Source organism: Streptomyces sp. NBC_00984 (assembly GCF_045162475.1).
Lineage (GTDB): Bacteria > Actinomycetota > Actinomycetes > Streptomycetales > Streptomycetaceae > Streptomyces.
The window spans coordinates 8586407-8701749 of the sequence record NZ_CP108734.1; the positions used below are offsets into that span (position 1 = coordinate 8586407).

At 68.4% G+C, this 115343-nt stretch carries 95 protein-coding genes and 24 pseudogenes (2 of these 119 running past the window's edge); 64 read left to right on the forward strand and 55 right to left on the reverse strand.

Annotation, left to right across the window (positions count from 1 at the left end; all coding sequences use genetic code 11):
- The 3 genes and pseudogenes from OG520_RS38295 to OG520_RS38305 form a co-directional block, all read right to left on the reverse strand.
- Window positions 1–354 carry the start of an alpha/beta hydrolase gene (locus OG520_RS38295; protein WP_406016203.1) on the reverse strand. 1290 nt of this gene lie to the left of the window's left edge, so only the first 354 of its 1644 coding nucleotides appear in the window; it begins with the start codon at window positions 352–354; the stop codon falls past the left edge of the window.
- 287 nt (window positions 355–641) lie between these two features.
- Window positions 642–845 (reverse strand): hypothetical protein, encoded by a 204-nt coding sequence (locus tag OG520_RS38300; protein WP_406016204.1) that lies wholly within the window; start codon window positions 843–845, stop codon window positions 642–644.
- 79 nt (window positions 846–924) lie between these two features.
- Window positions 925–1062 (reverse strand): annotated as a pseudogene (locus OG520_RS38305) (transposase); the annotation flags it as partial.
- 151 nt (window positions 1063–1213) lie between these two features.
- On the opposite strand from OG520_RS38305, the gene OG520_RS38310 reads away from it, so the two are divergent.
- Window positions 1214–1879 (forward strand): nitroreductase, encoded by a 666-nt coding sequence (locus OG520_RS38310; RefSeq protein WP_399337836.1) that lies wholly within the window; start codon window positions 1214–1216, stop codon window positions 1877–1879.
- Between the two features lie 414 nt (window positions 1880–2293).
- On the opposite strand, the pseudogene OG520_RS38315 reads toward OG520_RS38310, so the two are convergent.
- A pseudogene (locus tag OG520_RS38315) lies at window positions 2294–2467 on the reverse strand (AraC family transcriptional regulator); the annotation flags it as partial.
- On the opposite strand from OG520_RS38315, the pseudogene OG520_RS38320 reads away from it, so the two are divergent.
- The 6 genes and pseudogenes from OG520_RS38320 to OG520_RS38345 form a co-directional block, all read left to right on the forward strand.
- A pseudogene (locus OG520_RS38320) lies at window positions 2468–2767 on the forward strand (MBL fold metallo-hydrolase); the annotation flags it as partial.
- A gap of 154 nt (window positions 2768–2921) precedes the next feature.
- A pseudogene (locus tag OG520_RS38325) lies at window positions 2922–3255 on the forward strand (MFS transporter); the annotation flags it as partial.
- 318 nt (window positions 3256–3573) lie between these two features.
- Window positions 3574–5277, forward strand: coding sequence for an amidohydrolase (locus OG520_RS38330; protein WP_406016205.1), 1704 nt, complete (start codon window positions 3574–3576; stop codon window positions 5275–5277).
- A gap of 31 nt (window positions 5278–5308) precedes the next feature.
- Complete coding sequence (locus OG520_RS38335) at window positions 5309–6082, forward strand: LuxR C-terminal-related transcriptional regulator (RefSeq protein ID WP_406016206.1); 774 nt, start codon at window positions 5309–5311, stop codon at window positions 6080–6082.
- A 50-nt stretch (window positions 6083–6132) separates the two neighbouring features.
- Window positions 6133–6519 (forward strand): annotated as a pseudogene (locus tag OG520_RS38340) (transcriptional regulator); the annotation flags it as partial.
- A gap of 113 nt (window positions 6520–6632) precedes the next feature.
- Window positions 6633–7958: pseudogene (locus tag OG520_RS38345) on the forward strand (NF041680 family putative transposase); the annotation flags it as partial.
- A 1-nt stretch (window position 7959) separates the two neighbouring features.
- On the opposite strand, the gene OG520_RS38350 reads toward OG520_RS38345, so the two are convergent.
- Window positions 7960–9498, reverse strand: a complete 1539-nt coding sequence (locus OG520_RS38350) for a transposase (protein ID WP_406016207.1) — start codon at window positions 9496–9498, stop codon at window positions 7960–7962.
- 97 nt (window positions 9499–9595) lie between these two features.
- On the opposite strand from OG520_RS38350, the pseudogene OG520_RS38355 reads away from it, so the two are divergent.
- Both OG520_RS38355 and OG520_RS38360 read left to right on the forward strand, forming a co-directional pair.
- A pseudogene (locus tag OG520_RS38355) lies at window positions 9596–9739 on the forward strand (transposase); the annotation flags it as partial.
- Window positions 9740–10561: 822 nt separating this feature from the next.
- Window positions 10562–11260, forward strand: a complete 699-nt coding sequence (locus OG520_RS38360) for a reverse transcriptase domain-containing protein (protein WP_406016208.1) — start codon at window positions 10562–10564, stop codon at window positions 11258–11260.
- Between the two features lie 24 nt (window positions 11261–11284).
- Here the strand turns inward: OG520_RS38360 and OG520_RS38365 are convergent.
- A protein-coding gene (locus OG520_RS38365) for an IS3 family transposase (RefSeq protein ID WP_406016209.1) occupies window positions 11285–12537 on the reverse strand; the annotation gives its coding sequence in 2 pieces (ribosomal slippage) (window positions 11285–12255 and window positions 12255–12537; 1254 coding nt in all).
- Between the two features lie 179 nt (window positions 12538–12716).
- On the opposite strand from OG520_RS38365, the gene OG520_RS38370 reads away from it, so the two are divergent.
- The 4 genes from OG520_RS38370 (at window position 12717) to OG520_RS38385 (ending at window position 15116) form a co-directional block, all read left to right on the forward strand.
- Window positions 12717–13031 (forward strand): group II intron maturase-specific domain-containing protein, encoded by a 315-nt coding sequence (locus OG520_RS38370; RefSeq protein ID WP_406016210.1) that lies wholly within the window; start codon window positions 12717–12719, stop codon window positions 13029–13031.
- Between the two features lie 440 nt (window positions 13032–13471).
- Window positions 13472–13900 carry a DUF6083 domain-containing protein gene (locus OG520_RS38375; protein ID WP_406016211.1) on the forward strand — a complete coding sequence of 143 codons (429 nt, stop codon included), beginning with the start codon at window positions 13472–13474 and terminating at the stop codon, window positions 13898–13900.
- A 157-nt stretch (window positions 13901–14057) separates the two neighbouring features.
- Entirely contained in the window at window positions 14058–14330 is a 273-nt protein-coding gene (locus OG520_RS38380) for a DUF6225 family protein (protein WP_406016212.1), read from the forward strand.
- Between the two features lie 21 nt (window positions 14331–14351).
- Complete coding sequence (locus OG520_RS38385; protein ID WP_406016213.1) at window positions 14352–15116, forward strand: Tn3 family transposase; 765 nt, start codon at window positions 14352–14354, stop codon at window positions 15114–15116.
- On the opposite strand, the gene OG520_RS38390 is transcribed toward OG520_RS38385, so the two are convergent.
- Window positions 15059–15487, reverse strand: a complete 429-nt coding sequence (locus OG520_RS38390; protein ID WP_406016214.1) for a hypothetical protein — start codon at window positions 15485–15487, stop codon at window positions 15059–15061. The two genes, OG520_RS38385 and OG520_RS38390, sit on opposite strands and share 58 nt — an antisense overlap.
- Window positions 15488–15541: 54 nt before the next feature.
- Here OG520_RS38390 and OG520_RS38395 point away from each other — a divergent pair.
- Window positions 15542–15700 (forward strand): annotated as a pseudogene (locus tag OG520_RS38395) (transposase family protein); the annotation flags it as partial.
- Here the strand turns inward: OG520_RS38395 and OG520_RS38400 are convergent.
- The 3 genes from OG520_RS38400 to OG520_RS38410 form a co-directional block, all read right to left on the reverse strand.
- Window positions 15660–15815 (reverse strand): hypothetical protein, encoded by a 156-nt coding sequence (locus OG520_RS38400; RefSeq protein WP_399337745.1) that lies wholly within the window; start codon window positions 15813–15815, stop codon window positions 15660–15662. The pseudogene OG520_RS38395 and the gene OG520_RS38400 sit on opposite strands and share 41 nt — an antisense overlap.
- Window positions 15816–16199: 384 nt before the next feature.
- Window positions 16200–18311, reverse strand: a complete 2112-nt coding sequence (locus tag OG520_RS38405) for a HEAT repeat domain-containing protein (RefSeq protein WP_406016215.1) — start codon at window positions 18309–18311, stop codon at window positions 16200–16202.
- Between the two features lie 233 nt (window positions 18312–18544).
- On the reverse strand, window positions 18545–19165 hold the full coding sequence (locus OG520_RS38410; RefSeq protein WP_406016216.1) for an SRPBCC family protein: 621 nt from the start codon (window positions 19163–19165) through the stop codon (window positions 18545–18547).
- Window positions 19166–19410: 245 nt separating this feature from the next.
- On the opposite strand from OG520_RS38410, the gene OG520_RS38415 reads away from it, so the two are divergent.
- From OG520_RS38415 to OG520_RS38425, 3 genes are all read left to right on the forward strand, one after another.
- Window positions 19411–20064: a TetR/AcrR family transcriptional regulator gene (locus OG520_RS38415; protein WP_406016217.1), complete on the forward strand. Its 654-nt coding sequence runs from the start codon at window positions 19411–19413 to the stop codon at window positions 20062–20064.
- Between the two features lie 361 nt (window positions 20065–20425).
- The gene (locus OG520_RS38420; RefSeq protein WP_406016218.1) at window positions 20426–21046 is read left to right on the forward strand and encodes an ArsR/SmtB family transcription factor; all 621 of its coding nucleotides are present in this window, start codon (window positions 20426–20428) and stop codon (window positions 21044–21046) included.
- On the forward strand, window positions 21043–22359 hold the full coding sequence (locus OG520_RS38425) for an MFS transporter (RefSeq protein WP_406016219.1): 1317 nt from the start codon (window positions 21043–21045) through the stop codon (window positions 22357–22359). The genes OG520_RS38420 and OG520_RS38425 overlap by 4 nt, the downstream gene beginning before the upstream one ends.
- Before the next feature lie 507 nt (window positions 22360–22866).
- On the opposite strand, the gene OG520_RS38430 is transcribed toward OG520_RS38425, so the two are convergent.
- From OG520_RS38430 to OG520_RS38445, 4 genes are read right to left on the reverse strand one after another with little or no spacing between them, the layout of a single operon-like run.
- Window positions 22867–24027 (reverse strand): alpha-hydroxy acid oxidase, encoded by a 1161-nt coding sequence (locus OG520_RS38430; protein ID WP_406016220.1) that lies wholly within the window; start codon window positions 24025–24027, stop codon window positions 22867–22869.
- Entirely contained in the window at window positions 24024–24845 is an 822-nt protein-coding gene (locus tag OG520_RS38435; protein ID WP_406016221.1) for an amino acid ABC transporter ATP-binding protein, read from the reverse strand. The genes OG520_RS38430 and OG520_RS38435 overlap by 4 nt, the downstream gene beginning before the upstream one ends.
- On the reverse strand, window positions 24842–25789 hold the full coding sequence (locus OG520_RS38440; protein ID WP_406016222.1) for an amino acid ABC transporter permease: 948 nt from the start codon (window positions 25787–25789) through the stop codon (window positions 24842–24844). Before OG520_RS38440 ends, OG520_RS38435 begins: the two co-directional genes overlap by 4 nt.
- The gene (locus OG520_RS38445) at window positions 25786–26649 is read right to left on the reverse strand and encodes an ABC transporter substrate-binding protein (protein ID WP_406016223.1); all 864 of its coding nucleotides are present in this window, start codon (window positions 26647–26649) and stop codon (window positions 25786–25788) included. Before OG520_RS38445 ends, OG520_RS38440 begins: the two co-directional genes overlap by 4 nt.
- Before the next feature lie 16 nt (window positions 26650–26665).
- Between OG520_RS38445 and OG520_RS38450 the strand changes: the two genes are divergently transcribed.
- Window positions 26666–28459: a PucR family transcriptional regulator gene (locus OG520_RS38450; protein WP_406016224.1), complete on the forward strand. Its 1794-nt coding sequence runs from the start codon at window positions 26666–26668 to the stop codon at window positions 28457–28459.
- Window positions 28460–28767: 308 nt separating this feature from the next.
- On the opposite strand, the gene OG520_RS38455 is transcribed toward OG520_RS38450, so the two are convergent.
- Both OG520_RS38455 and OG520_RS38460 read right to left on the reverse strand, forming a co-directional pair.
- Window positions 28768–29229: a cupin domain-containing protein gene (locus OG520_RS38455; protein WP_406016225.1), complete on the reverse strand. Its 462-nt coding sequence runs from the start codon at window positions 29227–29229 to the stop codon at window positions 28768–28770.
- A gap of 856 nt (window positions 29230–30085) precedes the next feature.
- Window positions 30086–30425, reverse strand: a pseudogene (locus tag OG520_RS38460) (MFS transporter); the annotation flags it as partial.
- 860 nt (window positions 30426–31285) lie between these two features.
- On the opposite strand from OG520_RS38460, the gene OG520_RS38465 reads away from it, so the two are divergent.
- Together OG520_RS38465 and OG520_RS38470 are read left to right on the forward strand one after the other, a co-directional pair.
- Window positions 31286–32899, forward strand: a complete 1614-nt coding sequence (locus tag OG520_RS38465; protein WP_406016226.1) for an FAD-dependent oxidoreductase — start codon at window positions 31286–31288, stop codon at window positions 32897–32899.
- A 55-nt stretch (window positions 32900–32954) separates the two neighbouring features.
- Window positions 32955–34226: a cytochrome P450 gene (locus OG520_RS38470; protein WP_406016227.1), complete on the forward strand. Its 1272-nt coding sequence runs from the start codon at window positions 32955–32957 to the stop codon at window positions 34224–34226.
- A 214-nt stretch (window positions 34227–34440) separates the two neighbouring features.
- Here the strand turns inward: OG520_RS38470 and OG520_RS38475 are convergent, their stop codons facing one another.
- Window positions 34441–34806, reverse strand: a complete 366-nt coding sequence (locus tag OG520_RS38475) for a S26 family signal peptidase (RefSeq protein ID WP_406016228.1) — start codon at window positions 34804–34806, stop codon at window positions 34441–34443.
- 307 nt (window positions 34807–35113) lie between these two features.
- Between OG520_RS38475 and OG520_RS38480 the strand changes: the two are divergent.
- Window positions 35114–35334: pseudogene (locus OG520_RS38480) on the forward strand (transposase family protein); the annotation flags it as partial.
- Between the two features lie 673 nt (window positions 35335–36007).
- Here OG520_RS38480 and OG520_RS38485 read toward each other — a convergent pair.
- From OG520_RS38485 to OG520_RS38495, 3 genes are read right to left on the reverse strand one after another with little or no spacing between them, the layout of a single operon-like run.
- Window positions 36008–37798 (reverse strand): glycoside hydrolase family 3 protein, encoded by a 1791-nt coding sequence (locus OG520_RS38485; protein WP_406016229.1) that lies wholly within the window; start codon window positions 37796–37798, stop codon window positions 36008–36010.
- Window positions 37799–37843: 45 nt separating this feature from the next.
- Window positions 37844–39169 (reverse strand): MFS transporter, encoded by a 1326-nt coding sequence (locus OG520_RS38490; protein ID WP_406016230.1) that lies wholly within the window; start codon window positions 39167–39169, stop codon window positions 37844–37846.
- The gene (locus OG520_RS38495) at window positions 39166–40011 is read right to left on the reverse strand and encodes a tyrosine-protein phosphatase (protein WP_406016231.1); all 846 of its coding nucleotides are present in this window, start codon (window positions 40009–40011) and stop codon (window positions 39166–39168) included. The genes OG520_RS38490 and OG520_RS38495 overlap by 4 nt, the downstream gene beginning before the upstream one ends.
- 188 nt (window positions 40012–40199) lie before the next feature.
- Between OG520_RS38495 and OG520_RS38500 the strand changes: the two genes are divergently transcribed.
- The 6 genes and pseudogenes from OG520_RS38500 to OG520_RS38525 all read left to right on the forward strand — a co-directional run bounded on the left by OG520_RS38500 (window position 40200) and on the right by OG520_RS38525 (window position 45298).
- On the forward strand, window positions 40200–40985 hold the full coding sequence (locus tag OG520_RS38500) for a GntR family transcriptional regulator (protein ID WP_406016232.1): 786 nt from the start codon (window positions 40200–40202) through the stop codon (window positions 40983–40985).
- A 1-nt stretch (window position 40986) separates the two neighbouring features.
- Window positions 40987–41952 (forward strand): annotated as a pseudogene (locus OG520_RS38505) (sigma-70 domain-containing protein); the annotation flags it as partial.
- Window positions 41953–41995: 43 nt separating this feature from the next.
- On the forward strand, window positions 41996–43417 hold the full coding sequence (locus OG520_RS38510) for a transposase (RefSeq protein ID WP_406016233.1): 1422 nt from the start codon (window positions 41996–41998) through the stop codon (window positions 43415–43417).
- A 306-nt stretch (window positions 43418–43723) separates the two neighbouring features.
- Window positions 43724–44050, forward strand: coding sequence for a transposase (locus tag OG520_RS38515; protein WP_406016234.1), 327 nt, complete (start codon window positions 43724–43726; stop codon window positions 44048–44050).
- A gap of 62 nt (window positions 44051–44112) precedes the next feature.
- On the forward strand, window positions 44113–44571 hold the full coding sequence (locus OG520_RS38520) for a hypothetical protein (protein ID WP_406016235.1): 459 nt from the start codon (window positions 44113–44115) through the stop codon (window positions 44569–44571).
- A gap of 70 nt (window positions 44572–44641) precedes the next feature.
- Complete coding sequence (locus OG520_RS38525; protein WP_406016236.1) at window positions 44642–45298, forward strand: class I SAM-dependent methyltransferase; 657 nt, start codon at window positions 44642–44644, stop codon at window positions 45296–45298.
- Window positions 45299–45483: 185 nt separating this feature from the next.
- Here the strand turns inward: OG520_RS38525 and OG520_RS38530 are convergent, their stop codons facing one another.
- A complete protein-coding gene (locus tag OG520_RS38530) occupies window positions 45484–45678 on the reverse strand; it encodes a hypothetical protein (protein ID WP_406016237.1) in 195 nt (64 codons plus the stop codon).
- 229 nt (window positions 45679–45907) lie between these two features.
- Here OG520_RS38530 and OG520_RS38535 point away from each other — a divergent pair, with 229 nt between their 5' ends.
- The gene (locus OG520_RS38535; protein ID WP_406016238.1) at window positions 45908–46507 is read left to right on the forward strand and encodes a GNAT family N-acetyltransferase; all 600 of its coding nucleotides are present in this window, start codon (window positions 45908–45910) and stop codon (window positions 46505–46507) included.
- Between the two features lie 189 nt (window positions 46508–46696).
- On the opposite strand, the gene OG520_RS38540 is transcribed toward OG520_RS38535, so the two are convergent.
- Both OG520_RS38540 and OG520_RS38545 read right to left on the reverse strand, forming a co-directional pair.
- On the reverse strand, window positions 46697–47617 hold the full coding sequence (locus tag OG520_RS38540) for an IS3 family transposase (protein WP_331747561.1): 921 nt from the start codon (window positions 47615–47617) through the stop codon (window positions 46697–46699).
- Complete coding sequence (locus tag OG520_RS38545) at window positions 47614–47922, reverse strand: transposase (RefSeq protein ID WP_329196993.1); 309 nt, start codon at window positions 47920–47922, stop codon at window positions 47614–47616. Before OG520_RS38545 ends, OG520_RS38540 begins: the two co-directional genes overlap by 4 nt.
- A gap of 85 nt (window positions 47923–48007) precedes the next feature.
- Here OG520_RS38545 and OG520_RS38550 point away from each other — a divergent pair, with 85 nt between their 5' ends.
- The 3 genes and pseudogenes from OG520_RS38550 to OG520_RS38560 form a co-directional block, all read left to right on the forward strand.
- A complete protein-coding gene (locus tag OG520_RS38550) occupies window positions 48008–49237 on the forward strand; it encodes an IS4 family transposase (RefSeq protein WP_406015422.1) in 1230 nt (409 codons plus the stop codon).
- Between the two features lie 337 nt (window positions 49238–49574).
- Window positions 49575–50084: a DinB family protein gene (locus OG520_RS38555; protein ID WP_093531971.1), complete on the forward strand. Its 510-nt coding sequence runs from the start codon at window positions 49575–49577 to the stop codon at window positions 50082–50084.
- Window positions 50085–50205: 121 nt separating this feature from the next.
- Window positions 50206–50409 (forward strand): annotated as a pseudogene (locus OG520_RS38560) (IS982 family transposase); the annotation flags it as partial.
- A 219-nt stretch (window positions 50410–50628) separates the two neighbouring features.
- On the opposite strand, the gene OG520_RS38565 reads toward OG520_RS38560, so the two are convergent.
- From OG520_RS38565 to OG520_RS38575, 3 genes and pseudogenes are all read right to left on the reverse strand, one after another.
- Window positions 50629–51867, reverse strand: a complete 1239-nt coding sequence (locus tag OG520_RS38565) for an IS4 family transposase (protein WP_266356457.1) — start codon at window positions 51865–51867, stop codon at window positions 50629–50631.
- A 44-nt stretch (window positions 51868–51911) separates the two neighbouring features.
- Window positions 51912–52289: pseudogene (locus tag OG520_RS38570) on the reverse strand (transposase); the annotation flags it as partial.
- Between the two features lie 113 nt (window positions 52290–52402).
- On the reverse strand, window positions 52403–52732 hold the full coding sequence (locus OG520_RS38575) for a hypothetical protein (RefSeq protein ID WP_406016239.1): 330 nt from the start codon (window positions 52730–52732) through the stop codon (window positions 52403–52405).
- Window positions 52733–52828: 96 nt separating this feature from the next.
- Between OG520_RS38575 and OG520_RS38580 the strand changes: the two are divergent.
- From OG520_RS38580 to OG520_RS38615, 8 genes and pseudogenes are all read left to right on the forward strand, one after another.
- Window positions 52829–54198 (forward strand): annotated as a pseudogene (locus OG520_RS38580) (ISAzo13 family transposase); the annotation flags it as partial.
- Between the two features lie 263 nt (window positions 54199–54461).
- The gene (locus OG520_RS38585; RefSeq protein WP_406016240.1) at window positions 54462–56036 is read left to right on the forward strand and encodes a N,N-dimethylformamidase beta subunit family domain-containing protein; all 1575 of its coding nucleotides are present in this window, start codon (window positions 54462–54464) and stop codon (window positions 56034–56036) included.
- A gap of 139 nt (window positions 56037–56175) precedes the next feature.
- Window positions 56176–56796, forward strand: coding sequence for a hypothetical protein (locus OG520_RS38590; protein WP_406016241.1), 621 nt, complete (start codon window positions 56176–56178; stop codon window positions 56794–56796).
- 705 nt (window positions 56797–57501) lie between these two features.
- On the forward strand, window positions 57502–58380 hold the full coding sequence (locus OG520_RS38595; protein ID WP_406016242.1) for a hypothetical protein: 879 nt from the start codon (window positions 57502–57504) through the stop codon (window positions 58378–58380).
- 66 nt (window positions 58381–58446) lie between these two features.
- A pseudogene (locus OG520_RS38600) lies at window positions 58447–58661 on the forward strand (transposase); the annotation flags it as partial.
- A gap of 206 nt (window positions 58662–58867) precedes the next feature.
- A pseudogene (locus OG520_RS38605) lies at window positions 58868–58981 on the forward strand (IS5/IS1182 family transposase); the annotation flags it as partial.
- A 480-nt stretch (window positions 58982–59461) separates the two neighbouring features.
- A complete protein-coding gene (locus OG520_RS38610) occupies window positions 59462–60280 on the forward strand; it encodes a GH25 family lysozyme (RefSeq protein WP_406016243.1) in 819 nt (272 codons plus the stop codon).
- A gap of 152 nt (window positions 60281–60432) precedes the next feature.
- The gene (locus OG520_RS38615) at window positions 60433–61575 is read left to right on the forward strand and encodes a glycoside hydrolase family 3 N-terminal domain-containing protein (RefSeq protein WP_406016244.1); all 1143 of its coding nucleotides are present in this window, start codon (window positions 60433–60435) and stop codon (window positions 61573–61575) included.
- A 45-nt stretch (window positions 61576–61620) separates the two neighbouring features.
- On the opposite strand, the pseudogene OG520_RS38620 reads toward OG520_RS38615, so the two are convergent.
- Window positions 61621–62156, reverse strand: a pseudogene (locus tag OG520_RS38620) (ATP-dependent DNA ligase); the annotation flags it as partial.
- A 377-nt stretch (window positions 62157–62533) separates the two neighbouring features.
- Between OG520_RS38620 and OG520_RS38625 the strand changes: the two are divergent.
- The gene (locus OG520_RS38625; protein WP_406016245.1) at window positions 62534–64936 is read left to right on the forward strand and encodes a SpoIIE family protein phosphatase; all 2403 of its coding nucleotides are present in this window, start codon (window positions 62534–62536) and stop codon (window positions 64934–64936) included.
- 597 nt (window positions 64937–65533) lie between these two features.
- Here OG520_RS38625 and OG520_RS38630 read toward each other — a convergent pair.
- A complete protein-coding gene (locus OG520_RS38630) occupies window positions 65534–66148 on the reverse strand; it encodes a hypothetical protein (RefSeq protein ID WP_406016246.1) in 615 nt (204 codons plus the stop codon).
- A 278-nt stretch (window positions 66149–66426) separates the two neighbouring features.
- The gene (locus OG520_RS38635) at window positions 66427–67317 is read right to left on the reverse strand and encodes a LysR family transcriptional regulator (RefSeq protein ID WP_406016247.1); all 891 of its coding nucleotides are present in this window, start codon (window positions 67315–67317) and stop codon (window positions 66427–66429) included.
- A 248-nt stretch (window positions 67318–67565) separates the two neighbouring features.
- Here OG520_RS38635 and OG520_RS38640 point away from each other — a divergent pair.
- The 7 genes and pseudogenes from OG520_RS38640 (at window position 67566) to OG520_RS38670 (ending at window position 75980) form a co-directional block, all read left to right on the forward strand.
- Window positions 67566–68220 (forward strand): annotated as a pseudogene (locus OG520_RS38640) (CatB-related O-acetyltransferase).
- Entirely contained in the window at window positions 68217–69152 is a 936-nt protein-coding gene (locus OG520_RS38645) for a virginiamycin B lyase (RefSeq protein WP_406016248.1), read from the forward strand. Before OG520_RS38640 ends, OG520_RS38645 begins: the two are co-directional and overlap by 4 nt.
- On the forward strand, window positions 69149–69496 hold the full coding sequence (locus tag OG520_RS38650) for a YciI family protein (RefSeq protein ID WP_406016249.1): 348 nt from the start codon (window positions 69149–69151) through the stop codon (window positions 69494–69496). The genes OG520_RS38645 and OG520_RS38650 overlap by 4 nt, the downstream gene beginning before the upstream one ends.
- Window positions 69497–69647: 151 nt before the next feature.
- Entirely contained in the window at window positions 69648–70583 is a 936-nt protein-coding gene (locus OG520_RS38655) for a GNAT family N-acetyltransferase (RefSeq protein WP_406016665.1), read from the forward strand.
- Between the two features lie 632 nt (window positions 70584–71215).
- Window positions 71216–71368: a hypothetical protein gene (locus tag OG520_RS38660; RefSeq protein ID WP_406016250.1), complete on the forward strand. Its 153-nt coding sequence runs from the start codon at window positions 71216–71218 to the stop codon at window positions 71366–71368.
- Between the two features lie 975 nt (window positions 71369–72343).
- A complete protein-coding gene (locus OG520_RS38665) occupies window positions 72344–73888 on the forward strand; it encodes an FMN-binding glutamate synthase family protein (protein ID WP_399336783.1) in 1545 nt (514 codons plus the stop codon).
- 376 nt (window positions 73889–74264) lie between these two features.
- Complete coding sequence (locus tag OG520_RS38670; protein WP_331748400.1) at window positions 74265–75980, forward strand: IS1182 family transposase; 1716 nt, start codon at window positions 74265–74267, stop codon at window positions 75978–75980.
- A gap of 31 nt (window positions 75981–76011) precedes the next feature.
- Here OG520_RS38670 and OG520_RS38675 read toward each other — a convergent pair.
- Both OG520_RS38675 and OG520_RS38680 read right to left on the reverse strand, forming a co-directional pair.
- Window positions 76012–76257, reverse strand: a pseudogene (locus OG520_RS38675) (TniB family NTP-binding protein); the annotation flags it as partial.
- Window positions 76258–76690: 433 nt separating this feature from the next.
- Entirely contained in the window at window positions 76691–77338 is a 648-nt protein-coding gene (locus tag OG520_RS38680; protein WP_406016251.1) for a helix-turn-helix domain-containing protein, read from the reverse strand.
- A gap of 114 nt (window positions 77339–77452) precedes the next feature.
- Between OG520_RS38680 and OG520_RS38685 the strand changes: the two genes are divergently transcribed.
- On the forward strand, window positions 77453–78118 hold the full coding sequence (locus OG520_RS38685; RefSeq protein ID WP_406016252.1) for a hypothetical protein: 666 nt from the start codon (window positions 77453–77455) through the stop codon (window positions 78116–78118).
- Between the two features lie 95 nt (window positions 78119–78213).
- The gene (locus OG520_RS38690) at window positions 78214–79068 is read left to right on the forward strand and encodes an MIP/aquaporin family protein (protein ID WP_406016253.1); all 855 of its coding nucleotides are present in this window, start codon (window positions 78214–78216) and stop codon (window positions 79066–79068) included.
- A 224-nt stretch (window positions 79069–79292) separates the two neighbouring features.
- Here the strand turns inward: OG520_RS38690 and OG520_RS38695 are convergent, their stop codons facing one another.
- On the reverse strand, window positions 79293–79445 hold the full coding sequence (locus tag OG520_RS38695) for a hypothetical protein (protein WP_406016254.1): 153 nt from the start codon (window positions 79443–79445) through the stop codon (window positions 79293–79295).
- 97 nt (window positions 79446–79542) lie between these two features.
- Window positions 79543–79662, reverse strand: a pseudogene (locus OG520_RS38700) (transposase); the annotation flags it as partial.
- A 745-nt stretch (window positions 79663–80407) separates the two neighbouring features.
- On the opposite strand from OG520_RS38700, the gene OG520_RS38705 reads away from it, so the two are divergent.
- A complete protein-coding gene (locus OG520_RS38705) occupies window positions 80408–81220 on the forward strand; it encodes a phytanoyl-CoA dioxygenase family protein (protein ID WP_406016255.1) in 813 nt (270 codons plus the stop codon).
- Window positions 81221–81352: 132 nt separating this feature from the next.
- On the opposite strand, the pseudogene OG520_RS38710 reads toward OG520_RS38705, so the two are convergent.
- Window positions 81353–82008 (reverse strand): annotated as a pseudogene (locus OG520_RS38710) (transposase); the annotation flags it as partial.
- Window positions 82009–82137: 129 nt separating this feature from the next.
- On the opposite strand from OG520_RS38710, the gene OG520_RS38715 reads away from it, so the two are divergent.
- On the forward strand, window positions 82138–82494 hold the full coding sequence (locus OG520_RS38715; RefSeq protein ID WP_406016256.1) for a nuclear transport factor 2 family protein: 357 nt from the start codon (window positions 82138–82140) through the stop codon (window positions 82492–82494).
- A gap of 45 nt (window positions 82495–82539) precedes the next feature.
- On the opposite strand, the gene OG520_RS38720 is transcribed toward OG520_RS38715, so the two are convergent.
- Both OG520_RS38720 and OG520_RS38725 read right to left on the reverse strand, forming a co-directional pair.
- Entirely contained in the window at window positions 82540–83520 is a 981-nt protein-coding gene (locus OG520_RS38720) for a threonine/serine dehydratase (protein ID WP_406016257.1), read from the reverse strand.
- A gap of 75 nt (window positions 83521–83595) precedes the next feature.
- Window positions 83596–83805: pseudogene (locus tag OG520_RS38725) on the reverse strand (IS256 family transposase); the annotation flags it as partial.
- Between the two features lie 71 nt (window positions 83806–83876).
- Here OG520_RS38725 and OG520_RS38730 point away from each other — a divergent pair.
- Entirely contained in the window at window positions 83877–84185 is a 309-nt protein-coding gene (locus OG520_RS38730; protein WP_406016666.1) for a transposase, read from the forward strand.
- Here OG520_RS38730 and OG520_RS38735 read toward each other — a convergent pair.
- Window positions 84121–85083 carry an amidohydrolase family protein gene (locus OG520_RS38735; protein ID WP_406016258.1) on the reverse strand — a complete coding sequence of 321 codons (963 nt, stop codon included), beginning with the start codon at window positions 85081–85083 and terminating at the stop codon, window positions 84121–84123. The two genes, OG520_RS38730 and OG520_RS38735, sit on opposite strands and share 65 nt — an antisense overlap.
- Between OG520_RS38735 and OG520_RS38740 the strand changes: the two genes are divergently transcribed.
- The 3 genes from OG520_RS38740 to OG520_RS38750 all read left to right on the forward strand — a co-directional run bounded on the left by OG520_RS38740 (window position 85015) and on the right by OG520_RS38750 (window position 86563).
- Window positions 85015–85581, forward strand: coding sequence for a LysR family transcriptional regulator (locus tag OG520_RS38740; protein ID WP_406016259.1), 567 nt, complete (start codon window positions 85015–85017; stop codon window positions 85579–85581). The genes OG520_RS38735 and OG520_RS38740 overlap by 69 nt on opposite strands.
- Window positions 85582–85632: 51 nt before the next feature.
- The gene (locus OG520_RS38745; RefSeq protein ID WP_406016260.1) at window positions 85633–85809 is read left to right on the forward strand and encodes a helix-turn-helix domain-containing protein; all 177 of its coding nucleotides are present in this window, start codon (window positions 85633–85635) and stop codon (window positions 85807–85809) included.
- A 109-nt stretch (window positions 85810–85918) separates the two neighbouring features.
- The gene (locus OG520_RS38750; RefSeq protein ID WP_406016261.1) at window positions 85919–86563 is read left to right on the forward strand and encodes a TetR/AcrR family transcriptional regulator C-terminal domain-containing protein; all 645 of its coding nucleotides are present in this window, start codon (window positions 85919–85921) and stop codon (window positions 86561–86563) included.
- 203 nt (window positions 86564–86766) lie between these two features.
- Here the strand turns inward: OG520_RS38750 and OG520_RS38755 are convergent.
- The 6 genes and pseudogenes from OG520_RS38755 to OG520_RS38780 form a co-directional block, all read right to left on the reverse strand.
- Window positions 86767–87084: pseudogene (locus OG520_RS38755) on the reverse strand (carboxymuconolactone decarboxylase family protein); the annotation flags it as partial.
- A gap of 71 nt (window positions 87085–87155) precedes the next feature.
- A complete protein-coding gene (locus OG520_RS38760; protein WP_406016262.1) occupies window positions 87156–87323 on the reverse strand; it encodes a hypothetical protein in 168 nt (55 codons plus the stop codon).
- Window positions 87324–87330: 7 nt separating this feature from the next.
- Window positions 87331–88272: an alpha/beta hydrolase gene (locus OG520_RS38765; RefSeq protein ID WP_406016263.1), complete on the reverse strand. Its 942-nt coding sequence runs from the start codon at window positions 88270–88272 to the stop codon at window positions 87331–87333.
- Between the two features lie 44 nt (window positions 88273–88316).
- Entirely contained in the window at window positions 88317–89807 is a 1491-nt protein-coding gene (locus tag OG520_RS38770; RefSeq protein WP_406016264.1) for an amidohydrolase, read from the reverse strand.
- Between the two features lie 149 nt (window positions 89808–89956).
- Entirely contained in the window at window positions 89957–90208 is a 252-nt protein-coding gene (locus OG520_RS38775) for a hypothetical protein (protein ID WP_406016265.1), read from the reverse strand.
- 718 nt (window positions 90209–90926) lie between these two features.
- Entirely contained in the window at window positions 90927–91094 is a 168-nt protein-coding gene (locus OG520_RS38780) for a hypothetical protein (RefSeq protein WP_399336451.1), read from the reverse strand.
- Window positions 91095–91340: 246 nt separating this feature from the next.
- On the opposite strand from OG520_RS38780, the gene OG520_RS38785 reads away from it, so the two are divergent.
- Window positions 91341–91709 (forward strand): hypothetical protein, encoded by a 369-nt coding sequence (locus OG520_RS38785; protein ID WP_406016266.1) that lies wholly within the window; start codon window positions 91341–91343, stop codon window positions 91707–91709.
- 513 nt (window positions 91710–92222) lie between these two features.
- Here the strand turns inward: OG520_RS38785 and OG520_RS38790 are convergent.
- The 3 genes from OG520_RS38790 to OG520_RS38800 form a co-directional block, all read right to left on the reverse strand.
- Window positions 92223–93185, reverse strand: a complete 963-nt coding sequence (locus OG520_RS38790) for an alpha/beta fold hydrolase (protein WP_399336453.1) — start codon at window positions 93183–93185, stop codon at window positions 92223–92225.
- The gene (locus OG520_RS38795; RefSeq protein WP_399336455.1) at window positions 93182–93487 is read right to left on the reverse strand and encodes a hypothetical protein; all 306 of its coding nucleotides are present in this window, start codon (window positions 93485–93487) and stop codon (window positions 93182–93184) included. The genes OG520_RS38790 and OG520_RS38795 overlap by 4 nt, the downstream gene beginning before the upstream one ends.
- A gap of 242 nt (window positions 93488–93729) precedes the next feature.
- Window positions 93730–94725 carry an alpha/beta hydrolase gene (locus OG520_RS38800; RefSeq protein ID WP_406016267.1) on the reverse strand — a complete coding sequence of 332 codons (996 nt, stop codon included), beginning with the start codon at window positions 94723–94725 and terminating at the stop codon, window positions 93730–93732.
- A gap of 114 nt (window positions 94726–94839) precedes the next feature.
- Between OG520_RS38800 and OG520_RS38805 the strand changes: the two genes are divergently transcribed.
- The 3 genes from OG520_RS38805 (at window position 94840) to OG520_RS38815 (ending at window position 97079) form a co-directional block, all read left to right on the forward strand.
- Window positions 94840–95220, forward strand: a complete 381-nt coding sequence (locus tag OG520_RS38805) for a MerR family transcriptional regulator (RefSeq protein WP_399336459.1) — start codon at window positions 94840–94842, stop codon at window positions 95218–95220.
- Window positions 95221–95280: 60 nt separating this feature from the next.
- Window positions 95281–96507, forward strand: coding sequence for an MFS transporter (locus OG520_RS38810; RefSeq protein WP_406016268.1), 1227 nt, complete (start codon window positions 95281–95283; stop codon window positions 96505–96507).
- An 86-nt stretch (window positions 96508–96593) separates the two neighbouring features.
- Complete coding sequence (locus tag OG520_RS38815; RefSeq protein ID WP_406016269.1) at window positions 96594–97079, forward strand: transposase domain-containing protein; 486 nt, start codon at window positions 96594–96596, stop codon at window positions 97077–97079.
- A 712-nt stretch (window positions 97080–97791) separates the two neighbouring features.
- Here OG520_RS38815 and OG520_RS38820 read toward each other — a convergent pair.
- The 4 genes from OG520_RS38820 to OG520_RS38835 all read right to left on the reverse strand — a co-directional run bounded on the left by OG520_RS38820 (window position 97792) and on the right by OG520_RS38835 (window position 102421).
- Entirely contained in the window at window positions 97792–99123 is a 1332-nt protein-coding gene (locus tag OG520_RS38820; protein WP_406016270.1) for a hypothetical protein, read from the reverse strand.
- A 160-nt stretch (window positions 99124–99283) separates the two neighbouring features.
- The gene (locus OG520_RS38825) at window positions 99284–99580 is read right to left on the reverse strand and encodes a hypothetical protein (protein WP_406016271.1); all 297 of its coding nucleotides are present in this window, start codon (window positions 99578–99580) and stop codon (window positions 99284–99286) included.
- A 542-nt stretch (window positions 99581–100122) separates the two neighbouring features.
- The gene (locus OG520_RS38830) at window positions 100123–101421 is read right to left on the reverse strand and encodes an IS701 family transposase (RefSeq protein ID WP_406016667.1); all 1299 of its coding nucleotides are present in this window, start codon (window positions 101419–101421) and stop codon (window positions 100123–100125) included.
- A 445-nt stretch (window positions 101422–101866) separates the two neighbouring features.
- Window positions 101867–102421, reverse strand: coding sequence for a MarR family winged helix-turn-helix transcriptional regulator (locus OG520_RS38835; protein WP_406016272.1), 555 nt, complete (start codon window positions 102419–102421; stop codon window positions 101867–101869).
- A 66-nt stretch (window positions 102422–102487) separates the two neighbouring features.
- Here OG520_RS38835 and OG520_RS38840 point away from each other — a divergent pair, with 66 nt between their 5' ends.
- Both OG520_RS38840 and ltrA read left to right on the forward strand, forming a co-directional pair.
- Window positions 102488–103516: an alpha/beta hydrolase gene (locus OG520_RS38840; protein WP_406016273.1), complete on the forward strand. Its 1029-nt coding sequence runs from the start codon at window positions 102488–102490 to the stop codon at window positions 103514–103516.
- Between the two features lie 752 nt (window positions 103517–104268).
- On the forward strand, window positions 104269–105678 hold the full coding sequence (gene ltrA / locus OG520_RS38845; protein ID WP_406016274.1) for a group II intron reverse transcriptase/maturase: 1410 nt from the start codon (window positions 104269–104271) through the stop codon (window positions 105676–105678).
- A gap of 550 nt (window positions 105679–106228) precedes the next feature.
- Here ltrA and OG520_RS38850 read toward each other — a convergent pair.
- Window positions 106229–106615, reverse strand: a complete 387-nt coding sequence (locus OG520_RS38850; protein WP_406016275.1) for a hypothetical protein — start codon at window positions 106613–106615, stop codon at window positions 106229–106231.
- A 1222-nt stretch (window positions 106616–107837) separates the two neighbouring features.
- A complete protein-coding gene (locus OG520_RS38855) occupies window positions 107838–108314 on the reverse strand; it encodes a helix-turn-helix domain-containing protein (protein WP_406016276.1) in 477 nt (158 codons plus the stop codon).
- Between the two features lie 469 nt (window positions 108315–108783).
- Here OG520_RS38855 and OG520_RS38860 point away from each other — a divergent pair, with 469 nt between their 5' ends.
- Window positions 108784–109530: an alpha/beta fold hydrolase gene (locus OG520_RS38860; protein ID WP_406016277.1), complete on the forward strand. Its 747-nt coding sequence runs from the start codon at window positions 108784–108786 to the stop codon at window positions 109528–109530.
- 511 nt (window positions 109531–110041) lie between these two features.
- Here the strand turns inward: OG520_RS38860 and OG520_RS38865 are convergent.
- Complete coding sequence (locus tag OG520_RS38865; RefSeq protein WP_406016278.1) at window positions 110042–110683, reverse strand: hypothetical protein; 642 nt, start codon at window positions 110681–110683, stop codon at window positions 110042–110044.
- A 163-nt stretch (window positions 110684–110846) separates the two neighbouring features.
- Here OG520_RS38865 and OG520_RS38870 point away from each other — a divergent pair, with 163 nt between their 5' ends.
- Complete coding sequence (locus tag OG520_RS38870; protein ID WP_406016279.1) at window positions 110847–112103, forward strand: IS256 family transposase; 1257 nt, start codon at window positions 110847–110849, stop codon at window positions 112101–112103.
- Between the two features lie 53 nt (window positions 112104–112156).
- Window positions 112157–112936, forward strand: a complete 780-nt coding sequence (locus OG520_RS38875) for an alpha/beta fold hydrolase (RefSeq protein WP_406016668.1) — start codon at window positions 112157–112159, stop codon at window positions 112934–112936.
- 206 nt (window positions 112937–113142) lie between these two features.
- Here the strand turns inward: OG520_RS38875 and OG520_RS38880 are convergent.
- Both OG520_RS38880 and OG520_RS38885 read right to left on the reverse strand, forming a co-directional pair.
- Window positions 113143–113702 (reverse strand): annotated as a pseudogene (locus tag OG520_RS38880) (transposase family protein); the annotation flags it as partial.
- Between the two features lie 180 nt (window positions 113703–113882).
- Window positions 113883–115343: the 3' portion of a glycoside hydrolase family 36 protein gene (locus OG520_RS38885; protein WP_406016280.1), read on the reverse strand. 363 nt of this gene lie beyond the right edge of the window; only the last 1461 of its 1824 coding nucleotides appear in the window; the start codon falls outside the window, past its right edge; the stop codon is at window positions 113883–113885.

The following is a 115343-nucleotide window of genomic DNA, read 5'->3' on the forward strand; positions in this document are numbered from 1 at the left end:
GAGCCCCTCTCCCCCCGGGCCGCCGGGGTTGGAGAACAGGACACCGTGCCGCTTGTCGGGCGCGGTGCTCTTGATCCGGGATATGGCTAAGTCGATCCGCTTGCCTCCAGGAACCCGGTAGTCCAGCGGAACCTTGATCGTGGCGCACTCGAACTCCGCCGGAGAGGCGGCTTCGCACCGCTTCCACTGCGGCTTCTGCTTCACATACCGGTTCAGCGTGCCCGTGGCGGCGGACGAGGAGGCGGTCGACGGGGTGGTGGCCGGAGCGGCGGTGGCCGTCGAGGTGGCGAGCGCGGGAGCCAGCGTTGCCGTGACACTCACGGCCAACAGGGGCGCGAGACGTCGTCTGCGCACGATATCGATCCTTCCGGTAAGAACGTTCGGACAGGAAAGATCTTTCAGGAACCCGCCACGCATGCGGATCCCTCGCCGGGCTGCACCTTTCCTCCACCCTGGGGATGACGCAACAGCCGTGGATGGTACCCGAGTTGTAGGGGGCGGATCGCCCTCATTGATTCATCAGCCGATCGGGTGTCACCCCGGCGACCCGACAATTCGGCCCCTGTGCCGAACTCGGTCCTGAGGAGAACAACCCCCTCGACGTCGACCAACCCGCCCGCCGCTAAGCACTGTCCTGGCGATCACGAGCGGAGCCAGATCATGAGGGCTGCGGCGGTAACGGTGCCGAGGTAGACGTAGGCGCGTTTGTCGTATCCAGTGGCCGCGCGGAAGTTCTTCAGCCGGTGGATCGCCCGCTCGACGGTGTTGCGCTTCTTGTACCGCTCCTTGTCGAAGCCGGGTGGCCGGCCACCCGGCACTGCCGCGCCTGCGGCGGCCGGTCGCATCCGCCTGGACCCGCTGAAGCCGCAGCTCTCAAGTGCCGTCCGCCGGCCAGCGGCGATGTGGCTCGTGCACCGTTTTCTACGGGCCGTAGCGCTCCGACAGATCGCGCCACTGCATACCAGTCCGGATCCGGTAAAGCACACCGTTGATCACCTGTCGATGGTCCCGCCACCGCCCACAAGGCCCATTGCTCATGGGCAGGAGTGGCTGAAGCCGCATCCACTGAGCATCAGTCAGATCACCTCTACGATCCACTGTCCCGGCAACGACTCAACTGCCCGTCAGGAGACTGCCAGTGCCGGGTGATGGTCGGCGCTGACCGTTGAATACGGTTGAGGTGGTTTGTTGTTGAGCGAGAGGGCGAGAGAACGTGGATGTGTACGAAGCCGTGGACAGTCGCCGGGCCGTGCGGGCGTTCAGCGACGCGCCGGTACCCATGGAGATGCTTGAACGAGTGCTGTCTGCAGCTACGCGAGCTCCGTCAAGCGGGAACCTCCAGCCGTGGCAAGTGTACGTCGTAACCGGCGATCCCTTGGCCGAACTGAAGAGGCGCGCGACGGCCAGGGCACTGGCCGGAGACCCGGGTGATGAGCGGGAGTACCCGATGTACCCCGCCGACCTGACCTCTCCGTATCTGGACCGTTTCTCCGCCGCGGCCGCCCAGCGTTACGCAGCGCTGGGAATCGAGCGCGACGACCCCGAGAGGCCCAAGAAGATCGCCACCTTGAACTCGGAGGCGTTCGGGGCACCAGTCGTACTGTTCTGCTACCTCGACCGCGCGATGGGGCCCGGACAGTGGGGAGACGCGGGGATGTACTTGCAGACGGTCATGCTGTTGCTACGGGCGGAAGGGCTGCACAGCTGCCCCCAGGTGATGTGGACGATGTATCGCAAGACCGTCACCCAGACAGTCGGAGCCGATGATGGGCTCGCACTGTTCTGCGGTGTCGCAGTCGGATTCGAGAAGGAGGGCGTGCCGCATCTGCGTACTGGGCGGGCGGACATGACAGAAACAGTGAGCTTCATCGGAGTGTGACCGCTAGGCAGTCAAGATCCGCAGGACAGCGCCTACGCCATACCCGGCAACCGCTGCGTCCCAGCATGGCATCGACCTGTAACCCGAGCTGCTCCTGGGCATGCAGCTCGTCATGGGGTGCTTGGGAGGACCGCAGGCACAGCGCAGCATCCTCACGGTCAGGGGCAGGTGGCCTTGGTTTCGATCTGGGACGTCGGGAACCTGGAATCAGCTTCGGATGTCTCTCCACGAGGGGGCCGATGGCATTTCGGGCCGTGCGTGCGAGTTGGGGAGCCGCCTTCGCGCACCTGCCGAATCTCGGCTGCGGACGGGAACGGGAAGCGGTGTGGAATTCGACCAACCGACTGTGCACGCGACTGCGGATGCCGTTTCACGATGACTGTGGGAGCCGTTGCCTGACCAAGTCTCCGATTGTCAGTTTGTTCGTTCTGACGTCAGTTGAGGGTCTGTGGCGGAAGAGGATCGCCCCGCGGCCTGCGCTCGGTACCGCCCTGGTGTAGTGCCGAACTCCCTCTCGAAGGCGTGGGAAATTGCGTACGGGCTGCCGTAGCCGACTCGGCCGGCGATGGTGGCCAGGGTTTCCTGGGTCCCGGCTCGTCCGTGCTGCGACTTGCATCCGGGAGCGACCGGGCGGTCTTCGTCGGAGATCTGCTGCACAGCCCGGTGCAGATTCTTGATCCCTGCTGCAACAGCAACGCCTGCCTGGCCCCGGAACAAGCAGTGGCCAGTCGCCGTCGGATTCTCGGGCGGGCGGCTGATGAACGGGAACTGCTCGTCCCCGGGCACTTCGGTGGTGCGGGTGCCCTGGAAGTCCGACGGGACAGCGCTGGATTCGTCCTCGGCCCATGGGCGGCAACCGACCCGAAGGAGAGTGCGTCCGCCTCGGAGGAGCCTTGGCCCCACCCCGCCCACCGCCCGCGAGGCCCTCACCGCCTCGGCGGACGGCGCGACCTGGCTCAGCCTGTCGGAGTCCACGGGCTGAGCCAGGTGGATCCGGCATCCCGCACGGAACTACCCACCCCCGGTCTGGAGGCCGTCCCTCATGACGCGCACGTCGACCGACCGGCCCGCGCAGCCAGAGCGAGCGGGCCCTCGTGCCGGTGCTCGCCTTCGTGGGCATCGTGGTCTCGGTGATGCAGACCCTGCTCGTCCCGGTGATCAAAGACCTCCCGCAACTGCTGGGCACCGAGCCGGGCAACGCGACCTGGGCCATCACCTCGACCCTGCTCTCCGGTGCCGTCGCCACGCCGATCATGGGCCGCCTTGACGACCTCCACGGCAAGCGCCGCATGCTGATTCTCAGCCTCGCGGTGATGGTCGTCGGCGCGCTCGTAAGCGCCCTCACCAGCGACCGGCTAGCCGAGGTGAGCCGGAGGAGGCGGCGCTCACCGAGCCGCTCACCAAGTGCTCGCTGCGCCAGCGTCGAGCAGCGGCTTCATCTGCTGACAGCGGGGCTGCTTGTTCTGCTTGAGCCAGCGGATGAGTTACATGTGCGCCGGGCAAGCCTCCGCTATGTCTCCGGCAACCGCGTTCCCGAAGCCCGACGCGATCCGGAGCACACGGCATCAGCCGGCCACTACGAGAGTGCGTATCGGTGGGATGACCGATGTGCGGGGGGTGAGGGCGTGGCCATAGTCCTTGGGAGATCGTTCGCGGGTGGCCATGGTGCACCCGATCTTTGAAAGGACCCTTCTGTGGACAAGTATGCGGATCTGGTGTTTCTCGGTGGGCGGGTGGTCACGGTCGATGCCGAGTTCTCCGTCGCCTCGGCCCTGGCGGTGACCGGCGGGGTCATCAGTGCCGTCGGTGGGCGGGACGATGTCGCGCCGCTCGTCGGACCCGGCACCCGCGTCGTCGACCTGCGGGGGGCGACACTGCTTCCCGGTATCAACGATTCCCATCTGCACGGATGCGCCTTCGGCATGGCGACGCCGCCGCTCTCCCTCGATCTCGGCCATCCCGCTGTTTCCTGCCTCGCGGACGTGGCCGAGGTGGTACGGGAGGCCGTCGGGCGGGTTCCGGGTGGGCAGTGGATCACGGGGCACGGCTGGGACCCCGGCTACCTCGACGAGTGCGTCTCCGATGCGTCGCGGCTGCCCTCTCGGCGCGACCTCGACGCCGTGAGCCCGGACCACCCCGTCGTCCTGTACTCCTTCTCCGGGCACGCCACCTGGGTCAACTCCAAGGCACTGGAACTCATAGGGATCGACCGGCACACCGTAGCGCCGCCCGGCGGAGCCATCGTCGTGGACGAAGCCGGGGAGCCGACCGGGCTGCTCCACGAGGGGGCCCAGGCACTTGTCCAGAACGCGCTGCCGCCGCTCAGCCGGCAGGAGCGGACCGACGCGATCCGGTCGACCCTCACCACGCTCGCCCGCCTCGGCGTGACCAGTTACACCGAACCCGGGCTCGGCCCCGGCGGCGACGGCATCATGCGGGGCGCGCTCGGTGCGGAGACCCTCGACGTCTACCGTCGGCTGCTGACCGACGGCGAACTGACCGCCCGCCTCGGCGTCCTGCTCCTGCCCACCGGCATGGCCAGCACCGCCGAGGAGTTCACCCGGACCCTCGTCGCCCTCGGCGATTCCGGCGATGCCGATCCGCGCCGCCTCGCGATCCTCGGGGTCAAGATCTTCGCCGACGGCATCGTGCCCAACAAGACGGCCTGGATGCACGAACCGTACGTCGGCGGCGGCTGCGGCTCCCTGTGTGTCGGCGGCGAGACCGACGCCCAGCGGACCGCCGAGATCGACGCCATCATCCGGTATGCCCACGCCGCCGGGCACCAGCTGGGCGTGCACGTCACTGGCGACCGGGCCATCGACACCGTCGCGGACGCCTTCGCCGCGGCCATGGCGGAGCATCCGCGGCCCGACGCTCGCCACTACGTCATCCACGGCGACTTCCTCACCGCACACAGCATGAAGGTGCTGGCCGCACATGGCTTCGGCGTCAACATGAACCCCACCATCAAGTGGACCGTCGCCGACATGGAGGAGGAATTCGTCGGCGCCGGACGGGCCGCGTACGCATGGCCCTACCGTGATGCCATCGACGCCGGCGTGCGGGTCGCGAGCGGGTCCGACGCCCCCGTCACGTACCCGGACTGGCGCCAGGGCGTCGCCACCATGCTGCTGCGCGAGTCGAAGGCCGCCGGCCGGGTCAGCGGCCCCGAGCAGTGCATCGGCCTGGCCGAGGCGATCCGTACGTACACGATCGACGCGGCCTGGCAGGACTTCGCCGACGACTGGAAGGGCTCCCTGGAGCCGGGCAAGGTCGCCGATCTCTGTGTGCTCGACGGAGACCTGCTCACCGCCGACCCTCACGACATCCCGGAGATGCCTGTCGTCCTCACTGTCATGGACGGGCGGGTCGTGCACGACACGCTTCGCGATTGACGTATTCCGGGCGCGTGATCATCCTTGGACGATGGCAGCGGAGCAGATTACGGCGAACATCCTGGACGCGGCCGTCCACGTCCGCGAGGCCGCCAGGAGCGCCACGAGCGGCGTGACCGGCGTCGACACGGTCCTGGCGGCGCTGTCAGAGGTGATGGAGTACGACCACGCTTCTCTGACCCGGTGGGACCCGCTACGCAGGCGCCACACCACCCTCGCCGGGAGCTACCCGGACGAAGCCACGGCCTACATCGAGACCCGTCTCCATCACGATCCGATGTTTTCCGTGCTCCGCAGTCCGGCCCGAGGCGGTCTCTGGCTCAGGGACGTCCCCTGGCAGCTCCTGGCTGCGTCCCCGGGCTTCCAGGAGGTGTTGTGTCCGCTCGGCATCGAGGACGGCGTGGCCCAGTGCCTTTTCGCCGCCGACGGCCGGTACGTCGGCATGCTGAACGTCAGCACCCGCAGGCCGCGGCGCACGCCCGATCCGGCGCGCGCCGTGGTCACCCTGCTCACCGAGTCCCTCGCCGCGGCCGTCGGCCCCTGGGCGGGCCCGCCGCCCGGGGAGATCGCCGCAGCCGGCCCCGCCGTGGACGCGCGGCGGCCTGGCGGACTCTCACCACGGGAGCTCCAGGTGCTGGCCGAGCTGACCGCCGGCCGCACCAACCGGGAGATCGGCGAGCGGCTGCACATCACGCCGCGCACCGTAGGGACCCACATCGAGCACATCCTCGCCAAGCTCGACCTCCCCAACCGTGCGGCTGCCGCCGCCCGAGCCGCCGCCTGGGGAATCGAACCCTCCCGCTGACGCGAGCCCTGCGGCGCAGAACGCTTGGACCGCGGGCGTTTCCCTGCGGCGCCGACATCCACCTGAAGCACGCCCGACAGCTCGGCGATCAAGTCGCGCGCGAGGGCGTTTATCTGGGCACCGCGTTCGGCCCGGACCCGGTCCGGATCCACGAAGTGTCCGTCGCCGCCAGCTTCGGCCACGACCACGTCGACCGCGCCCTGCGCGTGGCTACCGAGTGGAAGCCGCCCGCTGATCTGCCGGCCGAGCACCGCAGCGGTTTCTGCATCGAGCCGGCCCGCGCGCAGGATTGGTCCGGGCTCCAGGCGGATGCGTTCGAGAGCCCCAAGGTGGCCCGTGTGGCGGCTCCGGAGCACACCCGCGAGCACCCGTGGGCGTGTGAAGCAGCCGGCATCCTGCGGCGGTTCCACCGCGCCGATGCTGAGCTTGTCGTTTAACCTCGCTTGTCACCCGACCGGCTGATCTGCGGTTCTTCCCGCGGCAGCGGACGCGGCCGTTCTCCACGCTTCGAGATGTCGAGTAACGAAACACGAGAGAACGGCCGCCGTGTATGAGTCTCCCCATCCCAGGGCCAGCAGGCGAGGCATTGGGCCTCTTGTCCCGCTTTCGGGTCGAGTTTTATGAGTGCCTTTACGCCCGCGCGGATGCACTCTTCGAGCTCACAGACGCGGTGCTGTGCGCGGACGGGCGGTGAAGGCCCTGGTCGAACTGTCGCTGGCGGTCGAGCACCAGCGTGGGCACGGCGCCCTGTACGCGGCGTTGGACCGGGGCTGGGCCGAGCCGGCCCGGTTACGGCGGACACTGGCGGGCCTGTCGCTGCCGAAGGCAGCCGACGGGCGCATCGTGCTGGCCGTGGACGTGAGCAACTGGCTCCGTCCCGACGCCCCGACCAGCGACGACCGCCTGTTCTGCCACGTCTACGGATGTGGCGCCCGCAGCAAGGACCAGTTCGTGCCGGGCTGGCCGTATTCCTTCGTCGCCGCGCTGGAGACCGGCCGCAACTCCTGGGTCGCCCTGCTGGACGCCGTGCGCCTTGGTCCCGCCGACGACGCGACCGTGGTCACGGCCGACCAACTCCGCGGCACCGTTGAGCGGTTGATGCAAGCCGGACAGTGGGAGCCCGGGGATCCGAGATCCTGATCGTCATGGACTCAGGCTACGACGTCACCTACCTCTCCCACGCACTGAAGGACCTGCCCGCCGTGCTGCTCGGGCGTCTGCGCTCGGACCGTGTCATGCTCCGCGACCCGGGCGAGGCCCCCTCCGGGCCCAGGGGCGGGCGTCCGCGCCGGCACGGCGGCGTCCTTGCCCTGGCCCGGCCCGAGACCTGGCACAACCCCGAGGTGACCACCTCCACGGACACCACCCGCTATGGCACCGCTGAGACGATGGCCTGGGACCGCATGCACCCCCGGCTCACCCACCGCGGCCCTGGCTGACCCACACAAACGATGAACTCCCAGTACTGCACGGCACGTTGATCCGACTCAGGGTCGAGCACCTGCCGGGCGATCGCGACCCCAAACCAGTCTGGCTGTGGTGCTCGGCCACCACCGCCACACCGGCGGACGTGGACCGCTGGTGGCAGTCGTTCCTCCGCAGGTTCGATCTCGAACACACCTTCCGGCTGATGAAGCAGACCCTCGGCTGGACCGCTCCGAAGGTCCGCCACGCGGACACCGCCGACCTGTGGACCTGGCTGATCGTCGCGGCCCACACCCAACTCCGCCTCGCACGTCCCCTCGCCGAGGACCTCCGCCGCCCCTGGGAACGGCCCGCCGAACCCCGCCGCCTCACCCCCGCCCGGGTCCGTCGCGGGTTTCGCAACGTCCACGCGGCCACAGCGAGGCTGTCGCACGGATCCTGCCCGGTGAAAGTCAAGAGCGATTCTTGGGCGTGTGATTAATGAGCTTGTTGAGGTTGTGCACCGTGCCGAGGAGCTTGATCTCGGCGTCCACCGCGTGGCGGCCGCGGTAGTTGAGGTGTCGTCCGAATCGTTGGAAGATCTGGGCGAATCCCGGCTCGACCAGGGCACTTCGTTGACGGTACTGGGTCTGTCCTGTTGGGGTGGCGAGGCGGGCCGCCATGTCCTGCTGGCCGGCAGGGGCCTGCTGACGTTTCGCGGGAAAGCCTGCCTGGTCGGCATCGCTGGTGACCGAGACCAGTAACGGGAGATCGGCGAGGGCCTCGAAGGACGCGGCGGAAGCGTACCCGCTGTCAGCGAGCCAGAGTTGGATGTCGCCGGGAAGCCGTGTGGCCTGGTGATTGTGCTGGGTCTTCTTCACCATCGGAACGAGGGCCGTCCTGTCCGAGGGATTGTCGTGCGCTTCGATGGCCAGCAAGAGTTGACGGCGGGCGCACACGATCTGGATGTTGTATCCCTGCAGGTAGCCACCGCGTTTGCCGGGAATCAGTCGAGAGTCGGGATCGCTCAGGCAGGCACGGGACGCCGGGGAGGGGGCCGGTCGGGGTGCGTGGGCCCGCTCCAGCCAGGCCCGCATCTTCACCAGTCGTGTTCGCTGGCGAACGAGGACGGTCTTGTGCTCCATCGGGACCGGCGGCCGTCCGTTCGCTCCACGACGTCCTGCCGCCCGGTCCTCTCGGACACGGAACTCATACTTCTTCAGCTTCTCCTGGTGAGCCTCGGTCTCGGTGGCCAGGCGCTTCTCCGCGCGGGCCACCATCCGCTCGGCGGCTTCGACCTTGATCCGGATCTCGGTAGGTGAAGGCATAGCCCGTTCATGCAGTCTGTCCCTGGCCGTGTGTGCGCGGGTGAGCCGGTCGCACAGCCGGGACAGACGAGGCCAGTCATCGCCCGGGTCCTCGCCATCGCCCTGTACTGCCGAGCCGTCGGCTTCGACGCTCAGCGCGTGGTCGACTGCATCCTCCATCAGCGTGTGGATCTCTTTCTCGCATTGGGAGATGGTCCCCTCCAGGCGCTGGAGCCGCTGGTTGGCGTCGCGTGAGGCATTCGCCTCCAGCGGTGAGCCGTCCACGGCCACCGCCGAAAGATCAACCAGGCCACGTCGGCCACACAGCGACAACACCTGGACGAACAGCGAGTTCAAGGCGGCACGGTGGCGTCGTACGAACCGCGCGACGGTGGAGTGGTCCACTCGGCGGTTCGCTGTGATGATTCGGCAGCCCACGTCGTCCCAGCAAGCCTGCTCGATGCGACGGGAGGAGCGCACTCCCTTGCTGTAGCAGTACAGGAGCAACGCAATCAGGCTTGCGGGAGAGTAGGCCACCCCGCCCCGCCCGTCGTCACGGTAGCTGTTCTCGAACTCCGATAGATCAAGACAATCGACGACGTCGAGCACCTTCCAGCACAGGTGCTCGGGCGGCAGCCACTCCCGTACATCCCGCGACATCTCAAGATCACGTTCACGGTCGCACGACAAGAAGTTCCGCTCCACCGGCCAAGAATCCGACGTCTTCCTGATCCTCGGAACCGAACAACGAATCGCTCTTGACTTTCACCGGGCAGGATCCGTGCGACAGCCTCCAGCCCGCCCGGCAGCCGCACCAAAACCGTCCCGGCCAGGGCCCGGCAGGCCACCCGGCTCGAAGAACAAACACCGAGCCAAACGCCACGACGTCGGCAAGACGGTCAAACGCGCCGCGTCGATCAAGGAACACAAAGCGCAGCAAGGTTAAACGCCAAGCGTACGTCCAGCAGTCCGGGCGTCACCGCAGCTCAGAAGGGATGTGGGGATGTAACCGGACGTCAAGCTCAGGACAGCCAGCCGGTGTGAGTCCGGTCCGGGGAGACGCTAGGGTCCCCGGTAGCTGACTCCCGGCGTCGCTCGAAATGGTGGCGTCGAAGTGGAGTGACAAGCGCTCTCCGGGGGCGTGCAACCGACCAGTCCGCAACATGAAGTGAAGCCTGCAGCGTCGTCATTTAACCCCCGCTCCGCTTGGGGCGGGCCAAGGAGGAGCCGAGCCTGTGCTTGTTTGGCGAAGGCCACGGAAGACGATCTCGGACCTGGAGCGGTCGTTGAAGAACCTCCCGGCGTAAGGGGCGTGGAATGGTTGGAAGGTTGTTCTGGGAACTGGAGAGAGCCTCCTCGGCCCCGGGTTTGCGGCCCGGGAAGCGTGGCCTTCCTATAACCGGCAGAACCGGGAAATGGCAGGTTGCCGAGAGGCGGTCGGAGGGGGTCGTAGTAGTGGTGATCGGCGGGTCAACACAACCCGCTGGGAGCGAAGGGCCCCTGCTTCATCGATGTGATTCGCGAACAGGGAGGGACCCGGATGAGTGCCGTTTCGGCTAGTTCCATCCGCCGGGAGGAAAGCGCCGCGGGACCGGGCCGCCGTCCTCTGGACAAGGTCCGAGCCCTGCAACGGGCGCTTTACCGCTGTGCCAAGCAAGAGCCCGAACGCCGGTTTCATGCCCTGTATGGCCATGTCCACCGCTTGGACGTTCTTCGGCGGGCATGGGCCGGTGTGTGCGCAAACCGAGGCGCCCCTGGCGTGGACGGTATGACCGTCGACGCGGTGGAAACCTCGGGGGTGGATGCATTCCTCCAGGACCTTTCGCAGAAACTGCGGATGTATACGTATCGTCCGTCAGTGTTGCGGCGGGTCCAGATTCCCAAACCGGGGAGGCCTGGGGAGTTCCGGCCGCTTTCGATCCCCACCGTGGCGGACCGTGTGGTGATGACGGCTGCGAAACTGGTCCTTGAACCAGTATTCGAGGCTCAGTTCACCGAGGCGAGCTACGGATTCCGGCCCAAACGGTCCGCGATCGACGCCTGCGAGGCAGTGCGTGTCGCGGCGAACCAGCGGCGGGAGTGGGTGTTCGAGGCCGACATCCGGGACTGCTTCGGCACGATCGACCATGAGGCGCTGATGGCCCAGGTGGCCCGGCGTGTGGTGGACCGGCCGATGCTGAAGCTGATCCGGGCCTGGCTGAGGATGGGAGTTCTGGAGGGCGGGGTGACGTCCCCGACCGGGGCGGGAACCCCGCAGGGATCACCGATTTCCCCGTTGCTGGCGAATGTCGCGCTGCACGTTCTCGATGAGGCGTGGCAGCGCGAGGGCCGCCAATTGGGGACGCTGGTGAGGTACTGCGATGATTTCGTGGTCCTGTCGCCGACCAACCAACGGGCAGAACAGGCCCGTGAGTTAGCGGCACGAATGCTGGAAAGACTCGGTATGCGGTTGCACCCCGAGAAGTGAACCGTTCCGGGTTCGATAGAGACTTCAGATTGTGGTTGTGACCTGGGGTTTGGTGGTTGCGCGGTAGTAGTTGGTCTCGTATTCGGCGGGGGGGATGTGCCCTATTTCACCGTGGAGCCGACGGTGGCAGTACCAGTCGATCCACTCGGCGGTGGCGAGTTCAACCTGGGAAAGCGTTCGCCAGGGCCGTCCGGGCTTGATCAGTTCGGTCTTGAACAGGCCGATCGTGGACTCCATGAGGGCGTTGTCGTAGGCGTCACCGACCGAGCCGATCGAGGCCGCGATGCCGGCGGCGTCCAGGTGCTCGGCGAGCCGGAAACTCGTATATTGCGACCCGGCATCGGAGTGATGTATCAACTCGCCTGCTCGGTGCGGGTGTTCGTCGCGGTCGCGTTGCCACAGAGCCATGTCCAGGGCGTCCAGGACGAGCGTGGTCTGCTTCGACGTGGCGGCGGACCAGCCGACGATCCGGCGGGAGAAGGTGTCCACGACGAAGGCGACGTATACCACTCCTGACCAGGTGCTGATGTGGGTGAAGTCGGCAACCCAGCAGCGGTTCGGGGCCGGCGCGACGAAGTTGCGGTCCAGCAGGTCCGGTGCCCGCTCGACGGAACTGTCCGGGATCGTGGTGATGATCTTCTTTCCGCGGACGGCACCGGTGACGCCGAGCTCGCGCATGAGGCGCTTGACGGTGCACCGGGCCACGACGTGGCCCTGGCGGTGCAGCTCACGCCAGACCTTCCTGGCCCCGTAGACACGGTAGTTGCCCTCGAAGATCTGCTGGATGAGCGGCTTCAGCTCGGCGTCGCGGACAGTGCGGGCGGACGGGGCCTGGAGGCGCTTGCGGTGGGCGTAATAGGTGGAAGGGGCGATCTTGCAATCGTGCTCGGTGAGCACGCGGCAGATCGGCTCGACACCGCCGAAGCGGGCCCGGTGCTCGTCGATGAACGCTACGAGCGTGTGTGTGGCCGGTCGAGCTCGGCCGCGAAGAAAGACGCCGCCGCCTTCAAGATGTCGTTCGCCCGCTTCAGCTCGGCGATCTCCTTCTTCATCGCCTTGATCTGCGCGGACTCCTCCGTGGTCGTCCCCGGACGCTTCCCGGAGTCGACCTCGTCGCGCTTCACCCAGTTCCGCAGGGTCTCGGCCGAACCGATGCCCAGCTTCTGGGCGACCGCCCGCAGAGCGGCCGACTCGTTCGGGTAGTCACCACGGACCTCGGCGACCATACGGACCGCTCGTTTGCGCAGCTCAACGGGATAGGAGGAGGGACGTGCCATGACTCAATCCTTTCACGGAATCGAGTCTCTATCGAACCCGGAACGGTTCAAAGACCGGCATCGTCTGCCTCACCCGAGGCGGGCAAGGATTCGATTTCCTCGGCTTCCACCACCGGAAGAGGGAATCGTGGAAATGGCGGGGCAGGTACTACTTGCAACGCTGGCCTTCAGCCAGAGCGATGCGGGTACTGCGTGACAAGGTCCGCGCGGCGACCGCTCGCTCGAAAACTGAGCGGCCGGTATCCGCCGTGGTAGCCGATCTCAACCCTGTACTGCGGGGATGGGCTGCGTACTTCCGCAACGGAAACTCCGGAAGGAAGTTCAACGTGGTCGACGGTTACGTCCACGAGCGGCTGGCGATCTTCGCCAGCACGAAACACAGACTCGCGGGCAGGAATTGGGCCACCCGATTTACTTATGGGTGGATCACCCGGCTCGGCGTCTACCGTCTTACCGGAAACGTACGCAGGGCGACAGCGCATGCCAGTCGGTGAACGATGTCGGAAAGCCGTGTGCGGGAGAACTGCATGCACGGTTTGAAGCGGCGGGGACTGGAAACGGAGCGCCAGCAACCGCGCCAGTCCCCGACCCTACTGAGAGCCTGTCGCACTTCGCTCACTGGATCGGCGCCATCTGAAGACTGCTGCACCTTGTAGCAGTTGCGCTTCTTCCCAGGGCCCAGGCTCTATCTGTCCACGCCACACAGGCAGAAGGAGAGGGTGCTTCATGACCATCCCTGTGCTCGTCGAGGGCCAAGTCAGTATTGCCCGGCAGGACGGCGAAGCCCGCTGGCACTGCGGCGCTGTTACTCGCCGTTTCGCGCCGATGTGCGCCTCACAAGGCGCTCCACAACACAGTGATCCCGTTGTGCCCCGTCTGGTCCGGCTGGATTGCGCCCTACCCGCCCCGATGGCCCGTCCGGACCCTGAGAACCATGGGGGACACCGAAAGCACATCAGGTCCGGACAGTACCGACAACGCGTTCCACGCTCTCCTTGAAGGCGCTATCGCTCCACGACCGCCCGCCCCACCGGACTGCCCGTTCTGCGACCTGCCGCAGGACCGCTATTCCACCCACTACGAAGGCCACTGGGTTCTCCTTGAACCCCGCATCATCGTCCCCGCCCCTACCGTGCCCCCGCGCCGGCGCTGGATCATCACCCCGGACGGAGCCGCCATGAACCTGTGGGACGCCGAACCTCTCCCCGGTACCCAGTGCCGGATCGCGCACCGCACGGTCTGCCCCTACCTCCAGCCCGAAGACCCCTGGCCTTGGACCACCGCGCTACGACAGGAGAACGAACGACGGGCACAGCGCCTGTTCAACCTCCCTGAGGACCGGGGCCTCTCCGGCACCGGCTGACCACAGGGGCAGCCGGTGCTGTGTGGCGCGGCTGGGTTCGTTCACCTCCGGTGATGCGTTCCTCACCCCGGCCCCCTGTACCCCGGATCAGCGTTCTGGCCCGGGGTACAGCCGTGTCGTCGCCAGGACTCCGAGCCTGGTCCTGCATCCTGTGCCCATGGCCGACACCTTTGACCACGCCCCGCACGTATGGAACGCGGCACAGCTCCGCGAAGCCATCAAAGACCTGCCCGACGACACACCCATCCACATCGGTGTCGCCGAAGACCCCGGCGACTTCGACGGGTACCGGGAATCCGTCCTCGTTGACGCCCACCACGTCGAGAACTGGTGGCCGGCCACCTCCTCCACACCCGAGCGCGCCGAGACGGAGAACGCGATCACCTTGTTCGCCGACTGGACAGCCGGCGAGTACAGCATCCTCGACTGAGTCCCGCAGCAGGTCTCAGCCGTGCTGCGGGTGCTCAGGAACGCCGGCACCCGGGCGACGGACCAGGCGGGCGGCCGTGTCGGCGCAGATGAGGCGACGCAGACCGCCGGCGGGCTACGCGCGGAGCGGGCCGCCGCTCAGCGGCAGATCCGGGACCAAGCCCGCAAGCCGGAAGAGCACTTCGGGGACGGCTGCCAGGCGTTGGAGGAACTGCGTGAGCGCGCGGCGCGTGCCGAGGTGGAGTCCTTGCCGGCGCCAGCCGGGCTCGTGCCCTCAAGCGGCTGGTCGACGAGCGGGCCGGCCGACCAGGAGAAGGACGTGAAGTTCTCCGCGCTGGTGGTGACCTGTGTGATCTTCCACAACACCGTCGGCATCGCCCACGCGGTGCGCCGGATACAGGCCGAGGGCTGGAAGGCGGAGCCAGAGGAACTGGCCCAGGTCTCTCCACTACCTGACCGAGCACATCAAACGCTTCGGGGAGTACTCCACCCACGAACTCGCCGGCTCACTCCCGGCGCCGTGCCCGTCGAGATGACCGCCCGGGATGCCATCGAAGGGCTGCGCCTCGCCGACCGGGTCGATGCCAGCAGGCTCCCGTCACGGGAGAGGCGCTTCACGTTCGGCCTGGAGGTCGCCGCGGGCTACGGTCTGCGCCGGGACGACGCCGCGGTCCTGGTCCACCTCCTGGAGCTGGAAGACCTCGCTCCCGACGCGGGGTGCATCAGCCGTCACGGAAGGTCGGTGCGGCCCCACCAGGTCGGCCGCATCGGTACTCCGTCCGCATAGCGTTCCACCGGCGGCGTCGAGGGCGAAGGCGGCACCGCGTCCGCCGGATCCGGTTCAGCCTCCGGTGGGGCCGCCTCCGCCGACGGCGGGGCCGGTGCGGCGCTGTCGTCCAGCAGCTCCGCCACCGTGAACCGCGTGCTGAAGGACTGCCAGGCGCCGTCGATCACCAGAAGGAAGCCGTCGCCTTCCCGGAAGAGCCGACGGCGCTTCGGACTTCTGGGGTGCTCCGGCGTATGTCCCCGGGCACGCCGCTCCAACTCCTCCAGAGCCTCTTCGCGCGTACCCTCCACGTGCGTCAGCACGTACGCCTCCGCGTGCTTGCGCTCCCCGAGGCCCACGGTCGTCTCGATGACCAGTCCCCAAATCGCCATGCTCCTGCCCCTCCCGTTCGAATCAAGGAAAAGCCTAAAGCGTGTCGCAGAAGTCCGTGGTGCCCTCCGCTGGCGGACCCGGTGCTGCTGGTGGCCGTCTACCACCGGACGAACCTCACGATGCGGAAGCTCGCCCCGCTGTTCGGCTGCGCGTCGGCCACCGTATGCCGGGTCAGCCAGCGGCTGCCGCCACTCCTGGCGATCGGGCCAGCAGGTACACATGCGAGACGTCCGTGGGTTTGGCGAGCTCGAACCGGACCTGCATGCCGGCCAGTTGCAGTTCGTTGTCGGCACTGAGGACCGAGTGTTCGTGCAGGGCGAAGCCCACTCGGTCCGCTCATCTCGGTCCGTGCCTGCCACGTCTCACGATGGGCTGTGCCCCGCAGCTGTCGTACGGCACTGCGGGCATCAGCCAGAGCCTGCCGGTCTTCCTGGTGCTCGTCATGGTTACGCATACGCCCACCCACCAGATTGCCGTCATGCGCTGCCTCTTCTGCGGCTGCACCGCTGCACGGCCGCGCGGTCAACTACAGCGATTTCGGGGCGCGTTAGGACTCGTCAATTCGTCCTGGTCCCGGATGGAGTGACACGACCGATTCGGAGAGAGCCTGACTCAGCAGCAGGCACTGGGGGAACAGGGGTGGGCATTGCGTGCCCACCCCTCGTGTCGTCGGCTTCGAGGTCGGTAGGCCTGGTTGGGGTGGGGGATCGGTCAGGTGAGGCGGGCCATGATGGTGCGGCAGGTGTTCTGCAGTTCTTCGTCGCAGGTGATGCTTTTGAAGCGGCCGCCGCGGCGGGGCAGTGAGAGTTCCGCTCGGATGCGGGGGAGAGCTGGTGCGGCGGCCGAGCCCATGCGGTTCAGGCAGGCCAGGACGTGGTTCGAAGTCGCGTCGTTCTTGTCCCAGGCGGCCAGCAGCGCCTGCATGACGCGGGGGACCTCGGCTTCGCCGCCTATCTCCCACAGCGCGGCCGCGGCGTGGACGCGGGTCCACGGGTCGTCGACGGCCACCGACTTGCGAAGGCGCGGCAGCGCGCTCGCGGCGGGCGGGCCGATCCGGCCGAGCGCGTCGGTCGCCACATTGTGCCGGTAGCTGTCGAGCAGGTCGTTCAGCCGCGGCACGGCATTCTCCGGGTCGCGTTCGAGCTCCCACAGAGCGGCCGTGGCGGCCGCTCGGAGACCGAGGTCGTCCGCTTCGGCCAGGGGGCGGACCGTTTCCACGGCGGATGCGGCAGCGGTGCCGAAGGAGGCGAGGCTCTCCAGGGCCAAGGCAGCGGTGCGCCACTGCTCGTGGCGGACTGCGGCGGTGACCGCGCCGGTGATCGCGGGCACGGCCGCCGGATCGCCGAGTTCGGCGAGAGCGGACACCAGGGCACCGGCGCTCATCTGGGGCCATTCCTCGGAGAAGTCGATGCGGGCGAGGTGCTGGGACAGCCTCGGTACGAGTTCACCGGCGGCTGGGCCGAGACGGCCGGCGACCTGCACGGCACGCCAGGCGTCGGTATCACCATCCAAGGCAGTCAGCAGGTCGGGCAGGGCGCGTGGATCGCCGAGGCGTGCCAGGGCCATGACGGCTTCCTGGTGGGCACGGCGCAGCAGCGGTCTCGGCGTCGCCCACACGTCCGGCCCGTGCATGGTGCGTTGTGCGGCGACGTGGGAGGCGAGGGCTTCGCGGGCGGGGTCGGAGACAGGAGTCAGGGATCCGAGACTCTCGGCCGCCGCAGTGGCGGTGTAGGGGTCCTCCGGCAGCAGGCAGTTGTTCGCGAGGAGCATGACGAGGCCGGTGTGATCACCGCGCCAGGTGCTGATCAGGTCCCGGGCCATGCGGATCGCGTCGTAGCGGGTGGCGGGGTCCGGGCTGCACAACTGCTCGGCGAGCAGAGCGGCGCGTTCGGGTACCCGGGCGTCGAGCACCGTGTGGAAGGTGCGCAGCAGGGACGTGGTCGGCGCATGGACACGGTTGTGCCGGTCGAGGTCGTCGAATGCGGCGGCTATCTGCGGCGGGACGTCCTGAGCTGTTGCGGGCTCGGCGGCAGGAGCGCACGCGCACCCGCCGGAACCGGACTGGCATTCGGCGTCGCCGGTCCCGCTCTTGGGTGCGGGGGTGATCTCACGGAGCAGGTCGATCGCGGTCGGTACGACATCGTCTCCGATGTCCTGCGGGGCGCAGCGGGCCCGGTGGACGAGCGCGGCGAGCCGGATGTCAGCGCTCGCCGCAGTGTCGCCGGCCAAGGTGTCGAGCCAGGCGGTGGCGGCCGTCCGCGCGGTCGGCAGCCGGAGCGCCAGGTCGGCCATCGTCCGGATGACCAGCAGCCGTTCCAGGATCCCGCTCGTGGCAAGCAGCCGGCCGCGCAGGATCTCCACCGCGCGGTCGCCGTCGTCGAGGAACAGGCCCAGGCCCTCGATCGCCGCCCGCCGCACCAGCGGATCCGGGTCCGCTGCGTAGCGGACGAAGTCGTCGGCGTGTTCCCGCATCACCGCCGCGCTGTCCGCGTAGGAAGCCGACTCGGTGCCGTCCGGGCCGAAGTAGATGCCGTCGCAGCGGCTCACGGCTTCGCGTCCGATGCTGAGCAGCAGCCCGATGACCGACACACGGCCAGGAGCCACAGGGTCGTCCGCCATGGCGAACAGGAACGGCAGGCTCGCAGTGGTGCACGTATACACGTCCCCCTGATGATGGGCCGCGCTGTAAAAGCCGCTGAACGCCTTCTCCCGGATATCGGGGTCGGCCGAGCCCATCTCCCTCAGCCACACCGGAACATCGATGGCCGGGCCGTACGCATGGCTCATCGACGACCAGTCGATACTGTCAAGTCGGTTGATCATGAACAGCACTATGACGGGGCAGCACTGACACCGACTCACCGGGTTGTGCAGACAGGCTGTCAAACGGCCGTGCCTCGGGCGAAGCTGCACGCGGTTCAACGGCGGGACGCACTTCCCGGGTGTCGAGCCGCCGGGTGAAGCCGCCGCGGGGGTCGAGGACTTCCTCGCGTCGAAGTGAAACCCGGCAGGCCTCCCGGGGCATGGGCCCGGGAGGCCCGCAGTTCTTCACCCATTCAGTTCCGCCGGTCGTCGGTGCGGGCCTCGGCGGCGGTCTTCAGTTCGTGCAGCCATGCTTCGAGGCCCTGGCGGAGGATCTCCGTCGCGGTGGGCACATCCGCGTCGACCTGGGCACCGGTGTGGGTTTCCTCGGTGCTCACGCGGACGCCGCCCTCAACCGCGCTGAAGTTCCATACATGGACACCGTCGATGCGCAGTCCCTCACCGATCGCGGGGCCGGTCCAGCGGATGCAGGAGTTGGGCCTGAGCTGCTCGACGGTCGAGGTGATCTCCAGCTCGGTCGCCGGCGTCGCGGGGTTGGGGGGTATCGGGGTCATCCACCGGAACGCCGAGCCCTTCCGGAAGGGGCCGTGATCGAGGCGTTCCGCGGTCTTGACGGAGGTCTGCCAGGACGGCCAGCGCGCCACGTCCGTCTGCAGTTTCCAGACGGTACGGAACGGCGCATGGATCAAGGCCTCGGTCCTGTGGCGGACACGCGCGTCGGGATCGACACCTTCCCCGTGGCAGGTGAGGGACGTGCCGGGGTGGCGGTGGGCGGCTCCGGCGGGTGCGGCAGCGGTGCTGAGGACGGCGAGGGCGAGCGGGACGGTGAACAGGACGGTGCGGATGCCGGGCATGGTGTTCCCCTTGTCGGTTGCCAGGCGGGAGCTGTCTGTCGAGTGCGCCCTGACTGCCGGGCGGATGTTTGTCGTCGGACGGGGCGGCGAACGGGACGGCCGCACTGCACACCCCGAACGAGCTAGAAGCTTGCGCGTTCGTTAGAAGTTATAACTAGCGATGTGATGGAGGGTCAAGGTCTTGCGTGATAGCTTCTAACGAAACCTTGAAGATGTAGCAGAGGGAACAGGGAGGGTGGCGGGCTGTGGGGGAGTCGGATCCGAAGACGCCGCGAGAGCGGTACCGTGCCCAGGTCCGCGCGGAGATCAAGGAACACGCCTGGGGGCAGATCGCCGCGGCGGGAGTGCCCGCGCTCTCCCTCAACGCGGTCGCCAAACAGATGGGCGTGAGCGGCCCCGCGCTCTACCGCTACTTCGCCGGCCGCGACGAGCTGATCACCGAGCTCATCCGGGACGCGTACCAAAGTCTCGCCGACACCTTCCGTGCGGCCTTCGCCGCCGGCGCCGACGTGACCGGCCTGGCGCACGCCCTGCGCGGCTGGGCCGTGGAGGACCCCCAGCGCTACTTCCTCATCTACGGCACCCCCGTGCCCGGCTACCACGCCCCCGAGGACACCACCAGGATCTCTTCCCAGATCATGGCCACCCTGCTCGATGCCTGTGCGGCCCTCGTCCCGGACGGCCCCGTGACACCGTTCGGTGCCCACCTGGAAGAACACCGGGACTGGGCCGACGGCCACCCCGCCCCGCCCGCGGCCCTTCGCCGGGCCCTGACCTTCTGGACCCGGCTGCACGGCGTCCTGTCCCTGGAACTCGCCGGTCACTTCACGGGAATGGGCCTCGATCCCGCCCTGCTCTTCGCAGCCGAACTCGATGACCTGCTCTCGCAGCGGGCTTGACGTCACCAGCTCGCGCCGCGCGCAGCTGCGACTCATGGATCACGCCACGAGAAGCGCAGACAGCCGCTCGGCCGGGGATTCCCGGCCGAGCGGTGTCCGTGGCCGGCTGTTGAGTTCGGCGGCGACGGCGTCCGGGTACTCGCGGCCATGCCGGGAGAAGTCGGTGCCGCGGGGGAGTACTGGTCGTAGGTGAGGAGACGGCGTCTGCGGGCTGGGATGGCTCAGGTGTCGCCGAGGGTGCTTGCGTCGTGGAACGTTGTCGGCGTGGGCGCAGCCTCGCAGGGACGTGCATCTCGGGGCTGCGTGACGCTGCAGATCTGAGAGTTGACTCTCACAAATTGTGAGAGGATGCTCTCACGTCATGAACTCCAGTAACCGCATGGGCGATATCGAGATCACTGATCCGCAAGCGATGCGGGCGTTGGCGCATCCGGTGCGGCTGGCGATCCTCGACCTTCTGCACCGGAACGGACCGGCCACCGCGACCGAGCTCGCACCGGATGTGGGAGCCACGCCGTCGGTGACCAGCTGGCATCTGCGCCACCTGGCGACCTTCGGGCTGGTCCGTGACAGCGAGCCCGGACCGGACCGCCGACGTCGGCGTTGGGAGGCAGTGGCACGCGGCTTCCGGTTCGAGGAGTCGCAGGACCCGACGGACGAAGAGGGCCGGTCGGCCGCGCGCGAACTCTCGCGGCAGATGTTCCTGCGCTACGCAGACCTCCCGAGCCGCTGGGCTGCCGAGGTCGAGCCCGGACTCGATCCGGCATGGCGCAGGCAGGCCGGTCTGGCCCATACCCGTGTCATGGTCTCCGCTGAGGAACTCGCCGCCATCCAGGACGAGATCGAGCGCGTTCTCGCGCCGTACGTCACCCGGGACCCGGCCGACCGGCCCGCCGACAGCCGTGGCGTCCGGCTGATGCGCTACGTCCTGCCGGAAGGTGGCGGGGAACAGAGTGAGAAGCAGACGGGGCATACATCGTGAACGGCCTGGACCGGTCCCCTGCGATATCGCTGTGGCGCGATCGGCGGTTCGCCCGCTTCTGGGCCGGCAATTCGGTTTCACAGTTCGGTGACCGGATCACCGAGCTGGCCCTGCCCCTGATCGCCATCAGCGCGCTGAACGCTTCGGCCAACCAGGTGGCATGGCTGACCGCGCTCATCTGGACCCCCAACCTGCTCGCGATCTTCCTGGGGGCCTGGGTCGATCACCAGGCACGCAAACGCCGTCTGATGATCCTCGCCGACCTCCTGCGCGCCGCAGTGCTGCTGAGCCTGCCGGCGGCCTACATGCTGGGGGCGGTGACGCTCACGCACCTGTATGCCGTGGCGTTGCTGACGGGCGCCGCCGGGGTGCTGTTCAACACCGCCTATCCGCCGTTCTTCGTACAACTCGTACCGCGCGCTTCCTATGTCGATGCGAACAGCAAGCTCAGCGCCAGCCGTTCGGCTTCCTATGTCGCCGGCCCTGCGATCGGCGGCGCTCTGGTCCAGGCGCTCACCGCACCCGTCGCCATCGTCGTGGATGCCCTGACCTTCCTGGCGTCAGCGGTCATGATCGGCCGGGTCTCGGTCGAGGAACAGCCGGCAGCCGCCACCGGCACAGCCGCAGCCTCACTGCTGCGGCGTGCCAGGGAGGGCCTGGCGTTCGTCGTCCGTCACCCGGTACTGCGGGCCGGTCTCGGTTGCGCGGCCACCGTCAACTTCTTCACCTTCGTCGCGGGCAGTGGGCTGATCGTGCTGTTCGCCAGTCGGAGCCTCGGACTGTCCGCGGGAGTGATCGGCATCGCGCTCGGGGCCGGCGCGACCGGTGCCCTGCTCGGTGCGGTGTCCGCTCCCGCGATCTCGCGACGGTTCGGTGTGGGACGCAGCATCGTCGTGGGCGCCGTGCTGTTCCCTGCGCCGATCGCCATCGCCGCCGCCGCGAATGGCCCTCTCTGGCTCCGCGCAGGGGCGTTGGCCGCGACCGAGTTCCTCTCCGGCTTCGGCGTCATGCTGTTCGACGTCAACCTCAACTCCCTCCAGGCCGCCGTGATCCCCGATCGCATGCGCAGTCGTGTCGCGGGTGCGTACAGCACGATCAATTACGGCATACGCCCCGTCGGTGCCATCGTCGGCGGCTTGCTCGCCACTCTCAACGGCCTGAGGTCGACCCTCCTCATTGCCGCTACCGGAGGAGCCCTGTCATTACTCTGGCTACTGCCTTCACCGATACCCCGCATACGCTCCCTGGCCCCGAACAACACTGCGGACACGGTGGACGACGCGGATGACGACAATCGACCAGTACCTCGTTGACCGCCGGTCATGGGCCTGCCCGGATTCGGGCCGAGGAGGGCGATCTGGACGACTTGGAACGCTGGGCGCGGGTGCTCTCACTGGAGTCTTGGGTGAGTCCTGGGGCGGAGAGCCGCAATTGGTGTCCTTCGCCCCCGACCCGTGGGGCGGACTGATTGCCATGAACACATGGACCTGAACGGCGATCCCGGCAACGAAAGCGGCCGCGCCGCGTGCCACGACCGTCGCTGTTGCCCGGCCTGCCTATTCAGCGCATGCCGAGTGCGTCGAGGCCCGCCCGCTGTTCCGCGCTGAGTCTGTCGGCTCGTTTGCGGACGTTGTCGAGCCAGATGCCGTGCCTGCTCGCCCTCCCCAGTCGGCTTCAAACCCGGGACGTTCTCCAGGAGCCACTGCTGCGCGGGCACCGGCCCTTCCGTCCGAACCGCTGCGCGCTCACCCACCGTCCGGGGTCGTCGCCCTGCACGATCGCCTCGCCCGCGGTCATGGGTACGGTCCCGCGGTCCCGGATCAGGCTCCGGACGAGGCGGAAGCGCAGCTGCTGGGCGCCAGGGCCGAGGCGTTCAGGTTGTTCAGGGTGGTGTTGCCGGTGAAGGCGAGGGCTGTGGCCGTCTCGTCGCGCAGGATGTCGAGCACAGCGGCGACGCCGGCTTCGCCGGAGTGGACCAGTCCGTAGACGGCCGGCCGGCCGATCAGGCCGGCGGTCGCGCCGAGGGCCCGCATCTTGACAAGGTCACTGCCGCGCCGGATGCCGCTGTCGACCAACACTTCGGCCCGGCCGTCGACGGCCTGCGCGATCTCGGCGAGTGCGCTGACCGTCGAGGGCTGTGCGTCGAACTGTCGGCCGCCGTGGTTGGAGACGAAGATCGCGTCCGCGCCGGCGTCGACTGCCCGGCGTGCGTCCTGTGCGTTCATCACACCCTTGACGGCGAGTTTTCCTCGCCAGCGCTTGCGGATCCGTATCACGTCGTCCCAGGTCACTGCGTCATTGTCGGCGTGCATGAACTCGCCCATTTCGCGCAGGTTCATCGCCCGGCCGTCGATGCTCTGATCTCCGAACGTGATCTTGGGGCCGAACAGGAAGTTGGCGACCCACCGCGGCTTCGTCGCGGCGTTCAGCACACTGCGCGGCGAGGGGCGCGCCTGCATCGTGAAGCCGTTGTGGAGGTCGCGTTCGCGCTTGCTGGACACGGCGACGTCGCCGGCGAGGACGAGGACCGGGATGTCGGCCTCCTCGGCGCGGTCGAGATGCTTGTCGACCAGCCGCTGGTCCGGCCAGATCGCGGCCTGGCACCAGACGGAGCCCGGAGCTGCGGCCGCCACCTTCTTCAGCGGCGTGCCGGACCAGGCGCTGTGCACGAAGACGGTTCCCGCGTTACGGGCCGCTCGCGCGAGCGCGATGTCGGCGGCGCGGTGGAAAAGCGACAGCAGGCCCATCGGTGAGATCAGTACCGGCGTCCGCAGGGTCTGTCCCAGGACGGTCGTGCTGAGGTCGATGCCGGAGACATCGCTCATGATGGACTGTCGCAGGTGCAGCGCGGCGAGGTCGGTGATGTGGCTCCGCAGCGTGATCTCGTCGAGTGCGCCGCCCTCGAGGTAGTCGAAGACGATCCGCGGCAGGCGGCGCCGGGCGACGCGGCGGAAGTCGTTGACGTTGACGGGTGCGCTCATGATGTGGTGATCCTGTCGTCGGAACCGATGGGTGTGGTGGTGTCCTGGGCGGTCAGGGATGCCTTGAAGTGGCTCATAAAGGTGGTGACCAGCGGATGTGCCGAGGTCAGCCATTCCTGAGGGCGGGCATCGTAGGCGACCGTGCCGCTGTCCATGAGCACGATGCGGTCGGAGACGTCGAGGGCGAACCGCACCTCGTGGGTGACGATCACCATCGTCATACCGCTGTCGGCGAGCTGACGGATCACGCGGAGGACTTCGCCGACCAGGTGGGGGTCGAGGGCCGAGGTGGGCTCGTCGAAGAGCATGAGCTTGGGGTGCATGGCCATGGCTCGGGCGATCGCTACGCGCTGTTGCTGCCCGCCGGAGAGTTGGCGGGGGTAGGAGTCCGCGTGCTCGGAGAGGCCGACCTGCGCGAGTAGGTCCCGTGCTTCCTTCTCGACTTCGGCGCGTGGCCTTCCGAGGACTTTGCGCGGGCCGAGGGTCACGTTGTCCAGGGCGGTCAGGTGGCCGAAGAGGTTGAAGTGCTGGAACACCATGCCGATGTCCCGACGCTGACGGCACAGGGCCGACTCCTTGACCTCGTGCAGGTGGTTGCCTCGCCGGTCGTAGCCGACGAGTTGACCGTCGACGCTGATGGTTCCGGCGTCCACCGGTTCGAGATGATTCACACAGCGCATCAGGGTCGATTTGCCCGCTCCGGAGGAGCCCAGGACGCTGACGACCTCGCCGCGCTGGACGTCGAGTGAGGCACCGCGCAGGACGGCGGCCGGGCCGTAGTTCTTCTTGACGTTCCGTATCTCGATCATGGCTGTCATGACTTACCGTCCGAGGTGAGGTTGGCGGCGGACCGCAAGGAGGTGAGGTGGTTCGCGGCGCGTGTGGTCCATGGCTGCGGCCGGACCCGGAGCACGACCTGTAGGCGGCGTTCCAGGTAGGTCTGCGCGAGGGAGGCGACGGTCGACAGGGCCAGGTACCAGATGCTGGCGACGATGAGCAGCTCGATGACCAGGTAGTTGACCCCGTATATCTGCTGGGATGCGGTGAGTAGTTCGCGGGCGGCGATGACGCTGACGAGCGAGGTGTTCTTGAGCATGTTGATCAGTTCGTTGCCGGTCGGCGGAACGATCGTGCGGAGGGCCTGCGGGAGGATCACGTAGCGCATGGCCTGGCCGCCGGTCATGCCGATGGTGGCTGCCGCCTCGCTCTGTCCTTGTTCGACGGAGATGAGGCCGCCTCGCACGATCTCGGCCATGTACGCGGCCTCGTTGAGGCCGAGCGCGATGATGGCCGCGGCCACCGGCGTGATGAGTGAGTTGGTCGCGACGCTGAAGCCGATCGAGGTGAACGGAATGTGCAGTGCGACGGCGGGGAAGATCAGAGCGAGGTTGTACCAGAAGATGATCTGGATGAGCACCGGTGTCCCGCGGAAGATCCACAGGTAGAGTCCGCTGATCATCTTGAGGACGGGGTTGCTCGACCTTCGCATGACGGCGAGGATGATGCCGCCGACGGTGCCCATGCCCTGTGCCACAAGCGTGAGCAGGATGGTGAGGCCGATGCCGTCGATGACGGATCGGGCGGTCAGATAGGAACCGACCTCGTTCCATTGGAGGTTGGGTGAGCTTGCGAAGGCCCACACGATCGCGGTGCCGGCCGCCAGGGCGAGGAGCGCCGAGACCCAGCGCCAGGGGTGGCGTCGTGCGATGGTGCGCAGCTCGTCCTGATGGGTGTTCAGTTCCGTGAGGGTGGAGTCGATCACTGCTTGCCTCCGTCGATGGTGGCTCTGGTGATCAGGGTGCTGCCGGTGATCCCGTACTTCGCGCAGATCTTGACGTAGGTGCTGTCGGCGATGAGGGAGTCGAGTGCCTTGGCGATTGCCTGAGCCAGTGCCGGATTGTTCTTGTTGACCGCGAAGCCGTAGAGGAACTCCGGCGAGATGTTGTCGAGGACTTCGGCGTAGTGCCGGGGTTGGCTGCCGGCCAGGTGCTGTGCCACGACGCGGTCGACCAGGGCGACGTCCACACGCCCGCTCCGGATCGCCACCGTGGCTTCCCTGTCGGTGGGAAAGACCTGAGCGGAGACCGCCTCGCTGCCGTCCTTCACACACGTCGCCGAGATGGTCTTCGCCACGGCTACGGTTGCCGAGCCGTTCGCGACGCCGACCGTCTTGCCGCACAACGCGGAGGACTGCGGGAACTGAGACTTGTCAGTGGCCCGCACGATGCCGGCGATGCCGCCCTTGAGCATGTCGACGAAGATGACCTGCTTCCGACGCTCGGGGAAATCGCCGAACGACGACGCCAGCATGTCGTGGCGGCCGGCGTTCAACGCGGGGATCAGGCCGTCCCAGGAAGCGTTGGAGAAGCTTGCCTTGAGCCCGAGACGCGCTGCCACTGCTGTGGCCAGGTCGATATCGATGCCCGAGAGGGTCGCCCCGTCCGGTGCGTAGAACTCCATCGGCACAAACGGCACGTTGGTGCCGACGCGCAGCACCCCGGCCTGTTTGACCAAGCTCGACGCGGCGCCGCTCGCGGCCGTCGGCGGCTTGCTCGCGTCATAGCCGCACGCCGTGAGGAGGGTGGCTGACGTCGCGACGAGGACGGCGGCGACGTACCGCAAGGAGACAGGCGTCATCGTGGGCTCCTACGCCAGGGGGATTGTGGTCGCCAACCCCGGTCGAAGCGGGCGGCGTGGGATCAGCGTAGGAGGGCAAACCAGCCACCGGTACGGAGCGATCTACAAAGGATTCGGCTTCCTGCTGATAAAATCTCCAAACATGGCAAGCGGAACCCCGGACCTGACCGTGCCAGCCGTCGGTGGTTTCCAACCGGCGTCTCTCTCGGAAGTGCTCGTGAACGTCGGAGCGGACCTGTGGCTGGTGCACCAGGATGACGACCCGCTGGTGCAGTCGATCGTGCTTCGCGAACCGGCCGACGATGACAAGTTCATCCCGCGGGACGCGGTGCTCCTCGCAGTCGGCTTTCCCGCGCAGGGGCCCGCCTTCACCGAGCTACTGGTCCGAGCCGGCGAGGCACGGGCCGCCGCATTGATCGCAAAGCCCGCCACGATCGATCCCGATTCCCTGCGCGCGCTGGGCGAACTGCACAAGGTCAACACTGTGCTGGCGCGCCAGTCCAGCGATTGGCTGCAGCTGGCGACGCTCCTCAGGACCAGTGTGTCCATCTCCGCGGCCGACGGTGTCGCGGGGGCGCGGCTTGGCGACCTGTTCACCTTCGCCAACGCTGTGGCCACCATGGCCGGTGGCGCCACCAGCATCGTCGACCCTGCGGGCCGGGTGCTCGGCTTCTCCAACCTCGCCGATCAGCCCGTCGACGAGCAGCGCCGCAAGGCCACCCTCCTGATGAGCGAGGTCGATTCACCCTCGACCGACCCCGACTGCCGCCTCATCTACGCCAGCACCGGGTGTGTCTTCGTCCCCGGCGACGCCGAGACCTACGGACGTGTCGCCGCCGCCGTCCGCAGCGACGGCGAAGTGCTCGGCACCATCTGGGTCATCGTGACCGACCCGCAGCAATGCCACCACGCCATACGAGCCCTGGAGGAGCTGCTGGACGCCGCTTCCCTCCACCTCCACCACGCCCGCTCCTACGTCGACGTCAAACGGCGGCGAGAAGCCGACCTGCTCTCCCACCTCCTACGCGACCCTCAGCAGGCATCCGCGTGCGCATTCGCGTTGGAAATCGCCGACAAGCAGTGGTACCGCCTTGCCACACTCACCTCGACCAATCCGCCCCCACACACCACTGAAGTCGCCTCTCACCGGCTCATCCAACGTGTCTCGACCTGGCTGCACCTCATCCAGCCGAACGCGATCCTGGCGGAAGTCGACTCCCATCTCGTCATGCTCTTCAGCGGCCGGCACAGCCAGGAGTGGACGACCCTCCAACACAACCTCGACGACTTCCTCCGCCGCGTCGAGCTCACCGCACCGTCACTGTCAGTTGTGGTGGGCCGTGAACTCCACGACACCCACGAGCTCAGCAACGACTACACCTACCTGCGCACCCTGGTCCGGTTGACCGCACGCGGGCTCGTGACCCACCGTCCCAGCGGTGCCGTCGTGCTCATGGACGAGCACCTTCCCCAGCTCGACCTGGCCATGATCGCCGACTGGCACCGCTCGACGAGTCAACTGCGTGTCCCAGTCCTCGAACGGATGAGGGAGATGGACCGCGAACGCGGCTCCGCGTACCTCGAAACCCTCAAGACTTACATCGAAAGCAACAAGAACATTCCCGCTACAGCGGCCGCCCTGAACGTCCACGTGAACTCGGTCCGTTACCGCATCGACAAGCTACAGACGATCTTCGATCTCGACCTCAATGACATCGACGTCTTCGCCTGGCTCCTCCTGCAATTTCGCTTCGCCGAATTCACCGCGCATACAGACCGCCCCCGCGCGGGCTAAGGGCTGTCACGTAATCCCTGGTGGGTCAGCGTGCGGCGTCGGATGCGGTGCATCGCAAGGCGGAGGGACGCCCGAATACTGGGTGTATTCGGGCGTCCCGACAACGCGGCGAGGTGCCGTAGCTGTCGTCGCACGCCCGCCAGGGATGAAGGGACGGCTGGCCCGCACGGTCATTCTTCGTTGACACAAACGTCGTCTGTCAGTCTTCGGTGGCAATCGGGCGGGGTCCGATGGCGCGGGACAGTGGCTGTCCTGTGTGGTCGGAGCTTGATCATTGACAACGAAGACTGACCTTGCCGATTCGATCCCTACGGCGTCGACCGGCTCGACTGGGTGTCTGTCTCTTTGAGCTGATACAGCTCGGGCACGGAGACCTTGATCGGCTCTTGGGTGGTCCGAGCGATCACGACGACTGCGGGCTCATTCGGGTCGGGGTTCTCCTCTCGGTGCGGGACGTACGGGGGGACGAGGAAGAAGTCGCCTGGGCCGGCGGCGAGCCGTACCTCCTGTGTGCCGTCGTGGTAGACGAATACGGGGTGACCGCTGACCACGTAGATACCAGCCTCCGAATCGCCGTGATGGTGGTTGTCCGTCGAGCTCAGCGGCGGGTTCTCCACCAGGCCCATCCAGAGCTTCTTCGAGCCGACTGTGCCTCCGCTGATAGCGGCGTAACCGTCCAGTTCGCCTGATGCAACGTGGTGGACGCGGTTGTTGATCGGCGCGCGGTCACCAGAGTCTGGTGCGGGCCCGGCGCCTTCATGGGTAGTCATTGTGCAGCCTTTCGGTTTCGATTGCCTTGACCGGAACCAGACTGCAACTCCCTTACTGAAGCGTGCAATTACTCTTGCTGTTCCGGCAAAGTGCACACGTCCGGCACATGGGAATCCGATCAGCCAACCCGGTGGTGGTCTCACCTCGAAGCCGATGCCACCACCGGGCACAATCGCTCGTCGCATCATCGAGAGGCGCCCTGGGAAGCGTTCGTCGCCGCCACCGGGGCGCCGGTACGTCAGTGGGTGCTCCGTCCGGCCAGCGCCTGCGGCTGCTCCGTCTGTTGCGTCTCGGTGCTCCGCATCCTGGAGCGCGCCCACGCACAACGAACCTCGAACCGCAGAAGTAGGCGTCCGTCGCACCAGAACCGGACGGGGCAGCGGTGGTCAGGAGATCCCGGCTGTGGTACAGGCCGCGCGGATCTGTTCGTAGGCGGCCTGGACGTGGGTGTCCTGCGGTGTCTGGAGGGCGAGGGTGGTGGCGAGTGTACGGACGGCGGGGATGTCGAGCAGCAGTACGGTGGGGGCGCGGTTGAGGCGGTCGACGAAGTCGTCGGAGGTCCGGGGCTGGTGGCAGTCGTCGCCCGCTTCCCGGAGGGGCTCGCCGAGCCCGGCGGCGTCCGGCTCTCCGTCCCGGGCACGCTGCAGGGCGACATGGACTTGCCACAGGCGTCGGTCCCCACGCGGGCACCGCTCGGAGGAACACCGTGTCGGTGGTGTTCCTGGGGCCGGTGGCGAGCGAGCCGGCGGGGGCCTGGGGAGGGTGGTGGCGAGGTTGTTGATGGTGTCTGCCGCGGCCCGGTACGGAGCGGCTGGAGAAGGAGCTGTCCACGGTCGCGAAGGCCGCCATCGGCCGCGCCGACCAAACCCCGATGGCGCGGGCGCGTTCACGGCGGTCCGTGAAGGTGTGGATGACGATCGACATGCCGACCGGAGTGAGCATGGAACCGCCGATGTCCTGCACCCTGCGAACGGCGACGAGCATCGCCAGACTCGATGCCAGGGAGCACAGCGCAGAGCCGGCGGTGAATACGACCAGTCCGACCATGAAACACGTGCCGGCGTCCTATCCGGTCCGCAAGGGAGCCGGCCAGGATATAGAGCGAGGCCGGCACCAGGGTGTAGGCGTCGATGGTCCACGGCAGGCTGGACAGCGGTGCTGCCAGGTCTCTCTGTACCGTCGGCAATGCGATACTCGCCGGCCAGACGTTCTGCTTCTACTCCCGCGACCTGACCCCTGTGCACTACGACAGAGCGGAGCTTCACCTTCGTTCCCGCCTCCATGACAGAAGGCCTCGGACCGTCGACAGCAGCGCTCCAACTGACCGACGTCACCTCCACCATGGATCTCGACCTGGTCTGGCGCGACGATCAGGCGACGCCTGCCGTGCGGGCCTTCCCGGCTGTTCGCGCTCCAGCTGCGGGAAGGGGCAGATTGGGCATGACGGACGGCCTCGACGCGGGGATCGGTGCCTCGCCCGAGGGGATTGCCGGGCCGGCTCGACCACTGCGATGCCCGGTGGTGCCGCGGTCGCAGCGCCCCTGCTCCACATCTCCCCAACGGCCGTGGTCGCCCTGGCCGCCCCTTCGGTCGCGTTGACCGTCGGCGCCTTTGCGGTGGGGCGGTCGCCCAGGCCCGCATCGCGGCCGAGCACATGGCCGAGCACATCACGGGTGCCAGCACGTGGGCGTGCCGTCCGCCGCCGCACCGGGCCCCGGTGGAATTCACAGGGCGTGTGAGACAGAAGTCCGTTGACAAGACGTGAGACATGGCAAGAAGCCACTGGTCAGTGGCCTGTCGCATGACACGGAGCGCGAGAACGTACACGATTTGTGTGCAGGGTCCGCGATCTGATGCGCATTGTCGGCGGTCGACGCGTACTGGATGCGCACATTCGGGTTTCGGTGCGCAACGACTACGGAACGTGACTCCTGGTCTGCGGCGGGATGCGGTCTCGGGTGTGCCGTGATCCACTGAAAGAGCAGACGTGATGACGTCCGTACAAGGGCGTGGGACGAAACAGCCGACCCGTAGGGTGTCGGAAGGGGCGTCCACATGAAGATCGTTGTGGATCTTACGCGGTGCCAGGGATACGCCCAGTGTGCTTTTGCCGCTCCGGATGTCTTCGCAATACGTGGGGACGAGGCGCTGCTGTACGACCCGGATCCGGACCACGCGCAGCGGGAGAAGATCGCGCGAGCAGCGGCGGCCTGCCCGGTCCAGGCCATCTTCCTCGACCGTGAGGACCTCGGGCACCGGCTGCCCGTGCCCGAGGCGCAGGTGGCCGCCCCACGCCCTGAGGAGACGTGCAGGCGGACCGGCAGAATCGTCATTGTCGGGGCGTCTCTGGCTGGTCTGCGGGCTGGACTGGTGCTGCGCCGGGATGGCTTCACTGGCTCGCTGACCATGATCGGGGACGAGCCTGATCCCCCATATGACCGGCCGCCGCTGTCCAAGCAGGCCCTCGTGGGGCAGGTTGATGCCCGTCGGACCGCACTTCCCCGCCGTGAGGAGTTCGACGCACACTGGCGGTTGGGGGTCGCGGCCACGGAGCTTGACCTGGGCGGCAAGCAGGTGGTTCTGGCCGACGGCGAGAGGGTGGGGTTCGACCGGTTGCTCATAGCCACCGGGGTGCGGGCCCGCCCGTGGCCGAATGAGGCAGAGGCCGGGCTCGACGGATTGTTCGTGCTGCGCACCCAGGCCGACGCGGAAGGGCTGCGGCGGCGGCTGGAAGCACGACCCGGCCGGGTACTGGTCATCGGTGGCGGCTTCACGGGCTGTGAGGTCGCCTCCGCCTGCCGCGAGCTGGATGTGCCGGTGACGGTCACGGAGCGGGGCCTGACCCCGCTGGTTGGGGCGCTGGGCGCGGTGATCGGCGGCGTCGCGGCGCAGATGCTGCGTGACCACGGGGTCGACCTGCGGTGCGGGGTTCAGGTCGAGGCGCTGGAAGGCGATGGGGCCGGGCGGCTGCGGCAGGCCCGGCTGTCTGACGGCAGCGTCCTGGACGTCGATGTGGTGGTGGCCGCGCTCGGCAGCGTCCGCAACGTCGAATGGCTGGAAGGCTCGGGACTGGCGGCAGGTGTGTGGGGTGTGGCGTGCGATGCGGGTTGCCGCGCTGTCGACGTCAACGGCGTCGTCACCGACGATGTGTTCGTCGCGGGCGACGTGGCTCGCTGCCCGCACCCCGTCTACGACTACCAGTACCTCTCCCTGGAGCACTGGGGCAACGCCGTCGCCCAGGCCCAGATCGCCGCACACAACATGATCAGTGCCGAGGGCGAACGATGGCCGCACCTGGCACTGCCGGAGTTCTGGTCGACTCAGTTCGGCACCGAGATCAAGTCGGTCGGCGTTCCGACCTATGCCGACCAGCTCGTCATCGCCCAGGGATCGGTGGCCCAGCGCAGGTTCGTCGCCGTCTACGGCTACCACGGGCGCATCACCGCCGCAGTCGCCTTCAATCATTCCAAGTGGCTGGAGTTCTACGCGGGGTTGATCGACCGGGCGACGCCCTTCCCACCGTCCTTCCGCCTCACCGACCAGCCCACCGACGCATGGCCGGTCGCGGCCGAGGTTCCGGACCGGCCCACCCCTCATGCCACCGTCGTGGTGACCGGTCACGGACCGAGCGAGCGGCGGGCCACCCTGGTCCGCAGAACGTACCTGTGACCCATGCCCGAGCCGCTACACGTCCGGACCTCCGAGTTGCGGGAGATGCCCCCCCATGACCCAGACCAGCACCTGGCAGCAGATCCTCGACCACTCGCACCGCGCCGACCCGTACCCGCTCTACGCCGAACTGCGCAAGACACCCGTGGCACGGATGGAGGACGGGAGCTATGTCGTGAGCACCTACCGGGAGATCGTCGCCCTGCTACACGACCCACGGCTCAGCTCGGACATGCGAAACCTCCCCGAGCTGGCCGCTGACACGTCGGCCCAAGCGGCCGAAGAGGGTACTCCCACACTCCCGCCCACCTTCATCCAGACCGACCCTCCCGAGCACGACCGGCTCCGGCGTCTGCTGACGCGGAACTTCGGCCCGCCCCACCGTCCAGATCGCATCGACAGCATGATTCCCCACCTGTTCGAGATCGTGACCAACGAGATCGACGGCTTCGCGGGGAAGGATCGGTCGGGCACGACCCGGGTCGACATCGTCGACGACTTCGCCTACCCCTTCCCGGTCACGGTGATCTGCCAACTGCTGGGAGTGCCGCGTGAGGACGAAGCACGATTTCAGGCACTGTCCGACGCGGTCGTCCGGGCCACCGACCCGACCACCGGAGGGATCGCGGAGCGGCAGCGCCGGCGCGCGAAGGCCATCGCCGACCTCGGCCAGTACTTCGCCGAGCTCCTCGGCGCCCGCCATGACCAACGCGGCGACGACCTGCTCTCCGGACTCCTCAGTGGCGACGGCGACGAGGCGCCGATGTCACCCGAAGAGATACTGAGCAATGCGGCTCTGTTGCTCGTCGCCGGCCATGAGACGACCGTCAACCTCATCACCAACGGCATGCTCACCCTCCTGCGGCACCCCGAGGTGCTGGACCGGCTACGCCGCCGGGACGAACCCGATCTGGCCGCCCGGGTGGTCGAGGAACTCCTGCGTTACGAACCACCGGTGCAGTTCCTGTCCAACAACCGGAACACCCTGGACGACATCGAGATCGCCGGCACCACCATCCCCAAGGGCTCACCGGTCACCCTCGTGCTGGCCGCCGGCAGCCGCGACCCCGACTTCGTCCCGGACCCCGACCGCTTCGACCCCGATCGCGAGCACAACGAGCACCTCGGCTTCGGCGGAGGCGTCCATTACTGCTTCGGTGCCCCGTTGGCCCGTCCCGAGACGCAGATCGCCCTCGCCGAGCTGACATACCGGCTCAAGAACCCCCGACTCGTCGCCGATCCGCCGCCCTACCGCGCGAGCCCCGGTCTGCGCGGGCCCCGCCACCTTCTGGTCGAGATCGACGGCATCAACCCCGCCCACCCATGACCGCGCACCGCACCCACCTGCGTACACCCCGCCGCACGTCGACTCCTGGTCCTCACGATCAACGCGTACTGGCAGCACCCACCGACCGTGACCACCGACAGTGAGCCTTTTCCGACCTCAGCTCGTGCAGCCCGGGGGAGGGTGAGGCAGGCCGGGACGAGGCTGGAGATGCAGCTGATCCAGTGCCGCACCAGGCAACGTTTGCCCTGTCGGTTCAGGAGGAGTCGTTGGAGTCGGCCGCTGGCGTCTTGCCCACGGCTCCCGACCGGGTGACGCCGTCGACTGCCACACAGATACCAAAGACACGATCGTGGCTGGTCCAGCCGTTGACGCGGCCACGGTTATTGCTGATCTGCACCCGCTTTCCGGGGAGGTCCACAGACGACACCAAGTGCAAGTAGACCGTCCCGGCGACACGGGCGAGGACGATGTCCCCGACCTCCAACTTCGACGGATCGACCGGAGCAACGACCACTGGCTGCCGACTGCGTATCAGCGGGACCATCGAGGAGCCGCTGGGCCGGAACGTCACGGTGGCCCCGCCGGCAACCCTGCCTGCCACTGCATCCAATACGCCCATCCGATGATCGTGGCAGATTCCTCTGCGTCACCCCACCGATTTACTCCTCCGCACTCCACCAGCGAGGCGAATGTCGCCTGATACGGCACTAGCATCTGCGCGCAGGTGGGTAGTTGAGGTGGGCGGTGTCTGGAAAGAAGCTTCCGGTAGACGGATTCAGGACCCAGATCGCCTGTTCTACCAGGACCTTCGTCGTGCTTGTCCATCCCTCCGGCGCCGATGTGTCCACCGCGAGCCTGCGCTACCTGTCGGCCTGCCTGCGGACCAGCCGCCGGGAGCGCGGCACCCGATGGTGCCGGCTGCCCGCGCCGGTGGCACCGTCCGCCTTCCCCACTGGGGACGCCGGGGAAGCCGTCCGCAGGTCAGCAAGCCGTCAACCGCTCACACGCCAAGATCCGCGCGCTCGTCGAGCAGGCCATGGCCACCCTCAAGACCTGGCGGATCCTGCGCAAGTTGCGATGCTCCGCCATCCGCATCACCGAGATCGTCCAAGCTGTCCTCACCCTGTACCTGACCTGCTCGAACTGAGGTTGAAAAAGACTCACGGCTGGGCCGGTACGAACTGGCCCCACCCGTGCCGCTGCGCGCTACCCACCGCCCGAGGCCGTCGCCCTGGACGACCACCTTCCCGGCCGCCATGGGTACGGTTCCGCCGCCCTGGACGTGGGCCTGGACGAGTCGGAAATACCGGTGCCACCCTGCAACCCAGGCTGGGCACCATCCCGGATCGATCTCTTCCAGCGCTGCGCGCCGCGCCTCCGTCGGGGCACCCGCGCTGGTTTCGACGGGAAGGCCGGCCTCACGCCGCTGCGCGATCTGATCCGCGATCCGGGCAGCGGACCGCAGATTCCTGGCCCAGGTCCCGACGGGCGCCCGTGCTCGCCGACCGCGGTGGCGGGAGGCAACAAGTGGCCGTGCACCTCGGCCCAGGCGTGGGCGGCCGCGAGGTCTTCCTCGAACGCGACGCTCTGGTGCGACCAGACCATTTCGGGCTCTCGGCCTGGGGGTTGTGCACGTTGTTTTGGAGGTGTGCAGGTGGTCTGGGCCGCTACTTGAGGAGTGCGGCGCTTGCGTTGTCGGTCGGTCGGGGTCGGGAGAGGGAGGCATGCGCCGCCGCCCTCTCCCGCAATCTCGCCGAGGTGGCCGGCGCCCGCTGACCGGCGGGATGGGGTCGTGTCCGCGAGATCCCGCAGGGGTGGTGTCAGTGCGCGAGCGCGCTGTGCCCACAGCTGAACAGCGGTTCGGAGGTGTCGAACGGGACGTCCTCGCGGGAGTCCTCGACCGCCCGCATGGAGGACGGGAGGTCGAAGGGAAGGGTTCCTTCGGCCACCGCGCGGCCGAAGGCCACGTCGAGGACGATGTCGTCGTCGGCGCCGAAGCTGCCCAGGAGCAGGGCTGCCTTGGTGGCGAGCCCGGTGAGGATCGCGGGCCGGTCGAGGTGCACGTCGATGACGGTGGGGACGGTCGCGCACAGCGCCCGCAGCCGGGCCAGTTCGGCGGCGGGAAATTCGAGGGACCCGGCGTGGAAGTGCTGCTCCAGGAATCCCTCCCGCTTCTCGTACGGGGCGGTCAGGCGCAGCACCGCGAGGTCGGCCTCTTCGGGGCGGTCGACGAGGCGGCCGTACCGGGCGGCCGTCTCGGGGGCGATGTTCTCCACGTAGAGGGCCGGTGCCTCGGGGAGCGCCGTCAGTGTCTTCGCGCGGTCGGTGAGCGGGACGAGGGATCGCAGCTGGACCCGGCGGCCCAGGAGACGGGCCTCGGCCGCGCCGACCAGGGTGCTTGCCTTGTCGGTGTCGACATAGGGGTCGTCGAAGAGGCCGAGGCGGAACTTGTCGCGCAGGATGCGGCGTACGGAGGTGTCGACGCGTTCTTCGCTGACGGCGCCGGAGCGGACGGCATCGACGATCCAGTCGGGGCGGGTCTCGCCGCCGAGCTGGTCGACACCGGCGTCGAGCTGCATGAGGACCTGCTCGGCGAGGGAGAGGTGTTCCACTCCCCAGTTCCGGGGCGGGAGCTGGACGATGCCGGGGATCTCCATGCCGGTGAGGGAGTTGAAGTCGGTGCACACGACGCCGTCGAAGCCGTATCGGCCCCGGAGCAGCCCGGTGATCACTTCGCGGTTGAAGTTGGCGGCGACCTCGGGCAGGCCGCTGCCGGAGGGGATCGAGTAGCAGGGCATGACCTGGGCGGTGCCGGCGGCGAACGCTGCTTCCCAGGGCCTGAGGTGGTATTCGAGGTTGTCGCCGGGGAACGCCTGGTACTTGCCGTAGGCGAAGTGGGAGTCCTCCCCGCCCGCCTGCGGGCCGTGGCCGGGGAAGTGCTTGGTCATGCAGGCCACGCTGTCCGGACCCAGGGTGTCGCCCTGCATGCCGCGGATGTAGGCGCCGAGTATTCGCGCGGCGCGGTCGGCGTCCTCGCCGAAGGTGCCGCTGATGCGGGCCCAGCGCGGTTCGGTGGCCAGATCGGCCATCGGATGGATGGCCAAGCGGATTCCGACGGAGCGCAGTTCCTGGGCGGCGGCCGCGGCGAACTCCTCGACGAGTGCCGGATCGTCGGTCGCGGCCAGGCCGATCGGTTCGGGACCCGGGCTGAATCCGCCGTCGGTGTGGGCCGTCATGGGGTTGGCGGTGAATCCGTGGCGGGGGTCGGAGGAGAGGGTCACCGGGATACCGAGGCGGGTGGTGGCGGCGAGGTCCTGGATGTGGTTGTTCCACGCGGCCATGGTGCCGGCGGAGGGGACCTGGATCATCGCGAAGTGGGTGATGTGCCGCTCGGCTATGAGGTCGGCGCCGGACGGCATGTAGGCGTTGTCGCCGGCGGCCATCCGGCCGTGGCACATCTGACCGGCCTTCTCCGCCAGGGTCATCCGGCCCAAGAGGTCCTCGACGCGGTCGTCGACCGGCAGGCGGGGGTCCTCGTACGGCTCCATGGTGCCGTTGTGATTGAGGTCGCGAAACGGTGTGCCGTCGTGGTGGTGGAGGCGGGAGGTCACGGTCGTGCCTTTCGTCGGATGGCGCGGGGCGTGGAGTGGCGGGTGTCAGTCGCGGGTGAGGCGGGGGTGCCGGATCAGCGGGGTGAGCGCGACGGCAGCGAGCGCGGCGAGGGCCCCGCCGAGGTAGAGGGCGAAGTAGTTCTTGCCGTCGGTCGCAGGTCCGACCGGGTCCGCGCCGAGGCCCAGGAGGAGCGGGGCGAGCAGGGGGGCGATGGACTGTGGCAGGGATTTGGCGATGTTGAACACGCCGAGCCAGCGGGCGGCGTCGGTGCTGGTGGGCATGACGCGCAGGACCAGGGCCATGTCGACGGCGTAGAAGGCTCCGAGGCCGATGGCGGCGACGGCGGTGGAGAGGTAGATCGGCCACGCGGCCGCGGACAGCATCTTGATGACCATGGCGGTGGCCATCAGCAGGCCGGAGGCGACGACGAAAGCCCGGTAGGCGCCGGTGCGGGAGGCCAACTTCCCGAACACCGCAGCGGCGACGACGTTGCCGACGACGGAGAGCATGCCGGTGGTCGAGAGGAGGACGGCGGCCTCGGCCGTCGACATCTCCAGGCGGGACATCAGGTAGTAGAGGCCGAACGAGCTGATCAGGGCGTTGGCGCCCTGGAGCAGGAAGCGCTGCAGCCAGACCGCGGTGAAGGCCGGGGAGGTGCGCGGGTCGAACAGCAGGCTGGTGAAGACCGAGCGCAGGCTCACCGGGGTCCGCTCCCCGGCGGGGACGGCCTTCTCGCCGCGCAGCAGGGTCCACGACACGGCGGCGCCCGCGGCACCGGCGATGCCGGGGATCAGCAGCAGGGCCGCGGTGTTGTCGGGTACGAGGCCGACGAGGAGGAAGGCGGGGAAGACGGAGGCGAACTGGGCGGCTCCGAACAGGCCGGACACGGTGGCCTGTTGCGTGGCCGGCACCCGGTCGGCGATCACCGCCGCGAGAGCGGCGAGCGCCGCGTTGTACGCGGCCTGGGCGAGGATCCAGCCCAGCATCAGCTGGGCGGGCGAGGATGCCGTGGCCATCACCACGGCGGCCGGCAGCCCGGCGGTGAGACCACCGAGAATCCACGGCCTGCGTCTGCCGAAGCGCCCTGCGGTGCGATCCGACAGATGGCCGAAGACCGGGTTGAGGAGGAACGCGGTGACGGCCCCGGCCGCCATGACGGCGCTCAGCACGCTCTCCTTGTCGTCCGGTGCGATCTCGTTGACCTTCAGGCTGAGCGAGGCGACCAGTGGCATGGCGAAGCCGATCCCGATCAGGAGCTCGGTGAAGACCAGTCCGGCGACGACCCGGCGCGGAGCCGGTACCTCGTGCCCGGGAAGGCGGTCGGAGGGCGGTGGTTCGGGGGTGGGGGTCTTGCGCAGCACGTCGGTCATGCGAGGGGTTCTCCTGCCGGGCGGGAGGAGGGGGAGAGGGCGGGCCGAGGCGCCGCAGCGGCGGTCGCGGGCAGGGCGGCTTCGGCGGCAGCCTTGGCACGGAAGCCGTCGATGGCCGCCGCCTCGACCCCGCATCCCAGCAGGAAAGCCTCGGCGCTGCCGTGACGGACCCGCATGGTCTCCAGGAAGACCTCGATCGCTTCGCGCGGGGCCTGGAGCAACGGCGCGGGAACGACCGGCCGTCCCGCCGCCCCGTACCCCTCGTCGTCGTCGCCGGCGCCGTCGTTCAGGGCGATGCGGTGCCGGCTGGCGAGAGCGGAGAGGATCTCCGGGAGCGCCGTGGCCGTACGGACGTAGTCGTCGGCGATGTTGTCGTCGGGCACTCCCGCGAGTTCCAGCAGCAGCGCCACCAGGAGGCCGGTGCGGTCCTTCCCCGCGGCGCAGTGCACGAGTGCCGCGCCCGGTCCGGCGGCGGCCCGGACCGCGTCGGCCAGGGCCGCGGTAGCGGACTCGGCGAGGTCGGCGTAGAACCGGCCCAGATCGGCGGAGGTCCGCAGGGAAGCGATTCCTGGGCCGGCGACGGCGTCGGTGTCGTCCGGAACGACGGGCGCCCGGACGACGGTGATGCCCGCCTCTTCGGCGGCGGCCCAGTCGGCGTCGCCGCGCTCGTCGGGGCTGCGCAGGTCCACTACGACGCGGATACCGTGGGTGTGCAGCTCCTCGACGGTGCCGGCGTTCGCGACGGGATCGGGCTGGGCTGAGCGGAACAGGATTCCCGGGCGGATACGGTCGCCCCGGGGGTCGGCGACGGAGGCCGGGTCGCGGAAGTTCAGCAGCGGCATGGGAGCCTTCCTGAGTCGGGAACTGCAGAGAAACGAGCAAGACATCTAGATGTCTATACGTCCCGGGTGGGGCTCCGTGTCGAACTCAGTGGTCGCTCTGCTGAACCTTGGATGAACGGGCGGTTCGCCGGCCCCCTTCGTGCGCGATCGCGCGGGTCGCCCGCCATCTCGGCTCGTAGAATCCAGGGGTGTCGAACCGCAGAAGAACCGCCCCGATCTACCTGCAGCTCGCCCGGAAGATCCAGGACCGGATCGACTCCGGCGACCTCCCAGCCGGCTCCCGGCTGCACAGCGAGCCGGAACTGTGCGAGGAGTTCGACGTCAACCGGCTGACAATCCGCCAGGCCATCGCCGAACTCGAACGCGCCGCTTCCGTCGAGATCCGCAGGGGAGTGGGAACGTTCGTCCGCGCCCCCATCGCCCGCGTCTCGATCGCGGTCGACCCGCGAAGCCAGCGCTTCGACCTGGGCAGCCTCACCACTGCCATTCCCCGCGGGGCGTCCGACGCCGGTGACGCAGCGGACAGCGGCGAGCGGATCACCGCCGTCATCCCCGCGCCCCGCACCCCGGCCGACACCGAGGCCGCGAGCCACCTGCGGTGCGACCCCGCCGAGCTCTCACGCCTGGAGAGCATCATCGTCATCGGCCCCGAGCCGTGGGGCATCAGCAGCTACTGGCTGAAGTCCTCTCTCCTGCCCGAGGAGTTGTCCGCCCCCGGACGAGTGGACAACATCGTCCGAGTCCTGGCCCAGAGCGCCGGCATCGTCCTGGAATACGACTGGCGGGCCTTCAGCGCCATCGGAGCCGACATCGGCGACGCCGACCTCCTCGGCGTCCCGGCGGGCACCCCGCTCCTCGTCCGCGAAGGCGTGAGCTGCACCCCAGACGGAGAGCCCGTGCTGTTCGTACGGCGCCGCATCAACGGCGAGCGCGCCCGCTTCGTCCTCAACTTCCGCCCGGACGCCGACGGTTGAGGGAAGGAGCGGGCGGCGGTCTGTCCACAGGCGCGGACCAGGGCGTCCGGAACTGGGCGTACATCCCGAGTCCGTCACCGGCGCCTACCTCTCCGGACGCCGTACGATCCCCCTGCCCGCCCGGCGCAGAGAGCCGGCCCGGGGCCGCGCCCTCACCGTGCACGCGGCGGCCGAGCACAACCTGCGCAACGTGACGGTGTCGTTTCCGCTCGGCCTGTTCACCACGGTCACCGGCGCCCCCGGCTCCGGCAAGTCGACCCTGGTCGACGACATTCTGCACACCGCGCTCGCCCAGCGCATCCACCGCGCGCACAAGGTGCCGGGCCGGCACCGCACCATCACCGGGATCGAGCACATCGACAAGGTGGTCCAGGTCGACCAGTCGCCGATCGGCCGGAGCCCACGCTCCAACCCGGCGACGTACACGGGCGTCTTCGACCACCTTCGCAAGCTGTTCGCCCGGACCCCGGAGACGAAGTTGCGCGGCTACCAGCCCGGCCGGTTCTCCTTCAACATCAAGGGCGGCCGCTCCGAACACTGCTACGGCGACGGCACCATCAAGGTCGAGAAGAACTTCCTCCCGGACGTCTACGTCCCCTGCGAGATGTGCGAGGGCGCCCAGCACAACCGGGAAACCCTCGATCGCGAGTTGATCCACAGCACCGGGAACGAGCCCACCCGGGAAGAACTGGCGCAGGAGGCGGGCATCCCGGTGGAACGGCTGGCCGAACTCAACGCCTACACCAAGGAACCCGTCTTGTTGGACACCACTCTGTCCGACGAAGGCAACACCGAGTCCGGCGACCTCATCATGGACAGCGACTCGCCCTCCCCTGGGGTGTGGTCAGCTCCGGCCCCCTCCAGCAAGGCATTCAATGGCACTCACTCAGCTTGCGATTTTAGGACGCGAAGATCGTTTAGGTTGGGGTTCTGCTGTTCGCCGGACATGGGAACGGCCTTCGGGTGACGCTGGGTTCTCGCCAGAGATCCAGCTGCACCAGAAGGCCGTGATGGACAGTCTGCAAGACAGCCCTGCCCGCGTCGAGGCGTTGTCCGAGTTATCCAGGTTCCGTGCGGGTCTCCATGCCTGCTTCACCCGCCGCGGGGATGCCCTGTTCGAGTTGGCGGACGCGATGCTGTGCGCGCAGGGCCCGGTGCGATCACCGGTAGAGCTGTCCTTGGAGCCGGAGTTCCGCCGACGACACGGCTCTGTCTACGACGCCCTGGCCCATGGCCAGATAAGCAGTAGCCGCTTGCGGCACCTGCTGATCGGCCTGTCGGCCCCGGCCAGGGCAGGCGAGCCGCTGATGTTCGCGATCGACACCACTCCGCACGCGCGCCCCGACGCCGAGTACGCCGACGAGCGGACGATGGTGCAGGTCCGCGGCAAGGGAGGGGATCGCTGGCTGCCCGGCTGGCCCTACAGCCTGCTCGTCGGCATCCAGTGGGGGTCCTCCTCCTGGGTCGACCCCATCGAGGCACGCCGACTGCGGCCCGGCGAGGAGCACACCGACGTCACGATCGACCAGATCACCGGGCTGCTCAAAGACCTGACCGCGACCGGGAAGTGGCAGCCCGGCGACCCGCCGCCGCTGGTCCTGCTCGACGCTGGGAACTACGCAACCGACCTCACCCACGCCCTGGCCGGCCATGACGTGCAACTGCTGGTCCGGCTGCGCGCCACCCGGGTCTTCTACCTCGACCCCCCGCCCCGGCGACCGGGCCAGATGGGCGCGCCGCCGCGCCACGGCGCGGAGTTCTCCTGTTCCGACCCCGCCAAACGACACGCCCCCGACTTCGAACGCACCGTGGAGTCCGAGCTGTACGGCACCGTGACCGTCCGCGCCTGGAGCGGACTGCACCAAAAACTCGGCAGCACCGGCCGCTGGGCCAACTGGCCGCGGGACAAGCAGTTGCCGATCGTGCGCGGCACGGTCCTGCAAGTGGTCGTCGACCACCTGCCCGACGGCCGCAAGCCACCCAAGGACCTGTGGCTGTGGCACGCCGGCCCCGTTCCGGCCGACCCGGACCTGCTCTGGAAGGCCCACCTGCGGCGCTTCGACCAGGAGCACTTCCACCGCTTCGCCAAGTCCTATCTCGGGCTGGCCAGCGCGCACCTGAGCTCGGCGGCAGCCACCGACCGGTGGGTGTCCCTGGCCATGGGCGCCTACGCCCAACTACGCCTCGCCCGCCACCTCGTGGACGACCTGCGCCGCCCCTGGCACCCAAGACCGGGCCCGGGTAAGTCCCTCAGCCCCTACAAGGTCCGCCTCGGCTTCCGCCGACTCCGCGCACGCATCGGCACACCCGCCGACTCGCCGAAACCCACCCGCCCCGGCCCAGGCCGCCCGAAAGGCTCGAAGAACCGCCCGAAATCCAAGCGACCGCCCTACCGCAAGAGCGAACGGACCACCAGTAAACACACAGAGTGACGACAGAAGCTAAAATCGCAAGCTCAGTGGTCCGCTCCGGAAGTCCTTCTGGGGTTGACGCGAGGTCAGGCCGCGTGCGAAGTACGGATCGTAGGTTCGGCCCGGCGAGGTAGAGGCCGCAGATGCAGTCCGGGCACCTGAAGAAATAGTCGGTTGCCTGTTGGCGATCGTGGTGGATGCAATGTCCGGCATGATCACGCAGGTGTGCCCGCCACGGCGAGATGAGATGAACGCGTACCACCGGGTCTTGCCACTCGGCGATCTGGGCAACCTACGACCGAATTGTCACGCGGGAGACGCCAACGCATGAATACATCACCATCGTCATCTGGAGCGGCGTGGACTGAGCTGCGGACCTACCTGGACACCCTGCTGAGGGACCGCGAACGTCTCGCCGCGGCCTCGGACCTCGACGCCTGGGCCCGCACCGAAGCGACTCCGTCCGACGAGGAGATCAAGCGCATCCGCACACTGATCCGCCGCGTCGAGACCGACCTCGAAGGGCTCACCGAGGACGAACGCGAGCAGATCAAGGACGCCACCCGGACCCTGCGCAAGTCCCGCACCGTCTCCCTGGGCATGCCCGGCATCCGTCCGCCCGAGCCGGACCTGCGGCTGGAGCGTGACGCGTGAGCGCATCACCGGACCACCTGACCCGAGCGCGGGCCGCTGACTCCGACCGTCGAAGAAACCGAGTGTTCAAAGCCCTCGACCAACTGGCCTCCGCCGGCGAGGAGATCAGCGTTTCCTCGGTCGCCCGTGCCGCCGGCGTTCACCGCAGCCTGATTCACCGCCACGGTGATCTGCACGCAGCCGTCATCGCCCGCGCGGGCCAGCCCCTGCCCAGCACGACTGCCGGAACGCAGGTCAGCCGCAAGTCGCTGCTGGCCGACGTCGCGAACCTCACGGCCCGCAACGGAAGACTGGCCGCGCACATCACCCGGCTCGAACGGCGCCTGTCCGAGGCTCTGGGCCAGACGGCTTGGGAAGCATCCGGCCTCGGCGCCCCGGCCGACATCGAGACGCTCACACGCCGCGCCACCGAGCTGGAACAGCAGATTCTCGACCTCCGCGGCGAACTTGCGGAACGGGACGAAGACCTCGAAGCCGCCCGCGCCGCGAACCGTGAGCTGATGGCCCAGCTCAACCGCTGACCGCATCATCGCCGTCAGCGGTCACCCGACGACGGTGTCCCAGACGACCGACCTCTGATGGACTCACGCCATGACGACACTGCTGCCCCGCATCCTTCGAGCACTCGAACAGTTCCATGCCACCCATCCCTGGGACCACAACGCCCACTACCACCAGTGGATCCTGCGCCAGCTCCCGAGACGCTTCAACAGCGCCCTGGACGTCGGATCGGGCAGCGGTGACCTTGCCAGGCTCCTGGCCTCACGGGCAGGAGTGGTGCACGGCGTCGACGCGGACGCCGACATCGTCGCTCGCGCGCGGGAGCTCACAGCCCCGCCCGCCCCGGTGACCTTCACCGTCGGAGACGCACTGAACGAGATACCCCCTGGCCCCTACGACGTCATCACATGTGTCGCCACCATCCATCACCTGCCGTTTAGCGACGCCCTAACCCGCTTTCGACAGCACCTGGCGCCCGGCGGAACCCTGGTCGTCATCGGTCTCTACCGCCCGCAGTCTCGGAGCGACTACCTGATCGACGCCGTCGCCATTCCGTCGAATGTCGCCATGGCATGGATCAAGAACAAGGGCCGCAAGTCACCGCGACCGACCTCGATGACTGCCCCGACCCGACCGGCGACCATGAATTTCGCAGACATCGTGCGCGAGGCTCGCCATGAACTACCCGGCGCACGGCTGCGCCGGCGACTGTTCTGGCGCTACACGCTGGTCTGGCACCAGCGCTGAACAGCCAACACGCCGCGGTCTGGCATCGGAACGAGCCTGTATCCGCGACACCTGTCGCGCACATGGCACCGAACGAGTCATGCCACTGAGCTGGTAAAACGTGGCGCCCGTCGCGTCCACTCGACTTCAAGCCCGAGAGAAAGGCAGTGGCAGGCGACGGCGCGCTGGCCGAGGGCGCTGATGGTTCATGGTCGGGCGGGTGGAGTCCGGGGCGGCGGGGAGCCGTCGGCGTGGACCAGGTCCTCGCCGTGCAACCGCTTCCGCGAAGCCGCCTTGCTGCCCTGGACCCCGTGGTTACAGGCGGGATGCTGCTCGCCGAGGGTGGCCAGCAGAGTGTCGAACAGGGCGAGACGCTCAGTAGTAATGGGCAGACGAGACATGCTGCGGTTCTCCTGATCTCGAAGAGGGCGAAGGAGGCGGGTGGAGGCCCTTTGCCGATGCGCGGCCCCCCTGTGGTCGCGACCCCGGCCACACCGGCAGGGGCGGGGCGTACAGACATCTCATGTCGCTGGTGGGTCAAGTCGGCGCTAGGACTTGTCCGGCCGATCGCTGGAAGAGCTGAGTCTGTGACCTTGACGTGTGGGGCCAGCTTCGGCCGATCATGGCTCCATGACTCGCGCTCTCTCGACGAAGCCCGTCATTTCCTTCGGCTCGCTCGCCAGTTCCCCTCAACCTGTGCTCACGGCCTTCGGCGGTCTGCTGCTGCGCCCCTGGGAAGGAGGCGACGCGCCAGGGTTCCTCTCCGCTTATCGTGACGACGAGATCCGTCGCTGGCACACGCGACGGCCCTTGACCGAGACGCAGGTCCAGGAGTGGTTCGACGTCTACCGGCGGGACTGGCAACGAGAAACGGGCGGCCACTGGGCGGTCACCCGGGACAGCGGTGAGGTGATCGGCCGGATCGCCCTGCGCGGCTTGGACTTCGACGACGGCACTGCCAACGTCGCGTACTGGGTGCTCCCGGCGGCCCGAGGCGCCGGAGTAGCCTCCGGTGCCCTCGCCACGCTCACCGCCTGGGCCCTGCACGAGATTGGCTTCCACCGCCTGGAGCTGGACCACTCGACACGCAACGCGGCATCCTGCCGAGTCGCCATAAAAACTGGCTACCTCCTGGAAGGCACCAAGCGCAGCGCCGCCGTGCATGAGGACGGCCGACACGACATGCACCTGCACGCCCGCCTGCTAGGCGATGAGCCTGACGGGCGATGACTTGCGGAGCCAGCCGACGGCCGAGGCGGCGGTCAGGGTGCCGAGATTGACGAATCCACGCTCGCCGTAGCGAGTGGCCACAGCCCGGAACTGGTGGCCAGGTGATCGGCCGGACAAGTCCTCTAGATGCAATACCGGTGACTTTGTTGGTGGTGGGTTGAGGTTCCCCCGCTGTGCGGGAGTGGCTGACTAGCTGGTCAGGGCGGGTTGACGTGGTTTCAGGTTCACTTGTTCGGCTGCTGCCTGGTTGGCGTAGTGCTTCTCCTCGTACTCGATCGGGCTGAGGTAGCCCAGCCGTTTCTGGATGCGGCGGGGGTTGTAGAAGCCGTCGATGTACTCGAAGAGCGCGAGGTTCGCTTCGGCCCTGGTGGCGAAGACGCGGCCGCGGATGCACTCGGTCTTGATGACCATCCACAGGTTCTCCGCCAGGGCATTGTCGAACGAGTCGCCGACCGAGCCCATGGACGCCTGGATACCGGCCCTGACCAGGCGTGTCGTGAGCTTCACGGACGTGTATTGACAGCCGTGGTCGGCGTGGTGGATGAGCTCGCCGGGGGCGACTTCGCGGTTGGCCAGGGCGTATTCCAGCGAGGTGAGGACCAGGTCGGCGTCCGCGCGGGCGGAGGTCTCCCAGGCGACCACCCGGCGGGAGAACGCGTCGCGGATCGCGGACAGCCACAGCGGCCCCTCCCCGGTGGGGATCATGGTCAGGTCGGTGACCCACAGCCGGTTCGGCCCGTTCGCGGTGAAGTCGCGCCCGACCAGGTCAGGGGCGAGATCGGCGTCCGGGTCGCGCCGGGTGAAGCCCTTGCCCCGGCGGGGGCTAATCCCGGCCAGGCCGGCCTGGCGCATGAGCCGCTCGACGCGCTTTCTGCCGACGTGGACGCCCTCACGCCTGAGGACGGCGTGCACGCGGGGTGAGCCGTAGATCCCGCCGGACTCGGCGTGGACCTGGCGGATCCTGCTGGTCAGCTCGGCGTCCCGGCGGCTTCGTTCGCACGGCTCGGTCTCGGCCTGGCGCCACCGGTAGTAGGTGGAGGAGGGGATGGAAAGTTCCCGGAGTACGGGCTCGACCCCCAGATGCGGGTGCGCGTCGAGGAGCGCGGTCACCTGGGCCGGGTCGGGTCGAGCTGGGCCGCGAAAAAAGCCGAGGCCGTCCGCAGGACCTCGTTCGCCCGCTTGAGCTGGGCGTTCTCCTTGCGCAGGGCGGCAAGTTCCTCACGCTCGGCGGTGGTGAGCAGGTCGCCCCGCTCGCCGGCGTCGGCCTCGGCCTGGCGGATCCAGTTACGCAGGGCCTCGTGGTGCACGCCGAGCTCCTCGGCCATACGACGGATCACAGGCTTCGGCTCGGCAGTCCGGTACATCTGCACCGCACGCTCACGCAACTCCAGCGGGTATTTTCTCGGGGCAGGCATCGTCTGGGCTCCTCTCATGAGACCCATCTGACCCTCTGTCACCCATCCCCGCATCTCGGGGGAACCTCAGGTCGTTGGGTGTGGTGTGCCAAGGCCTGGACAGGTGAAGTCGTCGGGTGAGCGGTTGTCGGACCGGATCGCTCTGGGTGTGCTGACGCGGGTGTTCCCGCCCGAGTTGGTGGATGAGGTGGTTGTTGGGTGTGGGCGTCTGGAACAGCGGTCGCGGCTGTTGCCGGCCCGGGTGGTGGTCTATTTCGTGCTCGCGATGTGTCTGTTCTCCGGGCAGGGCTATGAGGAGGTGGCCCGGCTGCTGACGCAGGGGCTGGAGCGGGTGCGGCGGTGGGAGAAACCGTGGCGGGTGCCGACGACAGCGGCGATCGGCCGGGCCCGTCGGCGGTTGGGGCCGGAGCCGTTGAAGGTGCTGTTCGCGCGAGTGTGCCGGCCGGTGGCCGCCCCGGATACTGCTGGTGCCTGGTATCGGCGGTGGCGTCTGGTTGCGGTGGACGGCACGGTCTTCGATGTGCCGGACACCGGGGCGAACAGCGCTTTCTTCGGCCGTCCCGGCTCGGGCAGGGGACAGCAGCGCAGTGCCTACCCGCAGGTGAGGGTTGCTGCGCTGGTGGAGTGCGGGACACACGCGGTGTTCGCCGCGGCGACCGGCCCGCTGTCGGTTCATGAACAGCAGTTGATTCCCGGCCTGCTGGGCCGGCTCGAGCCGGGAATGCTGCTGATGGCCGACCGCGGCATCACCGGCTTCGAGCTGTGGCGGGCCGCCTCGGGCACGGGCGCGGACCTGTTGTGGCGCGTCCGGAAGAACATCGTGCTCCCGGTCCTCGAAGCCTTCGACGACGGCTCCTACCTGTCCGAGATCGTTGCGGCAGGCGACCGCAAGCGCCGGGATCCGGTCCGGGTCCGCGTCATCGAGTACACCCTCGGCCGTGACGACGACACGGTCTACCGGCTGATCACGACCATCTGCAACCCGCAGGAGGCCCCTGCGGCCGACCTGGCGGGCCTCTACCATCAGCGCTGGGAGATCGAGAACACCCTGGACGAGATCAAGACCCATCAGGGCGGACAGCGCCTCGTCCTGCGCTCCCAGTACCCCGATGGCGTCGAGCAGGAAATCTACGGTTTCCTTCTTGTCCACCACGCACTCCGGGACGTCATGCACCACACCGCTCACCAAGCCGGCCTCGACCCCGACAGGCTGTCCTTCACCCGCACCCTTCGCATCGCTCGCCGCCACGTCACCGACCAGGCGGCACTTTCCCCCCTCACGACTCAGTCGAGCCCTGACTCACACCATCCGTGAGCTGCTGGAACGACTCCTGCCACCCCGCAGGCAACGCTCCAACCCCCGTGTCATCAAACGCAAGATGGCCAACTGGCACCTCAAACACACCCACCACCGCAACCCACCCCGACCACCCGCAGCAGCAATCACACTCATCCCGCCCACCAAACCCGCCAGCAGACGCCAGAAGAACACCTAAATCACCGGTATTGCCTCTAGATGGTCGATTCCAAGGGGTAGTTTCGGCTGCGGGGTCCAATGAGCCTTCAGGTCCGGTTGACGGCCACTCGTATGGGGACAGTCGACGGGATTAGATACTGGCCCTCAACGCAGGCACGGATGAGGAGCACGACCAATGACCAGCGACAATCGCATAGGACCGCCCAGTTTTGGCAGCGAACGCGACATGCTGCGGGCTTTCCTCGACTACCACCGCGCAACCCTCGCCATGAAGTGCGAAGGGCTCACCGACGAGGAGCTGCGGCAGCAGTCGATGCCGCCGTCCACGCTTTCGCTGCTCGGTCTGGTGCGGCACATGGCGGAGGTGGAGCGTGCTTGGTTCCGTCGAGTGTTCGAGGACAACGACGCGCCCATGGTCTGGTCCGACAAGATCGACTTTCAGGCAGCGTACGACGCGAGTGCGTCGACCAGGGACGAGGCGTTCGTGGCCTGGGATGCCGAGGTGGAGAATTCGCGCCGTATCGAGCGGGAGGCTGAGTCCCTGGACCAGGCCGGGTATCAGCCACGATGGGGCGAGGAGGTGTCGCTGCGGATGGTGATGGTGCACGTGCTTCTGGAGTACGGCCGCCACAACGGGCACGCGGACTTTCTGCGTGAAGGTGTCGACGGGACCGTGGGCGCCTGAGTCCGCGGGAGCCATCGATCTCCACATGCTGATCCGTTCCAGAGAATCGCCCGCGGGGTTGGAAGGAGGGAGCCCAACGTCAGTGTGTGAAGACAGAGTTGGACTCCCTCGCCACCGCACTCTGTTCAAGCCGTTGCGGCAGGTCATCGAGTCGGTCAACGAGACCTTCAAGGGCCAGCTTGACCTCGAACAGCACCGAGGCCGCACACCGGGCGGCGTGGTCGCCCGCGTCATGCAACGCATCCTCGCGCTGACGGCCGCGATCTGGCACAACGACCACACCAGCCAGCCCGTCCTACGCTCACTGACCGCCTACGACCACTGACCCCTTGGAATCGGTCATCTAGGCGCAATACCGGTGCTTTAGTGCTTAATTCGTGGGTTTGGGGATGTTTTGGTGGGTTCGACGAGGGTGACGGCGGGGGTGGCCGGGCGAGGTGGGTTGTTGTGTTCGGTGCGTTTGAGTGCCCAGTTGGACATTTTGCGTTTGATCACTCGCGGGTTGGACCGTAACCGCCGTGGTTCCAGGAGGCGTTCGGTGATTTCACGCAGGGTCTGCTTCAGTGCCCGGGTGAGCCGGGAGGGGGGAAAATCCCGCCTGGCTGGTGGTCTGCCGGCGGACGACGCGCAAGGTGCGGGTGAAGGACATCCGGTCCGGATCCTCCCTCTCCTGCCGGGCGGCCTGGTGCATGAGGTCGCGCAGGGCGTGGTGCACCAGGAGGAACCCGAAGATCTCCTGCTCGGCCCCGACCGGATACTGGGAGCGCAGAACGAATCCGGGTCCGCCCAGGTGGATCTTGATCTCGTCGAAGGTCGTCTCGATCTCCCAGCGCTCGGCGTAGAGCGCAGCGAGCTCCACGGCCGGTGCGGTGGCCGGGTCCAGGAGCGTGGTGACCAGCCGGTAAACGGCGCCCTCCCCACCTGGGCCCAAGGCGTATTCGATGACGCGAACCTGTGCCGGGTCGGCCCGCCGGTTCTTGTCCCGGGCGGCAACGATCTCCGACAGATACGAGCCATCGGGCAGCGCGGCCACCACGGGCAGGACCGCGTTGCTCCGGACCCGCCACAACAGGTCCGCGCCGGTCGACGCGGCGGCCCGCCACAGATCGAAGCCGAGGAAGCCCCGATCCGCCAGGAGCAGCATTCCTCTGGTCAGCGAGGGGAACAGACGGTGGGCCAGGGCCGTCTCATGCACCGCCAGTGGCGCGACGTCGGCGGCGAACACGGCGTGGGTACCGCACTCGACCAGGGCCACGGCCCTGGCCTGCGGATACGCGCTCCTGCCCTGGCCACGCCCCGTTCCCGGCCGTCCGAAGAAGGCGGCGTTGGCCTGCGTATCGGGAAGGTCGAAGGTCGTCCCGTCCACCGACACCAACCGCAGACCCCGAAACCACGCTCCCGTCGTCGCCGGGAGCGCCACGGGCCGACAGACCCTGGCGAACAACGCCTTCATCGGTTCCGCCCCCAGCCGCAACCGGGCCCGTCCGATCGCCCCGCTGGTGGGCACCCGCCACGTCTTCGACCAGCGGCGTTCGCGTTCCAGGCCCTGGGTGAGGAGCCGTCCGACCTCCTCATACCCCTGCCCCGAGAACAGGCACATCGCCAGCACGAAATACATCACCACCCGAGCGGGAAGCAGACGCTGACGTTCCTCGGTGCGTCCGCACTCCGCCACCACCTCATCCACCAACTCCGGCGGAAACGCACGCGTGAGCACTCCAAGGGCGATGCGATCCGAAAACCGATCGCCCTCAACTACCTTCAACTGTCCGGGCCTTGGCACACCAACTCAACGAGCCAGCATTACCAAAGTCACCGGTATTGCATCTAGGCGGCGATGTCCAGAGGCACTGCGAAAGCGCGATCGGGGTCGTAGTGCGCTCGGTTCTGAAGACAGTGGTAGAGGCAGCCGAGCAACTTGTTGAACAAGTTTCTGAGCGCGGCTGTGTGGCGTTCTCCGCCTGCTCGTCGTCGATCGTAGTGGGCCCGTGGGGCCTCAGTGCGAAGGGCGGCGAAGGCCCACATGTACCCGGCGGCAGTCAACCGCTGGTTCTTGACTGCTCGGGCCACGACGACGTGGCTACGGCCTGAGGCCCGGGTGACGGGAGCCGCGCCAGCGTACGCCTTCACCGCTCTGGCATCTGCGAAGCGTTCGCGGTCGTCGCCAATTTCGGCGAGTACCCGCGCTCCCGACAGTACAGACAGGCAGGCGTGGTGGAGCCGGTCTGAACACGGGGATCTCAGTCCCGGAACGGCGGCAGGCTTCCACCTCGCTTGGTGTCCCTTGCGTTTACGTGCTCGGGCCCACCGATGAGCTATTAGAACGGCGGCTCGTCCCGGGCCGGGACGGGCGGGAGACGGATGTGCAGCTCGCGCCGGTCGGCACAGCAGCCGCATGCCTCCATCTCCGGGTTCGCGCCGCCGGCCCACCAGCCGCCCCTGCCGTGGCAGTGCGGGCAGGAAGGTTGGGGCTGCGGGTCGAGCCAGATGCCGTACCGGGTGATGTGCAGCTTCCAGTGCCCGGTCCCGTCGAGGGAGCGCGCCTGAGCGATAGGGATGGCACGGCGGGCAAGTTTGTCTTCTTGAAGGAAGAGTTCCTGATCGACGGAGCATGGGGTGGCATCGACCTCGACGCGTCGATGCGGCACCTGCGAGCCGGTATCGGGTCCGGGGGTAGCGCAATCTCGGAGACGGGGATCGTGGCCTGGGGGCCACCAGCGTGGTCCTCACACCTGTGATCGGGGGATCCGGTTCTGCGGCCCACGCTGTTGGCGCTGGTAGAGCCGGATGTACGGGGCGATCCGATGTCGCCGCTGCGGTGGGCGGTGAAGTCCACCCGCACGCTCGCGCGGGAGCTGACCCGGTCCGGGCACCGCGTCAGTGCCGACACCGTTGCCGATCTGCTGCGGGCGGAAGGCTTCAGCCTGCAGGTTGAAGCCAAGACGATCGAGGGCAGCCAGCACCCGGACCGGGATGCCCAGTTCCGCCACCTCAACGAGCAGGCCCGCGAGCACGGGGGACGCCGGCCAGCCGGTGATCAGTGTGGGCACCAAGAAGAAGGAGTTCGTAGGCGACTTCAAGAATCGTGGCTACCAGTGGCGGCCCGCGGGTGCCCCGGTGCCGGCGCACGTCCACGGCTTCGCCGACCCGCACCTCGGCAAGGCCGTCCCGTACGGGATCTACGATCTGGCGGCGGACACCGGCTGGGGCAACGTCGGCACCGATCACGACACCGCCGCGTTCGCGCTGGAATCGATCCGCCGCTGGTGGCACGGCCGGGGCCATGCTGCTTACCCGCACGCGACACGACTGCTGATCACCGCCGACGCCGGCGAGGCCAACGGGCTACCGCACCCGAGCCTGGAAACTCGAACTCGCCCAGCTCGCCGCCGAAACCGGACTGACCATCACCGTGTGTCACATGCCGCCCGGCACATCGAAGTGGAACATCGAGCACCGGCTGTCCTCGCACATCACCATGAACCGGCGCAGCCGCCCACTGAACAGCCACGAAATCATCGTCCAGTCCATCGCCGCAACCACCACCAGCACCGGACTGCGCGAGAAGGCCGTACTCGACAGCAGCACCTACCCCACCGGAGTCCGTATCGCCGATGCGGAGATGGCGGCCCTGCCGCTGACCCGGCACGCATTTCGCGGCGACTGGAACCATGCCCTGCATCCGCAGCCATGCCCTGCCGTCCCGGCGGTCCGGGCTCCGCAGGAGCCGCCCCCGCCGCGGGACCAGGCCCTGCTGTCCGATCCCGGCCTGACCGGGATGTCCCGGCAGCAACTGGACGCGCTCGCAGAAAATCTGGCCCCCGGCGGCGATGCCCGGCGCGGCCGACCGCCCCGGCTTGCCTTCACCGACCAGGTCCTGGCCACCGTGCGCAGTTTGCGGGCCGCCCTGGCCGCAGAACCTCTCGCCGTCCTGTTCGGCAGCAGCCGGACCGCGATGCACCGCACTCTCCTGAAGAGCAGGAAACTGCTCCAGGCACACGGCATCGTCATCCCACCCGCGACGACACCACCCGTCGTCCTCGCGGCCCTCCAGGCGAGGGTCCTCGACCAAACCGCCGAGTCCCACAACAAGATCAAGACGGCGTGTCAATGATCTGCAAGCCTCTTGGTCTCGATCTTTCATGATTGGCAGTCAGCTCTGGCCGGCTGCCGATCTGCGTTTGGCGGTGCTACTCGGGCATGACGGCGGCCCGACCGTCGCGTCGGGGTCCGCCCGAGCACCTGGGAGTCGGGAGATTTGCGTTGCCGCGACACGACGCGGCCCGTTTCCCGGTTCGGCTCTGCCTCGTCGTCCCCGAGCACGTGGCGGGGGACGATGGCCGGTGTCAGTGTTGCAGAACGGGATCGGTGGGCGACATGAAGCACGGTGAGGGACAGGACGCCGGGACCCCTGGTCGGCTGGACCGCAGGCTCTTCCTCGCTGCGGCAGCGAGCGGGGCGATGGCCGGCGGTGTGGTGGTGACCGGTTGCCACTCCTCCGGGACCGGCGGGTCCACCCCGCCCGGCGCCGGCCACCGCGTCGAGAGGGGGGAGACCACCCGGGCAGGGGAATCCGACTGGCGGGTGCGTTCGATGGGACCGCCCGGGGCCATCGAGGGCTATGCCGACAAGGTGAGTGTGTTGCCGGGCGAGGAGCTCGGCCTGTACGTCTCCACCACCGCCCCGGCGTTCCGGGTCTCGGCCTACCGCGTCGGCTGGTACGACGGGGCGCAGGCGCGACTGGTCTGGCGTTCGCACCGTGTTGCCGGGTCGGTCCAGGGCCGTCCCCGGCTGGTCCAGGCCACCCGTACCGTACGGGCGGACTGGCAACGCACACTCCCCGTCCGCACCAGCGGCTGGCCGGAGGGAGCGTATCTGCTCCGGCTGGACTCGGAAGATGCCCACCAGCACTATGTGCCACTGATCGTCCGCTCGGCGAGCGCCGCGGGCAGAATCGTGTTGATGCACGCCCCGGCAACATGGCAGGCGTACAACCTGTGGGGCGGCTACAGCCTTTACCAGGGCGAGAACGGCGCGTACGGCACGCGGTCGCTCGCCGTTAGTTTCGACCGGCCCTACGACGGCAACGGCGCCGAGAAGTTCATGGTTTACGAACGGGCGGTGGTGGTCCTGGCGGAGAAGCTGGGCATCCCGCTCGCCTACACCACGGGCCTGGACATCCATCGCGACCCCGACATTCTCCACAACGCGGCCGGAGCTGTCTCGCTGGGACATGACGAGTACTGGACGCCGCAGCAACGGGCGTACGTCACCCGGGCGCGCGACACAGGTACGAACGTGGCCTTCCTCGGGGCCAACGCCTGCTTCCGCAGGGTCAGGCTGGAGCCGGACGCCACCGGCGCCGACCGCACCGTCGTCTGCTACAAGACCAACTACCGGAGCGATCCGTATCTCGCCGACCACCCGGACATGCGGACCCACGACTTCCGCCAGCCACCCGGCGCCTCTCCCGAGTCCTCTCTGACCGGTGTCCTGTACGAGGGCTATCCCGTGGACGCCCCGTATGTCGTCCGCCGGAGCGACCACTGGCTCTTCGAGGGGACAGGCGTGAAGCGAGGAGCCTCCTTCGACCATCTGGTCGGGGTGGAGTACGACCGGGTCACTCCCGGCATGCCCACCCCGGCACCGCTTGAGATCATCGCCCATTCCCCCCTCGTTTGTCAGGGCAGGCCCAGTCACGCCGACTCCGCCTACTACACCGTGCCGAGCGGGGCGGGCGTCTTCGCCTCCGGGACGATGCGGTGGGTCGAGGCTCTGATGGCGGGAACCCGCGAGAACGGACACAACCACGGCATGGACACTCGTACGGGAGCTTTCGTCACCCGCAGCACGGAGAATCTGCTCCACGCCTTCGCGGCGGGCCCGTGCGGCCGGAACAGGCCCAAGCCCAGGGACGATGTGAGAGACGTGTACGCGTCCGCACCACGCTGACACCGGCGGTACCACCCCGCCGGAGAACACCGTTCGCCACGGGCTGAGTCGAGCACGGCCGGATCGTGCGGCCACAGGCTAGCCACCTGCGGTAGGTGAGGGCGGTGATCCGGTCGTTGCCGGTCAGCACGGTGACCTGGTGGCCGATCGCGGCGGGGTTGGTGACGACGAACTCCTCGCCGCTCCAGCACACGACAAGCTTCCGTACCATGGCCGGACCGAGGCGTTCATGCAGCGCGTGAACGAGGCGGGCGCGGTTCTGGACGCAGCGCACGGTGCCCTCCAGCGTCATGGGCAGCTGGCCTTCCGCCTTGCGCAGGAAGACATCGGCGAGCGCGTTGGGTCCGCTGTCGGCCCGCTCTCCGTTGTTCCCCATCCTCGGTTGTTCCTCTGCGCTCGGGGGGTTGTGGCCTCATGGTCGGGGCCGGGTGCTCGTCACGGCGGTGCGTTGACCCCTGTGGCCCTGGCAGTGAAGGATTCGAGCATGCTGCTTCTCGCCAGTCAAAACGACCCCGCTGCGGGCGGTGTGTTCCTGTTGATCTGGGGACTAGTGGTGATCTTCGTGGGGGGAGCCTTTGCCACGGAAAGAGGAGCTGCCGGGATTCACACCCTCATCGTGAACGGCCTGGAGCGAAACCCGCGACAGCAGGCCAAGGCCCGTGCCGTGCCCGAGGGCTTTTTGCGTTTCGTCGGCGGGTTCCTGGCCATCTGCGGGATGGTGGCGGTGCCGGTCTCCGTGGTGATGATGACTCGCGGCTGAACCGGTTCACGACGTCGGCGGCGGCCTGGGGTGGTTGGCAGTCTGCACGTGCTGTCATCAGTGGGCAGTCCCGCTGTCCCGGACCGCTTCGCCTGGGCGCGGCCAGCCGGCTCCAGGCAGGTATCCGCGACTGGGCCATCCGCCACGCCCGCACGTTGCCCCAACTGCGACAGGTTCAAGGTCTCCATAACGTCGCGACAGGTTCGGTCAGCAGCGCCGCCAAGCCGTCGAGGAAGGTGGCGAGCCGACCGCCACGGCGGCGTCCGGGGGAGCGCGGTAGCGGGCGGGGAAGTTCGGCGGCGTCCGTGTGCAGCTGTAGGGGAGGCGAGACCTCGATTTCCTGGTCGAAGCCCACCATCAGCCGACGGCCCGGTACCACTGCCAGCACACACTGTTGAGGGAAACATCGGCTCCGAGCCGGCCTGCCGACCACTGTTCAGATCTCACGCCTGCACCGATTTGTCTTCCTTGCCGGCGGCGGCCGCTGGCCGCTCGTCCAGCACCGCCGTCGTTGCCACTGCATCGGACACATCCCTTGCAGGATCGCGAAGAACCTAATGGGGCGGCTCGAGCCGTTGCCCCGCTTCGTAGGTGAACCGGCGTTCATCCAGTGCTCATTGACGGTGGTCGTCCGCCGCTGCTGTAATCCACTCGCCCCTGAAAAACGATGTTCCGCATTGCAGAACAAAGGGAGGGTGGAATCAGATGAAGCTGGGCAGGATCTCGGCGGTCGCGTCAATCGCGGCCGCGACACTCATCGGGAGTGCGGCGTCTCCCGCAATGGCCGCGACCTGGACACGGGCGGCGGACTATCAGCGCTGGACAGGGCTCAATGCGCTGGAGCGCGGACAGGGTGTGGCGACGGACGGGTCGTATTTCTACTATGCCGGGCCCGGCGGGATGGTGAAGGCCGCCGTCGCCAACGACTCGGAGGTCGCATCATCGGTGGCCCCGATTCCCCGGGAGCTGAGCGGGACGTACGGCAGCGATCACATAGGGGACGTGGAGTACTACGGCGGCTATGTGATCGCGCCGATCGAGGACGGTGACAGTGGCTACCAGCATCCGCTGCTGGCGCTGTACAACGCGAGTGACCTGAGCTACACGGGTCGCTATGTGCAACTGCCCCTTGCACAGATGCCGGGCGGGGTGCCGTGGGTCGCGGTGGACGCTGCTGCGGGATTGGTCTATACCTCGCCCTGGGATCAGGATGCCGCGCAGGGCACGAACAAACTAGTCGCCTATAGCCTGAACGACCTGCTGAATCTTCCGGCCGGCTCGACGCTTCCTGTGGTGAGGACCGTGACGCTGTCGCAGCCCCTGAGTAGGATCCAGGGTGCCGCGATGTGGCAGGGCAAGCTCTATGCCTCCGTGGACGACTCGGCGAAGTCGGTTCACTCGATCGACATCAGCTCCGGTCAGGTTGCCTACGAGTTCCATCAGGACGTGGAGTCCGGAGATGAGGTTCAGGGGATCGCCGCCTGGGACTTCGGTCCATCTGGCGGTCAGCTGCACATCGTCAACGTGGGATCGGGCTGGAAGTCGATCTTCCTCTATCTGCAGCACTACACCCAGACTGGCTGAACCGGCGCAGCATCAGGAATTCATGGACAAGCAAGACGGTGTCCTATATGGCGAATTCGTGTTGTGCTGTCCACGGGGCGGGGCACTTGGAGTTGGATTGTTCCGGACGGGCTGCGGAGATCGCGAAGCCGCTGATCCCGTTGTCGAGGGTGCGTCTGCAGGGCGGCGGGACGCAGGGCACGCCTGACGAGACGCTGTTCGCGGCCATCATCTACGTGCTGGTGAGCGGGTGTGCCTGGCGGGCTCTGCCACCGTGCTTCGGCATCTCGAAGTCCACCGCCGAGCCGGGTGGTCTGAACCTGATCCGGCCGAACTTGGCACTGTCCTGCGCGAATCTGGCCCGCTCCTGACTTCGGATCAGACCGATGCGCGGCGCCAACCTCATGGCAGTGCAACCGATGGCACACACGATGCGCGCCAATCCGCGTCGCGGTGCGCACGGCGCGAGAAGACGCGAGTGGGCCCGGATCCGCATCGGATCCGGGCCCACCCGCGTCCGCGGCTCCGGATCCGCTACGAGATACGCGCCGACCTCCACCTCGGCCTACTCCAACTCGCCTGCAGCATCATCTGCTTGCGACGCCCCCGCACCTCATTCTGAAGCGATCAGCAAGGGCTTGAGGGCTCTCGCGAACCGGGTCCCGTGCGGTTGTGGCTCCGATCGGCTCGCTGTTACATGCCGCCAACTCCTTTGCCGATCCCGCCACTTGAAAAAAGTTCTACCGATGTCGATCCATTTCCGCAGCTCACCGGAGTGCAGATTGGTCTAGACCGCTAACGAACCGGAAAACTGTTTACCGCGCGCACGCTCCTGTGGCTCACTATGTCGTGTCCGTGTCAACCGGGTGTGCGAGATCCCTCTGCGGGAAGCGCGCGGCCGACTCCTCCTGACCGGACGCACACCGACCTTTCTGTCTGCCGCGCCGCTCTCACACCGGCGCGCCGAGGATCCACCGCGCCGAAGGACCACTCGGCACCACTGCATTTCACTCCCCCCACCAAGCAGGAGGAAGCCTTGTTCCCCCCGAGCCTTTCCCTCAAATCCACACAGCAAAGACTCACTGCGGCCGGTGTCATCGGCATGAGCGCCGCACTGACCCTCAGCCTGATGTCGGGCACCGCCTCCTCGGCACCGCTGCCGTCGGACGGCGGCGTACCGCCGGGTAAGGGCTACATGGGCGTGGGCTACGTCCAGGACAGCAAGGACTTCAAGCCGGACACCCGGCAGCTCCACCTTGACGCGACGCCGGATGCGAACCTCCTGGCGAACCCTGTGGGTGTGGACGTCTCCAGCTGGCAAGGCGGCATCAACTGGGGCGCGGTCCGCAGCGCGGGCATCGAGTTCGCCTGGATGAAGGCGACCGAGGGCACCTCGTACAAGGACCCCACGTTCAGTGCCAACTACCTGGGCGCCTACAACGCCGGCGTGATCCGGGGCGCGTACCACTTCGCGCGGCCCGACGTGTCCGGGGGTGCGGAGCAGGCAAACTTCTTCGCCAGCAACGGTGGCGCCTGGTCCCGCGACAACCTGACGCTTCCCGGCGTGATGGACATCGAGGGCAGTTGCTACGGCAAGACGCCCGCGGCGATGCAGTCCTGGATCCTCGACTTCTACACCACGTACAAGGCCCGCACCGGCCGCGACGTCGTGATCTACACCAGCCCGAGCTGGTGGAACTCCTGCACCGGCGGCTGGACAGGCATGTCCACCAGGAGCCCGCTGTGGGTGGCCCACTGGACCTCCGCAGGCAGCCCCAGCATCCCGCAGGGCTTCCCGTTCTGGACCGTCTGGCAGTACACGTCCACCGGCTCGGTGAGCGGCATCTCCGGGAACGTCGACCGTGACCGCTTCAGCGGCGACCGCTCTCGCCTGCTGGCCCTGGCCAACAACACCCCGTGACAGCGGGTGCCAGTACACGGTGACCACCTCCGGGGGGTGTGACCCCGGCGCGATCGGCACCGCGGTCGGAGCAGGCCAACTGACCTGCTCCGACCTGGAGTTCCGGCCGATGGTCCGGCCGGGCACAATGACAGTTCGCGAAGGAACAAGTCATGAACCCGACCCCACAATTCCTCAGCAGGCGCGGTGCTCTGCTCGCCGGAACGGCGGCCCTGGCCGGCGGGCTGGGGCTGGCGGGCAGTACGGACGCGGCCGTGCGAATTCCCGAGAGGTCGCGCTCCCGCTTGCCCGCCCTGACCCCGGCACAGCGCGCCGGGCAGTGCGTCATCCACTCCTACCCGGGACTCACGCCTCCGGCCCGGCTGATGGACGCGATCAGGGAGGGCCGTACGGCCGGGGTGATCTTCTTCGCGGAGAACATCAAGAGCCTGAGCCAGATCGAGGGTGTCATCCAGGCGATGAACGAGGCAAACGCCTCCGCCCCCGTGAAGACCTCGCTGCTCCTGATGACCGACCAGGAGGGTGGCATGGTGCGCCGCCTGCCCGGTGAGCCCGTAATGTCCGCGAAGGACGTCGGCGCCTCCACGGACCCGGAGACGCAGGCGGAGTTCGCCGGCAGCGGTGCGGGCATGAACCTCGCGGGCGTCGGCATGAACGTCAACCTGGCGCCGGTGCTCGACGTGTACCGCACGGCCGGCGACTTCACCGACCAGTACGAGCGGTCGTACAGCAAAGACCAGGAGGCGGTCGGCACCTGCGGCTCGGCCTTCATTACCGCGCAACAGAACACCGGGGTGGCGGCCGCTGCGAAGCACTTCCCCGGCCTCGGCCCCGCCTCCGCGAACCAGAACACCGACCTGGGCCCCGTCACCCTCACCACGTCCGCGTCCACGCTGCGCAGCGTCGACGAGGTGCCGTACCGAGCAGCTATCTCGGCCGGGACCAAGCTGGTCATGCTGTCCTGGGCCGTCTACCGGGCGTTGGACGCCGACCGGCCCGCCGGCCTGTCCCCGACCGTGGTCGGCGAGCTGCGGAACCGGCTCGGTTTCTCGGGCGTGACGGTCACCGACGCCTTGGAGGCCGGGGCTCTTCGGGCCTATGGCAGCACGGCGGAACGCGCCGTACGGGCCGCCGCGGCCGGCATGGACCTGATTCTGTGCTCGTCCCGCGACGCTGCCCAGGGGGAGGAAGCAGTGACCGCACTGAGCGAGGCCCTGGCGGCCGGCACTCTCGACGGAACCGCCTTCGACGCGGGCGCCGCGCGCGTCAACGCCCTTCGCGCCGACCTATCCTGACCGGGCACAACACCCACGCCGGTCAGGAACCCTTGGCGCGCCGGGTCAGGCGATGCCGGCCGGTGCGAGGTCGGGGCGCAGCCGGTGGCAGGGAGGGGTGTCGCAGCAGTCCCGCGCGGGTCCTGGCGGTGTAGCGGGCCTCGCCGGCCATGCGGGGCAGTACCCACCGCGCTCCGTTCACCCCCGCCGCCCTCTCGAAGGGGCAGTCGTCGATCCCCGCGACTTCGAGCAGGGCGGCGAGTGTGGTGCGTTCGGTGTCACTCCATCCGGTGCCGACACTGCCCACGTCCCGCAGGCCGCCTTCATGTGCCTCTCCCACCAGCAGCGCACCGGGCAGGCCGGTGAGCCGGACGCGGCCCGGCACGCACCTGCCCAGGATCACATCGACGGTCCGGACGTGCGGGACCTTGACCACGAGCGGGAGCGGATCCCGGGTCCGTGCACGGACGCAAGCTTCTTCGCGAGCACCCCTCCAGCCCCGCATCCCGGGTCATCTCCAGCGCCTGCGCCCCGTGCCCGACGACCGCTGCGGGCGTCGACCACCGTGCCTCGTCCAGCCCCAGGCTCTCCAGCAGAGTACGGCCACCGCATTGGAGGCCAAGCAGGACAGGCAGCGGGCCATGGTGTATCTGCCGAGCGACGGGCCCACGGTCCTGCGGTCCCGGTCCGGGGCGGACATCGCCACCGTGTATCCGGAACTCGCAGCACTCGGTTCCGCGCTCGGGCAGCCCGCGTTCCCGGAAGTGCGCCGAGGATGCGCCGGGGGAGCCGAGCCGTCTCGCGCGCGCGACAACATTTTCGGACGGCTTCACGTCCAGTTGTCGCCGGTCATCGATGCGTCTCCGCTGGCCGGGAGTTGCAATGAGTGCCTTGGCTCCCGATGGCGGAACAATGCGCGCCGGAATTATCCGCAATGTACGTAACTTGAGGTATCTCCGTAGAGGCTAAGGACAGCGCGATGGGCGCATCCACTGATGACGCTTGGGAACGGTCGTTCTCGTTCGACGACATCGCGACGGCGGTGCTCGACGATCAGGGCATCGTGCTGCGCTGGTCCCGGGCGGCCGCAGACCTGCTGGAGCACACGACCGAGGAAGCCTGCGGCTCCCAGGCGTGGAGCTTCCTCGCCGACCCCTCCCACAGGCGGTGCCAGGACAGCCCCCAACGGTCCGGGATCCCGTTGGCGGGCCGCGCGGTACTCCGTCGCCCCTCCGGCGACCAGGTCGAGGTCGTCTTTCGCGTGGTGCGGCTGGAAGGCTCGTCGCAGAGCCTCGTCCTGGCCCTCCCCGCCCAGCACCTGGATCTGTGGAACCAGAACACCGCCCTCGCGCGGGCACTGTTCGCCCAGAACCAGATCGAGATCGGCATTTACGGCCTGGACCTGGGTACGGTGCGCACCAATGCGGCCACCTCCGGGACGCCCGGCGGTTCCGCCGCGCTCGTGGGCGGCCTCCTGGGGGAGGCGCTGTCCCCCCAGGACGCGGAGGAGGTCGAATCGGTGCTGCGCCGGGTCCTGGACACGGGGGTGCCGCTCATCGGGTGGGAGCAGCGGGTGGGGCCCCCACAGGTTCCCGGCCGACAGTGGTCCCTGTCCGCCTTCCGGCTGGAGGACGCCCAGGGACAGCCGACGGGTGTCGCCACCATGCTCACGCCCTCCAACGCCCAGCAGCGGGACCTCCACCACCTGGATCTGCTTCACGAGGCATCCGAGCGGATCGGCACCTCCCTGAACGTCCTCCGCACCTCCCAGGACCTGGCCGAAGTCCTCGTCCCGGCTCTCGGTGACATGGCCTGGGTGGAACTCGCGGAGGCCGTGTTCCAGGGCGACGAGCCCCCCAAGCTGGTCGGCGCCGGACTGTGGCACCTGCGCCGCGCCGTGGTGGTCTCGGCCACCGGATCCGTCCCCAGCGGCCTCCTGCAACCGGGCAAGGCGGTCCCCCCGTTGCCTGACCCACCTGTTCTGCGGAGGCTGCGGTGCGGAGAGACCGTCCTGGCCTCCGTGCAGGAGGCGAGCGAGCAATTGGGACCTGAATTGGCTCCCCTGTTCGTCCCCGAGCGCGGTCACTTGGTCCTCTACTCTCCTCTGTTCGCGCGCGGCCTGTTGCTCGGCGCCGTCGTGGTCTGGCGAACCGACCGGCCCGACCCCTTCGTCGAGGAGGACCGGAGACTCCTGGCGGAGATCGCCTCCCGCGCCGCGCTGAGCGTGGACAACGCCCGCCGGTACACCCGGGAGCACCGCGCCTCCGAGGCACTGCAACGGCGCCTGCTGCCCCGTACCACCAGCGACATTCCAGCGGCCGAGGCGGCGGGCAACTATGTGCCCGCCGGAGGCGGGGCCGACATCGGCGGTGACTGGTTCGACGTGATCCCGCTGCCGTCGTTCCGCGTGGCGCTTGTTGTAGGGGATGTCGTCGGCCACGGTCTGCACGCCACCGCGACCATGGGGCGGTTGCGTACGGCGGTGCAGACCCTCGCGGATCTCGAACTGGATCCCGACGAGCTGCTCACCCACGTCGACGACCTGGTCCAGCAACTCGCCGAGGAAGCCGACCCCGCCCAGCCGAGTGTCTCGGGCGCGACCTGCCTGTACGCGCTGTACGACCCGGTCAGCCGCCGGTGTGCGCTGGCCGGCGCCGGCCATCCGCCACCCGTTCTGCTCCACCCCGACGGCACGGCCCAGGTGATCGAGATCGCCCCCGGCCCACCCCTCGGGGTGGGCGGTATGCCGTTCGAGGTCACGAACCTCCGACTGGAGCCAGGCAGCATCCTCGCCCTGTACACAGACGGGCTCGGCACCCTCAACGGGCAGGACATCGAAGACGGTATGTCCCAGCTGGTCGAAAGTCTCACGACGCTGTGTGATGGCGGCGGGGCGCCGTCCCTGGACGAGGTCGGCCGGTCCCTGCTGTCCCGGGCAACCGAGGTGCCGTCCCGCGACGACGTGGCCCTGCTGCTCGCGCGCACCAGGGCGCTGCCGGACGACTCGACCGCCGCCTGGCAGTTTTCCGCCGACCCGGCCATCGTGGCCGAGGCCCGGGAGGCCGCCACAGGGCAACTGGCTGCCTGGGGTCTGGACCACCTCGCATTCACCACAGAACTCATCGTCAGCGAACTTGTCACCAATGCCATCCGCTACGCAGGCGGCCCGATCGTCCTACGGCTCATCCGCGACAACGTGCTGATCTGCGAGGTGTCCGATCCCAGCAACACCCAGCCACGGCTGTGCCGGGCCCGCTGGACCGACGAGGGAGGCCGCGGTCTGTACCTTGTGGCTCAGCTCACCACCCGCTGGGGCAGTCGCTACGGCCAGCGAGGCAAGACCATCTGGAGCGAGCAGCCCCTCGCCTCGGCCGTGGAGTAGCCGACGCGACGCGTACGCGGCCGCGAGGTCCCCCAGGTGCGTCACAGTGATGTGCGCAGGCCGATCGCGGCGGCGTCCCCGATTCTCACGAGGGCGAGCTCCGAGGAAGGTGGTGGAAGAGCTGTACCACCCATGAGCGCACCTGCCCCCGGCCCTACGGTGGGTTGAGGGCGAGGGCGGTGGCGAGTGCACGGACGGCGGGGATGTCGAGCAGCAGGACGGCGAGAACGCGGCTGGGCCGGTCGACGATGTCGGCAGCGGACTGGGGTCGCCTCCCGCAGGACTTCCCTGGCCCGGGTGTCGTTATCCGTCGAAGCTCATCGACTGGGCAGAACAGCACCTCGACCTCGCCACCCCCAGATGGACAAGGGAACCGGTGCCGGCCGACGGCTGACCACTCCCTTGCCCCTCCTCCGCGTCGCCGATGGCGACGCGGAGGCCCCATGCAGTCCTTGCAGCGTCTGGACGAGGGTCGCCTTTTCCGGCCAAGGGCTCGGCAGGTGTCCTCAGCGTCACCGCGCTGGACATGGAGGTGGACGCCGAGTGCATCTGCCGCCACCACGGCCGCGGGCGACGCCACCCTGCCGGGTGTCTCGCTCAGTTGGCGCGTCGAGTTCTGGCTCCGTCGCTTTCGAAGTCGTAGACGGTCCGGTTGATCCGCAGGCCGTCGACAGCGCCGATCCACATGTGGTCGCGGCCCTTGCCTACCGCGGCGGTGTGGACAGTCGGCTGCGCGCCGCCGTCGTTGAGTGCGGTTTTCAGCTGCTGGAAGGTGCACACGGTGGTCTGGTTGCAGACGGTCACCGTCCCGGCGTTGCCCGTGAGGAACCACCGGCCGGTCGTGGTGGCATCCAGGTAGGGACTCCAGCGGTCCGTCATCGGGGAGGGGCGCGGCACCCACACCATCGAGGAGTAGATGGTGGCTGGAGCCGCGGTGGGATTCGGATTGACCTCGAACCTGATGTTCGGCACGTTCCCCGGGCCGCCGTAGGTGACGTTCTCGGCGGTCTGGAAGACGTGGAAACCGATCCGGTTCAGTCCCCATACCGGGTCGCCGTAGAAGTCGACCTCGTTGCCGAAGTCGATCTTCTCACTTGCCGGGGTGAGGGAGGTGGAATGGTCCGCTACCTCGATTCCGAGACCGCCCTGCCCGTGGAGCGGCCTCGCGGAGGGGCCCTGCGCGCCGAACGAGCCGAACGGGCCGTTCCGCAAGGCGGCAACAGGGGAGCCGATCGTGTTTCGGGTGATGACGCCCCAGTCGTCGGTGGAAGTCCGAAAGCCGACCTCGAAGCGGAGCCGCGGCGCGCTAACCGCTGCTCCGCCGACCCTCGCGCCGGCCGCAAACCTGAGCATCTCGCAGCGCTGCACGCCACCTGGCCGTGCCGTCCGCAAGCCCCGCCGAAGCTCGCGCCGGCCGGCGGCCGGAGCGACCGATCGCGGACGGGGCGAGGGCAGACGCCAGCACATCTCTCACGCGTGATTGCGTTCCTTCAGTCCGTCGCCGCCTGGGCGAGTGCACGTACCAGCGGGGTCGCGCGGTCCGTGCGCCAGATCAGGGCCCACTGGACGGGCGGGGCATCGTGGAGGGGGAGGTAGACGACGTCGGTCTGCGCGTTGTAGCGCCGCCCCTCGTCGGGGACGGGGCAGACCGCGTCGCCTGCCGCGACGAGGGCAAGGATCTCGTAGAAGGTGGTGACGGCCGGGCCACGGCGGACGGGGCGTCCGGCCGGCGTGCGGGTCGGCAGGACGCTGGTCTCCCAGTAGGTGGGTATGGGGCCTTTCAGTTGCGGGACGATGTGGTCGCCGAGTACCTCCATGCTCACCGACTCCTGTCGGGCGAGCGGGTGGTCCGCGGCCACCATCAGGTTGAGCGGCTCTTCGCGCAGCACCACACCGACGGTCAGGTCCGGCTCTCGGACCGGCAGCCAGGTGGTGACCGCGTCGATCTCGCCGGCCCGCAAGGCTCCGAACGGATCGCTGAAGAATACTTCCCGGAACCGGAGTTCGGCGGACGGGTGCCGGGCCCGGAAGCGGGTCAGGACCGGCGCCATGTCGTGCATCTGTGCGCCCATGACCCCCAGCGTCAGTGTGCCGGCCGATTGGCGGGCGACGTTGATCACCTCCGCCAGGGCTTCTTTGGTGCCCTCATATGCCGGCTTCAGCCGCTGGAGCAGCACCTCTCCGACGGGAGTCAGCCGTACCTGGCGGCTTGTGCGCTCGAAGAGCTGGGCGCCAATGGCGCGTTCCTGCTTCTTGATCGCCTGGCTGACACGGGCCGGGGAAACATGCAGGCGCTCGGCGCTGCGGCCGAAGTGGAGCTCCTCCGCGAGCGTCAGGAAGATCTCTATGTCCCGAAGTTCCATCTTGTCCCCCGATTCCATTCTGGTCCTCGGAATCGTAAACGTCTGGGTTAACGATCATAACCAGATGAGCCGTTGCTTTTGGGCTGCCCCCCCAGCATGCTGGTGACCGGGCCGGGAGGCTTCCCGCAGGTGACAGGAGCCGGCGCGAGGCGGCAGGAATTGCCCGCTCAAGTCGGCCGACTGCCGGGAAGGCGCGTACCTCATCGTCCGTGGGGCCGCGCCGCCCAGTGCTCGCTCGCCGCGAACCCCCTTGGAGAGATACCCGCGTGACACCTGATCCGAGCACCGTCCACCCCCTGCCCGCCCACGAGAGTGTCGTCTTCCTCAAGCCACTGGTCGACGGGACGAACGTCGTGGCGGGTGACTTCACCTACTACGACGACCCCGACGGCGCGACCGACTTCGCACAGCGCAACGTGCTGTACGCGTACGGTCCGGAACGGCTGATCATCGGTAAGTACTGTGCGATCGCGACGGGCACCCGGTTCCTGATGGCGGGCGCCGACCACCCGTCAATGGGGGTGTCCACCTTCCCTTTCACCATGTTCGGCGGGGGAGTGGACCGAGCGGACTCTCGACCTCGTCACCGGCATGCCCAGCCGAGGTGACACGGTGGTCGGCAACGACGTGTGGTTCGGATACGGAGCCACCGTGATGCCGGGGGTACGGATCGGCGACGGTGCGGTGATCGCGGCCGGAGCGGTGGTCACCGCCGACGTGCCGCCGTACACCGTCGTGGGCGGCAATCCGGCCCGGACGATCAGACAGCGCTTCGACGACGGCGACATCGAGCGGCTCACTCGGGCCGCCTGGTGGGACTGGCCCGTCGAGCTGATGACCAAGCACGCCCGGACCATCATGGCGGGATCCCCCAAGGACATCGAGCGCATCGCCGCCGCCGAAGGTCTGGAGCAGCAGTGACGCCCCGAACCGTCGAGGAGTACGCGGTGTCCGACCGCGAGGGCGGCCCGTACGCGCTCACCACGGGCCCGGACGGCGCGCTGTGGTTCACCCTGGTGCACAGCGGCAGGATCGGCCGGCTGGTCCCGGGACAGGAGCCGACCAGTCATCGACTCGCTCCGGACAGCGGTCCGACGGTCATCTGCAACGGGCCGGACGGTGCGCTGTGGTTCACGCAGTACCGGGGGCACCGGATCGGGCGGATCACGCCCGCCGGCCAGGTGACGGAGTTCGCGCTGCCGACCGCGGAGTGCGGTCCCTTCGGCATCGCGGCGGGGCCGGACGGTGCGCTGTGGTTCACCGAGACCGCCGCCGACCGCGTCGGCCGCCTCACCACCGACGGATCGGTCACGGAGTACCCGCTGCCCCGCACCGGCGCGTTCCCCTCCGCGATCGCCGCGGCCGGGGACTCGATGTGGTTCACCATGAACCAGGCCAACGCCATCGGCCGTATCGGCATGGACGGCCGCATCACGGTCCACGAGCTGCCCACCGAGGCGGCCGCACCGGTGGGGATCGCCGTGGGCCCGGACGGAAGTGTCTGGTTCACCGAGATCGCGGCCGGTCAGATCGGCCGGGTGACACCCGACGGCCGCATCACCGAGTACCCGCTGCCCGACCGCTCCGCCAGGCCGCACGCCGTCACGACCGACGCGGACGGAACGGCCTGGTTCACCGAATGGGGTGGGAACCGAGTCGGCTCGCTCACCTCCGACGGCACGGTCACCGTCCATGACCTGCCGACCCCGGCCTCCGAGCCGCACGGCATCACGGTGGGCCCGGACGGCGCCCTGTGGACGGCCCTGGAGACGGGCGCACTGGCCCGCATCGAACCGGCCACCACCAGAACCACCCTCACCACCAAGAACACCGAACAGAGGAACACCTCATGAAATACGCCCTCGTGATCTTCGAGACGGATGCGTCCCGCGCCCTGATCCAGGCCGACCGCGCCGCCTACCGAAAGGCGTACGAGACCTGGATCGGCGAGCTCGCGGCAGCGGGCAAGCTGGCGGGCGGGGACGCCCTCGACACCGAGCACCAAGGCCCTGTCACCGTGCGCAGGACGGCGGACGGGTCCGCGGCGGTGACCGAGGGTCCCGTGCACAGCGGCGAGGAAACCCTCGGCGGCTGGTTCGTGCTGGAGGTGGCCGACCACGCCGAGGCCATCGAGCTGGCCCGCGGCTTCCCCACCCCGGAGGCGCTCGAAATCCGCCCGATCCTCGAATCGGCCTGAGCAGCATGCGGCCCTCGTGCCTGTCCGGCGGATCGGGGTCGGACAGGCCCTGGACGCCCACGGCACGGACACCCGGCGTGCCCGGCCGGCACGACATACCAGACCCGGAACGCTGTATCCCTTCACAGGAGTTGATTTGAAACCGACATCGGTGAGCTACCGGCCGCTGACCGGCCCCGAGGAGATCGATCTCTTCTGCCGGCTCTCCTACGTCCTCGACCACGAACTGACCGAGGACTTCGCCAACGGCTGCCGCCGCCCCGAGTGGGCATGGGTGGCCCTGGACGGTGACCGTCTCCTCGCCCGGCTCGCCTGGTGGACGACCCCGGGCGGTGACGTCCCGCTGCAGTTCGACTTCTTCGACATCGACGACACGCTGCCCCGGGCCGACCGCGACGAGATCGGCCTGCGGCTGTTCGAGACGGCGACGGCGACCGTCTTCCCGGCGGGCGCGAAGCTGCCGGAGTACGGCCGCTTCGTCCCGCCCGACTGGCACGAGGACCCCGCGGCCCGCGAGGTGGTCGAATCCCGCACGCGCGTGCTGGAGAGCACCGGAGCACGGCTGCTGGTCGAGCGCCTGCGGCTGCAGTGGACCCCGTCGTCCCTGCTCCCGGAGTCCGGGGGGCGTCTCGTCTTCCGTCCGGTGGCCGACCGTGAGGACCTCCTCGCCCTGATGACCCCGGTCATGGAAGGCACCCTCGACGCCCACGGCCAGGCGGACCTGGCATCCGGGCTGACCCCGCGCGAAGCGGCGGAACGGCACTACGACGGAGAGTTCGCCGGGTTCAAGAGCCCGCACGAGTGGTGGCGCATCGCCGAACTCCCCGATGGGGGAGGTCCGGTGGGCTTCGTGGTCCCCGCCCGCAACAGCTACCACCCGATCATCGCGTACATCGGTGTCCTGCCCGCACACCGCGGCAACGGCTACATCGACGAGATCCTCGCCGAGGGCACCCGCATCCTGGCCGCCGAGGGCGTTGACCGGGTCAGGGCATCGACGGACCTCGGCAACGTCCCCATGGCGAAGGCCTTCGCCCGCGCCGGATACGTCAACTTCGAACGCTCCCTCAACCTGGTCTGGGACTGACCGTGCCGCGGGCCTGACCCGCGATGCGGATCAGGCCCCTGCCACAAGGCCGTCACGGACTCAGCGACTGACCGCGGTCTCCCGTTCGATGCATGACAGCTTCTCGGGATTGCTCACGCCACGGAGCCCGGTGATGAAGCCGACGTCGATGCGCATCGCCACGATCGTGGCGATCGCACCGCTCCTCTGGCGGCTTCGGGTCGTGCAATCGCAGATCACGCAGGTCTGGGCCGACTCCGCCTACGCCGGCCAGCTCATCAACTGGTCCGACGACTTCCTCCACATCACGCTCAAAACGGTCTCCCGGCCCCGCGGAGCGAAAGGGCCTCCGCCGCCACCCTCGCCGCCACCCTCGCCGCCGCCCCGGCCGCCGGCATGCCGGGCTACCGGCAGCTCAAGCACACCGCCTTCGCCAAGAAGCTGCGCATCGCCACCCCGAACGCATCGACGAGGCCGGCTTCGTCCGCATCGGCGGCATCGACCAGTGGATCTCGGTGCGCGGCGAGGACCGTCTCACAACCCGGTGGTCCTGGAGATCCTCGGCGACCCCGGCGCCTCCCACCTCGCCTTCCTGCCACGCACCCGCAGCTGGGAGAAGCACTTCACCATCGTGTGCTGGGACCACCGCGCCGGTGAAGGACTTCACGCTGATCGACGACGCCAGCCACTTGGCCTCCTTCCGCCACTCCGACCGGTTCCTGGAGCTGATGCTCACCAAGGTGTGCCCGGCGGTCACCGGCGCGCGGACCACGTACCGGCCGGGCCAGTCCGCGTCTGCCGCCTGACAGCCGACGCATCCGCCCGGACGGGGCCCGCGCCCGGCGCGGCCCCGTCCGGGCGTGAGCCCCGGATACCCGGCGGGGCCGCCCACGCACCGCGCTCTGAATTTCACCCGGTGGGCAGGGGCATGCCTCTCCTCGCGTTCGGTCCGGGGCGTCGTGTTCCCCGGGGAAGTCATGAGGATCAGGTCTCGGAGGCGTCGCCGTCCGCCTGCCGGCCCAGGCGGCGCAGCAGCAGTTCGGCACGGATGAGCGCGGCGACGAAGGCGACCGCGCCGATGAGCACGACCCGACCAGGCGATGGCCTGCCACGGCGATTCGGTACGGAACACGTGCGGGGCGAACGCCGCCATCAGGATGGCGGCGTTCACCCGGAAACGGCGGGCGATCACCACCTGAACCCGGCCCGGGGTCCACCGCTGATCTTCGAAGCCACGGGCGGCCGGGCCCCTGCCCAGTTCCTCCTTCAGCACTCCAAACTCGGCAACCGAGATCCTCGGTACCTTCGCCGGCCCGGCGGAACGCAGGGCCTTTGGACCACCCTCCCGCCAAGCCCGACGCCGGCGTACCACCGAACGCTCGCTCACCCGCAACTCTTTCGCGATCACCGCGTCTTCCCACCCGCCGCGAACCGCCCGCCGGCCTTCAGCCGCACCTGTTCACGAAACGCCCGCCGCTCAGCAGTTTCAGGCCTCCACCCTCCGCACACCGCAATCCCACCGGCATGCCACAAGGGTCACCAACAGTCACCATCCGACGACAGTGAGGGAACCTCGGTAACAAGCCCTACTAGGGAATGCCAGCGGCGCAGCCGGTCTCACACACCCTGCCCCGTCCGCCCGTCCGCGAGACCTCTAACATCATGTGGCGTTTCGTCGTCGGACGCCGATGCCTGCCTGGCCGTGTCCGCCGCCCAACGCCCACGACGTCCGCCGCACAGCGATGGAGTCGGGTATCAAGCAGCCGAGGAGAGGAACGTTCATGCGCGCTCGGAGCATCGGCGCAGCCGCCGCAACAGCATTGGCGCTGGTGGCTGCCCGCGACCTCGTCCAGAAGAAGCACGCACTGCTCAGAAACTTCCCCGTGATCGGGCACGCCCGGTACCTGTTGGAGACGATCGGGCCGGAACTGCGCCAGTACGTCGTGACGTCCAACGAGGAAGAGCGCCCGTTCAGCCGTGACCAGCGCACCTGGATCTATGCGTCGGCGAAGGAAGAGAACAACTACTTCGGGTTCGGAACCGACGTAGACGTCGAGCATGTGCAAGGGCACGCGTACGTGAAGCAGCGGACGTTCGCCGGCACGCTGCCCGATCTGCACGACCCGCAGGCCCCGCTGCCGTCGGCCAAGGTGCTGGGCGGCCCGCGCGGGCGCGCCAAGGCGTTCCGGCCCGCAAGCGTCGTGAACATCTCGGCGATGAGCTTCGGATCGCTGTCCGGCGCGGCCATCACGGCGCTCAACAAGGGCGCGGCGCTGGCCGGCGCGATGCAGAACACGGGCGAGGGCGGCCTCTCGCAGTACCACCGCAACGGCGGTGACCTCGTCCTCCAGCTAGGGACGTCGTACTTCGGTTGCCGCAACGAGGACGGCACCTTCAACCTCGACAAGCTCAAGGACGTGGTCACAGGCGCCCCGGTCAAGGCAATAGAGATCAAGCTCTCCCAGGGCGCCAAGCCGGGGCTCGGTGGGATGCTGCCGGGAGCGAAGGTGACCCCCGAGATCGCCAAGATCCGCGGCATCCCGGCCGGCAAGGACTGCGCCTCTCCCTCTCGGCACACCGCGTTCCACGACGTCGACTCGATGCTCGACTTCGTGGAGCTGCTCGCTACCGAGACCGGTCTGCCGGTCGGGATCAAGAGCGCTGTGGGGGAGATGAGCTTCTGGCAGGAGCTGGCCACGTTGATGGCTCGTGGTGATCGCGGGGTCGACTTCGTGACCATCGACGGAGGCGAGGGCGGTACCGGGGCGGCTCCCCTGATCTTCACCGACTCGGTTTCGCTGCCGTTCCGGATGGGCTTCTCCCGCGTCTACAGCACGTTCGCCGAGCGGGGTCTGACCGACGACCTCACCTTCATCGGCTCCGGCAAGCTCGGCCTGCCCGAGAACGCCGCCGTCGCCTTCGCCCTGGGTGTCGACATGATCAACGTCGCCCGCGAGGCAATGCTGTCCATCGGCTGCATCCAGGCGCAGAAATGCCACACCGACAAGTGTCCCACCGGCATCGCCACCCAGGACCCGTGGCTGGTGCGCGGCGTCGACGCGCCCTCGAAGGCCACCCGGGCCGCTGTCTACCTGCGCACCCTGCGTAAGGAGCTGCTGAAGGTCTCGGGGGCTGTCGGCGTCGCCCACCCGGCACTCATCACCACCAACGACATCGAGATCATGAACGGCGACTACGACGCCCGCACCCTGGCGAGCGTCTACGGCTACAAGGACGGCTGGGGCGAACTCGGCCCGGAGCTCGCCCAGGAGATCACCGCGCTGCTCACCACCAAACCGACCCCTCTCCGGAAGCCTGCCGGCTGACGCCTGACGAGTTGCCGGTGCCTGATCTGCGAGGTCGGGCGGTACGGGGCGGTCGGCCGGCTTCGCCAACCCCGTGGCGGACACCGTGGCGGATCGGCGTCGCCCTCGGTGAGGCCGAGGCGGCCGAGTGCTGGTACCAGCCTGTGCGTACAGGCGGTTGATCTGTACGGCGTCCTCGAACCAGGGTGCTTCGCGGAGGACGCGCTTGCCCAGCTGCCGGTCTGCGGGGAGGTGGTGCCTGCCGCCGAGCAGCCAGTCCGTGAGCTTTGCGACGGACGGTGACTCTGCTGCGCAATTCCGTGCGGGGGTGAAGGTGGGCACGGGATGATCGTCTGTACGGTCGTTGTCCTGTCGTGCGGCCGTGGGGGTGGTGTGGATGTCGATGCGGCCGGAGGGGCTGCCGGAAGTCCCGGAGCAGACCGTGATGGTGGCGCGGGCGGCGTTCCCGCAGGGGAGCCTGGCGATACGGGTGCGAGACCGGCTCGCGGAGGTTTTCGCGGACGAGCCGTTCGCGTCGGCGTTCGGGGTGCGTGGGGCTCCGGGTTTGTCTCCGGGGGTGTTGTGCCTGGTCACGGTGTTGCAGTTCGCCGAGGATCTGACCGATCGGCAGGCCGCGGCGATGGCGGTGCGGGCGATCGACTGGAAGTACGCGCTCGGGGCGGAGCTGACGGACACCGGCTTCGATGCCAGTGTGCTGAGCCGGTTCCGTTCCCGCCTGTCCGACAACGGCATGGAACGGGTGGTCTTCGACCGTCTCCTTGAGTACTGCGTGGAGGAGGGGCTGGTCGCGGCCGGGGGCAGGCAGCGGACCGATTCCACCCATGTGATCAGTGCGGTGCGGGACTTGAACCGCCTCGAGCTGGCCGGGGAGAGTGTGCGGGCGGCGCTGGAGGCCCTGGCTGTCGCGGCGCCGTCGTGGCTGGCCGGGCAGGTCGATGTCGCCGAGTTCGCTCACCGGTACGGGCCGCGGGTGGACGGCTGGCGCATGCCCGCCTCGCAGACGAAACGCGACCGGCTCGCGCAGGTCTTCGGCCAGGACGCGCTGGCGTTGTGCCGGGCGGCCTGGTCACCCGGCACACCCCCATGGATCCGTGAGATCGAGTCCGTACAGATCCTGCGGCAGATCCTCGTCCAGACGTACTACCTGAGCACCGACACCAGGGGACGGGAGGTGATCAAGAAGCGGGCCGCCGACGACGAGGGTGTCCCGCCCGGTCATCGCCGCCTCGCCTCCCCCTACGACGCGGACGCACGCTGGGCGGCCAAGGGCGAGGGCCTGTTCTGGATGGGCTACAAGGTCCATCTCACCGAGACCCGCGACACTCCCACCGAAGCCGAAGCCGAAGCCGAAGCCGGTGTCCGGGCGGCACCGAATCTGATCACGGACGTGTGCACCACCGATGCCACCGTGCCCGATGTGAAAGCGACCGCCCCGGTCCAACAGCGCCTGGCCGAGCACGGCATCAGGCCCGCCGAGCACTACCTCGACTCCGGCTATCCATCCGCCGACCTCATCGCCGCCGCGCTGAAACAGGGCACCCGTATGGTCACCCCGGTTCTGCTGGATCATTCCGCCCAGGCCAAGGCCCACGCCGGCTTCGACAAGAGCGCCTTCATCATCGACTGGAGGGCCCGCCAGGTCCGCTGCCCCGCCGGCAAGACCAGCGCGCACTGGAACCCCGTGAAACAGCACGGAACGGACGCGATCGTCATCACCTTCGGCGTCCGCACCTGCCGCCCCTGCCCCTTCCGCGACCAATGCACCAGCTCCGCGAAAGGCCGCCGCATGCTCACCCTGCGCCCCAGAGAGCCAGAAGAAGCCCTCACCCAGGCCCGCGCCGAGCAGAAGACCGAGACGTGGAAGGCCAAGTACGCCCTGCGAGCGGGTGTGGAAGGCACTATCAATCAAGCCCTCGACATCACCGGCATACGCCGGGCCCGCTACCGCGGGCTACCGAAAGTCCGCCTCCAACACGCCTTCTCCGCCACCGCACTCAACGTGATCAGACTCGACGCCCACTGGACCGGACACGACCAGCATCACACCCGCAGCAGCCGGCTCGAACGCCTCGCCTACCGACTCACAGCCTGACCCAGGAATTGCGCAGCAGAGTCGAGGTCGGCCGGTGGATCTCGTCGATGAGGACGAGGCAGACACCGGCCTGGTTGTAGGTGTGGCAGACCGCGTCGGTGATCTGGGCCCGGGGTATACGGGTGGTGACGGGGATGCCGAGGTGGCGGGCGAATTCGGTGGCCAGGGTTTTCGCGGTGGCGCCGGGCGGGACGAGGACGTACGCGACCGGTACCGAGGCGTGTGCTGATCCGGGTGGCGGGGTGCGGTGGGTGTGGGCGAGGTGGCAGCTGCGTCGGTCGGCAAGCGCCGCCCGCTTCGGGGACAGCCCCCGCGCAGCCCGGTCCGGGGCCCGCGAACTGCCTGGAGCCCGCTGTGCGGGCAGGGACGTCCGGGTGGGCAGGGTGCGGGTGATCAGGTGCTGTTCGGTGGGTCGTGTCCAGGGCGTTCACCGCCGCCTGTGAGACGCTCGGGATCAGCGTGCAGCCCGCACCGCCGTTCGCGCCGACCGCGAAAAGCATCGTGGAGCGTACCTTCGGCTCGATCAACTCCCAGCGCCCCGAGCACCCGGACGGCCGGGCGTGCTCGATCCGCAGTGCGGGCGGAGTGGCGCGCCTGCCGCGCCTCTCGCCCCTGTTGGGAGCGCCGTGCCGGCCCGGACGGGCGCCTTCTCTCTGGCGGCGGGCAGGTACCTGCCCGCGCGGGAAGGCGACGTGCCGTGTCGCCAAGATTCAGCCGGCGGTGGTCGGGCGGTCGGCGGCGGTGATGAGGTCGTCGAACGTCAGTGGGACGCCCGGTGCCGCGGTGGCCGCGGGCTCGTCCGAGGACGCGGCGGTCAGGCCGTCAAGGGCCAGGTCGAGGTGGCGGTGGAGGAGGGAACCGTCCGGGTCGAGGCGGTCCAGGCCGCCCGGAAGGGGGCGGGAGAGCCGGATCGAGAGCAGGACGAGGTCGCCCATGCCTACGTCGCGGCGGAGCCGGCCGGTCTCGTGTGCGGCCTGGATCAGGGTTTCGACGGTGTCCGCGGCCCGAGTGCGGATGAGTACCAGCTCCTCGTCGACCACAAGGCCTTCGAGGAGTACGAGGATGGCCGCGCCCATCCGCAGGTCCGCCGCCGCGTGGACGAAGCGGCGTACCGCCGCGAAGGCGTCGTCATCCACCGCCGCGGCTGTTTCCGCAGCACTCTCCAGTCGCGTGAGCAGGTCGCCGGTCAGGTCCCTGACGAGCGCTTCCCGGTCCGGGTAGCGCCGGTAGAGCGTGGCGGGTCCGACGCCGGCCCGGCGCACGATCAGATCCAGTGGCGCGTCGAGGCCGCGTTCCAGGAAGACCTCACGGGCCGCGTCGAGAATCCGTCGCCTGCTTCGTGCCGCATCCGCCCTCATGGCACACCGCCTTTCGTCGCCCAACTCAATCGGAGAGTTTCTCTCCGCTATGCTATCGTCCTGAAGGCGGAGAAAATCTCTCCGCTTAAGGTTTCATCGTGAAAGGGGCACGCCATGAGCGGCGCGCTGACTGTTCGGACCGTGATCGACGGCACCGAGTACTCACAGGACGACATCCGCCGATGGGAGCTGGACCGCGCCCGCACCGCGCTCACCCTCCTCAAGAACCGGATCGGGGACGAGCTGATGCGTGAGCTGCTCACCGAGGACCTCCGGGCGGCGGACCGGGCGTTGGCACCGCTGCCGGGCGCCTCGGACGGAGCATGGCGGTCCGCCGTCACCGAGATGGAAATCGACGGGATCGACGCCGACGGATTCCTGACCTGGTGGCAGGGCCGGCTCGCGGACGCCGACCGGGGTGCGCTGCTCGCGGCCAACCCGGAGCACTACCTCGCCGACTCCGCCGACGGCGTGGTCGAGATCATCGAAACCATCGGCTCCGGACCGCTGCGCTTCTTCCTCACCTTCCACGAGGACGTCGCGATCGAGGGCGAAGGCCACGAGACGTATCCCGTCCGGATCGGCGGCACCGGCAGGCTCGCCGACGGAACCGAGGTCGCGCGCGTCATGCACGAGTTCGGGGACGGTCCGCGCGGCCTGCGCATCCGGCTGACGATCCAGTTCCCCGCGAGCGCGCCGGAGCACGTCTTCACCGGCCACAAGTGGCACTTCGCCTGCGAGTTCCTCAACTGGCTGGAAGCCGCACACGCAGCCCAGTGACGACGGCCGAACGGCGGTGGGGAACCCCTTGCGCTGCCGGGTTCCCCACCCCGCGGTCCCAAAGGCACGCACTCACACCATCGAGGTCATCCCTGATGCGGACCAGAAAGCCGCCCATGGATCCGGGCGCACCCCTCTCGGCGACAACCACCCCGATACGAGCGACCGCCGCCGGTCGAACCCCCACCGCCGACCTGCCTGTGCGCATCCTGCGGTGCGCGGCTCACGAGGTCGGTCTGACCGGATTGCTGCTCTTCCTTGTCGTCACTGCGGTGCGATGGCTGCTTGCGCCCGACTCACCCCTGGTCATCGCGAATCCCGACCTCGCCCTGGCCGTACTCGGCGCACTCATGGGAGGGCTGCTCGCCTTGCTCATCCAGTCGCCTTCCGGGCGGTATTCCGGCGGACATCTGAACCCCGCCGTCACCGTTGCCCTGTGGCGCCTGAAGGTATTTCCCGGGCGGGCCGTCATCCCGTACATCACCGCCCAGGCATCCGGATCACTGGCCGGCACGGCACTTGGCGGCCTTGCCTGGGGGACCACCGCCCGCCACGCCCCCATCGCCTACGCGGCCGTGGGACCCGCACCGACATGGAACGCCACCACAGTGTTCACGGCAGAGGCCGGAGCCATCGTCGCCGGGACGCTCATGCTCGGCGCCTTCCTCAGCCGCCCCTCCACCCGACGGCTCCTGCCGTACGCCGTGGGCCTGGCCACAGCACTCATCATCGCGCTGCTCGGTCCCTGCAGCGGCGGATCAGCCAACCCGGCACGGCAACTCGGCCCGGCGCTACTGTCCGGGAACACCACACATCTGTGGATCTACCTGCTCGCGCCGGTGATCGGCGCGCTCGTCGGTGCCGACATCTGGCGCACGGCCGTCGCACTCGCCCGCCGGGGCCGTACCCGCCACGCCCTTCGCTCCGCTCCCGACACACACCCCAGCTGACCCAGCCCCGGCCCCGGACTGCGACGCATGGTGTTCGGTGAGCGGGCAACGTGACCGGCAGGCCGATCGCGCGTGGCCCGGTCCCTCGGATTCGTCGGTCAGGCGTGCGGGCTGCGGGAGTAGACAGCGACCGCGTTCCGGTGAGGTGGGATCACCGGGTACGGCCGTGCCGATCAGCCCGGTGCGCGCGGGCACCTGCAGGCCGGTGAGTCAGGTAAGGCTGATCAGTTGGCGCGGTGGGCGGTGGGGGCTGTTCCGCAGGTGCGCTTGAAGGCGTACCTGCCTGGGATCGCGGACGTACGGATCTGCGGTGGCGAGGCGAGGTTGAGCGCCCATTTGGTGTCCTGTGTCTGCTTCACCACCCGCTCGTCTTCCATGGCCGGTGTGATCCCGAGGGCGTTACCCAACAGCCACTGCTGCGCGGCGACCCACTGGCCGGGGTCTCCGCCCTGGACGATGACATCGCCTACGGCCGAGCAGTTCGGGCTCGTCGTTGGCGACGCGCCGGGACAGCAGCCGACGGCCGCTCTCGTCGATCGCGACGCAGCGGTGGTGGGTCTTGCCTGCGTCGATGCCGGCCCGGATTGCGGCCATGGTGCCTCCGTGCGATGGGGTGTGTTGGTTCCTCCCGACGGACGACCTCGCTGTCGATTCCCTGCGCAGTGATCATTCGCAATTCCTCATTGGCACCCGAGTCGTCGTGGGACGTCGGGCGGCCAATCCATGGAAGCCACAAGCGGCAGAAGGATGAAAGCCACACCCGACGCCCCTGGGTGGGCCAACCATACGAAGGGCTCGCCCAGTCCCGTGAAAGAACCTAGGGAAGGTTGAGTGGTTGGTTCGGGGCGTCGCGGTTCGAGTGTGACTGCGCCCTTCAGCCGGCCTCTGAGCAGTTGGCCCGTCTGAGTGCCGGGCGTGGCCGACGAGAAGTAGTAACCGGCTGCTGCTCTTCAAGGGGAGAGCGAGGCGGGCCGACCACTGCCGCTCGACTCTCCGGGCTGCCTCGTGCATCCGACTTGATCGGGCACAAGATGTTGATGAGGCTCCCTGAATTCGGTCGGAGGTACTCACCTGTGCCCCACTTGATCCAGTTCTTGAACGAGTGGGGAGTATGGGCATCTGCGAGGGGCTTCGGTAACGGTCAGTTGGCGCTGTCCGCGTTCTCGGTGGCGACGGCGAAGACGCGGAGTGTTCGCCCGTCGTCGGCAATGTGGTCCTGTGGCCGCAGGGCGGTTGCTTCCGGTTCTCAGAAGGGCAAGAAGGGGCTCGGTGAACACCCGACAAAGGCGGTGCGGAGAATGTCGGGTGATCGGGACCGGTGTCGCCGCAGGATGGGGGCATGGATGACACGACTTTGGTATCCCGCTTCCTCCGCGACGGCTTCGTGAAGTTGGAGGGCGCTGTCGCGCCGCGCGTGGCCGCGGACTGCGCGCGGCTGCTGTGGCGAGAGACGGGCTGCGACCCGGACGATCCAGCGACGTGGACGCAGCCCGTGCACTGGGTGGCCGGCATGGCGCAGGGGCCGTTCGCCGCCGCACCCAACTCCCCGTCCCTGCAGCGCGCGTACGACCTGCTCGTCGGCGCGGGACGCTGGGAGCCGCGTTACTCGCTGGGCACGTTCCCGCTGCGCTTCCCGCACGAGGAGGAGCCGGACGACGCGGGCTGGCACATCGAGGGGAGCTATCTGCCGGAGGGCGAGAGCTGGTACTTCACAAATCTGCACTCCCGGGGCCGGGCGCTGCTGATGCTGTTCCTGTTCAGCGAGGTCGGTGAGGAGGACGCCCCGACCCGGATCCGGGTCGGCTCACACCTCGACGTGCCGAAGGTGCTGGAGAAGTACGGGGAGGACGGGGGAAGCGGGCTGGCCCTTGCGCCCGATCTGGTGGCAGCGTCCGACCACCGGCCACTCGCCCTCGCCACGGGGTCCCCGGGCGACGTCTTCCTGTGCCATCCGTTCGTGGTGCACGCGGCGCAACCGCACCATGGGGTGCGGCCGCGCTTCATGGCCCAGCCGCCGCTGATGCCGGCCGCGCCCTACGAACTGGAGCGGGCCGACGGCGCGTACTCACCCGTGGAGATCGCGATCCGTCGGGGCCTGGGACAGGACACCCCCGGTCCGGACGGGGACGGCACCGGCTGCAGCGCCGGGTAGACATGCTTCATCCGTACCTAGTAGGGCTTGGTCATATTGGTGTGAGGTCTGGCATGTCGCGGTGACAGGTGGGGCAGGCGCCGGTCCAGATCACGAGGAGTAGCTGCAGCTCGCGAACGACTCGGTAGAGGCTCAGGTCGACGCCGTCTCTTTTGGGGATCGTCTCAGTCGCTGCAGGGTGCAGAAGGCGTGGGCGACCGAGACGAGGGTGACGTGGTGGTGCCAGCCCGGCCAGGTTCGGCCTTCGAAGTGGGCCAGGCCCAGGGCCTGTTTCATCTCGTGGTAGTCGTTCTCGATGCGCCAGCGGAGTTTCGCGGTGCGCACGAGGACGGCAACGGGGTGGATTCGGGCAGGTTGGAGAGCCAGAACTGCGCGGGCTCGTCCTGGTCGGCGGGCCATTTGGCCGGCAGCCGGCGCATCGGAAGCCCGGTGGTGGCCGTGGCCTTGCGGATCTCACGTCCGGCGGGCCGGATCCGCAGGGCCACGAAGCGCGAGTACATGCGCTTGTGCCCGCTGCGGCCGCTGCCGGGCCGCGATCCCTCCCTCCACTGCACCGGACGCGCGGAAGATTTACCGGCTGCGATGACCAGGCTCTTCACCCTCTGTGCCGGCTCGGGGCAGGCAGGAACCGGCCGTCGGCCCCGGCCGGGGTGGGCCGGGGTGCGCGGCTGTGCGTCCTCGGGTTGCGCGGTGGTCGTGGTCGAGATGCCCACCATGTAGTCGAGACCGCGTTCTTCCAGGCCAAGCCGGAAGGCGGCGGTGTCCCCATAGCCGCCGGCGGCGATGACCTGGTGCCGCTGGTCCGCGCCGGCGCCTGATTCGAGAACGGCGTCTTGACCGAATGGGCAGACACGTGAGCCGCGTGTTCCTACGGTTCATCTCGCAGGCTGCCATCCGCCGGAGCAAAGGACAACACGATGGACGCGCACGCGGACCGCTCCCACCACGTCGTGCAACGGTACTTCCAGATGTGGAACACGGGCGACACCTCGATCGCTCCGGAAGTGCTGAGTCCGGACTGGGCCGACCATGCACACCCAGAGGTGACCGGACCTGCCGGCGTTCAACGTGCCGTCACGCATACCCACGCCAGCCGACCAGGACTCCGCTTCCACATCGACACGATCCTCGGTACCGACGATTTACTGTCCGCGGTCGGCGGCGTCGGCCACGAAAGTCGCCCCGGCACCATCGACAGCCATCTCATCTGGCTGATCCGACTCCTCGACGGTCAGATGGCCGAGATGTGGACCTACCGCCGGAGTACTCCCTGATACTGCTGATCCACAGGTCTTGACGATGCTCGCGGGCGAGCATCGTCAAGACCTGTGGATCAGAGCGGCACCGACCCAGCGGTGATAGGCGTCTACATCGACGTTGCTGCCGCACACGATAGTGATCACGTGTCGGCCGGCGAAGCGGTCACGGTCTTCGAGGATCGCCGCGATGCCGAGCGCGGCCGATGGTTCGACGACGAGGCCTGCGTGGTGGAGAAGCATCCGCATACCGGCGATGATCGACGCGTCCTGGACCAGGACGGCGTCGTCGGCGACCAGGAGAAGGTCGTCCAGGACAGCCGGGATGGGGCATCGGCCGGCGACGCCGTCAGCGATGGTGTTGGTCGAGTCGGTGGTGACGACGCGCCGTCGGCGCCATGAGTGTGTCATCGCCGGTGCGCCCAACGGCTGGACACAGATCACCTCGACTTCGGGCGCCAAGGCCTTCACTACATGCCCCACACCGGTGGCCAGTGCCCCTCCGCCGAGAGCGATCAGGACGGTGTCGAACGCCGGTACGGGGTCCACCAGTTCCAGGCCGATGGTCGCCGCGCCCTCGCAGGTCTCGATGTCCAGGCTGTCTTCGACCAGCCGGATGCCGTCATACCGGGCGATGGCCGCCGCCCGCTCGCGAGCCAGCTCGTGGTCGCCGTCCACCAGCTCCAGCCTGGCGTCCAATGCGCGGATGCGATCAAGCTTGGCCGCCGTCGCGAAGCGGGACGCCACGACGGAGACGTCGAGCCCCCGGCGGCGACCGGACCAGGCGAGGGCTTGGCCAAGATTGCCCGCACTGGCGCACACCACGGCTCGCGGGCCGTTGTCGGCGAGCAGGCTCGCGATGACCTCGGTGCCGCGGGCCTTGAAGCTGCGGACCGGGTTCGCCGTCTCGAGCTTGATGCTCACCGCGCACCCGAGGCGGGGCTCCAGGGCCTCGCAGCGGTACAGCGGAGTGTCGAGGAAAATCGGGTCGATCACCCGGCGGGCTGCCCGGATCCGGGTGGTGTCGAGACGCGTCTCCTGCACGGCACAGCAGCGTAGCGCCGCCGGCGGTGTTCCGTGGAGTGATTTGTCGAGAGCTGTGGTTCGGGTGACGCATGATCAGGCGCCAGCGGCCTTTGCGCGCTCGCCCAGGAGGCCGATCTCGAACGTGGTGCCCGCGCGGACGAGGGCGACGAGGTGGGCTCCGGTAACCGCGCGCCGGCGTGCCTGGGCGGATTCGACGAGGTTGGACACCATCGCGAGGGCTGCTGCAGGGCTGCAGGCGCCGCAGGTGACCTTGGTGCGGAGCTTGACGGTGGAGAAGGTTGAAGCTCTTCGTGATCGTGGACACCTGGAGACTGGAGTGTGAGGCCCAGAGGAAGCAGTGCCGGGTGGGAAGCATGTACACGAAGCGGTACTCGGAGGAGTGCAAGCGGGACGCGGTTGAACTCGTGCGGTTGTCGAGCCGGACGGTGACCGAAGCCGCCGGGGAGCTCGGGGTCCGCTCGGAGTACTTGCGGCGGCGGATGAAGAAGGCCAGCGCCGCGCAGGACACCGGATCGGGACCCGGTGCCGTGCGGACCGTCGACGACCGGGACGAGGAACTGAAGCGGCTGCGGAAGTTGACCGCCGAACAGGCATGTGTCAGCCCAGGCGCAGGAGCCGCTCAGCGTTGCTGTGGGCGATTTTGTTCAGGTCGGCGTCGCTGAGGGGGAGGTTGCGGAGGAACTCGGTGGCCTGGGTGCTCGACTCGTACGGGTAGTCGATGGCGAAGCAGATGTTGTCGATGCCGATGGCGAGGACGGCTCCCAGCAGTGCGCTGGTGGCGGTGACGCCGCTGGTGGTGATGTGGAAGTTGTCGATGAAGTACTCGGAGGGCTTCTTGGCCAGTTTCACCTCGGTGTCGACGTAGGGCAGCCGGGTGTCGATCCGGGACAGGTGGAAGGGCAGCATCTCGCCCATGTGGCCGAGGATGACCTTGGCGGTAGGAAATCGGTCGAACAGACCGCTGCAGATCAGGCGGAGCGCGTGGGCGCCGGTTTCGGCGGTCCACGCGTAGGTGGGGCCGATCAGCTCGGGGCGGCCTTCGAACACCGGCCAGCCCAGGGGTGCGCTGTTGGGGTGGAGATACAACGGCACGTCGTGTCCGGCGAGTGCTTCCCAGAACACCTGAAACTGTGGTTCGTCGAGGTAGTGGCCCAGGGTATGGCCGTTGACCAGAACGCCGGACAGGCCGAGGTCGTTCAGGGCCCGGTCGAGTTCGCGCACGGCGGCGGCCGGATCCTGCAGGGGCATCGCGGCAAGCCCCGCGAACCGGTCCCGATGCTCTTCGACGACGCCGGCGAGGACGTCGTTGGCCAGTTGCGCGTCGGAGACGGCAATGGCGGTGTCGGGTTGCATCTGCACGCCGGGCGTGGTCAGGGACAGCACTTGCATGTCGACACCGTGCTCGTCCATGTCCTTCAGGCGCAGTTCGCTGAACTCGGGCAGTCGGCGTTCCAGGTCGGCCAGTACACCGGGCCGGAACTTCGTCGGCTGGTGGAGGGCGGCTCCGGCGGTGGCCATGCCGGGTACGCTGAAGGCTTCCTCGAGCGCGATGATCTTCATGGTGGTTCCCGTCTTCCTCGGTCGTCGTGTCTCGGAGGGGGCGGAGCGCGCCGGATCGCCGCGGGGACCCGCACGGGCAGGCTACGGCGCCACCGTCCGGCACGTCGCCGTCCCGCGTGCGCGTCACTGGGGATTCGCTGCCGACCCCCGGGTCGGCCGAAGTGCCTCGCGGGTGAGGCCGGCGAGGGTGGGGTAGTCGTCGATCGCCATGATGATCCCCTCCGGCCACGTGGCGGAGCCAGCCACCAGACCGCCCTCCGCACCGTCGACGAAGCCGAGGCGCTTCCCACTGTCCTCCACAAAGCGCTGATCAGCCCATACGCACGACAGCGGCTCTCCCGCCTCCTGGCAGCCCGGACCTACCCCACCCTCACCGAAGCAGCCCGAGACCTCGGCATCCACCAGTCCACCCTGGTGATCCAGATCAACCGCCTCGAAGCGGACCTCGGACTGCCCCTCTTCGAACGAGCCGAACGACACGACGGTGAGACGAAATAGCCCGGCCAAGCGGTGAGACAACCGGAAGACCCCAGGTCGCGACATCGGGATATGCCACGAGCAGCGGCGAGAGCTTCGGAACTCGGGGTGACTGATCGCACCGTTCGACGGTGGGTTGCCGACTTCCGCCGACACGGGGAAGCCGGCCTCGTCCAGCGGCAAGTGCCGAGGCGCGGCCCTTCGGCAGGGCCGATGACCGATGGGTGGAGACCGCGCTGGAGATCGTGATCGCGCTGGCTGGACGACCGGTTTCCCGGTCGTATCTGATTACCTTCAGCCGGGTTGGAAGAATGCGAGCATTTCCTGGGCGGCGTCCGGCGACGTCGGCAATTCCTGCATGTCCGCAGACATCCGGGCGGCGGCCGGGTCGTCGAACGGTATCCCGCTTGGTAGCGAACCAGTCCTCGGCGGTGAGGTGTCGCTGCGCAAGGTCGCCACCGCGCTGGACGTCCGCCCGATGCGGCTGTACGGCTACATCGCCAGCAAGGAGGAGTTGCTCGACCTCATGGTCGACGCCGTCCACGCCGAGATCCGGCCGGTCGGAGACGGCTGGCGGGAGGTGCTCCGGTCTCGTGCCGAAGCCACTCGGCACGCCGCTCACGAGCACGAATGGCTCGCCGATCTACTGGGTGGCCGACCCCAGCTCGGGCCGCACGCGCTGGCCAGTGGGGAGATCGTGGTGGCCGCACTGGGCGACGTCGACGTGGACGCCATCATGCCGGTGGTCGCCGCAGTCAACGCCTACGTGATCGGCGCGGTGCGTCGGGAGATCGCCGAGCGGCGTGCCGAGCGGGGCGCCGGGATGGACGAGAAGCGTTGGCAGGACTCGCTCGGGCCCTATCTGGAGCGAACCTTCGCCACCGGCCGATCCCCCGCGCTGGCCACGGTGGTGCGCGATGCCGCCCACCTGGACGCCGACCACACCTTCCGGATCGGCCTCGACCTCCTGCTCGACGGCATCGAAGCCCGCATCTCAAGGTGACGCGCGGTCCCTCGCTGCGCCCTCCGGGCCGCAGCACCGTGCCGACATGCCGGGGCGGTGCCGAGCAGGATCCGGTGGCGCGTCACTGGCAGCGGCGGGTGCTGCGGGCGCTTCCGTCTGGGCGGCTATCGTGACGGCGCACATGAGCATGACGGTCCAGTCGGCGGCCCATCGGGGGAGGCTGGGAGTCGTCCAGGTCGGGCGGCGTTGCGGTCGTAGGCGATCTTCTTGAGCTGGTTGATCGCGGTCATGGCGTTGGGCCAGCCCGCGTAGAAGGCGAGGTGGGTGATGGCCTCGGACAGTTCCTTGGCGCTCAGGCCGTTGTCCAGGGCGACGCCCAGGTGGCAGCCGGGCTGCTCGGAGCGGTAGAGGGCGGCCGGCACGCTCACGGTGACCAGGCTGCGGTCGCGCGGGGACAGCCCGGGGCGCTCCCAGATGTCGGCGAAGAGGACTTCGTTCGTGACCTCGACGAGCTTCGGCGCAATGGTGGCGAGTTCCTGGGGTGGGGACTGCTTCGGCATGCGGTGACTCCTTGACCAATGCGGGGTCGGCCGACACGCCCGCCGCATACCCGCCCGGGACACCGAACGTGCTACCGGGCGAAGTCACCGCCGAGCTCGTGCACTTCCTCCAGTAGGTCGCGGCCACCCCTGGCGGCCATGTACGGGGCGCGGCAGACCCCTGCGTCGGCACGCTCCGTGTGGTGGGTGATCCGGCCGTTGACGGGCCGGACCGGGTCGGCTGACTCTTCCCGGGTCACCGCGACGTCAGGCCGGTTCGGGGTTCGGCCGCAGGGCCTCGACGAGTCCTCCCGCCGCGAACTCCATCGCGTCACGGCCTTCGTCCCAGAACGTGTCGAGACCGAAGAAGCCATGGAGCATGCCGGGGTACTCGCGCACCCGGGCGGTCACTCCGGCGCGCCGCAGAGCCTCGACGTACAGCGTGCCCTGCGGCCGGATCGGGTCGCACTCGGCGAGGACGACGGTTGCGGACGGCAGCCCTCGCAGGTCCGCGCCGAGCGGGCTAAACCGCGGGTCGCCGGCCTGCTGGGGCGTGGCCAGGTAGTTGCCGCGGAACCACAGCATCTCGTCGCGCGAGAGCACGACGTCCTCGTAGCGGTCGTCGAAGCCGCGCTCCATGTCGTAGGTCGTCACCGGGTAGATCAGCAGTTGGTGGCGTACGCGGACGGCGGTGTCCCCGCTCAGCAGTGCGGCGGCCACCGTCGCGAGGTTGCCCCCGGCGCTGTCACCGGCGACGGCGAGTCGGGCGGGGTCCACGCCGAAGTCGTCCGCTTGGGCGACTGCCCAGCGCACGGCCGCCACCGCGTCGTCGACGGCGGTGGGGAATCGCGCTTCGGGGCCGCGACGGTAGCCGACGCTGAGCACGGCCATGCCGGTGGCCAGGGCGAGCCTGCGGGTGATCGGGTCGTGGGTGTCGACGCTGCCGAGCAGCCATCCTCCGCCGTGGAAGTAGACGATGAGCGGAAGCGGGCGGGTCGACCCGCGCTCGGGTCGGTAGAGGCGGGCGGGGATCGTGCCGCCGTCGACGGGGAGGGTGAGGTCGGCGACGTACGCGACCTCGGGACGTGACACGTCGGCGAGTAACTTCGCGAGCACGGCACGGACTTCGCCGACCGAACGCTGCCGGTCCGCGGGGCGAGCGGCGTTCATCTCCGCGACGAGCTGCGCAGCCGTCGGGTGCAGGGACATGGGTCTGGGTCTCCTTGATCGGCTTGCGGGCGCCGTGCGGTTGTTCAGCGGGTCGTGATGTCGCCGTGGCGGATCCGTCCGCCGATGACGGTCGCTGTCACACCGATTCCGCCGATGCGGTCGGGTGCGATCTGCAGGAGGTCGTCGGTGAGTGCGACGAAGTCGGCGAGCTTGCCGCGGGCCAGGGTGCCCTTGCGGTGCTCCTGGTGGTCGGCGTAGGCGGAGCCGTATGTGTACGCGCGCAGTGCCTGTGCCGGCGTGAGGCGTTCCGCCGGGTTGAGGACCTGGCCTCCCGGGATCTCGCGGTTGACCAGCGCATGCATGCCGAGCAGGGGCGATCCGTCGGCTATCGGGCAGTCCGAGCTGCCGGGAAGTTCCAGCCCGGCGTCGACGAAACCTCCCTGCCGGTACAGGAGTTGACCGCGCTCCTCGCCCACGGCGCGGAGATAGTTGTGACCGAGCTCGTCCAGGAAACGCCCCTGCGGGACCGGGATGACGTCGGCGGCGACCATGCGCTTGATCTGGTCGTCGGAGGCGAGACCGACGTGTTCGATCCGGTGCCGCAGCCTGTTGTGCGGGGCCACGGCGCGGGCCTCCTCGTAGGCGGCGAGGACGGTCTCCACGGCGAGGTCGCCGATCGCGTGGGTGGCGACCTGCCACCCGGCGCGGGCGGCCCGCAGAATCCGTCGGCGCAGGACGTCGGCGTCGTCCAGCAGGTATCCGCGCTGTCCGGGAGTGTCGGTGTAGTCGCAGCACATGGCGGCCGTGCGCATGGTCATGGCACCGTCGCTGAACACCTTGACCCCTCCGATCCGGAGCCGGTCGTCGCCCAGTCCGCTGCGCAGGCCGAGGTCGAGTCCGAAGCCCTCGCAGCCGGGGGCGGCCGAGTCCAGGTCGTGCAGTGCGGAGATCTCCGGCATGACCGTGACGCGGATGCCGAGCAGGTCCCGGTCGCGGGCGGTCTGGAAGGCGGCGAGGTCGGTGGCGGCGTTGCCGGTGCTCTGTCCGGCGATGCCCGGCTCGGTGACGCTGGTGAGCCCCTTGGCGGCGGCGGCCCGGCAGGCCAGGCCGATCGCCTGCACCTGGTCCTCGTACGGGAACGGCCGGATGCGGGTGTAGATCAGTGCCATCGCACGCTCGGCGAGCACCCCGGTCGGGCGGCCGTCCCGGTCGACCGCGATGTGCCCGCCGTCGATCGTCGGCACCTCGTGTCCTTCATCGACACCTGCGCGCCGCAGCGCACTCCGGCTCGCTGATCCTCCGTGGTGGGACGCCTGGAACAGCCATACCGGACGGCCGCCGGACGCGCGGTCCAGCGCGTCCGCGTCAGGGTGGCCGCCGAGCAGGATCTCCTCGTAGCCCCAGCCGAGCACCCACTGCTCGTCGGGCGTGCCCGCGGCCTGCTCCGCGACCGCGGCGTAGACGTAGATCATCCGGCTGCTGAAACGGGCCGTCGCCCGGGAGATCTTCCGCTGCCTGACCACCACGGTCGCCGTCCCCGCCATTGCCGACCTGCGGCCGCTGCGGCAGTCCAAGAACATCACCCTCACCGCCGTCGCCCGTCACTTCGGTGTCTGGCCCGCCACCATCTCCACCCTCGAACGCGGAATCCGCCGAGACGACAACCTCACCCACGCCTACCGCGACTGGCTCCATGCGGCCTGACCGTTAAGACGCGAACACTTCACTCATAGACAGTGGCGGCCTGAAGCGCTCTGGCCAGGAAGGTCCAGTCCCCGCCTTCTGGGAGTTCCTTCCCGACGTTCTGGTACCAGCCCGGCGAGTCATGCATCCATGCCGCAAGAGCCTCAAGGAAGCGGTCGAGGCTCTGGTTCTCCCATTCGTGTCCTCTGCGGAGGTAGTCCTGACGCAGTTCTCGAACGAAGGAGACCAGTTCGTCGCGGCTGCGGACTTCGCCGTCGGGAGTCAGTGACATGCAGCGAAAGTACCTTGCGCCTCGTGCCTCAGAACGCTTGACGAGCAATAGGAGCATCACTCCTGTCCGCACACCGAACTACTTGATCAGAGAAGGCCATCGCGGAACGCGATACTTCAACTGGCCGTACGCGGGGAGTTGGAACTGGCCACCGACAATCCGGTGCGGATCGATCCCTCTCATGTTCCTGAGAACCCCTCTGCCGCCTACCAGCGTATGCCGAGCTGGTCGAGGTCGGTGCGGCGTTGTGGGTACGGTCCCGCGGCGCTGGACATGGGGCTGGACGCGTCGGAAGCACCGCTGCCATCCCGCGTCCCAGGCCGGGCACCAGCCCGGATCGATCGCGTCGAGCGCTTCGCGCCGTGTCTCGGTCAGGGCACCCGCGCCGGTCTCGACGGGAAGGCCGGCCTCACGGCGTTCCGCGCTTGTGTCGGCGATCCGGGCGGCGAATCGCTGGTTCTTGGCCCAGGTCCCAACGGGATGCCGCGTCCCAGACCGCTGTGGCGGGAGACAACAGGTGTCCGTGCACCTTGGGCGGACGTCGAACACCCGGACCCGGGATCAGATGCTGCACGTGTGCACTGGGTCCGTCTTCAAAGAGGACTTCTCGGCCGGCAGGTAGGGAGATTGCTGGTGCTGCCGGGCCGGGTGGCGCCTGGCGTGCTGCCGGTCCCGCGCGGTGGCGCGGGACCGGCACGGGGTGGCTGGTGGGCCGGGGTCAGGAGGCGGGCAGGACCTTCCAGGAGCCGGTGCCGGTGCCGCGGTCCCAGTAGTGGCTGGTGGACACGTCGTACTTGGCTCCGCCTTGCTGGTCGGACAGGCCGTTGGTCCCCCCGATGCTGACGAAAAGGCACGAGCAGGCCGGCCGTACGACAAGCGAGGACAATGTTCTGAGGCAGTAGCCGCCGACCGCGGCCCGAAGCAGTGCGCTCCAGCCGCTCCGCCGAAGACCGTCCCCTGCGGCTGTGCCCTCCGCCGGCGCGAGGGGGGACCGCACTGTGAACACGGAAAGCGTCGATGCCGCACTGGAACGCCTGGCACTGCTCGCTGAGGCCAGCACCGCAGACAGGCCCTGGAACGGGTCCCGAAGCATCGTGATACGCCGGGGCACTCCGACCATGAGGGAGAGGCTATGGCAAGGGTGGAAGTCGAGGGGACCGATATCGTCGTACACCTGTCCTGGCGGGAGAAGGCGCTGGCACGCCACCGCAACGTGCGGGTTCCGGTGTCGGCGCTGCGCCAGCTCCATATCGAGCCCGACTGGTGGCGTGCGCTTCGCGGTGAGCGTGATCGGGGCACGTGCATCCCCGGACAGGTGTGCGCGGGCGTCCGGCACCTACGGGAGGGGCAGGACTTCACGTTGGTACGGGCCGGCACACCGGTGCTGTGTGTGGAACTCCGCCGGAGCGCGCCATTCAGCCGGCTGGCGATCTCTGTCCCCGATCCTGAGAAGGCGATGCGAAGTCTCTTGCCGCTGGTCCCACGGGATCGTCTGGGATGAAAGCGAGCGGAACCCGCTTCCCACTGCGTAGCGCCGGGTCCAGCGCACGATCGACTCGGCGTTACCGGAGAGGTCGCCGACGGTCGAGTCGAACTGACGCATGGTGAGACGAAGTTGAGGAACCCGGCCACTGTAATCGTCATACCGACACAAAGAAGGTTCGGCTCGGAGTTCCCGAGCCTGAGCCGAAGAGGCGGCGTGACCCGCGACCATCTGCCAAACGATGTCGATCCCCACTTCACCAGGAGCGACGGGCCCTTCGGGCACGTGTGTGCGATGCGGTGAGGGCACAGTGGGCCCAGGGCGCCATCGGCGATGCGATGCGCATCGGCGCGGATGCCGCGTACAGCAGGCCGAGAACCGTCACGCTCGCGGAACGGTACGGATCACTCGTACGGCCTTCGGCCCAGCGCCTGCGTGTACGGTCTCGTGACCGGCCTCCTTCACGCTCCCGTGGAACCGAGGCGCTGCTGAACAATGCACAAAGGGACTGTGGGTCGAGCCTGTTCGCCGTCAGCGGCGAGCGCGTCGCAGCCGGTGGCCGAGAAGAACAGCTCCCGCACCGACGATCAGGGACGCCCCGGCGAAACGAGCGAGGACGGTCCTGGCACGTGCGTCATTCGCGGATCCGCTGGCTGCCAATGACGGCCGGGCGGAGTCGGGAGCTGCAGCTGCCTGGAGGATGAGGTCGGCGACCGCCTCGGGGTGGGCGATCAGGGACACATGTGAAGAGTTGATCTCCACCGTGTGCGAGCCGGCCCGCTTTGCCTGGAAGCGTTCCTGATCCGGGTTGATGGTCTTGTCCTGTCGGCCCACCAGCGCCCAGGACGGTATCTGCTTCCAGGCCGCGACCTTGGCCTTCTCAGAGAAGGCGGTCGTGGCGACGGGCCGCTGGGTGACCCCCAGCAGATTCGCCTCGCTCTCCGGCAGGTCTGCGGCGAAGACCTGGTGGGCCTTGTCGCGCTTGAGGTACAGGTCGGTCCCACTGCGACCGCTCTCCTGGAACGGGACGGCCTTGGTGGCGGTACTCAGTTCACTGGGGAACCGTGCGGCCAGCGACATGCCGCTCTCGCCCACGTCGGGCATCAGAGCCGACACGTACACGAGCGACTTCACCTTGGGGTTTCCGGCCGCGGCCGAGCTGATTACGGCGCCGCCGTAGGAGTGGCCCACCAGCACGACGGGGCCCTTGATGCTGTTCAGTACCGAGGCGATGTATGTGGAGTCGTTGTACAGACCGCGCAGCGGGTTGGACGGCGCGATCACCGGGTAGCCGCTGCGCTCAAGGCGCGAAATCACCCCGTCCCAGCTGGAATTGTCGGCGAACGCACCGTGCACCAGAACCACCGTGGGTTTCGCGCCGGAAATATCGCCGTCCGCGACAGCCGGGACTGCCGTCGTCGTGCACAGGACCAGGACACATCCGGCCACGATGACGTGCGCGCGCGATATGCCGGAGATCGCCAATGAGGTCATGCTGTTCTCGCCTTCCTCGATGCCAACAGCACCTCAGCGTTCACGCAGTGGCGCTGCCGGGCCCGGCAGAACCTCCCAACCGGGTGAAAGGCGCGTGCATCGGAGTGATTGGCCGGCCTCGCCCGGCACGGGAGCGGCAGGTCGGGGTGGACACCGGCCTGGTTGTAGGTGTGGCAGACCGCTTCGGTGATCTGGGCCTGGGTCATCCGGGTGGTGACGGGGATGCCGAGGTAGCGGGCGAATTCGGCGGCGAGGGTTTTCGCACTCGCGCCGGGCGGCACCAGGACGTACGCGACCGGCACCGGGACATGCGCCGATCCAGGCGGTGGGGTGCGCTGGGTGTGGGGTGCTCGCGCTGGTCGTCCGGCTGATCGTGCCGGAGTGATCATCTGCCGCGCCCGTCCTGCGGCGATCGAACCGAGTGAACTGATCGAGGTGAACGCGAGTCTGGGCTGAGCAGCAGGAGGCCCGGTCGACGATGGAGGCCGCGGCCCGGGTGCGGGGCGTCGCGCGCCGCCCCGTACCGCGGACTTGCCGACCTGGGTTACCGCTGTCCGCCCGGTGCGGGCGAGGGGTTCAGGGCCCGGTCGAGTGCGGTCATGCGGTAGTCGGTGATGCGGGTACTGAGTTCGGCATCGGGGGCGAGTAGTTCGCCGGCGTGGATGCCGCCGGGATAGACGTGGAGTTCGACGGGGACGCCTGCCTGCATGAGCCGGTTGGCATAGGTGATGTCTTCGTCGCGGAAGAGGTCGAGGTCGCCGACGTCCAGGTATGTGGGCGGCAGGCCGCTGAGGTTCTCGGCCCGGGCGGGCGCGGCGTAGGGGCTGACATGGTCGGAGCCGACCCTGTCGCCCAGGAGGGACTGCCAGCCCTGGAGGTTGGCGGCGCGGTCCCAGATGCCGATGTCGGTGATCTCGTGGCTGGAGTGTGTCGTGTTGCGGTCGTCGAGCATCGGGTAAGGGAGCATCTGGAAGGCCAGCTGAGGGCCACCGCGGTCGCGGGCGAGCAGGGCGACGCCGGCGGCCAGGCCGCCGCCCGCGCTGCCCCCGTAGAGGGCCAGCCTGCCGGGGTCGACACCGAGCGCGGTGGCGTTGCGGGACATCCACAGCAGCGCGGCGTAGCAGTCCTCGACGGGGGCGGGGTCGGGGTGTTCAGGTGCCAGGCGGTATTCGACGGAGACGACGACCGCGTTGACCGCTTCGACGAGGGGCAGCACCTGCCGGTGGTCGGTCCGGATGCTGCCGGTGATCATGCCACCGCCGTGGATGTACAGGATGCCCGGGAGGGTGTTGTTGTCCGTGCTGCCTGCGGGCCGGTAGATCCGTACGCTCACGTCCGGGCCGTCGGCCGGACCGGGCACGGCGAGGTCTTCGTACCGCACTCGGTCATTGGGCGGCAGTGCCGCCAGGGCTGCCCGGTTCATCTCCTCGTACAGCTCGCGCTGGCGCGGAATGTCGAAGTTGATGAGACCACCGCGCCCGGTCAGCTCGTGGAGGCCTTGCAGGCCCTGGCGGATTTGGGGGTCGATGCGATCAGTCATGCTCGGGTCGGACATGTGTGTGCGCCTTTCCTTCGGGGGCGGGGCTGAGGTGCAGTAACGTAAAACCCTCACGTGGACGTGAAGGTCAATCGGAGATGTTGTGAGGTGGGCCACATGAAGATCGGCGAGCTCTCGCGGATGACCGGTGCCAGCGTGCGCGCGCTGCGCTATTACGAGGAGGAGGGGCTGATCCGGCCAGCTCGGGGCAGCAACGGCTATCGCGACTTCTGCGATGGCGCCGACGAGGTGGTCCGGCAGATCCGCGGGCTGATCGAGTGCGGGCTGCCCACCCGGATCATCCGTGACATTCTGCCGTACCTCGACGGCCCGTCGGATCTGCTGCCGCAGGTCCCCTGCGCGCAGATGCTCGACCAGGTGGCCGCCGAGCGGGAGCACCTCGACAGCCGCATCCGGTGCCTGACCCGTAATCGCGACGCCGTCGACGCCTATCTGCGGGCTGCCCGGAAGGCCGCCCGTGCGACCGTGGAGGCGTGAGGCAGGGTGTGGGTCCCGGGTTTGACCCTCACGTAGACGTGAAGGTTTTAGCCTCCGGGCATGACCCCTGCTACTCACTCTCCACGTTCTGCGAATTCCCCGTCCACCACCAAGAGTTGGCCGCTGGGTGGTCTGCTGGTGCTGGCCGGATCCGCATTTGTCACCATCCTCACTGAGGCCCTGCCGGCCGGAGTGCTGCCCGCGATGAGTGCCGACCTGGGCGTGACCGAGGCGCGTGCGGGGCTGCTGATCACCGTCTACGCGCTGGCCGCGGCCCTCACCGCGATCCCGATGACCGCCTGGACCCTGATCCTTCCCCGCCGCACCCTGCTGGTGGCGCTGCTCCTCAGCTTCGCGGCCACCAACGTGGTGACTGCGGTGTCCACCGGCTTCGCCCTGACGCTTGCCGCCCGGGTCGTCTCCGGAGTGTCCGCCGGCCTGCTGTGGGCCATGGTTCCGGCGTACGCCGCGCGACTGGCCCCGCAGCGCAGCGGCAAGGCGATCGCCACCGCGCTGGCCGGCATGACAGTCGGGCTGTCGCTCGGCATCCCGGCCGGCACCGCGCTCGGCGGACTCATCGGCTGGCGCGCCACTTTCGGGCTGCTCACCGTGCTGGCCGTGGCCCTGGCCGCCACCGCACTGTGGCATCTTCCGCAACTGCCCGGCGAGACGGCGAGCCGTGGCGCGGGACTGATGCGCACCCTCCGCACGCCCGGAATCCCCGCCATCAACATCGCGTCGCTCCTGATGGTCCTCGGTTTCTACGTGCTCTACACCTACATCGCCCCCTTCGTGGAACAGGCAGGGCTGGGGGTCGGCACCGGCACCGTGCTGTTCCTGTTCGGCCTGGGCTCCATGGGTGGTGTCTGGATCGCCGGAGCCGCCGCCGACCGTCGGCTGCGCGCCGCCACGATCGGCCTGCTGGCGTTGGCCACCGTGTGCCTGGCAGCATTCGGCGCGGTCGGGCACATCACCGCGGCCGTAGTACTCGGCGCGGTGTTCTGGGGCGTGACGCACGGTGGCATTCCGACGCTGACACAGACCGCAGGAGTAAAGGCGGCCCCGCTCGGTCCCGACACGGCCAACTCGCTCTGGGTCACTGGCTGGAATATCGGCATGGCCGGCGGCTCCCTGCTCGGCGGCGCCGTCCTGGACGGCGCTGGGACGCAGGCCCTGCCGTGGGTGGCCTCTGCCCTGCTGGCGGCCTCCGTGCTGATGGCCGTGCTCGCCCGACGCAACGGCTTTCCTTCCCCCAGCCGCATGTACGCCCGCGACGAGGCAGTATAAAGAACCGGCGGGTACAGCCCAGCCGTCCGCTCGGAGGCACAGGTTTCGCCCAGGGGCAGGAGCCGCTGTGCGCACCCTGTGGCGTGGTGGCCATCACCCGTACGGTCATCGTGGCGGCGGGCCGGTTCGCGCCGGGGCATCTGGGCGAGCTGACAGTCGTCGTGTCGTTTGAGCTGATCGACGCGGTCCTGGAGGAGACGCGGTCGGTGCAGCGGCGACTGTGTGATCTCCCGTCGCGGGTCGGGGTGTACTTCCTGCTCGCGATGTGCCTGTTTCCCGAGGTCGGATACCGGGTGCCGGAGGGCGGCCGGGTGGACGAGGCCGAGGTGCGCCGCGGGCTCGCCGCCCTGAATCCACATCCGGCGATCCGTACCGAGGTGAAGGCGGACGGCGGCCGGGTCGGCGTTCTCCTGTCGGTAAAGGGCAACGGCTTCGACGCGCAGGACTGCCTTCTTGCCCGCGTGGGCCCCGGCGCCACCGAGGTGTGGGTGCCGCCCCGGATCCAGCGGATGTCCGGAGAAGGCGGCTGCACCGTCGGCAACGCCCTGGACCCGAAACCGTCACCGCACTGAACGGGGCGCCTGGCTCCCTCGGGCCACAGGCCCCGTACGGGGTGTGCTCTGGCAGTGGCTGACCACGAAGAGGAGCGGCCAGCGGCTCGGGGGCACTGCCGGGCCGCTGGTCACCGTGTGGGATACCGGCGCCCTGAGCGATGCCCAGGAACGCGCTCGGTCCGAGGCGCCAGAACCGTTGTTACTTCCGACCAACATACGAGGCTTTTGCACCTGGCCGGTGCTCCCAACTCTCGGTGACAGACACTCTTCTTCTTACCTACGTAGCCAGAGCACTGACGATCGGCGCCGGCAGGCCCCACCGTCGAGTTCGGCTCAACACGCCGACTTGCCAAGGAAGATGAAGCCGACCGGGTAGAGGTGGCCTTACGTGGCGTCGTCGGTGCCAGAGAACAGGCCGCGATGGTGAGATGACCGCGCCCTCGTCGGGAGCCGGAGGCTCGAAGCGGTCGAAGAAGCCGTGCCCAGCGCGAGCTGCTGAGCGGCTGGGACGTGGGCAAGTCGGTGCCGATGAGTCTCCGTGGCATGGATGGAGCGATCATCGAACACCGTGCTTGGCCACGTCCCAGCCCGACTTGCCGTGGTCTTCCACCGGACATCCAGCCGCGAGAACGACGCAGCCCTGCGCTTCGGTCCGCCGTCCGGAATGCCGCAGAGCGGCCACCCCGGGCTGGTAGCCCGCAGAGGTCCCGCACAGTCCAAGTCGTTGGTATCAGTGGATGATTCGCTCCATGATCCAGTCGACCAGTGGCTTGGTCACCTGGCTGTGCTCGGTGTTCTCGCTGTCGCACTTGAACTCGTCGAGCGCGCTCTTCTCGTCGGCTTCCTCGACCTTCTCGTACGGGTTGACGTCCCACTTGGCCGGGTCGTAGTCCAGCGCGACCGCACTCACGGAGGGGACGAAGCAGCTGAACTTGTACTTCTCCGGGATGTCAGCCCCGAGTGCCGCGGCGATCTCGCCGAAGGAGCCGAGGGTGCCACCGGGCGTGCCGTCAAGGCTGGGAACGTACGAGGTGAAGCCCCGTCGGACCTGGCCGGCGGCCCGCATCTCACCGATCGGCTTGCGCGTTCCGCCGTTGGGCTGGAAGTTCGCCTGGGCGTAGACGACCAGCGGCACCTGCCGCTTGAACACCTCCGTGCCGGCCGGCAGGTCGCGGCCGGTGCCGTTGCCGGTGCCGTTGGCCACGCCCAGCTTGCGCGGCCGTTGCGGGAACTGGCCGAGGTCGCGCAGTTCGGCCAGGAACTGCGTGCGCAGATCGCTGGAGGTGGCGACGGGGCCTTCGTACTTCGCGTCCGGGATCCATGCGTACAGCAGCTGCTGCGCGGCGGGGCTCCTGATCAGCTCGGCCTCTTTGACCTTGCCGGGCTTGGCCGGCAGCGACTCGAAGAAGTAGGCCATCTGCTGGAGGATCAGCGGGATCCAGGCGCCGTTGTGTGGGGAGTCCCAGGAGAGGTAGGTCGCGGTCTCGTGGTCCTGGCGCTGGTTCTCCATCTCGGCGAGGGCGTACCGGGTGATGATGCCGCCCATGCTGACCCCGCCGACGATCAATGGCTCACCGCCCTGCCTCTCTTGGATGACCTTGTTGATGGCGCTGATCACCACCCCGGCGTTGGCCTGGATGTAGGTGTGGCGCTCCTCGAAGCCGACCAGGACAACGTCGATGCCCGCGGTGAGAAGCTGCTCGAGGAAGCCCACGTTGCTGCCCGGGTAGGGCGCGTTGAAGTGGGCGAACAGCCCCGGCAGGTCACTGCGGCCGTAGTTGAAGCCGTCCGCGAAGATGAACGGCCGCTCCAGCTCGTCGTGGCCGTCGGCGAGGTAGACCGCAGCCTCGCCGAGGGCCACCTCCCGCCGGTACGGTCGGGCGGACCGAAGCGGCCAGGTGTACTTCGGCTGCCGGTCGCTGTCGCGCGCCACGCCCGTCGGGGTGCCGAACCAAGGGCCCTGCGGCAGGTCCTTGGCGAACTCCGCCACCTTGTCCGCCGAAGACTTCTCCTCGGCCTGCTTCCACGTCAGTTCGACGTCGATCCTGGCTTCCTGTGCCATGGGACAGCTACCGCCTCTGCGTAGGTGTTGTTCACGGGCCCGCCACAGCCCATTCCTGATCACGTGCGAGCGGGCGGGCAGTGCATGGGATTTGTCACGACTCCGGGCAGAGGATGAGATCCGCCACCTGCCCTCACGGTGACCAACTGTAATAATGCCATTACTGAGCGTGTCGCGCAAAAGCGGCTTGCCTCGCCGCCCAGGCATTCTTCGGCAGGGGGGCCAGGGCGACGGCGATCATGCCGGTGTCGTGGCCGTCACCAGGTCGGGGGTGCGCGAGCTCGATGAACGGGCCGACCCTCACGGCGACATTCTGGGTTCTTTCGGGCGTCCAGGGCTCCAGGTCGCGCACGGCGGCGAGCATCGCGCGGAATGCGTCGACTACGGCCCGGTCCTCGGGGGCGAGGGCGCCGGGCGCGTTGGCACAGTGGCGGCGGAAGGAGGAGGGGCGCTTCATCGGGTGGGCTCCTGTTCGCGGATGGGGCGGGTCCAGGGGAGGGCGAGGCCGTCGTCGGCGGCGCGGGGAACGAGGTGCCCGTAGAGGTGGAACACGGTCTGGGTCGCGTCCGGGCCGCAGGATGTGAGGTGGTTCCACTGGCCGCCGAGCTGCCGGCGAGTTCGGCGGCGCGCAGCTGCACGGTGGCGGAGACGACGGGGTCGGTCGTGAAGTCGGCGACGTGGTCGCGCGGCAGGACCAGGGGGTGGCCGTCGGTGCAGCCGCCGCTGCGGGGCACGATCGCGAGGGCGTCAGCCCATTCCTGGACGATCGTGGCGGGCGCGCCGTCGTGGATGATCCGGCAGAACGGGCAGTCGGGGCGAGGGTGCTTGCGGGGGACCGGCGGTCGGGTGATGCGGTGGTGGGTTACCTGGACGCGGGCGCCGGCCTCCCGCATCCGGTGGCCGATGGCGTCGGCGATGGCTGGTGCGCTTTTCCGGACTAAGAAAGTGATCACGTGGGCTGCGGGCCCCCACTGGAGTCGCCCGCATGCCTGATCTCTCCTACCGGTGGTTTGTTAGACCGGGGAGTAGAGATCGAGTGGGTGGCCTGCGCCGACGGCGTTGATCAGGGCTTGAAGTTCGGGTGGCGGGGGTGTGTTGCTCCAGGCTCGCCAGCAGCGTTGGAGGGTGGTCCAGGGGGCGAGCCAGGCCCGGACGGCGCGAATCGCCTGCGGCCAGCTGGCCGGTTGGGGCTGGTGGGGTCTGCTGGGGCCCCCTCTCAGTCGGCCCCACCGTTGTGACAGTCGGCGGGGCCGTGGGGACGAGGGCGGGTTCCCGGTCGGGAGGTTGAGCGAACCAGGTGTCCCAGCAGAACGAGAATGCGCAGTTCACCAGGGTCTGGTGGCGGCGGACGGCGGTATCGGAACGGACCTGGAAGTCGGCCCAGCCCAGTTCGTCCTTGATCTGCTTGTAGCTCTGCTCGATCCAGTGTCGGATGCCGTGGATCCGGACGATTTCATGCAGGTCGGCGGCCGGTTCGGAACTGTCGGCCTCGCGGGGGCCGCCGGGGCGGGGCAGGTCGGTGGCCAGGTACCAGGTGGTTTGCGGGGGAAGGGTGGCCGGGTCGGTGGTGGCCACGACCAGACGGACGTTTCCGTCGGGTCCCCACCAGCCAGGGGTCGCGTCGGCGGCCCACCAGGTCTCGGTGTGTCCGTCGCGGAAGGTGCGCTCGACGGCGGTCCAGTCCCCGGGGCGCTCGGGGTCCGTCCAGGTCAAGGCGTGGGCGGCATGGACGGGGGTGTAGGCATCCTTGCCGTAGGCCCAGGTGCCGTGGCTCGGTTTGAGGGCCATGACGAACGGCAGTCCCGTCGCGTCGAGTTGTCTGCGGAAGCAGTCCTGGTCGCCGTAGGCGCAGTCGGCGGCAACGGCCCGGAAGGCCACCCCGGCAGCCTTCGCGGTGCGGGCGAGTTCTGCGGCGATCTGCAGCTTCGTGCGGAAGCCGGGGTCGCTCCTGCCCTTGGGAAAGTGATGGGCGGGGCTGTAGGGCACGGCGTGCAGCGGGTAGCAGAGGTTCTCGTCGGCCCAGCAGGTGGTCACGGTGACGATGCCGTTGTCGGTCTTGCCCAGCCGGCCCAGCCACTGGCGGCCGATGTGCGCGGTCGCCTTGCCGTCCTTGCGGTCGCCCGAGTCGTCGATCACCAGCACCCCGCCTGGGTGCGGGGCGGTCGCGGGATCGGTCAGCAGCAGTTCCAGTCGGCGGGCGTTGACCTGCTCGTGGTCCCAGGTCGACTCGGACAGGAAGAACTGCAGCCGCTGTACCGAGGCGTGCTGCGCCCCGACGACGGGTTCGGCGCCAGCCAGCCAGGCAGGTCAGGGTCTTGTTCCGGTCCCGCGGCGGCAGCAGTCCCGCGAGGTACTCGCGGAACCCGCGGCGCTGTGCCAACGTCGAGAGCAGGTCATCGAAGCGCGCGGCGTAGGCATCCAGCGGGCCCGGAGCGGGCGGACACGGCAGACGGCGAGTCATCACAAGCCCCCAGGCGGCGAGGCGACGTCCCTCTGCTACCGGCCTACTACGGCCCTGACCCGCCGTCAACAAACCACCGCTAGCGGTATGCGGGCCGCGGGCCGGTGCCGATCACGTCACAGAACGGGCACGGCAGAAGACCGATATGACTTCGGCGTCTCTGTCCCGTCGCACTGAGAGGCTCATCGGTGAACTGGTTGAGGGCCGTCGTGGCGTCCCGCTGATCTCCTCCGGGGTGAAGGAACTCGCCGAAGGGGCCGACTGAGTGGTGGTGCTGGCGGTTCAGTCGACGTGCGGCATGAGGGGCGGGCCGTCCTCCTCGACAGCGAGGGCCACGACCCGCAGAAGGGCGGCCAGGTGCCCCAACTCCTTCTTGGCCAGGGGCGCGAGCAGTGTGGCCTCGGCCTCCCGCTGGTCGTCGATCACCGCCGCCCACGTTGCGGCCCCCTGGGGAGTCAGGCCGACGAGAAGGCTGCGGCGATCCTCAGGTGCGTGCTCGCGAGTGATCAGGCCCGCCAACCGCAGTCGGTCGAGGCGGTTGGTGAGGGTGGCGGGGTGGACGCCGAGTCCCTGAGCGAGACGTGTAGGTGCCATGCGGTAGGGCTCTCCCGCCGAGCGCAGGCGCCACAGGATCTCGTACTCCCACAGCTTCAGGCCGTGCCGCGCCAGGGCGGCCTCCTTCTTTTGCTGCAGGTGCCGCACGAGCTTCTGCATGCGGGTGACCGTGCCCTCCAACTCCGGTACCAAGCCGGGGACTTCGCGCCCCCAGTGGGCGATGTGCCGGTCGATCGAGTCCCGTGGCTGCGTCGATTCCGCCGCCGAATGCTGTGATGTCACGGCGTCACCCTACCCTCCAGAAATTACGCATTCAGATATTTTGAAATCGTAGTACTGTCTCGAGGTATGTCGACCTTCACGCTCGCCGGCCGCATCGACGAACACGTCATCGACAGCGCGCTGCTCCGCGGCAACCCCCTCAACGACCCGGCGCAACGACCGCTGTGGGTCTACACCCCGCCCGGCTACGACGATGCGCCCGAACGCCGCTACCCCGTCACGTATCTGCTACTCGGCTACGCGGGAACGCTCCCGGTCTGGCGCAACCGCACAGCCTTTCGAAAGCCAGTCCCCGAGCTCGCCGACGAGATCTTCGCCCGCGGGGAGGCGCCCGGGATGCTGCTGGTATTCGTGGACGCCTGGACCGCCTACGGCGGCAGCCAGTTCATCGACTCACCCGGCACCGGCTGCTACCACTCCTACCTGTGCGAAGAGGTCGTGCCGTACGTCGACGCCCGCTACCGCACACTTCCCGCGCGCGAACACCGAGCCATCGCGGGCAAGTCCAGCGGCGGACTCGGCGCCACGGTCACCTCGATGCTCCGCCCAGATCTGTTCGGCGCCTTCGCCACCCACTCCGGCGACTCGCTGTCCGAGGCCCAGTACCACCCGCACTTCCTCACTGCGGCCCGCCAACTGCGGCCCTACGGCGGCGACATCTTCCGCTGGTGGGATGATTTCCGCTCGCGGGCCGCCTTCACCAAGGAGGAGGACCTGAACCTCCTGGAGATCCTCGGCGTCTCCGCCTGCTTTTCCCCAGGCCACGACGGTTCCCCCACCCTTCCCTTCGACCCCCGCACCGGGGCCCTGCGCGAGAACGAGTGGCAGCGCTGGCTGGCCTGGGATCCGGTACGGATGGCCACCACGCACGCCGACGCCCTCCGCTCCCAGCGCGGCATCTGGATCGACGCCGGCACCCGCGACGAGTGGTTCCTCGACCTGGGCGCATTGGCCTTCCGCGATGCGCTTGCGGAAGTCGGAGTGGCCGACGACATCGTGCATTTCGAGCTGTTCGAGGGTGGCCACCACGCCGTCGAGTACCGGATGCCGCCCGCCCTTGCCTGGTTGGCGCACCGCATCGCCGATCGGCCTTGACCTCCGGGTTGGATCAAACCCCACGAACGAAGCAATATCGCTGCTCAGAGCACACCCCGACGAGAATCCGCCAGAACGAACGAGAATGAGTGAGAATCCGACAGCTTCAATGCGACAGGAGTGCGCCACGAGGCGCTATGCAATCGAGTGGAGGTGAAAGACCACCACTGCCGGGTCGTCGCAGCGGCCTGGTGAAGCTGGGGGCAGCCTGACCCGGGGAACGCCGGGGAGGGTGGCAAGCGGCCCCGACAACGGCGGGACGTGCCGGGACTACCGGACGGTGCGGGCCCGTCTAGCGAGGTCAGAAGGTGTAGCGAAAGCGAACCAGTGGTTGAAGCTCCGTAAGCATTGAGCCGGCTCAAACCTGGTGGATACGGGCCGGTATGCAGCGCGTGACCTGCGTGTCCTCGGACGGGTGGGTTAACTCCGAAGCCGGATTTCCTGTTCCGGTGGGGAGGCCACGTTGAAAGCCTGCGGCGTAGGCGTGGCGATGCTGCCGGTGTAGAGCTGGGCACCTCCCTGACCGATCGATTGCGTGGTGAACGTGGGAACCATCCGCGGTCGCCCGAGCCGCCGGACAGCCGGTTCGGCGGTGGGCAGGTCCGTTGCCGACTGAGGGCCGTGGGTGGGGCGGAGGCCCCGTAGTAGTCGCGGGAGTAACGACCCGTCGTGGAGGCCGGGAAAGCCGGTCGCAGGGCAAAGGGGGCCAGCAAGTCAGTGGCCGAAGCACTGGAATGTCGGGAGGGTCGCCGGTGAATACCGACGAGCTGGAGCGCGCCTTGTATGAGGCGGAGCGTCAGGTACTGAAGATCCAGACCAAGCTGCACCGTTGGGCTCGTGATGATCCTCATCGCAGGTTCGACGACCTGTTCAATCTCGTTGCCGATCCCGGCTTCCTGCTGGTGGCCTGGGATCGGGTGCGGGGTAACAAGGGTGCACGCACGGCGTCGTCCATCGCGTTGCGGGTCGGAGTCGAGGAGTTCCTCGACGTGCTGCGGTCGCAGATCAAGGACCGTAGTTTCCAGCCCATGCCGGTGCGGGAACGGATGATCCCCAAGACGGGTGGCAAGCTCCGCCGTCTGGGGATTGCGACGATCACCGACCGGGTGGTGCAGGCATCCTTGAAGCTGGTGCTGGAGCCGATTTTCGAGGCGGACTTCCTCCCGTGCTCCTACGGGTTCCGCCCGAATCGCCGGGCTCACGACGCGGTGGCAGAGGTGCGTCTGCTCACGTCCAAGAAGTACGAGTGGATCGTGGAAGGCGACATCAAGGCCTGCTTCGACGAGATCTCGCACACCGCTCTCATGGAGCGGGTGCGGGCACGCGTCGGGGACAAACGCGTCCTGGCCCTGGTGAAGGCGTTCCTCAAGGCGGGCATCCTCAGTGAGGACGGCCTGCTGCGGGACAACGACACCGGCACCCCGCAGGGTTCGATCCTTTCGCCGTTGCTCAGCAACGTCGCGCTCTCGGTCCTGGACGAGCACATCGCCCAGGCCCCGGGAGGCGCCGGAACTGATCTCAACGAGCGCCGCAGGCGTCGACGCCGAGGTCTGCCCAACTACCGGCTGGTCCGGTACGCGGACGACTGGTGCCTGATGGTTCACGGCACCAAGGCAGACGCCGAAACGCTACGCGAAGAGATCGCCGAAGTCCTCACCACGATGGGCCTGCGCCTGTCCCAGGAGAAGACTCTGATCACCCACATCGAGCAGGGCCTGGACTTCCTCGGCTGGCACATCCAGCGCCACCGAAAGCCAGGCACCAACCGGTATTACGTCTACACCTACCCAGCCAAGAAGGCCCTGCGGGCCATCATGGCCAAGGTCAAGACACTGTGCCGGGAGGTCGGCACGAACCAGCCGCTCGACGCCCTGCTCGCCCGGATCAACCCGGCGGTGCGGGGCTGGTGCGCCTACTTCCGGCCCGGGGTTTCCTACGCGACCTTCTCCTACCTGCGCAACTACATGTGGCACACGGTCTGGAGATGGGTACAGCGCAAGCACCCCAAGACGGGCCGGAGGAAGATCTTCCGCCGCTACTGCGGCCGTAGATCATGGTGGACCGGGGAGACCCGGGAGTTGTTCAACCCGATCACGGTAGGCACCACTCGCTACCGCTACCGGGGCCTGACGATTCCCACCCCCTGGGACGCCACGGGATGAGAACAACCACCACGAAGCCCTCGGGGCTTGTGGAGAGCCGGGTGCGGTGCCAAGTCGCATGCCCGGTTCGGGAAGCGGCTCCGGGGAAACGGGCCGGTCGAAAGATCGGAACCGCGCCCCGGGCCGACTTCACCAGTCTCATCGGCGCCCGTCATCGGGTGCCGTAACCCAGAGCAACATCAGCGACGTTTGCCAACAAGCGTGCTGATTTGCCAACTGAACTGCGTCGTCACATCCACAGATCGCAGCTCAGGGCCCGTGTTGACCGTATCCCCAGATGGATCGAGCTGCCGGGATCTTTGGGGGTCGACGGGCGACGCTCCGTATCGTCCGTGTCTTGCAGGAGGGCCGGTCAGTTGTCGAGCGGAACGTGAATGACCTCCTCGTGAGCCAGCCGCCGGGAACGGGCGGACGATACACCCCACCGCCAGCCCCACTGGCCGCGTGGCACGCGGTGTTGCCGCCGTTGCGCTGTGACCGCCAGTCAGGCGATGAATCGGTTGACGAGCACCAGGAGCAGAAGCACACCGGGCACGAACCCGGCGATCTGTCAGGTGCGTCTCGGCGAGGGCCACGTCACGACCTTCGGCCGCCCGAGCGCGGGAAAGACGTAGTAGATCCGGCGCGGGTGCTCGTCTACCGCCACCTTCGCGAACCGCACATATCTGAGTTCTGTCCGGCGCGCGATCTCTTGGTTGTGCGGGCGAAGGAGTGGCTTCAGGGCCGAACCGAAATCCTTCTGGACGCGGGCGTGCAGGGGGTCGTTGTCGGCCAGTGCCGTCGGCATCCAGGTGGCGTGCTGATCTGCTAGTTTCCGCGCCCAGTAGAGCACTCCGGGCTCCGGCAGCTTGACCTCGTTGGTCCTGGGGATTCGGGTGATGGTGCCTTCTGTCCATTCGACGGTCCTGCCTGTGCCGGCGCAGTGCTCGTGTGTCACCTTGCCGCCCCCGGCACAGTCGGGACATGGCCTGGACCCGTCGCCCTGGCAGGTGGTGCACTGAACGCGGCCGCGACAGGTTACGCATGCGACACCGGGCTCACCGCACTCACAGCATCGGGTGCGGTCGCCTGTATCCCCTGCGGCCTTGTGCACCGGCGTTTTGGCCTGCGTCTCGGCCGGTTTCAGGGCCGGGCGGCCGGCCCCGCCGCATAGCAGGCAGCAGGTGCTGTCTCGGCAGCTTCCGCAAGGCTGGCGCGGCTCGCAGCGGATCTTGCCTTCGCCTTCGCAGCGCTGGCAACGGACCCCTCCGTTACCGCATTCGCACGAGCGGTCGTCGACCGACCCCCGCCGCACCATTGTCCGAGTGCGCTGTTCGGCAGGGTCCCGGGGAGGCGGAATCTGGTAGTCGCTGATCGTGTTCGTACACCGGGTGGCCGGAGAGGCCGAGAGGTCCGCGGTGGAAGTGCTTCTCTTCCGAGCGGGACTTGATACTCCGCACGACCTGGCCTTCAGGAGCGAATGCCAGGTGATTGCGGAGTCACCCGACAGTGTCTCTGCCAGGGATTCCCCTCGTTTCTCGATGTAGCCCTGCACGGCCTCGAGGACTTCCTCGTCGCCCAGCACCCGTCTCCCCAGCGTCCTTTGTGCGGCCGGCGCGCGATCCTCGGCTGACGTGCTTCTGGCAGACGGACAGGACAGTACCCAACCACCGCCCACAGCACCGGCCCTTCACGCAGAAGACCACCAGGAAGAGCTCCATGCCCAGACGATGCCCGCGCCGATTGACAGCGGGTTTATCGATTGGCGGCCCTGCTCGCAGGCGGTCCGCGGCGAAGCCGTACGACGAGGCTCGGACCGGCAAGCCGTGGGCGATGCGCAGCCCGGTCAGGGGACGTCCCCGATTCCGTTCCAACGGTCAGGGACATCGGGGCGCTGCAGGACCTGCCGAGATGCCTGTCCAGGACGTCGGCAGGCGGCCCAGCTCCGGTCGGGGAGAAGGCCACCGTGACACGGGGCGGTCCGGGTCGGCGCCGTTCCGCGGGTTGCGGGAGCCGCGTCAGACGGAGTTGTCCGGTAGCGCGTCCTCGTCGGCGTGGTCCGTCGGCTCCGAGGGCCCGCCGGGAGGCCGGAGGCGTCGTCGTGCGGGTCCCGAGGACGCCGCGGGCCCGAAGCTCGTCGAGGTCGGGGGAGTGGTCTCCACTCGCCTCGCGCCACACAGTTACCCCCAGAGAACATGGAACTGCGTCCCGTGGCTTCGTTCACGACTCGCGGGTTCTGGCACACATTCCGTTTGCGTCGTGAGGCGCTGTTGGTTCGAGTGGAGGTGGAAGACCTGCACCAACCTGCTGTCGCAGCAGTCGGGTTGAAGCTGAGGGCAGCCTTGCCGCGGTCCACACCTGGTCCTCCACCCAGCCGTGCGCAGCCGGGCCCTGCTCCAGATACGCGGCCAGCTTCTCCAGACAGCGCTCGGACAGACGGCACCGCGATCCGCTCGGGCCACGGGAAGCCAGAGCCGCACACCACCCTCCCGCCACAACTGGTGCCACTGGTAGGCCGACTTCCGGCTCACCCGTAGACGCTGTGCCACCTCCAGCGGCTTGATGCCGTGCTCGAACAGCTCAGCCGCCTGCAGTCGTACCGACTCCCGGCGCAGCCGACCCGCAGCAGTCAGCCCGCCCCCATCCGCATACCTCATCCACCACCGAATACAGCCACCACACCGGGCCCCTCAGGGACTTCGAGAAAGTTCACCCCAACGAGCCGAAGTCAGTATGCGACAGAACGCAGAAGGTCGATGCGGGTTCGCTGAGCAGTCACTGTGTCGGGAAGGCGAAGGGGGGACAGCCCCTCTATGCGCGGTGGGGAAAAGGCCCCCGCGATCATCGTGGTAGCCGGATCGAGCCAGGGGTCAGATAAGCCGAGGATGGTGCTCGTTCAACACAACCGCACCAACGGCTCCCGGAGGACCACCCCTGATGAGAAACTTCCTGCCTCACCGACGCGCATACCGGGTGCTGCCGACGATGCTCCTACTGGCTGTCACGGCCGGGACACTCACGGCCTGCAGCGAGGCTGACGAATCCGCTCCGGCGGATTCCACCTCGTCGGCTTCCGCAGCGCCGGCCGCGTCGGCTTCGGAACCTGCGGCCGACCCGACGCTGCATATGATTAACAACGACGGTCACCGTCTGGCGTTCCATGTCACTCCCGGCCATCTTCCCGCCATCGTCCTGGACGCGGGCGGGGGCCTGGACTCCTCGTACTGGAAGGACCTGGTTCCCAAGATCGCGGCAGCCACCGGATCCGAGATCATCACGTACGACCGGGCCGGGCTCGGTGACAGTGACGAGGTGCCCGGCCCCTGGAAGGTGGAGAGTGCCGTCGGCGATCTGGAGACCGGTCTGCGCGCACTCCGTGTCACCCGGAATGTCATTTTGGTGTCACACTCCCAGGCGGGCGAGGTCGCGGCCTACTTCACCCGCGGGAACCGGCAGCTGGTCTCTGGTGCGGTACTCGTCGACGCGAGCCTGCCGGAGCTCTACACCGATGAGGAGATCGCCCGTCTCGTAGCCGCGAACAAGCCGCAGGTTGATGCGGCGAAGGCGGATCCTTCCACGAAGGAGAACCGCCAGTTGATCGCCACCGCGGAGAATTACGCACCGATGCACCAGGCGTACCACCAGGTCTCCTGGCCCGACAGCGTGCCCGCCACTGTCATTGTGTCGGAGAAGACCCCGTTTGACGGGTCACCCGAGGACGCCCAGCTCTGGCGGGACGCCGCCGCCGCGTTCGCGAAGGCCGGCCCTGACCGGACACTCATCACCGCTGTGGGCAGCTCGCACGACATCCCGATCGAGCGCCCCGACCTCGTTCTCAGCGAGATCGAGAAGATGGCCACCGCACGGGGATGATGTGTGTGGCGGGCCGGCGGTCTTCGCTCCGCCCTCAGGACCTGATTCTGGACCGGGACCAGTTCTCGGCAGGGATCGACACGACGGGGCGGGCGAGCCGTTCGGACATCAGTGTGATGGGCGCCCAGATGATGCGTGCCGTACATCTGACCTGACCCTTCATCGACTCGTGACGCGCGGCTGACACGAAAAGGCCAGGCCCTGGGCTGGATCATGAAAGCCCGGCGCAATGTCCGCGACCACGAACGTCTTCCGCGACACCCGGAAAAGCTCATGTGACCTGGGCCCTCATCACCCTCGTGACCCGCAGGATCACGGGCAGGGCTCCCGCTCCGACTGGTCGAAGAAGCTCTGACCACCGCCCCGGCATCCGCCCTTCCCGCTCTGCCCGGCCTGCACGCTGACCTTCCACCGGCAGCAGCATGTCCACACGCGCGTGCCGGCCAGCAATGAGCCGGGTTCGCAAACACTCACTGTCGGCGATGACGTGGTCAGCTGTTGAGCTGGGCCATCAGTTCACGGTTCGTGGCGCGGACGGCTTCGCGGTCCTCGCCCCGTTCCGTGAGTTCGCTGCGGAGGTCGAGGATCTGCTGTTCCAGCTCGGTGGTGTGGCGTGTGAGCGTCTAGATGTCGGCCGGGGTGCCGAGGTCGGCCCTACGTCGCCCAGTCCCGCGCGGATGCCCGCCGGCCCCGTCCCAAGCCCGGGAGACGTGGGGCCGGTGCCGAGTCCTTCGCCGGAGTCCCCTGTGCCTTCGTAGAGGCGCTGCTCTCCGCTTGTCTTGTGGCGTGCGATCAGGTCGGGATGACCGTTTCCGGTGCGGTCTCCTGGTGCGGCCAGGTCGTAGGCGGACCGTGATCCCCCGCCGATCAGGACAGGTGCCCGGCTTGCGTCGAGATAGAAGGAATCGGAGCCGAAGTAGAGCCAGAGCAGGTTGCCTTTCTTGACCAGGAGGTCCGGGTAGGCGGGCACATCGATGGTTCCGTCGCCGTCGGTGTCGAGCGGTCCGTCGATGTCTCCGATGGCGAGGATCTGGTCGGCTGCTGTCCAGTGGTTGTTCGCCTTGTCCAGTGCCTGGAGTTCTTGTGCGTCGGTCAGGCAGGACTGGGACTGCCCATCGGCTTGTTCGTCACGGCTTGTGCAGGCGAAGCCCACTCCGTTGTTGGGGAACAGGTGCAGTGTTCTGCCCCCGTCGGGTAATGGTCATTACCTGTGGATCGGCTCGGGAGGGCACACGCGAAGGGCGTACCTTCTCGAGTGATCGATTGACTGATATCGAGTAGGTCCGCGTTGCCGCGCGGGTCGGGAAGGCACGCCTGTGCTCAGCGTAGTGAGCGACGACGGCACCGCCGCCGACGGCTCCTCTCTGATCGACGAGATCGTCTGCGAGGGCGAACGGCGGATGCTGGCCGCCGCACTGGAGGTCGAAGTCAACGCCTACATAGCCGAGTTGGTCGATCAGCGAAGCGAAGAGGGCTACCGCCTGGTCGTGCGCAATGGCTATCACCAGCCGCGCACGGTGACCACGGCGGCCGGTGTGGTCGAGGTGAAGGCGCCGCGGGTGAACGACAAACGCGTCGACGAAGCCACGGGCGAGCGCAAGCGGTTTGCCTCGGCGATCTTGCCGCCATGGGCACGGAAGTCCCCGAAGATCAGTGAGGTGCTGCCGCTGCTCTACCTGCACGGCCTGTCTTCCGGCGACTTCGGGCCCGCCCTGGAGCAGTTCCTCGGCAGCGCGGCCGGGCTCTCTCCGGCCACCATCACCCGTCTGACCCAGCAGTGGCAGGCCGACCACACAGCGTTCATGGACCGCGACCTCGCGGAGGTCGACTACCTGTACGTGTGGGCCGACGGCATCCACCTCAACGTCCGCCTGGAGGAGGCCACAGCCTGCGTCCTGGTGCTCATCGGGGTCCGCGCCTACGGCTCCAAGGAAATGGTCGCGCTCAAGGACGGCTACCGCGAATCGGGCGCGTCCCGGGCCGACCTGATGCGCGACTGCGCCCGCCGGGGCATGCGCGCCCCAGTCCTCGCGGTCGGGGACGGCGCTCTGGGCTTCTGGAAGGTGCTGGCCGAGGTGTTCCCGGAAACCCGCGAGCAGAGGTGCTGGGTTCACAAAACCGCAAATGTGCTCGACTCCATGCCGAAGTCCGCGCAGCCCGGCGCAAAGAAGGCCATCCAGGACGTCTACAACGCCGAGGACAAGCAGCACGCGCAGACAGCGATCAAGACGTTCACTCAGCTGTACGGCGCGAAGCTCCCCAAGGCGGTCAAAAAGATCACCGATGATCAGGCTGAGCTGCTGGCGTTCTACGACTTCCCCGCCGAGCACTGGATCCACCTGCGCACCACCAACCCGATCGAGTCCACCTTCTCCACCGTCCGCCTGCGCACCAAGGTCACCCGCGGGGCCGGCTCCCGCACCGCCGCCCTGGCGATGGTCTTCAAACTCGTCGAGTCCGCCCAGCGGCGGTGGCGAGCCGTGAACGCACCCCACCTCGTCGCCCTCGTCCGTGCCGGAGCCCGCTTCGAACGAGGCCGGCTCGTCGAACGCCCTGAGGCGGTTGCGGCGTGATCAAGAGGCCAGCCGATTCCCCGGGGGATGACGTGTCATGGTCTGAACGCGTGCTGGTGCGAGACGGCGTCCGGCTTGCCTGCCGGGACTGGGGCAGGCTGGGACAATCGATCGTGTTGCTGCACGGCCTGGCCGGCTACGCGGGTGAATGGGACGTGCTGGCACAGAGCTTGAGCTCCAGGTATCGGGTCGTTGCAGTCGACCAGCGTGGGCACGGCGCCAGCGAGCGCTACCCGCAGGACGTCTCCCGCGCTGCCTACGTCGCCGACGTCACCGCCGTTGTTGATCAGCTGGCGCTGCGGTGGCCCGTCCTGGTCGGCCAGTCGCTGGGCGGGCATACGGCGATGCTCGCCGCCGCTGCGCATCCCGGACTGGTCCGTGCGCTCGTGCTTGTCGAGGCCGGACCCGGCGGTTCGAACCCGAACGGCCCCGTGGACATCGGCGGATGGCTCGACTCGTGGCCGACACCGTTCGCCTCACGCGAAGTGGCAGCCGGGTTCCTCGGTGGCGGACCGGTCGGCGCAGGCTGGGCGGCCGGGCTGGAGGAACGCGAGGGCGGATGGTGGCCTCGCTTCGACCGGGACGTGATGGTTCGCTCGCTGGCGGAGAACGCCCAGCGTTCCTTCTGGCACGAGTGGGGGCAGGTCACGTGCCCCACCCTGGTCGTCCTGGCCCAATCCAGTTTCATCCCTGCGCACGAAGCCGAGGAGATGCTCCGCCAGCGACCTGTCACCATGGCCATGAGCATCCCCGGCACCCGCCACGACCTGCACCTGGAACAGCCTGAAGCCCTGCACACCGCACTCTCGGACTTCCTCGAGGGCCTCGCCTGAGAAACCCAGCCCGGTCATAGCGTCACCAAAGTCAGACTCTGAACCGCCCCGGTTCGAATGGAGACTCGATTCCGTGAAGGGATTGAGTCATGGCACGCCCCTCTTCGTATCCCCTTGAGCTGCGCAAACGAGCGGTCCGTATGGTCGCTGAGGTTCGTGGCGATTACCCGAACGAGTCGGCCGCGCTGAGGGCGGTCGCCCAGAAGCTCCAGGGCCTGGGTGGTGCGGCCGGGCAGGACATCGATGCGCTCGCAGGTCTCGGCGTCGATCAGGACGGTCGCGTAGTCGTGGCGACGGCGCAGCGCGAAGTCATCCACCCCAGCACTCGCGGCACCGGCCTGGCGCGCAGCGGCAGCCGCAACAACGTGCGCAGGGCGGTATGCCGGGAGACAACCATCGCCAGGGCGGACAGCAATCGCGCGCCGGCGCGGCCGGCTAACTCCCGCACCACTGCCCAGACCTGCGACGAAAGTCGCGGCGTTCGGCGTTGATAGCGCTCCAGAACCCTGGGCAACTGTTCCCTGAAGCTCTGGCGACAACCGCGGGTGGGACACATCAGGCGGCGGACCCGCACGACGACAAACACGCGCCGCTCGTCACCAGGCACATCCACCACGGTCCGTTCGTGGTAGCCGTGGACGCGCGCCGTCTCCGCACCGCAGAGAGTGCAAGCTCTCGGTATCTCCGGTGTCCGTGCCCGCACCCGGATCAGCTCGCCCTCGTCCGCCACGTCCTCGATGACCAGCGGCGGAAGTCCCGAAAACACCGCAATCACAAGCTCGTTGACATCACACACCTACTGCCAACGAGCCAGTCGCTCTGCGTCACCACCGGAAGTGAGACAGATCCGTTCGATTGACGGACCCGGACCCGGACCCGGACCGAAACCGGCAACGGGTGAGTACACGGCCGCGCGCGCCACGCCCCGGGGTATCTGCTGGGGTCATTAGGCAGGTGACGCCGCCCCATGGATGTGTTCCTCTCCTCGTGCGGGGAGGCTGGAGGGCGGGTCGAGGACGCAAAGTCCGGAGGGCGGAACCTCGATCGTGTGGATGCCTGGTGTGAGGGAGAGAGCCGTGGCCTGCTGCAATCGGCCTTGGGCGTCATAGATCTGTGCGCAGACCTGGCGGGGTGGTCCGGAAACGTCGAGGACCGTTCGTGAAGCGGTGGAGGCGTTGATGAGGGAGTGGGAGCGCCAGGCCTCGGTGGTGAGGGGCACGACCTTGTCGGTGTAGTTGGTGATGACCCGTTGGTTTCCGTGGGTGGCGGTGACCTGGAGGAAGAGTTCGTCCGGGCGGCCGGGTTCGTAGTGGCCGGAGGTGAGGACGGGAGCCAGTCGACGCCAGGTGGCGAGCCAGAACGCGAGGGTCTCGCGGTGGTTCAGGGAGAGCCGGGTGAGGCGAACGGAGATCTGCGGCACGGAGTGCAGGGCCCCGTGGAAGTGGCGGGCCAGGTTTTCCGGTGTTGCCTGCGGATCCCACATCAACATGTCGGAGTGGACTGCTCCGCCGGGTGCGAGCAGCGCGATGTCCAGTGTCCGGATGCGATTGGCGACGGGATCGGCCGGGCAGTCGGTGGCGCGCAGTGCGTTGCCGAGTGCGGTCATGGCCGGCCCGGTGTAGGGCTGGCGCAGCTCGATGACGAACTGGTCGCCGCGCAGGGCCCGCAGGGCGTCGCGGATATCGGCGAGCAGCGCGGCCATCGCCTCTCCGATGTCCGGCATGTAACCGGGGGCAGGTTGGTCGGGTGCGGGTACTGCGGCGTAGGCCATGGCCTCGTCGAGGAAGTCGATCTTCAGGCCGTCGAGTCGGTACGTGTCGACCAGGGTGCGGCAGGTGTCTGCGATGTGTGCGCGCACTTCGGTGTGGCGGGGGTCGAGGATGTGGCAGTCGAGATGTGGGACGTGGTGTGGCGCGTACGGTGCCCAGGCTTGGTAGGCGGAGGAGTGTTCTCCCAGGAGGAGCGGGGCGATCCAGGCGGTGTAGTGCAGTCCGGTACGGTGAACGGTACTGATGTGGGCGCGGAAGTCGGGGAACTTGACGGGGTCCGGCTGCCAGTCGCCGCAGCCCGCGTAGCCGCGGCCGTTGCCGTGCAGTTGCCACCCGTCGTCCAGGAACAGCTGGCCGCAGCCGAGGGCGGCGGCGAGGGCGGCCTCCTCCTCGACCTCGGCCGCTGTCACGTCCTGGGTGAAGGCGTACCAGGTCGAGTAGACGGGCGTCCGGGCGAACTCCGGAACGGGCAGCGGCTCTCCGTCGGGCAGGCCGGCGAGCCACTGGCGGAGCCGGTGGAGGGCGGCAGCCATGGTGGTGCCCGGCGCGGAGATGCGGACTCGGCAGGTCTGCCCGGCGGTGAGGGAGAGGCGCAGCCACACGCCGAAGCGCTTGCGCTCCTCGGAAACACCGAAGCG

Coding starts and splice junctions, on each gene's coding strand:
- OG520_RS38300 (WP_406016204.1), bottom strand. CDS start 845: ATGCGACCGGCCGCCGCAGGCGCGGCAGTGCCGGGTGGCCGGCCACCC.
- OG520_RS38370 (WP_406016210.1), top strand. CDS start 12,717: ATGCGGGTACTGCGTGACAAGGTCCGCGCGGCGACCGCTCGCTCGAAA.
- OG520_RS38510 (WP_406016233.1), top strand. CDS start 41,996: ATGGACAGTCTGCAAGACAGCCCTGCCCGCGTCGAGGCGTTGTCCGAG.
- OG520_RS38810 (WP_406016268.1), top strand. CDS start 95,281: ATGACCCCTGCTACTCACTCTCCACGTTCTGCGAATTCCCCGTCCACC.
- OG520_RS38860 (WP_406016277.1), top strand. CDS start 108,784: ATGATTAACAACGACGGTCACCGTCTGGCGTTCCATGTCACTCCCGGC.
- OG520_RS38670 (WP_331748400.1), top strand. CDS start 74,265: ATGTCGATGCGGCCGGAGGGGCTGCCGGAAGTCCCGGAGCAGACCGTG.
- OG520_RS38490 (WP_406016230.1), bottom strand. CDS start 39,169: ATGACCGACGTGCTGCGCAAGACCCCCACCCCCGAACCACCGCCCTCC.
- OG520_RS38465 (WP_406016226.1), top strand. CDS start 31,286: ATGAAGATCGTTGTGGATCTTACGCGGTGCCAGGGATACGCCCAGTGT.
- OG520_RS38545 (WP_329196993.1), bottom strand. CDS start 47,922: ATGCCTGCCCCGAGAAAATACCCGCTGGAGTTGCGTGAGCGTGCGGTG.
- OG520_RS38615 (WP_406016244.1), top strand. CDS start 60,433: ATGAACCCGACCCCACAATTCCTCAGCAGGCGCGGTGCTCTGCTCGCC.
- OG520_RS38475 (WP_406016228.1), bottom strand. CDS start 34,806: ATGGGCGTATTGGATGCAGTGGCAGGCAGGGTTGCCGGCGGGGCCACC.
- OG520_RS38470 (WP_406016227.1), top strand. CDS start 32,955: ATGACCCAGACCAGCACCTGGCAGCAGATCCTCGACCACTCGCACCGC.
- OG520_RS38610 (WP_406016243.1), top strand. CDS start 59,462: ATGAGCGCCGCACTGACCCTCAGCCTGATGTCGGGCACCGCCTCCTCG.
- OG520_RS38455 (WP_406016225.1), bottom strand. CDS start 29,229: ATGACTACCCATGAAGGCGCCGGGCCCGCACCAGACTCTGGTGACCGC.
- OG520_RS38555 (WP_093531971.1), top strand. CDS start 49,575: ATGACCAGCGACAATCGCATAGGACCGCCCAGTTTTGGCAGCGAACGC.
- OG520_RS38765 (WP_406016263.1), bottom strand. CDS start 88,272: ATGTCCCTGCACCCGACGGCTGCGCAGCTCGTCGCGGAGATGAACGCC.
- OG520_RS38715 (WP_406016256.1), top strand. CDS start 82,138: ATGGACGCGCACGCGGACCGCTCCCACCACGTCGTGCAACGGTACTTC.
- OG520_RS38695 (WP_406016254.1), bottom strand. CDS start 79,445: ATGGAAGACGAGCGGGTGGTGAAGCAGACACAGGACACCAAATGGGCG.
- OG520_RS38375 (WP_406016211.1), top strand. CDS start 13,472: ATGGGGGACACCGAAAGCACATCAGGTCCGGACAGTACCGACAACGCG.
- OG520_RS38745 (WP_406016260.1), top strand. CDS start 85,633: ATGCCACGAGCAGCGGCGAGAGCTTCGGAACTCGGGGTGACTGATCGC.
- OG520_RS38685 (WP_406016252.1), top strand. CDS start 77,453: ATGAGCGGCGCGCTGACTGTTCGGACCGTGATCGACGGCACCGAGTAC.
- OG520_RS38820 (WP_406016270.1), bottom strand. CDS start 99,123: ATGGCACAGGAAGCCAGGATCGACGTCGAACTGACGTGGAAGCAGGCC.
- OG520_RS38790 (WP_399336453.1), bottom strand. CDS start 93,185: ATGACCTCATTGGCGATCTCCGGCATATCGCGCGCGCACGTCATCGTG.
- OG520_RS38410 (WP_406016216.1), bottom strand. CDS start 19,165: ATGCCCGGCATCCGCACCGTCCTGTTCACCGTCCCGCTCGCCCTCGCC.
- OG520_RS38420 (WP_406016218.1), top strand. CDS start 20,426: ATGAACTCCAGTAACCGCATGGGCGATATCGAGATCACTGATCCGCAA.
- OG520_RS38705 (WP_406016255.1), top strand. CDS start 80,408: ATGGATGACACGACTTTGGTATCCCGCTTCCTCCGCGACGGCTTCGTG.
- OG520_RS38430 (WP_406016220.1), bottom strand. CDS start 24,027: ATGAGCGCACCCGTCAACGTCAACGACTTCCGCCGCGTCGCCCGGCGC.
- OG520_RS38775 (WP_406016265.1), bottom strand. CDS start 90,208: ATGTCACTGACTCCCGACGGCGAAGTCCGCAGCCGCGACGAACTGGTC.
- OG520_RS38635 (WP_406016247.1), bottom strand. CDS start 67,317: ATGGAATCGGGGGACAAGATGGAACTTCGGGACATAGAGATCTTCCTG.
- OG520_RS38405 (WP_406016215.1), bottom strand. CDS start 18,311: ATGATCAACCGACTTGACAGTATCGACTGGTCGTCGATGAGCCATGCG.
- OG520_RS38855 (WP_406016276.1), bottom strand. CDS start 108,314: ATGAGGTATGCGGATGGGGGCGGGCTGACTGCTGCGGGTCGGCTGCGC.
- OG520_RS38435 (WP_406016221.1), bottom strand. CDS start 24,845: ATGACAGCCATGATCGAGATACGGAACGTCAAGAAGAACTACGGCCCG.
- OG520_RS38690 (WP_406016253.1), top strand. CDS start 78,214: ATGCGGACCAGAAAGCCGCCCATGGATCCGGGCGCACCCCTCTCGGCG.
- OG520_RS38525 (WP_406016236.1), top strand. CDS start 44,642: ATGACGACACTGCTGCCCCGCATCCTTCGAGCACTCGAACAGTTCCAT.
- OG520_RS38840 (WP_406016273.1), top strand. CDS start 102,488: ATGTCGACCTTCACGCTCGCCGGCCGCATCGACGAACACGTCATCGAC.
- OG520_RS38665 (WP_399336783.1), top strand. CDS start 72,344: ATGCGCGCTCGGAGCATCGGCGCAGCCGCCGCAACAGCATTGGCGCTG.
- OG520_RS38750 (WP_406016261.1), top strand. CDS start 85,919: ATGTCCGCAGACATCCGGGCGGCGGCCGGGTCGTCGAACGGTATCCCG.
- OG520_RS38335 (WP_406016206.1), top strand. CDS start 5,309: ATGGCAGCGGAGCAGATTACGGCGAACATCCTGGACGCGGCCGTCCAC.
- OG520_RS38650 (WP_406016249.1), top strand. CDS start 69,149: ATGAAATACGCCCTCGTGATCTTCGAGACGGATGCGTCCCGCGCCCTG.
- OG520_RS38535 (WP_406016238.1), top strand. CDS start 45,908: ATGACTCGCGCTCTCTCGACGAAGCCCGTCATTTCCTTCGGCTCGCTC.
- OG520_RS38595 (WP_406016242.1), top strand. CDS start 57,502: ATGAAGCTGGGCAGGATCTCGGCGGTCGCGTCAATCGCGGCCGCGACA.
- OG520_RS38625 (WP_406016245.1), top strand. CDS start 62,534: ATGGGCGCATCCACTGATGACGCTTGGGAACGGTCGTTCTCGTTCGAC.
- OG520_RS38360 (WP_406016208.1), top strand. CDS start 10,562: ATGACCGTCGACGCGGTGGAAACCTCGGGGGTGGATGCATTCCTCCAG.
- OG520_RS38825 (WP_406016271.1), bottom strand. CDS start 99,580: ATGAAGCGCCCCTCCTCCTTCCGCCGCCACTGTGCCAACGCGCCCGGC.
- OG520_RS38495 (WP_406016231.1), bottom strand. CDS start 40,011: ATGCCGCTGCTGAACTTCCGCGACCCGGCCTCCGTCGCCGACCCCCGG.
- OG520_RS38530 (WP_406016237.1), bottom strand. CDS start 45,678: ATGTCTCGTCTGCCCATTACTACTGAGCGTCTCGCCCTGTTCGACACT.
- OG520_RS38730 (WP_406016666.1), top strand. CDS start 83,877: ATGTACACGAAGCGGTACTCGGAGGAGTGCAAGCGGGACGCGGTTGAA.
- OG520_RS38800 (WP_406016267.1), bottom strand. CDS start 94,725: ATGACTGATCGCATCGACCCCCAAATCCGCCAGGGCCTGCAAGGCCTC.
- OG520_RS38585 (WP_406016240.1), top strand. CDS start 54,462: ATGAAGCACGGTGAGGGACAGGACGCCGGGACCCCTGGTCGGCTGGAC.
- OG520_RS38680 (WP_406016251.1), bottom strand. CDS start 77,338: ATGAGGGCGGATGCGGCACGAAGCAGGCGACGGATTCTCGACGCGGCC.
- OG520_RS38380 (WP_406016212.1), top strand. CDS start 14,058: ATGGCCGACACCTTTGACCACGCCCCGCACGTATGGAACGCGGCACAG.
- OG520_RS38390 (WP_406016214.1), bottom strand. CDS start 15,487: ATGGCGATTTGGGGACTGGTCATCGAGACGACCGTGGGCCTCGGGGAG.
- OG520_RS38515 (WP_406016234.1), top strand. CDS start 43,724: ATGAATACATCACCATCGTCATCTGGAGCGGCGTGGACTGAGCTGCGG.
- OG520_RS38805 (WP_399336459.1), top strand. CDS start 94,840: ATGAAGATCGGCGAGCTCTCGCGGATGACCGGTGCCAGCGTGCGCGCG.
- OG520_RS38735 (WP_406016258.1), bottom strand. CDS start 85,083: ATGAAGATCATCGCGCTCGAGGAAGCCTTCAGCGTACCCGGCATGGCC.
- OG520_RS38785 (WP_406016266.1), top strand. CDS start 91,341: ATGGCAAGGGTGGAAGTCGAGGGGACCGATATCGTCGTACACCTGTCC.